Here is a 115,343-nt window from a genome sequence, read left to right as displayed (position 1 = left end):
TAATCCACACAACCCTGACTTGCTTGATCTTTCGGACCTTCCACATCCCATAGTAGAAACACTCTTCCAAATGCTGCTTATAGATCGGTATTTACTTCTCATCTTTCAAGAAGAAAACGTCACGAAGTCTTCCCCGGTTTATCTACTGCACCTTTATCATGAAAAAAGCCAGTGGCTGATTGAAGGATATGATTTTAAGGAAGAGGCGAAGCGGATTTTCCACGTCGACCATATTATCGATATACAACCTTGTCCGATTGAAAAGAGAATAAGTGAACAAGCGATTACAAAAAAACTAAGTGACCAGACAGAAGCATTCAACCTTGTACTGGATCTTGGGCCAAAGGCAATTGCGCAATTTAAAAAATACCATCCACTAAATGTCTCCTTATCCTATACGAATCCTTACCAAACGACAGCCGTACTAAAGGCTTTTATCAACGTTGATAAGCCAGAGGAAGTTGCCAAATTAACAAGCTGGCTGCTTTTCCTCGGTGAGGATCTAACGGTCAGGGAAATGCCGGAAAAAATCTTGGGATCCTTACAGGAGAGGGTAAGGTTATACTGCCCATAACAGCGACTGACTAAAACCACCTTTTGAGTCAGCAAGAGTGGACAAAAGCTATATGCTATTATTCAGAAACGGTCAGGTTGTTTTGAGGAAAGAGGAGTTTTAAGTGGCCCGATATGAACCGAAAAGCCTGTTGATCAGGCGAAGTGCGTTGAAATGGGAGGAGAGGCCGGCATTTTTTGGTAAACAATCATTGAAATGGAAGGATGCAGATGCATTAGTATCAGTTTCTCTATCTTTTTTTGCAGGATAACTCCCTTATTTAAAGAAATACATAGAGGAGTTACTTAAAAAGGAGGTCGTACCATGGCCTTAATGGACGCTTCTGTTGAGCAATACAGGGGTTCGGCGTACAGGGTGGGTTACTTGCAAGGAAAGAAAATAGATGATTCGCTTATTTCAAAGGTCTCACTACTGGAAAACAAGCATCTCCAACTGGATAAGGTTAAGCAGTTTTTTCGTCAATTTGCTCCACATATAATGGATGAAATATCCGGCTTGGCAGATGCGTTAGGAATGAAGACGGAAAAGGCAGTAGCACTATTCGGCGGTTATGGAGTACCAGAGGTTCAAGGAATGGGCTGTTCTTCTGTCGTTAATTCCAGATTTGCTGTAAGAAACTATGATTTTTCTCCGGACATTTACGATCAACGATTCATGCTCATCCAGCCAAAGGAGTGCTATGCCAGCGTGGGGCATAGTTTGCATGTTATTGGCAGACATGAAGGGGTAAATGAAAAGGGGCTTTTCGTCGCCTTTCATTTTGTGAGCAAAGACAGAGCTAAAGAAGGCTTAACTGCTTCGATGGGTGTAAGAATGGTACTTGATTGTTGTCAGAGTACAAAAGAGGCAATAAAAATGTTGAAGCAATTACCTCATTCATGGAACTATAATTTTTCTCTTGGTGATAAGAATGGGCACACGGCAGTTGTAGAAATAAGTCCTTATGGCATAAAGGTAAGAGAAAATGAAAGTACGTTGAGGTGCACCAATCATTACCAGCACAAGGATTTGGTTAGTCAAAATAAGGTGGACTATACGGAGAGTAACAATCGCATCTCCTATATGAAGGAAAAAAACATGGAGGAGTTAAGTGGTCGAGAGGTATTCGACTGGTTTAAATCAATTGATTCCCCCATGTTTTACCGTGACTATAACAACTTATTCGGAACACTACATACATTTGCTTACATTTATGATACCGATCTTGTCTTGACTTCGTTGCTTGGCGGTCAAACCCTTGAAATTGATTGGAAAGACTGGTTAGAGGGTTCAAATGTAAAAGCTTCATTTCTTACAGGGAATTTAGTTCAAGTAGGCAGTCAAAGTGTTGGTGGCAATCATGAGGGATAAGTCTTTGTCTGTTACCATATTGTAGTACGCTCCCAAGATACGCTAACACACTGTCACAAGGAGAAGGTAAACATGGAATATTATAAATACCTCAGACAATACATCGGACACAGCCCTCTTATTTTGCCGGGGGCTGTAGTGCTTATTTTAAATCAACAAAATCAAGTGTTATTACAAAAAAGACATGATGGCCAATGGGGACTGCCAGGCGGGCTCATGGATTTAGGAGAAAGCCTGGAGGAAGTGGCAAAAAGAGAGGTTTTCGAAGAAACAGGGCTGGTAGTAGAAAAATTGGAACTAATTGATGTATTCTCCGGCTCTGAATACTACTTGAAAGTGCCAAATGGGGACGAGTTATATTCCGTAACTGCTGTTTATTACACCAGAGATGTTAAGGGCGAAATGAAAATCGATTATAGTGAGTCACAAGCATTGCATTATTTTTCTCTGGATGGTTTGCCAAAGGAATTATCGGATGAGTACAGAGGTTATATCGAGCGATATATAGAAAAAGGAATTTCTACAGCAGTCAATTCTTTCAAATGTGAGTAATGAACGATTAGTTAAGAAGGAGTGTGATTCTATTGACCCGTCATGAAGAACAGCAACAGGAACCTTTCAATGATGTGATAGAGCATCTGCAAACGATTGAGGGTTACCGTGTAGGAAAAGGGAAACGAAAACTGCCAAAGCCAATACGGTTAATAGGTTATTTTTTGTTTGCTGGCGTTATCTGTATGATAATTTTCGGGATTATCGGAAGTTTGTTGAACGGGTAAGATTACATTGCTGTCAAAGATAATCTAATATGCTTGAGTAAGATCAATTTCCTCTTCAAGCGGATCAACTCAACACTAAAGATGGTCAATTAACATAAAAAGAAGATCAAAACACGAGGGGATAGTTAGTTAACCGCATTCTACCATCTCGTTTAATTTTTTATCATTCAACATAGAGTTCCTATTGACGGGAGCTTTTTTAAATATCCTGTAACTACTACAACGTCTTCATCCCCATATGTTCCAGTGCCTGATTCACTTCATCGATATCAAAAATTCTTTTTTGCAAACAAAAACGAATGACCAGATCGAAAGGATCGCTGAATGACAGGGAATAACCGGCGGCTTGAAATAATTCTTCGGTTTTTGTTTCGTCCAACCGTAAACCGATCGCCAGAGCAGCGGCAGTTTGTTTGCTTGTTTTGTAATTCGGATTGGATCTGATTTTGGAAAACAGCCTCCGGTCGATTCCAGCCCGTTTATATACCTCTGAATCTGTATATCCTTCCTCATCAATTAGACCCAACAGAAATTCGGAAAACGATACGGTTTGATTTTCCTTTATATAGTCTTCTAAATCTGTTATATCTGTTTCGCTGTCAACGGAAAAGATAGTTTCTGACTCGTATATTGGCATGCTCAGGTTAAGCAGTTGCATTTCCACATATTCCTGTAATCGTTCCAACGTGCGTTGATCGAGCATGACCCCGCCCTCCTCATTGTCGCCTCACAGGCGACCTTTTCGTTTGTCTTTGTTGTTATCATTATAGCATCCAAGGAGACGAAAGGATGAGACAAAGATGAATGACAAGGTGACGGAGATCATTTTTTTGCTTGATCGGAGCGGCTCGATGAGCGGTTTGGAAAACGACACCATCGGCGGTTTCAATGCAATGATTCAAAAGCAGCTTAGGATGGAGGGTAAAACGACAGTAACTGCCGTTTTATTTGACCATGAATATGACATTTTGTGGAATGGTGTGGATGCTGAAGAGGCAGTGTTAACAAGCCAAAATTATGTAGTCAGAGGTTCGACGGCCTTGCTGGATGCTGTCGGCAAAACAATAGTGGATGTCAATCGGCGCCATGCTCAAGCCAGCTTGGAAGACAGACCGGATACAGTGTTGGTTGTCATCACTACCGATGGAATGGAAAATGCTAGTATAGAGTTCAATTATGAAAAAGTACAAAGCTTGATTAAACAGCAAAAACAAATGCATGACTGGCACTTTATATTCTTGGGTGCCAACATTGATGTGGCTGCCGAAGCGAGCAGGATGGGAATCGAGGAAGAAGATGCACATCTATTTGAAGCTTCCGCCGATGGCATGATAACCATGTATGAACAGGTGAATGAAGTGATGATGGAGAAACGAAGCAGACGATGATAAAGTGCCTGGACAAGGAAGAAGAGTCCGGGCATTAATTCTGTTCTTTCTCTGTTAATTGACATTGATAATCATTATCAATTAATATATAGATATAGAGTGATGAGGAGGGCGGTATGATGCCAAAAGTTATTTTATTATACTGCAGCATGTCGGGAAATACGGAAGAAATGGCTGAAATAATCGAAAAGACAATGAAAAAACAGGGCTTGGAAGTTCTGGCCTTTCAAATAGATTTAGACGATATTGCCGCTGCAGATTTACTGGACTACGATGCTATTTTGTTTGGTACATATACATGGGGAGACGGAGACATCCCGTACGAAACAGAGGATTTTTATGACGACATGGAAGAGATAGACCTGACAGGGAAAGTTGTTGCGCTGTTTGGTTCCTGTGACTCGATGTATCCCCATTATGGTGGAGCGATCGACACTTTTGCTGAACGATTTAAAGAGCGTGGGGCCGCTTCGGTTTTATATCATTTAAAGGTGGATTTGACGCCGGATGAGGACGACATGAAACGTTGTGAGGTATTTGCAGAAGAATTTGTGAAGGAGCTTTCAATCAGCATTCCATAAATAAACCCGGCAGCCCAAAGAGGGCTGTCGGGTTTTCATTCCAACTGGTCTGGTTTATTGCACCATTTGGTTGATCAACGTTTTGTTCCGCTGCTTGAAGATTTCATTATGGGAGGATACCATGCCGTACTCTTGGGCCTCCGGCTCAATGTATTGCTTTGCCCGGTTGACGGCATTGGCAGCATCCTGGAAAGCGCCGGCGATAAGGTGGACTTTTCCGTCGTACTTGAGAATATCTCCGGCAGCAAATAGTCCATCCACCGATGATTCACTTGACGGCGTACCCTCAATAAAATAATTGTCGCGTTTTTTAATGTCCATGGAACAGTTTTTCAACAGCTCTGTATCTCGTTCGTAGCCATGATTGATGATCACTTCATCAATGGAAAGTTCGGTTACTTCGCCTGTCAGGTGGTTAGTCAACTCCACTGATTTTATTTTCTCCTTTGAATCACTTGCTGCCAATTTGGTGATGGAAGTGTGGAAGTAACATTGCGCCGGACCGTTTTTCAACTGTTCGACTTGCGCTTCATGTCCCTTGAGGGAATCCTTTCGATACGATAAATAAACTTGCTTGGCAAACGGAATCAATTCGTTTGCCCAGTCTACTGCAGCATTTCCTCCGCCTGAAATAATGACGGTTTTATCCTTAAATTGATTCAAAGACTTCACTGTATAATGCAAGTTAGCTACTTCGTATTTTTCCGCACCGTCTATTTCGAGCTTTTGCGGCTTCAATATTCCACCGCCGACAGCAACGATGACTGTTCTGGAATAATGTTTTAATCCGGCTGCCGTATGCAAAACAAAATGGTCCTCATCGTTCCGGGTGATTTTCACGACTTTTTCGTTTAGGGCCACGGTCGGATCAAAGGTAAGCCCTTGAGCAACCAGTTGCTCTATCAGTTTCTCACCAGATACGGGGGTCAGGCCCCCGACATCCCATATCATTTTTTCTGGATAGACGTGGATTTTGCCGCCGAGACGTGGCTGGTATTCGATCAGTTTCGTTTTCATCGCCCGCAGTCCACTGTAAAAAGCGGAATATAATCCGGCAGGACCGCCTCCTATGATGGTAACATCGTACAATTCCTTTTCGTTCATTTTTTTCTCCTCCTTGGTTGAAAAGATTGGTAACGGTGGGATAGTAAGTAGCGGCTTCTCAAGCTGTATGTAATGAATCATTGTTTAATTGATAATGATTTTCAATATCAATTATATACTATCACAGGCAGGAAAGTAACTCAATATCATTTCGTTAACTAATGAAGGTATGACGTTAGGATGTTGGTTTCATGGAGCTTTCTATTGACCAACTCTTTTTTGTGAACTAGATTGAGGAGAGAAAATGAGTAAGTTAAAAGCGAGAAGTAAATTTTTTAAGAAGAGCAGGTGGAAAGGAATTGCAGAAACAAATAAGTATCGGTGATGTGGCCCGATTGTTTAAATTAAAGCCGTCTACACTGCGATATTATGATCAAATCGGGCTCTTTCAACCCAACTATACGGATCCAGAAACGCAATATCGATATTATACAATCAATCAGTTTGTTGTACTCGATACCATTATCTTTTTGAGAAAAAACGGTTTTTCTCTTAAGGACATTAAGCAGCACTTAGACATGCGTACACCGGAAAATACGTTGGAAATCCTTAAAAGAAAGTATGAGGAAGTCCAACAGGAGGCTAGACGGTTAGAAAGAATTTCAAACAAAATCGAAAATAAAATAACCTTGATCGAGGAAGGTCTGGACCTTTATTCGGAGCGCCAACTTACCTATCGTTATATACCCAAAAGGACAATATCGTATTTGTACAATGATAAACCAATTGACTTATTAGAGGTGGATGAGGAATTATATCTGAAGGATCTAGAATTATCAGCCAGTAGTACACTTGAATATGATGGTTTCTTTTCAGGGGACTTGGGAGCGGTGGTCGATAAGGAGAGTCTCAAGAAGGAGGGTCCCGTCAAGTATCACGCTGTGTTCGAGTTAGTTTCCGATGAGAAAGAAGGGGAGAAGACCGGACTTCTCACCGAGGGATATTATGCTTGTTATCCATATTGGGGCTCTTATGAATCCATTAAAGAAGGATATGAATTTGTTTTAAACAAAATAAAAGAAGATGGGTATCAAGTAAACGGCTCGCCAATAGAAATTGCATTGCTGGATGAGTCCGTCATCATGAATCCCGACGACTATGTTACGTTAATCGAATTACCGGTGAAAAAATGTTGACCTTCAAGTGACTTGAAGGTTTACAATTCCTTCTATACGAAAAAAATAGGAGGAACGTTGCTTGGAACAGCTACACAATCAATTATTGAATAAATCTGTAAAGAAGGTGTTTTTCACCTTTTTCTTTCCTTCCTTATTCGGACTCGTGCTAATGTCTGTCAACATCCTGGTTGACGGTATATTTGTCGGAAACGGTGTTGGAGAAGTGGGGCTTGCAAGCGTCAACTTATCTGTACCGGTATTTTCACTATTTATCTCGCTTGCGTTGTGGATTGGCATAGGAGGGGGAACTCTTTATTCCTCTTTAATGGGAAAAGGGAACCAGAAGAAGGCAAAAGGAGTTTTTTCGTTAGCTGTCACAAGTATAACCATTTTGGTTATTGTCGCAGGGATCGTTGGAAGAGTAAATGTGGAAGTCATTTCTAAGTGGTTGGGAGCCAATGCAGATACGCTCCCTTTCGTAATGGATTATCTATCGGTTTTGTTTCTATTCGGCTGGCTGATGGCTTTACAGCAGGTGCTGAGTGTTTTTGTGAGAAATGATGGCAGCCCCCGGCTTTCCATGGTGGCCCTGGGCACAACTGCTATCGTTAATATTGTATTAAATTACTTCATGATTTTTACTTTGGGACTTGGAGTGAAAGGTGCTGCCGTAGCGACTGTTATAGCTGAGGGAGTAGGGGTTTTGATCCTGCTATTTCACTTTCGTAAATCACGTACCCATTTGCGTTATGGGGAATTTGGCTGGTCATGGAGTATGATGGGCAGTATATTTTCACTTGGATTCCCAAGCTTTCTTGCTGAGGCTGGAATGCTTGTTTTTACGGCCGGTTACAATCTTGCAGTGGTCAGCTTGCTGGGAACAGAGGGGGTTGCTGCTTTTTCGGTGGTCAACTATCTGCATGGTTTTATGTTTTTATCTTTTTTTGGGATCGAATCCGCTTTGCAGCCAATGATCAGTTACTACAATGGAGCTGATCAAAGGGAAAGGATTGTAAGCAGTGTGAAGCTTGGTGAAAGGACAGCATTCGTGCTGGGGGTTATTTTATTACTTACTGGTTTTCTCGCAGCCCCTTTGCTTGTTTCGGTGTTTGGAGTGGATTCGGAAGAAGTGAAACAGCTTGCTATTCAAGGGATAAGACTGTTTTTTATTGGTTACTTATTTCTTGGATTCAACTTCGTCTACATGACTTATTTTCAATCTGTCGGGCAAGTAGGTTATTCCTCCCTGGTTATCTTGTTACGGAGCTTTGTCTTTCTTATTGCTCTACTGGTGATGTTACCTGAATTTTTGGGGATAGCGGGAGTTTGGCTGGCCTTGCCTTTATCAGAGTTAATGGTAGCTGTGTTGCTTTTCATATTTGCCAGGAAAAGTCTCTTTCAGCATTCCTTTTCGGAAAAGCAGAAAACGCTAGTGTAAGTATGTATAAAGAAAAGAGTGTTAGTCCCGTTTTTTGGGTCAACACTCTTTTTATATATTTAATTTTAAAACTCTTCGTAAATGGCAGGATCCTGGTCGTTAATACGTCCGTTCGGTTTTGTCATTGCGGAAATGCTGTTTATTTCTGCATTATCGAGCGAAAAATCAAAGATAGAGATGTTTTCCAGCTGCCTGTCCGGATTCGAGGATTTCGGAATGGCAATCGAACCTACTTGATAGTGCCAGCGTAACACGACCTGGGCCGCAGATTTTTGGTGGCGATCGGCGATTTGCTGAATCGTACGTTGTTGCAGGATGTCGTTGCCATGTCCCAATGGACTCCATGATTCTGTCTGGATACCGTTTTCTTCATGCCACTTTCTTTGGTGCTCTTGGTTAAAGTAAGGATGTAGTTCGACTTGGTTGATGCTTGGCTTTTCTCCTGTTTCTTTTTCAAGCCGCTCTAAATGGTCGGGAAGGAAATTGCATACGCCAATCGAGCGGATCAGCCCCTGTTTCTTTGCATCAATCAAGGCTTGCCATGCTTCTACATAATGATCTTTCTTCGGGTTTGGCCAATGAATGAGATAAAGATCATAGTAATCAAGATGGGCGCGATACAAGGATTCCTGAATGGTTTTGGTTGCTTTGTCATAGGTTTGATAGCGGCCAGGCAGTTTGGAAGTGATGCGGAGCTCTTCTCTGGGAACAGAAATGCGCTTCACTGCCTCACCAACGGTACCCTCGTTCTCATAATTGTAAGCGGAGTCGATTAGCCGATAGCCGTTTTCATCGATGGCACGCTGAATCGCAGTCGCCCCTTCGTCTCCGTTCAGGGTATAGGTTCCCAAACCGATGACTGGCAGGTTCAGTCCATCGTGAAGCTTCACTTCTGGTATTTGATTGCTCATTATATTCGCTCCTTTCCTTATCAATTTATAAGATTAACATAATTCGGACAATTTTTCCCGAATTGGAATCGAAGAGAGGAGAACAGTACCACCACTGTCTCCATAGAGAAGAAATTCCATAATGTTGGTGGATTCCCATACAAAAACCGAGCGAATTCGGATGCTTAGCATTTCGAATCATGCTCGGTCTTTGCTTTGGTCACTGTATTTTTTTCAGCTACGCAGCTGTCATTATGTTTTCATCAACAAATAGATAAAGTAACCGCCACCGATAACGGATACGATGAGGCCGACCGGTATCTCCGATGGTGCAAGGATGTTTCGTCCGATTGTATCAGCCACGATTAACAGCAAAGCTCCCATTAAAGCGGATATCGGCAAGAATCGTTCATGGGTCGGTCCGACTAGCTTTTTTGACAAATGCGGAACGACGAGTCCGAGAAAGGCAATCCCGCCGCCGACTGCCACGCTGGCACCAGCTAAGGCGACTGCAATGAACAGGACAGTCATGCGTTCCCGCTCCACTTTTGTTCCGAGTCCCTGGGCAACGTCTTCTCCCAGATAAAGGGTGTTTAACGATTTTCCTTTATAAATCGCCAGTGGGATAAAGACAAGGATCCACGGCAATAACGCAAGGACGTAGCTCCAGTCGGTTCCGGAAATATTGCCGGATAGCCAGACCGTTGCCCGGGTAAAATCGTCCGGATTCATTTTCAATTGAAAGATGATAATAAGCGCGGCGAACGCACTGTTGATTCCAATTCCGACCAATACGAGCCGGATTGGCGATACACCATTTTTCCAGGAAATCGCATAAATCAACACCGCTGCGATTACCGCTCCGATTAATGCTGATAAGGGCATCATGTAAATCGATAATGAGCTGGAGACAACAGCGTTTCCTTCAAACAGGAAGATGTACAAGACAACGGCAAACCCTGCCCCTGCATTAATTCCAATGATTCCGGGATCCGCCAATTCATTGCGGGTCACACTTTGCAGCAGAGCGCCGGAGATGGCCATTCCAGCTCCAATCAGTAAGGCGATGGTCATCCGCGGCAGACGAAATTGAAACAATACCATTTCGTTCTGGGCATCACCGTTCCCGGTCACTGCCTGAAAAATCTCCAGCGGGGAAATCCGGATAACGCCGAGATTAAGACTCAGTACCAGCGTCGCAATAATAGCCAGGAATAAAATCAGGCCGATTAGCCACGTTTTTTTCTGTGATTGCTTATTCATTATAACGATCTCCCTTCACGGCGCGCTAAATAAAGAAAGAAGGGAACACCAATCAGGGCAGTTACCGTTCCGACCGGTGTTTCGAAAGGCGGATTGATCATCCGCGATATGGTATCGGCAGCTACCAGCAGGATTGCACCCAAAATCGCCGAACAGGGAATGATCCAGCGGTAATTGATCCCTACCAGGAAACGAGTGATATGTGGAATCACCAAACCGATGAAACCGATAGTCCCTGCGACCGATACGGCCACGCCGGTAAGCAGCAGCACGACGATCGTACCTGCAAATTTAATCAAACCAGTCCGTTGGCCGAGCCCTCTGGCCACATCCTCGCCTAAATTCATTACGGTAATCGAATGGGAGAGCAGCAGAGCCAGAATAATCCCGATGACGACCACGGGTACAAGCAATTTCACATGCACCCATTGGACACTGGATACACCCCCTGCATACCAGAAACTCATATCTTTGGCGATATTGAAATGAATCGAGATACCTGATGAGAGCGAATTAAGCATTGCAGTTACCGCAGTACCTGCCAATGCCAATTTGACCGGTGTAAGTCCGGTTTTGGAAATCGAACCGACGGCAAAAACGATTCCAGTACCCAATCCTGCGCCTGCGAAAGCCCACAACATCATGGCGATATTGGAAGCTCCGGGTGTGAGAACCAATGCGACCGCCATCATGAATGCTGCACCAGAAGTCACGCCCATTATCGAGGGAGAAGCAAGTGGATTGCGGGTCATCCCCTGCATGATCGCTCCGGACATTGCCAGAGCAGCTCCGATTAAAGCGGCTGCAAGCGCCCTTGGAATCCGCAAATTCCGGATGATTTGATGCGAAGTGGAGGAAGCATCGAATTGATAGATGCTTTGCCAAATCGTTGTATATTTCACGTCTGCAGCTCCATATAAAATAGACAGTCCCATCGTCAACAGTAGAACTGCCAGGCCGCCTATTAAAATTACAGTAGCAAGGAGAGGGCGGGATCCTTTGTCTGCAGCTGTATTGTTTGCCATATGTAATACTCCTCATGAATAATCGATAGTGAGAATACCTATCATTATAATATACTGACAATATAAAATAAAGCTTGTCATTGATAATGAGAATTGTTATCATTTAAGATGCCAATTAGATAATCAGGAGGATAAAGACATGAAAAAGAAAAGCTTTCTTTACATAATTACTAGTTTGTTAGTATGTTTCTTTGTTTTATCTGCGTGTGGAAATAATCAGGAGAGTGACAACGCCTCTGAAAGCGATAAGGAGAACAACCAAACCGAAACGGAAAACGAAACCGGTGAACGGACGTTGACCGATGCGATGGGAAATGAAGTGGCCATTCCGGCGAATCCGGAACGTGTCATTGCTTCTTATCTGGAAGATTACCTGGTGGCATTGGATATTACACCTGTTGCACAGTGGTCGGTTAAGAATGGCGCAAGCATCCAGGATTACTTGCAAGACTCGCTGGGAGATGTTCCCACCATCCCGCACGATCTTCCATATGAAACTGTAGCAAGCCATGACCCTGATTTGATCATCATGGATTCCGCTGAAATGGTCGAAGGCAACAAATATGAGCAATACAGCAGCATTGCCCCGACCTATGTCGTTGGAACCGAACAAAACAATGACTGGCGCGAAGAGTTCAAGCAAATTGGGGAAATCTTCGGCAGGGAAGATGATGTACAACAAATTTTGGACGATTATGAACAAAAAGCGGATGAGGCCGGCGAAGAAATCCACAATGCGATCGGCGATGAATCCGTAGCCGCTATCTGGCTGGTGGGCGGTACCTTCTATATTGTCGGCGATAATCTTTCCAGCGGCGACGTCCTATACAATGATCTTGGGCTGACACTCCCGAATGTCGTGAAAGAAATCTCTGAAAGCTCTGAAGCCAACTGGTCAGAAATCTCACTGGAAAAATTGGCGGAGCTGGACGCTGATCACATCTTCCTTATCAATAGTGACGGGGAAGGCGCTGAAGCGCTGCAGGATGACATCTGGCAGAACATTCCTGCCGTCAAAAATGGCAACATCTATGAGTATGGTCCAGAGTCCAGCTGGTTGTACACCGGGCCGGTTGCCAATCAACAAATGATTGATGATGCGGTAGAGAGTTTGACAGAATAACCACAATTAGAAATAGAGTAGTTGAAAGAGCCTATCCTTACAGGGATAGGCTCTTTTGCGATAGGAACTGCTTTAGTCGCTTTCCTGTAGTTTTCGTTTTAAAATTAATTCGAAATACGCCGCCAACCCGTAGCTCTTTGTGGAGGGGGCGAAAATCTGCACTAATTCCCAGCCTTCTTTCTCATGCTCGGAAACAATACGATGGTAATCCTCTTTCGGTTTTTGGTTATAATTCCTATCGATTTTTATAAATTTATGTTCATACAATGTAAAAAAACCTCCTTTTCATGCTATACGATTTAAAAAGACGGAAGGCTTCATTCTATGAAACATTTCTGTTTTACACTGAAGAGGGGAGGGGCTTATTACCCCTTCCCCTTTTATTAGTACTGGTATTCTGTTTCATAGATTTCGAGCATTTGTTTTTGATAGTCTTTCGCGGCAGCTGCAACCTGTTTGTCGATTGCCAGCTTGTCTTCATTGGCCAGCCATTTCGTCAGAGCTTTTACCGTTGTGATGATATCCTTGATCATCGACTTGCTGGTTTGTTCATGTATATCGAAGAAGTCCACCAATAGCAGGTCACGCCAGAATTCCAAATCACAATCTTCCCAGCTTTGCTTGGAGCTAGCTTCCAATGCTTCTCTTATATCAAACAGGCTGTTTCGGTATTTTCTTTCTGTTCCCTCCGATTTTCCGGTGGTTTTTTCTTTGTAGAAAGCGATAATGTCACGGACATAAAATGCTTTTACCGTTTCTGGTGTAAAGCCCAGCTTTTCATAAATCGGGACATCGTTTTCGGCAACGACATGTTGCTCACGAGGCTCTGGAGAAACCGGACTGACACTGGAATGGCGATTTTCTCCTCCGGTCACAAACGGTGACAAAGAAAGACCGAGTTCCTTTCTGACGGTATTGAAGTCTGCTGAAATCTCGACGGAACCGTATTTTTCATAAACTGCTTTATACAAATCATATTCTGCCTGTTTCAGCCATCCTTCGGCGAGCGCTGTTTGTCCGGAAACAACCAGTTGCCGAAGTGATTGGTTTTGATACATCGGGATTGGCTTATCGATGTTTGTGTGCATGGCATTGTGTGCGTATAAGGTGAAGTATTCTGGTACTCCTTCGTCATAAGATATTGCCAATTGCTTACTATCTGCTTTCACAGGCAGCTTGAAACGCTGTTCGAAATTTTCCACTAAGGTGATGGCACCCTCCGAATTTTCTACTTTGTGTAGGAATTGTTCAGCTGTTGACAAATCATTGGTCGTGAAGGTTAACGATTTGTTTTCAATCATTAAGGTAGCATTCACTTCAGACAAACGGACTTTTCCGTTTATCTCGCTGTCAGAAAATACTTGGACATTGCTTTGCCATGTCAGTTTTTTATGCTTTTCCTCCCATTGATCGATGCCGAAATCCCTATCGTTAGATAGGATTCTTTCCGCCTCTTCTTTGTCGTTCAGCAAGAACATATAGGTATAGGTAACCATTTCCTGTTCGCCGTGCACCTCGGCTTCTGGATCTTCGAGCAAAGCCGACAGAATCTCTGGATAGTAATCGACTAATACATCTTCTGGATCCTTGTCTGTTTCATTGATTAGCTGTTTAGCACGGTTTGCCGCATGCTGAAACTGCTTCGGTTTTACCAGTGTTCGGACGCCGTTAAAGTAATAGGCACCGTCGATAGGTTCCAGCAATGCGAGGGTTCCGTTCCAAGGGAAGAACGTCGGCAGGTTTTCCTTTGATTTCGGGACATTCAATTTATTTCCGCTGAAGTAGTCGCGGAACAAGACTTCCGTATCCTTTTCGTCGACTGCCTCGATCATTTGCGGTTTCATGTTCGCCCAGCGTTCTGCCATTTGTTTATCTTCATCGGAAAGACGGTGTTTATTTTCCGCTAAGAACCATTCAATGCCTCGCAGCCCATTTTCATAACGATGGAAGAAATAAAGCCAGAAATTAAAAAATCCACGTCGATTTTTTCCCAGCTTATAGCCTGTCCGTTTTTTAAATTCAGCCTCCATTGGATGATAAAGATTGGGTGGAACCTGTTCCAGAATAAAATCGTTTAGCTGGTTGACCAGGTTTAATTTCTGCTGGTAAAAACGTTCTTCTTTCACGTCCTGGAGCTGAACCACATTCTCCTTTTTCATACAGCACTTTTTATATTTTTTGCCACTGCCGCAAGGGCAAGGGTCATTTCTTCCGACTTTCGTGTTCATCATCATTCTCCTTTGCTTTCTCTTGTTGTCTTGTTTCCTGACTTGAGACCTTGGGCTGGCAAGCCGATCATATGTAAAAGTCTCCACATCAAAAAGGCTGCCAAAAGCAGCCTTGCTATTTCAACACTATTCGTTTGACGAAACGGTTTTAAGAGCTTCGTTGTTGCTTTTCTGTTGTTTGTGAAGCGTATGCTGTGTTCCCCATTCATGCATCGCCTCCAGAATCGGCTTTAAACTCATTCCGTATTCCGTGATCGAATATTCTACTTTAGGCGGTACTTGCGGGTAAACGACACGCTCAATAATATCCTCTTCTTCCAGTTCACGCAACTGTTTTGTCAGCATTTTCTGGGTGATTCCTGGCACACTACGTTTAAGATCGCTGAAACGTTTTGTGCCATCCTTCAGCAAATGAAGCAGGATGATTGGCTTCCATTTCCCAACGAGGATGCCTAACGCATCCTCGACTTTGCACAAATCCGGTTCGATGGTCATGGCTTTCACCTTCTTATGGTATCTTTTAGTATACTATAGCACTTTTAAGTGGGTACTTATATTATTTGTTTATATCTTTTACAATAACAGTGCACAGGGAAAAAAGAAAGGCGGAAGTCTTTATGGAAGCTTTTCCTCTCACCCCAAACAAAGGAATGGAATTAGGTATATATACATTGGGCGATCTACTGCCGCCCCTCTATGATGGCGGACAAACCAGTGAACAGGAACGGATCAGCCAAATCGTCGAAATGGCGAAACTGGCCGAAGAAGCCGGGCTGGATGTGTTCGGTGTCGGGGAAAGTCATCAAAAGCATTTTGTCGCATCATCGACGCCAACCATCCTGGCAACAATAGCGGGTGTTACGAAACACATCAAACTGACCAGCTCGGTGACAGTGCTGAGTACGGCAGACCCGGTGCGCGTTTATGAGGATTTCGCTACTCTGGATCTTTTGTCAGGCGGCAGGGCGGAGATTGTCGCCGGACGTGGTTCACGTTACGGAGCTTATGAGTTATTCGGATATGATTTGAAAGATTATGACGCATTGTTCGATGAAAAGTTGGAGCTTTTACAGCAATTGAATCAACAACAGCCGGTCACCTGGGAAGGGAAATTCCGTCCGGCCTTACAGGCGGCAGCGCTTTATCCAAGACCATTGGATGGGAGCCTGCCGGTTTGGCATGCAGTCGGCCAGCACCATACGAGTGCCTTGAAGGCTGGCAGGCTGGGGATACCGATCCAGCTTGCGGGTTTGTATGGGGCGTCCAGTGTATTTGAAAAGCGGGTTCAGGCTTATCGTCGCAGTGCCAGGGAAGCAGGCCATGATCCGGAAAACTTCCGGTTTCCATGGCTTCGATGCTGTATGTGGCCGACGACACCAGGACAGCGATGAAAGAATACTACCCATACTTGAACCATACCTCGAAGGTCAACTGGGGCACTCCTTTTCCGAAGGATCGTTTTGCTGAGGCATCAAGTGTCAAAAATGCAATGATGGTAGGTAGCCCCCAACAAATCATCGAAAAAATTCTTTATCAATATGAGTTATTCGGGCACCAGCGTTTTCTCGTCCAAATCGATCATGGGAATATCCCGTATCGGAAGGTTTTGGACATGATGGAGCTATTTGCTTCTCGAATTGTTCCAGCTGTTCGGAAAGCGACAGCCAAGCAGTAATTTTGCAGAAAGGCGGAAGGAACATGGAAAAATATCGAATCGATAAAAATAAAGGGTTGGAATTTGGCATTTATACATTGGGCGATCATTTGCCTAACCCATTGACAGGAGAGAGGATTTCAGCAGAACAGCGGCTGCATGAAATTATTGAATACGCAAAACTGGCCGAGCAGGCAGGAATTGACTTCTTTAGTGTCGGAGAAAGCCACCAGGAGTATTTCGCGACCCAGGCACATGCTGTGGTGCTTTCGGCAATTGCTCAGGCGACGGAAAAAATCAAAATAGCCAGTTCATCGACGATTATCAGTACCTCTGATCCGGTGCGTGTTTACGAAAACTTTGCCACGCTCGACTTGATTTCCAAAGGAAGAGCGGAGATCATCGCCGGCCGAGCCTCCCGGATTGGATTATTTGATTTATTGGGCTATAATATCCGCGACTATGAAGAGCTGTTTGAAGAGAAGTTTGATTTGCTACGGCAAATCAATGAACAGGAAGTAGTCAACTGGAGTGGAGAGTTCCGGGCGCCATTGAAAAATGCGCGTGTCCTGCCTCGTCCGCAATCTGGTTCCATGCCGATTTGGCGTGCTGTGGGAGGTTCTCCTGCGAGCGCAATCAAAGCCGGTTATGCAGGGGTGCCGATGTTCCTCGCGCATTTGGGCGGACCGGCAACGGTATTCAAACGATCCGTCGACGCGTACCGAGAAGCGGCCCGCAGCAGAGGCTACGATACGGACGAACTGCCGGTAGCGACCGCAGGCTTTTTCTATGCGGCTGAGACTTCTCAGCAGGCACTCAAAGACATGTATCCATTTATCAACGAGGGCATGAAAAAGACAAACGGACAGGGCTTTCCAAAACAGCATTTCGCACAAGGAGTCGATCCGCATAATATCATGAACATCGGCAGTCCGCAGGAAATTATCGAAAAGATTTTGTATCAGCACGAGTTGTTTGGTCATCAGCGGTATATTGCCCAAATTGACTTTGGAGGCATGCCGTTTGATAAACTTCAAAAGAATATCGAGTTGATTGGAACGGAAATTTTACCAGCGATCAGAAAATATACAGCAAAGGATTAGGAGGAAGCGGAAGTGAAGATTGTCGGATTATCCGGTTCAAAAGTCGGCAGCAAGACGAGAACAGCCATGAACTATACAGTCAAAGCGCTCCAGGAAAAATATCCGGATACAGAAGTGACGTTAATCGATTTGGCTGAGTATGATGTCCAGTTCAGTGATGGACGGAATTACATGGAATACGATGGAGATACAAAATATGTAGCGGAGACAATCATGGAAGCTGATGCGATCGTCATCGGGACGCCTGTATTTCAGGCGTCGATTCCGGCTACGTTGAAAAATGTTTTTGACCTGCTTCCGGTCAATGCGTTCCGTGACAAGGTCGTCAGCATATTGGTGACAGCAGGTTCGCCGAAGCATTATTTGATGGTCGAGCAGCAGTTGAAACCGATTCTTGCTTACATGAAAGCACAAATGGTGCAAACCTATGTGTTTATCGAAGAAGAGGATTTTTATCGCAAAGAAATCGTTAATGATGACGTATTGTTTCGTATCGGACGACTGGCGGAAGATACTGTCGTGTTAACCGAGACATTCAGCCAGATCCGGGAAGCAAAAGAAGCGGAATACGACTTTTAGGTGTAATTTAACAACTTTAATTGATTAAAATAGTATGGATGGAGAAACAGCAGCTTAGCAGGAAGAGCTGCTGTTTCTTGCGCCATCTTTTTATAAGCGAAAGGACAAGATTCGTTCTCTTATTGAACTATATGCAAAATGGAAGGCTCACCGTACGTTCACTTTTGCGAGTGAAGGACCCTTCTCTTTTTGAATTGGAAACTGATGCAAACAGCAAAATCTTTCTGTTTTAATGCCATCGTATTTTGGTTTAGTTTTGCTATACTTGGAGACAAAGATTGGTTGAAAAATAAGAAGGAGGGAGGTAGCGGGTGTGTATCAATTGAAAACGAAAGAGAATGACAATAGTGTTATTGCATTTATTGAAGCGGTCGATCATCCGAAAAAGCGGGAAGATTCCTACCGCTTATTGGATATCTTTACGGAAACGACTGGATACCCGGCAAAAATGTGGGGGACAAGTATCATCGGATTCGGCTCCTATCATTATAAGTATGCTTCCGGACATGAGGGAGACGCCCCGCTCGTCGGTTTTTCCCCGCGTAAGTCCCGCATCAGTCTGTATATGGCCACCGGTGATTCTGATCGTGAAAAACTGCTTCCTGAACTGGGGAAACATAAAGCCGGCAAGGGCTGTATCTATATCAATAAGCTAGCGGATATCAATCCAGATGTTCTAAAAAAGATGATCACTCAGTCCGTAGTGTTTTTGCAGGAAGCATATCCGTCCCCAAAAGAATGATTAGCTGTTATCGCCGCACCTGACAAACAGGGAGCGGTACTTTTTTTGAAACTGTATGTTATACAAAACAAAATAAACAGTTTTAAATGGTTTGATTTTGTTATGAGTAACATTGAAAGCGGTTTTTTGCTTTGATAGAATGTAACAATCAAAGTTGGAGGAGGCGAACAACATGGACATAAAAAAGAAAACGCTTCACGCTATGAAAGAAAAATTGCAATTTATTTATAAACAGCAGGATGCTGCCTACTTACTGACCAATATACGACGATTAATGGAGGAGTATGAGCCAAGTATTCCAGCCCAAAACAAGAATCGCGACTTTGTCTCAGAAAAAGATACCATCCTGATCACCTATGGCGATACCATCCGGGAAGATGGAAAAGCTCCTTTGCAAAGTCTGCATGAGTTTCTGAACGATCATGTGAAGGAGACCTTGACTGGTGTACACGTATTGCCTTTTTATCCATTCAGTTCGGATGATGGCTTTTCTGTAATCGATTACTTTGCTGTCGATCCGAAACTGGGCAGTTGGGAGGACATGGAAAGCCTTTCGGACGATTATGAATTGATGTTCGACGCAGTTATCAACCATATTTCAGCTAAAAGTGAATGGTTCCAGGAATACTTGAAAGGGAATCCGGCTTACCAGAATTTTTTCATTGAAGCCGATCCGGATGCGGATTACAGCAAGGTCACTCGTCCAAGGGCATTGCCGCTGTTGACAAAGTGTGAAACCGCTAACGGACCGAAATACATTTGGACAACCTTCAGCGAAGATCAAATCGATTTGAATTACAAAAATCCGGGTCTCGTTCTCAAGATTATCGAATTGCTTTTATTTTATATCAGCAAGGGAGCGAAGCTAATCCGACTCGATGCTATCGGCTTTTTATGGAAAGAGATGGGCACGAGCTGTATTCATTTGGCCCGAACCCATAAAATGATCCAGTTGTTCCGTGACATCGTCGATACGATTGCACCTGATACGGTTCTAATCACTGAAACCAATGTGCCCCATAAGGACAACATAAGTTATTTCGGCAACGGTTATAACGAAGCACGCATGGTGTATCAGTTCCCTTTGCCTCCGCTGACGCTTCACACCTTTCTGACCGGGGATGCCAGTCATCTGGCCGATTGGGCAAGAAGCTTGGAAGAAACAACAGAAGAAACCACCTTTTTTAATTTTCTTGCCTCGCATGATGGCATCGGCGTCCGCCCGGTGGAGGGACTCCTGTCCGATGAGGAAGTCCAGGCAATGATTGATAAGGTTCAGGCCCATGGCGGCTATGTTTCATACAAAGATAATGGCAACGGGACGAAAAGTCCGTATGAATTGAACATCAATTACCTTGACGCATTGTCCCATCCCGAAGATGAGCAAGAATGGAAAGTGAAGCGTTTTGCGGCTGCTCAGTCGGTTTTGCTTTCGGTAACCGGTGTTCCCGGCATCTATATTCATAGTATGCTCGGTTCTCGAAATTACCAGGAGGGAGTCGAGGAGACCGGCCGCTACCGTTCAATCAATCGGGAGAAGCTGGACCGCAGGGAGTTGGAACAAGAGCTTGCCGATTCCACTTCAATTCGCAGTCAGGTGCTGGAAAAGCTAAAACAATTGATTAAAATTAGGACTGCGGAACGGGCATTTCATCCGAATAGCCCCCAGAAGGTATTGAAGCTTAACAAACACATTTTTTCGATTGTCCGGACAAACAAAGACAATCCAGAAGAAAAGATATTTGTCTTGGTTAATGTTTCCGGAGAGGCGCAAAGCCTGTCTCTAGATATAGACAAGCAAACGGCACATGATCTGATTTCCGGAAAAACTTATCCATCCAGCTCGGACAAACTGCCGGTTTCCCTTCAGCCATATCAGGTTGTCTGGCTGAAGGTTTAGGGGGGGAGAGAAAGATGAAGTATGTAGTTGCTCCTGATTCTTTCAAAGGTTCCATCACGAGTATGGAGGCAGCCAAAGCCATCAGCCGTGCTATTCAGGAAGCCGATCAACAGGCGGAAGTAGTAGAATTGCCGATGGCCGACGGTGGTGAAGGGACGGTCGATGCTGTACTCCTCAGCAGAGGCGGAGTCAAAGTAACCTGTCGGGTGGAGGATCCGCTTGGCAGAGTGATTACAGCAAGTTATGGATGGATCGAAGAAGAAAAGACGGCAGTCATTGAAACGGCTGCAGCTTCCGGGCTGCCGTTACTGAAGGCAGAGGAGTTAAACCCTTATGAAGCATCGAGTTATGGAACCGGCCAGCTGCTCCGGGATGCGATGGAAAAAGGGGCGGAGACGATTATCCTCGGACTTGGAGGAAGTGCCACCGTGGATGCCGGTGTCGGCTTGTTTCAGGCATTAGGACTGAAAGTATACGGAGAAACCGGCCAGGAAATCAGTCGGGTCGGCGGACGGCTGGATCGGATAAGCAAGGTCGATGCCGCCATGCTCGAACCAAGATTGAAGCATGCCAATATCATTGTCGCCTCTGATGTGACCAATCCACTGTTGGGAAAGGACGGGGCTGTTGCCGTATTCGGTCCGCAAAAAGGACTGGCACAGGACCAACTGGAAAGATTCGAAGCAGGGATGGCCTCTTTTGCCAGGGTAACTGCAAAAGCGGTACAGCGTGACATGTCAGGAGAGCCGGGCAGTGGTGCAGCCGGCGGAATCGGTTTTCTGCTCCAATCTTTGTTGACGGTCGAATTCCGTAGCGGAATGGAGTTGATGGTCAAATTAAGCAGGTTGGAAGAACACTTGGACGGCGCCGACATCGTATTCACCGGGGAAGGTAAGGTGGACGGCCAGTCTTTATTCGGCAAAGTACCGGTAGGTGTCGCCCGTGCGGCAAGGAAGAAGGGTGTACCGGCTGTCGCGTTTGCCGGCATGATCGGCGATGGTCTCGACCGTCTTCAGGCGGAAGGTCTAACGGTTGTCATACCGATTGTCGATCAGCCAATGGCACTGAAAGAAGCGATGATCGAAGGGGAAAGGTTGTTATATAAGGCGGCAACACGAGTAATGCAGTTAATTCTTTTAGAAAAAAGGGAGATTGGGAGGGAACAAAATGAATAACTTTACGACGATTGATTTTGTCGTTCTAATTGTTTATGTATTGGGAATCGCATTTTTCGGTGCTTTTTTCGGGAAAAATCAAAAATCGACGAAGGACTATTTCTTAGGCGGACGCAGCATTCCCTGGTGGGCAATCGGCCTGTCGGTAATGGCGACCCAGGCCAGTGCCATTACGTTCATCGGTGCGCCAGGCTGGGGATATTCCGGCGGGTTGGAACGAATCAACACGTATATCAATGTTCCGCTCGTCATGGCGTTTTTAATGGTAACGATTGTCCCGTTCTTTTACCGGACGGAAGTATATACGGCCTATGAATATCTGGAAAGACGCTTCGATGCGAAAACAAGGTCGCTGACAGCGGGCTTGTTCCTGGTGGCACGGGGTCTTGCGACAGGGGTCGTCCTGTATGCTCCTGCGCTGGTATTGTCGGTTGTGACGGGCTGGGATGTAAACGTAACAATTATCATCATGGCGATCATCGCTGTGGCCTATACCGTTCTCGGTGGAATTTCCGCGGTTATCTGGACGGATGTTATTCAAATGTTTGTCCTGTGGCTGGGCGCGGCATTAGCTATCATTAAAATCGTTAGTACCATGCCGGACGGCTTTTCCGGTGCGATGGATATCGGGGCGGAAGCTGGTTTGTTGCAGTCACTTGATTTCCGATTTGACTTGTCAGTCGAGTATAGTATTTGGGCTGGTGTCATTGGCGGTTTCTTCATGCATGCTGCCTATTTTGGTACAGACCAAAGCCAGATTCAGCGGGTGTTGACGAGTAAATCGATTAAGGAAAGTAAAATGTCATTGATTGTCAGCGGACTGTTCATCTTTCCGCAAATGATGTTGTTCTTGATCATTGGAATTATGCTGTATGCGTTTTACTCGCAAGCCGGAAGCCCAGGAGTAGAAAATCTGAATGAATTGTTCCCATTGTTCGTGGTCAACAATCTGCCCGTCGGAATCACTGGTTTGATCATTGCTGGTGTCTTCGCCGCAGCGATGTCAAGCCTTGATTCGGCACTGAACTCCCTGTCCGCGGTTCGGTCCGAGACTTTTACGCGAAATACTTTAAAAAGAATGCCTCGGAAGCCCATTATTTAAAAGCTTCCCGGTGGGCGACAATTTTCTGGGGATTATACGCGACGGTATTCGCCTTTTTTGCAGGGAACCTTGGTCCGGTCATCGAAGTGGTGAACGAAATCGGCTCTTACTTCTATGGTGCTTTGCTCGGTGTGTTCATTCTGGCGATCTTTTTCCGCCGTGCGAACGGTACCGGAGCATTTGCCGGAGTTATTGCGGGAATGCTCGCTGTCTGGGCAGTAGTTACGTTTGCCGATATTTCATTTTTATATAATAATGTTGTCGGGGCTGTCGTAGCAGTAGCTGTCGGTTATGTCGTCAGCCTGTTTGGCAAAGCGCCGGTAAAGGAGAAGCTTGCCGGCCTGGTCTTCGGAGATACGGAGCCGGTACAGGAAGTATTGAAACGGCGTCAGTCAGAAGCGGATAAAGTAAAAGAAATCGAAGAGGAAAAAACGATGAAAAAATGGCCGTACATTTTGGTCGGCTACTTCTTCGTCACCTTGCTGATTTTGTATATCATTCAAACCACAACGATGTAGGTGAAAGCGCATGGATAGCTATGTATTGCAACAAGTTGTTGGACAAAAGGAAGCGGTACGATCAATCAAACAGCATCAAAATAATCTGATAGCTAAGTGGCAGCGGCTGTTCCGCTCCGGACGGCAGCTGACCTCCATCGAGTTGATCCATCTTCCTTACTGGTGCTTTTCTTACGAGTATCGAAGCAAGCAGATGAAAGATCCGATCCGGGGGAGGGTGGCAGTGGAAACATATCGGCATCATACGGCGATCCTTCCTGAGTCGGCACAATATCGTCCGACAACGAACGAAGCTTCTTTGCTTGCGCCATGCGGTGGACCTGTTCCGGAGGTCGCCCGTGATGAAATATACTGGGAGGCTTTCAGCCGTGAAAAGAAGCGCAAAGACATAGCGGTGGACATCCTGGAAACAGCAGTGCTGTATGTCCCGTACTGGATTGGTTATCTGCAGGGAGATACCATCGACATTGTTGCGGTAGATGCAGCAAATGGAAAAATTGATTTAGGTATTAAAGATTCTTTGCTGGAGGCAATCATGGCCACCAGTAAATGAGGACTGCCCGAACGGCAGTCCTTCCTGTATTTTAAAATGATACACGAGGGATGGAAAATGGCACTTTTATCAGAAACAATTGCACAGCAAATCGTCCTGGAAATGGAAAAGATTATTGAACGAAATATCAATATCATGAACGAAACAGGCGTTATTATTGCCAGTAAGGATACAGAGCGAATCGGCAATTTTCACGAAGGGGCTTTGAAGGTGATTCAGGAAGGAGAACCAGTTCCGATTTATTCGGATCTGAGCCATCAGGGATCCAAGGCAGGAATGAATATGCCGATTTTTTTCAAAGGAGCATTGATCGGCGTTATCGGTATAACCGGAGACCCTGATGAAATCAGTGACTATGCCAAAATCATTCATAAAATGACCGAGGTCATGGTAAAAGAAGCGTATGTCAGTCAGGAGTTGGAGCTGGAGAAGAGTGTGAGGGAACGATTTGTCCATGAATGGATGCGGCGTCAATGGTCTAATCGGAGCGATTTTCTGCTCCGTGCCAAAACGCTGCAAATCGAAATGGCAACATCGAGGCAGGTCCTGTTGTTCGAGCTTGTCCATCTAAAGGAAAAGCAAGATTCAGAGCTGGCCAGGCAGGAACGCTTACGCTCGATCATGAAAGAAGTCGGTGACATGCTCGGTATAGGGCCACATGATATCCTTGTACTATGGCAGTCCAACCAATTTGTTTTGTTAAAACAGGAACCGTCTGCCTCCTATCCGTCACAGGTAAAGGAGTGTCTGCGGCGGCTTTGCAACAATCAAATTGGCATTCATTGCGGGATCGGCAGACAGCAGCATGACATGGATGGAGCCGTGAAATCATTCGAGGAGGCGCAACAAGCTTTGTTTTTTGCCAGGCAAAAACAGCAGTCAGTAGTTGCATTCAACGACTTGGGAATCGAATCGATTGTTTACCAGATTCCCGAGGCTGTAAAAAACGATTTTGTTGAGCGGTTTTTTCCCGTTTTTCATGATACCAAGCACCGGCAACTTGTGGAGTCTGTAAAAGTGTTCCTCGAACACGGGCAAAGCATTGCTTCGGCCAGCGACGCTTTGTTTATCCATAAGAATACACTGCAGTACCGTTTGAAAAAAATGGAGCAGTTGACCGGTTTTGATCCTCGGAAATTTCAGGACGCAGCGCTGTACTGGCTGGCGTTGGCGTTTTTGGAAAAACAATAACAGGCGTTTCCAAAGGTTTTGGAGGCGCCTGTTTTCCAAATGGGCGTCTGCTCGTGCACTACAGGGGAATGTTCGAGCTTTCTTTTCATTACCCCTTTTTTCTTGGGGAGAAAAAGAGTAACTCCGCCGCTACGGGAAATTTTGCATTTCCGTGGCGTCTGGTTACAATCCCAAGCTGTCGCACTTTAGCTCTGATTGTGGCTTTTTCTCTTTTCTTTACGGTGAATTACTCTGCTTTTTGATCAATATGGGGACCGGGCAGGTTAAGCCCGGGTTTTTTTATTGTTCAAAGATGCGAAAACCATATGGCGGCAATTCCATTTTATCTAGTATCTTTGCTGGCCGCTTTTCCAGCTTGCCTGCAGTTGAAAGACACCATTCTACCGAGTCCGTCTTGTTTGCGAACTTGCTGGAAGTCAGCAATGTACCATTGGAACTATTGTTAAGGAAAAACAGTAGCCGGCCGGTTTTGTCGGACTTTTCATAAACCACACACTTATCGTTTGGGGTTTCGAGAAAGCGGAAGTCCGCATGATTGCCAAAAAGCGGTTCGTTTTTCCGAAGCCCGATCAGGGAATGAACAAAGCTAAGCAGCTGCTGGTCCTGCTTGTCTTCGTCCCATTCCATGCAAGCGCGACAGCCGGGATCATGCCCCCCGGTCATACCGATTTCATCCCCGTAGTAAAGGCAAGGCGTGCCAATAAAAGACAACTGGAACAAATATAGCAATCTAATCTTATTTTTATTTCCGCCAGCCAGTGTCGCTATTCTCGGTGTATCATGGCTGTCGAGCAGATTGAATGCCGTTTCGTTGACGTTGGCTGGATACATATGCAGGACCTTCGTAATTGCTTCAGCGAACTCGGGAGCTGTAATCTCCTGTTTGGCGAAAAAATCGATTGCCTTATTGGTAAACGGGTAGTTCATCACTGCATCGAACTGGTCCCCCCTGAGCCACGGCATCGCATCATGCCATATTTCCCCCAGGATATACACATCAGGCTTGATGCTTTTCACAGCCTGACGAAACTCTCTCCAAAAGCTATGGTCGACTTCGTTTGCCACATCAAGCCGCCAGCCATCAATATTGAATTCCTCTACCCAGTACTTAGCTGTTTGGAGTAAATAGTTTTTTACTTCCGGATTGCTTGTGTTCAGTTTTGGCATGGAGCCGACAAAGCCGAACGTGTCGTAATTTGGGTACTTCTCCGTTGTGACCGGATACTCCCAAAGGTGGAACCAGTCTTTATACCGCGACTTTTCCTGATGGGTCAGGACATCCTGGAACGGCGGGAAATAGTAGCCGCTGTGATTGAAAACTGCATCGAGCATTACCCGGATGCCACGCTTATGACAAGCATCGACAAGACGACGGAATGCTTTTTTGTCGCCAAATTGCGGATCGATCTGCATGTAATCGATCGTATCGTATTTATGATTGGAATAAGCGGTGAAGACAGGGGTGAAATAGATACCGTTGACCCCCAGCTCCACCAGGTAATCGAGATGATCTATCACACCTTGGAAGTCGCCGCCGAAGAAGTTTTCCGGTGTCGGTTTAGCACTTCCCCATGCCAGCGTGTCCGGCGGATTGAGCGCTGCGTCTCCATTAGCGAATCGCTCCGGAAAAATTTGATACCAGACCGTATCCTTTACCCAGGATGGCGATGAAAGTAAATCAACGGCATGCAGGTAAGGAAAGCAAAAGTAATTGGCGATATCATTTGGCATGGAGTCGAAAAACCCACCCTCTGTGAAATAACAGACCTCTTCCTCAGATTTACAGCGAAACCCGTAACGAAGCCGGTGAAAGGGCGGCTTGATTTCAGCAAACCAGTAGTCATGCAAATCAGTGGAGCCGGATCTTCTCATCGGTTTGCTGTCTGCTTGCCACTTTTCTTCCTTCCAGTCATATGGGTCTCCATAAATAAGGGAGACGCTCTTGAGGTCATCTTTTTTTGTTTGAATCAGGATGTGTAGTGTGTCTTGATCATACATGTAGGCGAAGTTATCCTTCGGCCGGTGATATACAGCTTCTTTTAACACGATTAAACCCCTCCAGGGAGAGCAAAAGCTGGTGGCATCCATATAAAAAACCCCGCTTTCCAGTTGGAAAACGGGGTTGTGGCCAGTGCCAGGCATTGCCCTCAGATTATTGTCCATTAATTGCTATCAATATACAGAAAGCGCTTCATTAAGTCAACCCCATCCCCTTGTGTTTTTTTTGGGGTCAGTCCCCAAGATTGAAAAAAATTGTGAAAACGGTTGCACAAATAGAATAAGCGGTGTAGAATGTAATCATATTTAGTGCAAACGTTTGCGCAAAAGAAAAGGGGAGAAGAAAATGGATAAAAATCGAGGGATATGGTTCCAAATTATCATGGTGTTGAGTTTTTGTTTTTTGCTGGCTGCTTGTGCGCCGGAGCGTGAGGAGCCGGCAGGGGGAGAAGATTCTGGCCAGGAGACAGCAGAAAAACCGGAAGAGCTGACGATTTGGGCAAATGACGAAGAGGCGCAGTTGGAAGCAATCGAAGATATAGCTGCAGATTATGAAGAACAGGAAGGAATCAAAGTCAATGTAGTGGCAAAATCGATGCTGGACCAAGAGCAGGAACTAGCGCTTGCAGGTCCGGAGGGGAAAGGCCCCGATTTGTTTTTCCAACCGCATGACCGAATAGGAAATATTGTTGCGCAAGGGCTTGCTGAGCCGCTCCAATTGTCGGATGAACAAATCAGCGGATACAGTGAAGCCGCGATGGAAGCAGTTTCTTATAATTATGATGGGCAAACCGATTGGTATGGGGTACCGATGGTCTTTGAAACATATGGCATTTTTTACAATACAGATATCATCCCGGAAGCTCCAGAGACAATAGAAGATTTACAGACTGCAATCAATGAGCATACCAATCCGGATCAAGAGCAGTACGGGTTTTTGATGAAACCGAATGATCTTTACTTTACTTATCCGTTCTTCAAAAACTATGGCGCCTATATTTTCGGTGGAGATACTGGTGAATACGATACATCTGATATCGGGTTGAATAATGAGGGAGCCGTGGAAGGCGGAAAGCTTTATCAATCGTTCTTCGGCCAAGGAAAAATTCCTGCTTCCACAACAACAGATGTGATTGATGGGTTGTTTACCGAAGGGAAAGTTGGAGCGGTTATCAACGGGCCATGGGCAATTCCTGGTTATAGAGAAGCGCTTGGTGACAGTCTTGCTTTTGCTCCCTTCCCAACCATAAATGGGGAGCCGGGAGAAACGCTGGTGGGCGTAAAATCCTGGATGGTTTCCTATTACTCGGAAAACAAAGATTGGGCAACCGACCTGGCGTTGTTTTTAACAAATCAAGACAACTTGCAGCATTACTATGAAGTTGCAGGCGAACTGCCGCCAAACACGGAAGCATTAGAAGCGATGGAGGACCCGATTCATACCGCATTTGCAGAACAAATCCAACATGGTGTACCGATGCCAAGTACTCCGCAAATGTCTCAGGTTTGGGAGCCGATGAATAATGCCCTGCAATTCTTGGCAGATGGAGAGGAAGTTCAACCGGTTTTGGATGAGGCGGTCGAACAAATCCAGGCAAATATAGAGGCTTCCGGACAATAAATAGTGCAGATAATGGGAAGGGAATCTTCCCATTATCTTTATGGAACAGCTTATATTAAAGGGGTGATTCAAATGGCTTTGCCTGATTACCAGCAAGAAGACAACAAAGAAACGGGCGGAAGAAGGAAAAAGAAGCACAGTCCGGCCTTGGCGGTTTTTCTATCGATATTGTTTGCTGGTCTTGGTCAGTTGTACAACCGTCGCTATGTAAAAGGAATTTGTTTCCTTGTCATCGAGGCGGCATTTTTGGTGACGATGTTGCAATCAATCAACTATGGACTTTGGGGTCTGCGCACGCTAGGTACGATTCCGGGAACAGACCATTCCATCCGGTTGTTGGTATTTGGCGTGCTCTCGGTAATCGGTATTTTCTTTGCATTGGCCCTGTACATTGCCAATGTCCTGGATGCCAGAAACCAGGCACGGAAGATACGGAATGGGTGGAAGCCTTCATCGTTCCGAAATACCATCAGCGCGTTTTATGAGTATGCGTTCCCTTATTTGATGACTTTTCCTGGTCTGCTATTAATGATTTTTGTGGTCATTTTTCCTTTGTTATTCTCGGTACTGCTGGCGTTTACCAACTATAACCTTTATAATTCGCCGCCGCGTAATTTGGTAGACTGGGTAGGCTTTGACAACTTTGTCAATCTAGTCACGGTTCCGCTTTGGCAGGATACCTTTCTTAGCGTATTTTCCTGGACCATCGTCTGGACGGTTGTTGCCACTACACTGCAAATCGCGTTGGGCTTGTTTCTCGCCTTGATCGTGAATGATCCACGTATTAAATTCAAAAAGCTGATCCGGACCGTTCTGATTTTGCCTTGGGCAGTACCTGCCTTCGTAACGATTTTGATTTTCTCGGCTATGTTTAATGATGATTTCGGCGCCATCAATAGAGACATCATTATCCCGCTAATTGGCGGTGGTGGTCTGCCTTGGTTGAGTGATCCCTTCTATGCCCGGATTGCCATCATCCTGATTCAGACATGGCTGGGATTTCCGTTTATCTTCGCCTTGTTTACCGGAGTTCTGCAAAGCATTTCGAAGGACTGGTATGAAGCAGCAGATGTGGACGGCGGTTCCAGACTGCAAAAATTTCGCCATATCACGTTGCCGCATGTCCTGTTTGCGACTGCTCCTTTGCTGATTATGCAATATGCGCAAAACTTTAATAATTTCAATATCATTTATTTGTTCAATGAAGGTGGACCGCCTGTGAGAGGGCAAAATGCCGGTGGGACGGACATACTGATTTCATGGGTTTATAAATTGACCTTTGACACCAATAATTACAGCATGGCCGCGGTAATTTCCATTATCATGGGGGGAATCGTTTCCTGTTTTGCCTTTTATCAGTTCAGAAAGACGCGATCCTTTAAAGAAGAGGGTGAAATTTGATGAACCAGAAGAAAAAATCGAGAATCGAAGTCACTGCCATGTACCTGGTTTTGTTGGTTGTTGCCGTGGTGATTTTTTATCCATTGATATGGACAGTCGGTATCTCTTTTAACCAGGGAAACAGCCTGTACTCATCCTCTATCATTCCAGAAAACTTTTCATTGGATCATTATAAATGGCTGTTCAGTGCAGAGAGTGACTACCTGATTTGGTACAAGAACTCCCTAATCGTTTCCGGGGCTACTGCTGTCGGCAGTGTTATATTTACCTCGCTCGTAGCTTATGCATTTTCCCGTTATCAATTTGTCGGCAGAAAAAATGGTTTGTACATCTTTTTACTGCTGCAAATGTTTCCAGTCATGATGGCGATGGTCGCCTTGTATATTTTTCTGAACATGATCGGACTGCTCGATACACTGACGGGATTGATTCTGATCTACTTGGGTGGTCAGATTCCATTCAATGCATGGCTGGTGAAAGGGTACTTTGATACGATTCCACGTGAATTGGACCAAGCGGCCCGAATTGACGGTGCGGGGCATTTGCGGGTGTTTTGGAGCATTATGCTGCCGCTGGCCAAACCGATTCTGGCAGTAGTGGCCTTGTTCAATTTCATGATGCCGCTGTTCGATTTTCTGCTTCCGTCGATTGTCTTGTCCAGTGCTGACAATTACACGCTGGCGGTGGGACTCTACAACTTTATCAATGATCAATTTGCCAATAATTTCACTAGATTTGCAGCCGGATCCATCCTGGTGGCGGTGCCAATCGCTGCTATTTATCTCTATTTACAGAGGTACTTGATTTCCGGTTTGACGGCAGGCGGTACCAAAGGATGATGCCGGTAGGCCTTTTACTTTGAATCTCTTATGAAAACGTTACAATAAATTATACTCGCAGCTTGATGAACAGGAGGGACGATATGTTAGAAGATAGTAGTTTTGCGATTCATCCAGGGTCCGAACAGCAGAGTGAGGCGGTTGTCTACCGTGATATCGGCGCTGTCAAAGAACTCGAGAAGGAGAATGGTTCGTATCAATTTGTCTGTGCAAATGGACGGGTCGCCATTCGTTTTTATACGGAATCGATTGTCCGTATCGTGATGAATCCGAAGGGAGAACCAATATGGGACAAAACGCGTTCCGTAGTGGCAGAAGCGAAGCAGGTCAACGTAGAAGAGAATGATACGGCGGAATTGTATGAACTGAAAACAACGGAGCTGCATTTGTCGATTACAAAGTCTCCATTCCGAATCAGCCTTTATGACAGAACGGGAAGGGAACTGGTATCCGAAGCGGAACACGGGATGGCTTGGCAGGAAAACGGTGAAGTGGCTGTCTGCAAGCAGATGCAGGAGAATGACCACTTTTACGGATTTGGGGAGAAAGCCGGTTTTCTCGATAAACGCGGTGAAATGTATGAGATGTGGAATATGGATGTGTATGCCCCGCATAATCCCGAGACAGATCCGCTCTATGAATCTATTCCTTACTTCATGACGCTGAGAAATGGTAAAGCGCACGGCATTTTTTTCGATAACACATACCGTTCCTGGTTTGATATGCGCACATTTACAGATCGTTATGTTTATCGTGCGGAAGGAGGGCAGCTTGATTATTATGTGATGGCTGGACCTGACCCCAAGCACGTACTAGAGCAATACACATACCTGACAGGAAGAATGCCGCTGCCGCCGAAATGGGCGATCGGTTACCATCAGTCGCGGTACAGCTATCAGACGGAGGAGGAAGTGCGTGATGTCGCCCAACATTTTATCGACCGGAATATCCCGATCGATGTCCTGCACCTCGATATCCATTATATGAACGGATACCGTGTTTTCACTTTTGATGAGGAGCGTTTTCCGAATCCGGAAAAACTAGTGCAGGATTTGAATGAAATGGGAATCCGTGTCGTGCCGATTGTAGATCCCGGTGTGAAAAAAGACCCTGAATACCCGACATACCAGGAAGGGGTAACCGGAGATTTGTTTTGCAAGTATCTTGAAGGAGATATTTACTTCGGGGATGTCTGGCCGGGAACCAGTGCATTTCCCGATTTCACCGATGAAAAAGCACGGAAGTGGTGGGGAGAGAAGCATCGTTTTTACACAAATATCGGTGTTGAGGGAATCTGGAATGATATGAATGAGCCTGCTGTGTTCAATGAAACAAAAACAATGGATGTACAGGTCATGCACCGGAACGATGGAAGTCCTGCTACCCATCGAGAGCTCCATAACCTGTATGGAATGTTGATGGGAAAAGCGACTTATGAAGGATTGAAAAATCAACTCAAGGGAAAGCGTCCTTTCCTGCTGACCAGAGCCGGATTTGCCGGGATTCAACGTTATGCGGCTGTATGGACGGGAGATAACCGCAGCTTCTGGGAGCATCTGCAAATGTCGCTGCCGATGGTAATGAATCTAGGGCTTTCGGGTATCGCATTCACCGGACCAGATGTCGGAGGGTTTGCCCACCATTCGAATGGCGAGCTTTTGACCCGTTGGACACAAGTTGGAGCGTTTACGCCGTTTTTCCGGAACCATTCGGCCATCGGCTTTTTGTATCAGGAGCCATGGCGTTTTGGGGAAAAGTATGAAGCAGTAATTAAGGAATATATCGAGATGCGCTACCGTTGGATGCCGCAGCTGTATTCGCTGTTCGCCAAAGCAAGCAGTCGGGGATTGCCGGTTATGCGGCCGTTGTTCATGGAATTCCCCGATGATGAGAAAACGTACAATCTAAATGATCAGTTCATGATCGGCGATAATGTGATTGTCGCCCCCATCCTGGCACCTGCCGTAGTGGATCGCGCCGTTTACCTTCCGGAAGGGGAATGGATCGAGGTTTCCAGCGGAAAAGTGTATCAAGGAAAAAGCACGTATTTGGTCCATGCCGAACTGGAAGACTTGCCGTTGTTTATTAAAAAAGGGACGACGGTAATGCAGACTGATTGGACTTCCAATAAGGATAAGTCATGGAAACGGGTACGCATGGATATTTATGCTGGTGATAAGGGTGAACATTACCGTTTTACCTACTACGATGATGATGGCGAAAGCTTTGCTTATCAGCATGGAAGCTATTTGGAACTGGAAGTGGAGGTCGTGTCGACCGAAGAGGCTGTCAAGGTAGATATCGTTGATCGTCGAGGCGATTACGTACCGGCATATCAGCAAATCGATATCCATGTAATTGGTCGGAAGGACAGCCAGGATGTTATACTGAATGGGGAAAAAGAAAACGGAAACAATTATCTGTCGTTGACAGAATGAACGAATAACAAAAAGTAGAGGGTGGATTTGGCAGATGGTGACAATAAAGGATGTAGCAAAGGAAACAGGTGTATCCCCCTCTACTGTGTCACGCGTGATTGCGGACAATCCACGGATCAGTCCGGATACAAAGCAAAAAGTGCGTGAAGCAATGGAACGGCTCGGCTACCATACCAATATCCATGCACGTAACCTGGTGGCTAAGTCGACTAAAGCAATCGGTGCCATCATGCCATCATCTGCTAATAAGGCGTTACAGAATCCGTTTTTTCCCGAGGTGCTTCGGGGAATCGGTTCTGTCATTCATGAACGACAGTATTCGTTGACCCTTTCCAGCGGCGAGACGGAACAGGAAATCCTGGAAGAAGTGCAACGAATGGTATTTGGCAGTTATGTCGATGGACTGATTTTGTTGTATTCACGTGTGGAAGATCCGGTCGTGGCGTTTCTCGAGGAGCGTGATTTTCCGTATGTCATGATCGGCAAGCCCTTTGACAGGCTGGAAGAAATCACCCATGTCGACAATGACAATTTTATGGCGGGAAAACAAATCACCAATCATCTTATTGCAAGAGGCCATGAGAAAATCGCTTTCATCGGGGGTTCCAAGGACCTTTTCGTTACAAGAGACCGGGAATCCGGCTATCTGGCAGCGTTGGCAGATGCAGACTTGCCGCATCACGAAGACTATGTTATCCATACGGAGTTTCTAAAATCCGGCGGAAAGGAAGCGGTCGAACAGTTGCTTTCACTTCCTATCCGGCCAACCGGAATTGTTGTGACAGATGATTTAATGAGCCTTGGGGTACTGAGTACCTTGGAGGAGTCAGGTGTCCAGGTGCCGGGTGATATTTCACTGGTAAGTTTCAACAATGTCTATTTATCGGAGATAACCAGGCCAGCGCTGACAACGGTCGACATTAACATTTACGAGCTGGGCGCGCAGTCCGCAAGGGCACTAATTGAACGGACGGTCGATAAAACAATCCCTCCGAAGCGAATCATTGTGCCATATACGATTATTTACCGCGGGTCAGTGAAAGAATATCCGTGATAGCTTGTAGAGAAAATCCTCTGCAAGCTTTTTTTGGAAAAGACTTTTGGCGGGCTTGAAATGGGCAACCATGGTTAATCGTGCATGGAATGTTTTTATTTGTAAGACAATAGGGAGTGGATGAAATTCAACTATACTTATTGGAGGGTATTTCGATGAATGCACCAGCTCACGAGCTTTTAGAGACGCAGGAAGCACTTAGAACCAAAGCGGCAGAAATCGAGCAACACGGTTTCTTTGCCAATCAATGTAATGATCAGCAGCTAAAGGGTATGCTGACCAGACATCAGCAGCAAATGATAACGGCCTACCAGCAAGGGGTCAATTTGATGCAAGGCAAGAATGTTCAGCTTGCCCATCAATATCCAAACTTCCAAGCAGTCAACGCAACGCCAGGCATGCAGCAGAACAATGCATCGGCACCGACAGCGAATACACAGTCGTTATCAGATCAGACGATGGCGACATTGGCGCTCAATGCTCATAAAGCAGGAGCCATGATGGGAATGCAATGGGCAAACGAATGTGTGGATCCACAGCTGCGCAGTTACCATGTGAACGGTGCTAACTTGTGCCAGGAAATGGCATACGAAATGTGGAGCTGGATGAACCAAAAAGGGTACTACCAACCAGCTCAATTCAACACTCAGCAAACTTCCAGCATGGCCACGTCGTTTCAGCCGATGCCAAATCAAATGGCCAGCCAGCCGAATCAGTTTCAATCAGGACAAATGCAGTAACCGCAAAAAAACACCGCAACTTCCAGAGGTTGCGGTGTTTTTTTATGGAATAAAAGTTCTGATGGGCTGCCAGCAGTTACAGCCTTGCTTCGCTTTTTTTCCATTTGTTAATTTATACAATACAACGGTTCCGTTGCCTGTCTAAGCGGCAATCTATCATGATATCGTTTAAGTTTCGCTGAAAAAGGATATAGATTATTAGCACAATTATTTATTACGGCTAACTAAACGGAGGGGATTTACATGAAAAAATCAACGATGGGTATGATTGCCGGATCTACGGCTTTGGTGTCAGCAGGAACAGTAATGGCTGTAAAGAAATATCAGGAGAAATCAGGAAATGGCAGCGTGAACAGTAATGATATGATGGAAAAAGTCAAAACGGGTGCGAGCAAAACCATGCAAAAGGCCAAAACGGTCATCGATAAGCAAATGGAAATGATGAATAAGGAAAAACAAATGATCGATCAGGCAGACACAAAAATGCAGGAAGGAAAGGGTTCTTCCAATCTTGATCCCACCATCCAAAAAAAAGATAAAATTGCGAGCCCTGACGCCCCCGAGGATGAGGCGGAAAAAGGCTTGACAGGACTGGACCATGAATATCGTTCAGAGTGGGTTGCCAACGGCTTCCCGCAAACACACAGGGAAATGGAGCGGCTCGAAGAGGAAGACGATCGTAAATAAAGAAAGCAAACCGGACCTTCCAACAGGTTCGGTTTTTTTGCTGTATAAATACCTGATACAGGCTTATCGGGCGGTGAAGAAGATAGAATTGGAATTGGTGGGAGATTAGGAGGTTGTTCTGAGATAGAAATTCAATGCCCTGATTTATGGAATTTCTATTTTTTATTATTGGCTAATTAAACCAACACCTTTTAGATATTCAATTAGGAGTATCGCTATTCCGTCTATGGTAAAATCTTTGCCAAAGTTTTTTATAAAACCTGACTGAATAACTTTGTCTTCCCCGTTAAGTATGCTAACCTTCACAGAATCATTTTGCTCTATGGTTTGCTTTAATTTATTTTCTTCTATTTCTCCAGTAACTCTTAAAGTAGCCCCTGTTTGGTGCTCTGAATTTGATTCAATCGTAAAATTAGCAACTGATTTATCGATTCCTATACTTTCACCTACGATAAATTTTTCCTTCTTTACTTTAGAGTTTAGCCATTCGTCTTGTATTTCGATTTCTACATAAAGTGGAGATGAATCTTTGTTAGTATCATTATCAATAAAGACTGCAAACGTAAGCGCCTTCCCTCCTTCGCCATCAGGAATAAGCACAATTTTACTCTTATCAGATATAGAAATAGTTTCTGAATTCGAACAACCTGTCACAAATAAAATAATAGCTAAACCTATTATAAAAAGTAGTTTTTTTAAGTTCACAAGTTTCCCTTCCTTTGTTTGTAGGGTGAATCTAGATAACAGTGTGTCCTACATTTCTCTATTTTGTTTTATATTTCCCTTATGCTCTTGTCTAATTGTTCTTTTGCTAATCTTCCCATTCCGAATGTGATCGAAAAGGCCATTTTATCACAGTCTCTCGCAACCTGCTTATTTCCCTTTTTTTATGCCGAACCGCAACGTATACAAGGCTTTCTATCCTTTAATCTTCCTTTGTCCTTTTTCGGAGTGTAGAAAGTAGGTAATTCTATTTATCTTAATGAGGGCCGTTTTAACTTCATCATGCCATCCAGACTCTGCTCAAGCCCCTTCCCGTTTTCTCATTTAAAGTTTTTGTAAAGTATTTTCGATTGTATGGTATTCCCCGACAGGTTCTTTTAAAATTTGCTACAGATAGACAAAGCAGAATAAAAAGGTGGTAGGGGGAAATGGGGATAAAGTTTTGGACAGGCAATAAAAACAAAGAGCATGCAACAAGACGATCAGCCATAAGTCGCTTCCTGTTAAAAAATGGAAAGTGGAAGAACATTACCATCAGTCGTAAACTGTTGCTACAGGCATTTTTAACGATCGGTCTTTACCTTACAGCAGCGGTTATTATGGGTGGTTTACTGATTGGTTTGGTGAAAGATATCCATCATATAAAACTTCAGGAAGAACGGGCGGTACAGATGACGGAAATAGGTTCTTTGATAAGGTCGAAAGACATTCGTATCGCCGATTACATAACCTTTTTACGAAGTGAGGACCAGCAAGAATATCGCCAGCTTCGCAATCGTTTGAATAAAAAAATAGAAGAGGTTTCTTCAACTGTAGCTAATACCCCGGCGGTTGGGACGTTCCAGAAAATAGAAAAAAACAACCAGAAAATCGATAAGCTGTTTGTCGATAATGTCGTCCCGTCGGTAGTAAGAGGAGACACGTCGATTTATACCGATGCGCGTTTGGAAATTTCCTCGCTGCGCAATCAGAATGTCGAACTGCTTGATCAACTTAAAGCGGAGGTTCAGGCAGACAGTAACCAATGGATCTCTATCGCAGAAAACAGAATCCGGACAGGCATGATTTCCATGGCAACGGTTGTACTGATTGTCAGTATTGTTAGTGCCGGCATGGCGATCCTTATTGCCCGCTCTCTAAGACAAGGGCTGAAGCAAATCGTGGAAGTCAGTCATCGAATTGCCGATGGCGATCTGACCAACCAAGAAATCGATTACCAAGGGGAGGATGAAATCGGCCAACTGACTCAAGCGGTGAACAAGATGAATCAGAGGATCAAGGAGATGGTCGGCCATATAAAGCAAACATCACGCAAGGTTTCAGGGCAAAGTAACTTTCTACACCGTCATTCCAACGAAGTACAGCAAGCAAGTGAAAATATAGCTTCCACCATGCAGCAATTATCGGCGAGCTCCCAGGAGCAGGCTGGTTTTTCACAGAGTATCCACGGAATTGTCAGCAGTTTTTATCAGGATATTGATCGGGCAGATGCAAAAGGGGCCGAGCTGGCTGATTCTTCCCGACAAGTCCTATCTGCCACGCAGGCCGGCAGTGAATCGATGAAAAGTACAACCAGTCAGATGAAAGAAGTCCATGCTATTTTTGAAGGTGCTGTTAAAAAAATGCGCAATTTGGATCAGAGCTCCAAGGAAATCTCTCATTTGGTGGAAGTGATCAAAGGAATTGCTGCACAAACCAACTTGCTTGCGCTTAATGCTTCGATTGAGGCAGCCAGGGCAGGCACCGCAGGAAAAGGCTTTGCCGTTGTCGCCGAAGAAGTTCGGGAGCTCGCAACACAGGTCGAGCTTTCAATCGGAGAAATCACCAGGATGATTTCTGGAATACAGACGGATACAGCGAAGGTTTCCGCTTCCCTAACAGACGGCCATCAGCAGATCACAGAAGGAAAACAGCAGTCATTGGAGACGGAGACAAGTTTTAACCATATCCGGGGAGAGATGGAAGGGATGGCCGAAGGAATCCAAACCATCTCTCAGACAATCAGACAGCTGAGTTTAAACAGCAAAGACATTAACCAATCGGTCGATAAAATTGCGGCTATCACCAACCAATTTTCAGGTGGTTTTGAACAAGCCTCTGTTTCTATTCTTGAACAGAAACAGGAAATCAGCGGAGTTTCGGACAGCGCCGCGACTTTGGCGGAATACGCAAAAGAGCTGGATAAGGCGGTCGCCCGCTTTACCATTTGATTGAACATGCATGCTGTGAAGCAACAGAACCGTAACTATGTAAAGTCAGGCGATCAAGCTTTTAGCTGGTTGAGCAGTTTTTTGGTGTGCTTGGGTGTTTTTAAATGATAGATGGTTATATCGTTGGTGTTTCTCAGCTTGTCTTTGATGGCTGGGGCCTTTCTTTTTTTGAATCTGGCAACCCATAGAAAAAATTCGAGGTCAAGTTTTTCCCGGCATTCAACTCCCATGTCGGGACGGGTTTTCCCTTGGTATTGAATCCTTCGTTTGACGATGCCGTACAAGCATCTCAAGGTGGAATAATCGAGAAAAATCACGGTGTCTGCTGCCTGCAGCCGTAATTCCATGGTGGATCCGTAGTTCCCGTCAATGATCCATGCTTCCTGTTGAATGATTTCCTGCTGCAGTTTTTGCAGTTCTTTTTTACTGATTGGCTGCCATCCTGGCTTCCAAAAGTAAGCATCCAAGTGGTAGACGGGCAAGTGGAGAATCTCGCCCAATTGTCTGGCCAAAGTTGATTTTCCGGCTCCGCCGCTGCCGATAATGGCGATTTTTTTCAAGGATTAATCCCTCCCGATAACCATAGTTTTAAAGATTAGATGTGGATGTTTGTGGGTTCGATGATGAAGAAAAACTGCAAAAATGAATGGGAAATTTTGTTTTGTTTTTCTGGTGACAGATTTTTAATCATACCATTATTTTTAGAAAAATCAATAACTTTTTAGAGGAAAGCTAAATCATGGATCGTTGAGGAGGAAAACCAAAAAAAGCTGCCTGAATCAGGCAGCTTTTACGTTATTTTGCTTTTGTGAATATGGATGCAGTCAGACCGGCGTCTTCTTCATACGCCCTTTGCAGTCTTTTCGTAACAGGCCCGGGTTCTCCCGATTGAACTTTAGTTCCGTTGATTTCCACGATCGGCATGACTTCGGCTGTGCTGCTCGAAAGGAATACTTCGTCTGCTTGTTGCAGGTCATCAATGGAGAATGCTTTTTCGATGAAAGAGATACCCAGTTGTCGAGCGATTACCTTTACTCTGGAACGGACACAACCGTGCAGAATGTTGTTCGTTTCCGGGTGGGTTTGGATTTTTCCATCCTTCACGATGTAAGCGTTGGAGGAACTGCATTCTGTGACCGTATCATCACGATGAAGGATTGCTTCAAATGCCCCTCGCTCTTTTGCTTCCTGCTTAGCAAGCACATTCGGAAGCAGGTTCAGACTTTTGATGTAACAGTTTTGCCAGCGCACATCGGGCTGGGTAATCGCGGCTACACCATTGGTCAATCTTTGGATCGGACGTGGCAATTCTTGGGCATAGGCATAAAAGTTGGCCTCGACATTTGGAAAGACATGGTCGCGCAATGCCGAACCCCGGGTCGCCTGAAGGTAGACTTTTGCATCTCCTTGTACCTGGTTAACTTTCAGCAGATCATCAAGTAATTGAAAAAGCTTTTCCTTCGTAAATGGCAACGTCAGTTTGACTGCCTCTGCCGATCGGAAAAGCCGATCGACATGTTCGTTCATTAAATAATAATTTCCCTGATAGACACGGATAACCTCATATATACCATCCCCGAACTGAAGTCCGCGTTCTTGGAAAGGATACATTAATTCGTCTTCGTTCACAAAATTTGTTTGGGACAAAACTTGCGAATAAATCATGGAAGGAATCCTCCTTTTGCAAAGTTAACAGTTATAAAAAAGTATAGCATAGAATAACCTTGTATTATATGATGGAATGGCTGTCGAGATTGTCTGCCATAACCGTTTTTCATGGCGTCCATATCACGATATTTACCGGTTACCAACATAGTTTCAAAGAAGCAGTGAATTTTTTCGACAAAAAATGATATATACCTATTGCAACACCTGAGACGGGTTGTTATAATGATAAACATCACTTCAAGGAAATGAACTTTCCAAGTGGCGAATGGTGCTTTGTCGGAACTTAAGCCCCTAAGTGAAGCGAATTTAAATAAAAGGGTCAATGATTACTTATACGCGGGTGTAGTTTAGTGGTAAAACCTCAGCCTTCCAAGCTGATGATGAGGGTTCGATTCCCTTCACCCGCTCCAATGGACTTATGAGCTAACGCAGTGTTTCGTTTTTTAAGCAACGAGGCATTGCGTTTTTAATTTGGTTAAAATTAACTGGATGTCTCGGAAGATGCTCGCTTGATAGGAAGACATGGAAGATTGTATCCTAGAATTAGTCAGTGTTTAAAAGAGGTGTCAGATATGAAAGAACTGCAAAGAAAGTTGCAGCAAATCGATGGAAAAAGTTATAAAGGGTATAAAGGGATTCAAGGACGTTATTCCTTTCATCGTTATGAGCTTGTCATCGACTATGTACAAGGAGATCCGTTTGCTTCTCCTTCGAAGATTCGCTTGATTGTGCCGGATGCTTATCGAAGGATCAATCCAGACTGGAAGGAGAATCGCCAGCGGAAAATATATAGCGAAGATCGAATTGCAAGGGCAGTTGCCAAGGCAATCAAGCATAATACAATGCACAGTAAAGGCTCAGGGAAAAGCGGTCTTATCGCTATCGACAGTCCTGGCCAGGAAATTCTGGAACGCAGTTCTGTTCAGCTTGATCCAGGTTTTACCACAATCTGCTTATCAATCGGACTTCCTGCAAACGGCAGGAGGATTAACGGCAGAGAGGCTGAGAAGCTGTTTTTTGAAGTAATCCCGGCGATTATGGAGAAATCGATTTTTTCCATTTCGGATGAGGAGATCGAAGCAAGTGTTCAGTTAGCCGATCAACATCAGGCAATCAGGAAAATGATGAAGGAAAATGGCTGGATTTCTTTTATCGCAGATGGGGCAATCCTTCCCCGGCAGAGTGGAATCAGCAATCGACCGATGAAGCAGGCAGTCCCATTTGAAAGTACGGTCGAGAACAGGGTATCGATTGAGGTGCCTCATCGGAAAGAGCCGCTTACAGGAATGGCTCTCTCTAAAGGGATTGTCCTGATTGTCGGTGGTGGATACCATGGGAAAAGCACCCTGCTTCATGCAATTGAACGCGGAGTTTACCATCATATCAAAGGCGACGGGCGTGAATATGTGTTGACCGACCCGACTGCGGTGAAAGTACGTGCCGAAGACGGGCGGGAAGTAAGCACGGTCGATATATCGCCTTTTATCAACGATCTTCCTCACCTGGAGGATACAAGTCGTTTTTCCACGGAGAATGCCAGCGGAAGTACTTCACAGGCTGCCAATGTGGTGGAAGCACTGGAGGCGGGAGCTGGTTCTGTTCTTATTGATGAGGATACAAGCGCGACCAATTTTATGATCCGAGATCAGCGGATGCAGGAGCTGGTCGTGAAAGAAAAGGAACCAATAACGCCGTTTATTGATAAAATACGGCAAATGCGTGATCAGCTCGATGTGTCGACAATTCTTGTGATGGGCGGCTCGGGTGATTATTTTGATGCTGCAGATCAAGTGATCATGATGGACCGTTATCAGCCTTATAATGTTACGGATAGAGCCCGTGAAATTGCTGAAAAGTATCCTTTTAACCGCCAGCATCAGGATAGTGAACCATTTGGCAGTCTTCCGAACCGGCGCTTTTTGCCTGGGAGCTTACAAACTAGCCAAGGAAAGAAGCATAAAGTCCAGGCAAAAGGACTGACGACGATTATCATGGGACGGACTGATATAAATCTCCACTATGTCGAGCAATTAGTCGATGCTTCGCAAACGAGAATGATAGCCGAAATCATTCGCCATCTGGATCAGAAAAAGTGGCTGGCAAACGACCGTTCACTGACAGAATTGCTGGATGCAATCGAAGCACAAATCGACCAAAAGGGACTTGCATCCTTTGCACCGTTTCCGGACCAGCATCCCGGCGACCTGGCCAGACCACGCCGGTTCGAAATAGCAGCCACCCTGAACCGCATACGCACCGCCAAAGTAAAAGACATCAGCAACAGCTAAGCTGGGGTCAGTCCCCAAGACGACAGGGGGACAGTCCCTGTTCTGTTTTGGGGTCAGTCCCCACAATGGATCGAATGCCAGCGTGGCGGGGTTTGGGCTGTTTGGGGTCAGTCCCCCGACGAGTCGGGGGACTGACCCCTTCATTAAAAGGAAAGGAGGGGTTATGGATGGCCTACGAGGAGTTGAAGCAGGAGATTATAGACTACAGCAAGTCCATTGGCATTGATAAGGTTGGATTTGCTTCCGTGGACGTATTTACCGAGTTGAAGTCACGGTTGGAGCGGCAGCAGGATCTTGGCTATCAATCGGGCTTTGAGAAAGGTTCGGTCGAGGAACGGACAAATCCTGTTAAGCTGATGCCGGAAGCGCAGTCGATTATTTCAATTGCCCTTGCCTATCCCTCCAGACTGAAGGATGCCCCGAAGAGCAAGAAAGGGGAGCGGCGTGGTCTGTTCTGCCGTGCGTCCTGGGGAAAAGATTATCATGATATTTTACGCGATAAATTGGAGAAGCTGGCTGCGTTCCTTTCGGAGAAGGTTTACGGTTTTAACTATCGTTCGATGGTCGATACCGGAGAGCTGTCAGATCGTGCTGTTGCAGAACGGGCCGGCATAGGGTTCAGCGGAAAAAATACCACCCTGATTACTCCGGAGTTCGGTTCGTATGTTTATTTAGGAGAGATGATCACCAATGTACCATTCACACCGGATGAGCCAGTCGAAGACAGCTGCGGGGAATGTACCAAATGCATCGATGCTTGTCCGACAGGAGCATTGGTCCAAGGCGGGCAATTGAATGCCCAGAAGTGTATCGCCTTTTTGACGCAGACAAAAGACTTCTTGCCGGATGAATACAGGGGCAAACTGGGCAACCGGATTTATGGCTGTGATACGTGTCAGCTTGTCTGTCCAAAAAATCGAAAGAAGGACTTTCACTTGCATCCGGAAATGGAACCAGATCCTGAGGTTGTCAAACCCAAGCTTGTGCCGCTGCTTTCCATGTCCAACCGGGAATTCAAAGAAAAATTCGGCGATATTGCCGGTTCGTGGCGCGGGAAAAAACCGATTCAACGCAATGCGATTATCGCTCTCGGTCATTATAAGGAAGAAAGTGCCGTAGAAGAGCTAATCCGGTTGATGAAAAAAGATCCACGCCCAGTTATCCGCGGAACTGCAGCCTGGTCATTAGGGAAAATTGGAACAGAAGAGGCATTCGAAGCTATCGAGGCAGCCAAACAAATCGAAACAGATGAACAAGTGCAGTTTGAAATGGATAAAGGACTCGAGTTCAAAGAAACGGCCAGACAGCATGCTTGATGGGCAAAGACATACTGTTCTTGTCTGGTATGTGCTCCGTTTACAAAGAGATATAATGATACCGTTCCCGCTTATCCAACTGGATGGAGCGGGCTTTTTTTGTTCAGAGAATGTGTTTTCCCTCATATAAGTTAATTAGGAGGGATACGCGCATGGATGACAAACAACTATTGACGGCGTATTGGCAGCATCTTCTGGAGCAGAGAAAAGATGGCGAGCCGGATAATTGGATTGCACGGAAAAAGCGCCTGCATGAGGAACGTGGAAACAAAGTGCCGAGAATCAGAGGGGAAGGAAAACTACTGCGGAAGATTCAGGAGCAAAAGGGTCAGTGCAGAATTGAGTATGATTTACTGGCCGTATTCTTTATCAAACAAGGGAATTCTTTTTATCATGAAGAAGAGCAGCGCCGCCATACTGCAATCATCCAGGCGGGGCGAGTAGCAAGTGATGAGCTGGTTCTTCCTCCCGAGACGGCAAAACAACTTCCGGCCATCGAAGTATTCGGCAAAGAGGAGGCGCGTTCGCAACGCTTCGATTATGATAGACGGGCTGCAGTCCAATATGCAGAGCGCTGGTGGAACGATTATAACCCCGAATTTCGAAAATTTGCCGTGGATTGTACCAGCTATGTGTCCCAATGTCTCTATGCCGGCGGGGCGCCGATGTGGGGAATGCCCGACAAAGGGCGCGGCTGGTGGTATCAGGCGAACAGCTGGAGTTACAGCTGGGCTGTTGCCCATTCTTTGCGCTGGTATTTGAGTGGGTCGACACAAGGGTTAAAAGGAAAAGAAGTGGAAAGGGCGAGTGATTTACTTCCTGGTGATGTGATTTGTTATGATTTTCAAGGGGATGGGCGGTGGGATCATAATACGATCGTAGTGTCAAAGGACACAAACGGCGAGCCGCTTGTCAACGCCCATACCGACAACAGCCGGCATCGCTATTGGGAATACCGGGACTCGATGGCCTGGACGGAAGATTGTCAGTATAAATTTTTCCGGATCGGTGAATGACGTTTGAAGGATTGCAGCAGTGCCCACAGTGTGCACGTAACTCCTGATGATTGTGATATAATAAGCGGGTTACTAACTATTTGGGGTGAAAAAAGTGGCAATACACGTAGTTTTATTTCAGCCAGAAATCCCCGCCAATACGGGGAATATTTCACGTACCTGCCTGGCTACTGGTACGACACTTCATCTGATCAGACCGCTTGGTTTTTCCACCGATGACAGGATGGTACGCAGAGCAGGTTTGGATTATTGGAAGGATGTCACCATCCATTATTATGATTCCTTGGATGAACTGTACCAAATGTATCCGGACGGGAATTTTTACTATATTGAAAACTTCGGCACCAAGCATTATACCGACTTTGACTTCAATCAGCCGGATGAAGATTTGTTTTTCGTGTTTGGCAGGGAAACGAATGGTATTCCGAAAGAGCTGCTTGAGGGGAAAGAGGATAAATGTTTACGAATCCACATGAATGATATGGTCCGCTCCCTGAATTTATCCAATACCGCGGCAATCATCATATATGAAGCACTGAGGCAACAGGGATTCCCAGGTTTGCATTAAAGCAATATAAACGTAAAAAACCAGCCGGACAGACGGCTGGTTTTTGTATTAATCATCCATTTACATTTCCGTGAACAACGCGTATAAGAAGTTTCCGCTAAGCATAACGGTTCCGTTTCCGCAGAGAAGTGGTCCCCTGATAACCGAGTTGTTCGCTTCATTGTCTACATTCTGAGCTAAAGAATTGTTTTTATACAACGGTTGTCATAATCGGTAAAAGAAAAAGAAGAAGTAATGGTAAGTCGCCTTAGCCCTATTTACGTATTTCATTGTCCCTTAGCACTCGATTTTATTTTCCTATTATGGATATCTCGCCCAACCAGACAATAAAAAACAGAACGATTGGTTATCAAAACCAAAGCGTTCTGTTTCGTATTATTATTCCGCCATAAAGGATCCCATTCACTTTTCGAAGGGACTTACATTTATTCTTGGTCTCTTTCTATTGACTGAATATTTTAGCAAACACAAGCTAAGCAGGAAATACCTTATCGTTTTGGCGTTTGTTTTGAATCTTTTCCGGCTGTGAAAATGGAAGTAAGGAATACAATGGTTACACCCAAAATCAATGCAATATTCATACTCATGGAAGGCATCCTCCTTTATGTTCTGTGCCCCATCAGGCAGTAATTGTTTATGTAGCGTATCTTACCTCTATTATAACGAATTATGAGAAGCTTGTGAACTCCAAACCGGCAGGTCCCTTCCGCGCTTCTGAAAACAGAGGATTTCCTTATCCTCAGGTTACCTGTTGCTATCATTCATGTTCACAAGGGTGGTTACATAGATTAAAGTAACCATCTTTTCTTATGGGCACCAAAAAGGGAACAGGAGCAGTGGAAACCTGCACTGAATATACTGCTGGGTAGTTTTTGCTAATTTCTTCAGGGAGGGCGTAGAGATGGATATATTGAAAAAAATCCAGGATCATAGAGAAGATCAGAAAAAGTTGAAATGGGAAGGGACCTTCGCGGACTATCTGGATCTGTTAAAGGAACGGCCTTATTTAGCTCAATCTGCCCACTCAAGGGTCTATAACATGATTAAGCATAAGGGAGTCACAGAGCGTGAAGACGGGGTAAAGACATACAGTTTTTTTTCCGATGCGCTTTACGGATTGGATGAAGCGCTGGAACGTCTGGTAGAGGAATATTTTCATCCAGCGGCAAGAAGACTCGATGTAAAAAAGCGGATTTTGCTTTTGATGGGACCAGTAAGTGGAGGTAAATCGACACTGGTTGCCCTGTTGAAGCGGGGGTTGGAGGAGTACACCTTGACCGATGAAGGAGCTGTTTATGCAATCAAGGGCTGTCCAATGCATGAGGACCCATTGCATTTGATTCCCCCGCATTTACGATCGGATTTTGAAGAACAATATGGCGTGAAAATTGAAGGGAGCTTGTCTCCGCTGAATACCATGCGCCTTGAAAAGGAATACGATGGGCGAATAGAAGATGTCATGGTGGAACGGATTTTCTTTTCTGAAGATAAACGAACAGGTATAGGCACTTTTAGTCCTTCCGACCCAAAATCCCAGGACATAGCAGATTTAACCGGGTCGATAGATTTTTCCACCATTGCTGAGTACGGCTCAGAGTCCGATCCGCGCGCATACCGGTTTGATGGGGAACTCAACAAGGCCAACCGCGGGATCATGGAGTTTCAGGAAATGTTGAAATGTGATGAGAAGTTCCTATGGCACTTACTCTCTCTCACCCAGGAAGGAAATTTCAAGGCGGGCAGATTCGCCCTTATTTCTGCCGATGAACTAATTGTGGCTCACACTAACGAATCCGAATACCGATCATTTATTGCCAATAAAAAGAACGAGGCGCTTCATTCCAGGATGATTGTCATGCCGGTTCCATACAATTTACGGTTGAGTGAAGAAGAACGGATTTATGAAAAAATGATCAAGGAAAGCGACATAAAAGATGTCCATATTGCACCGCATACACTACGGGTTGCAGCAATGTTCACGGTCTTAAGCAGATTGAAAGAGTCCAATCGCGGCAGCATCAGTCTGCTCAAAAAAATGTATCTGTATGACGGGCAAAATGTGGAAGGCTATAGTGATGCCGATGTACTTGAAATGAAGAAAGAATATGCAGATGAAGGAATGAGCGGGATTGACCCGCGTTATGTCATCAACCGGATATCCTCGACGATTATCAAGAAGGAAATGACCTCGATCAATGCACTTGATGTCTTGCGGTCATTGAAGGACGGACTCGACAGCCATGCGTCCATTTCTAAAGACGACAAGGAAAGATATTTGAATTTTATTTCGATCGCCAGAAAAGAATACGATGAAATTGCCAAAAAAGAAGTGCAGAAGGCATTCGTTTATTCGTATGAAGAGTCGGCGCGGACATTGATGGAAAACTATCTTGATAATGTCGAAGCCTACTGTAACAAAACAAAACTGCATGATCCGCTGACAGGGGAAGAAATGCATCCAGATGAGAAACTGATGCGTTCGATCGAGGAACAGATCGGTATTTCTGAAAATGCCAAAAAAGCGTTTCGGGAAGAGATTTTGATCCGGATTTCTGCCTATGCCCGTAAAGGGAAAAAATTCAATTATCAATCACATGAACGTTTGCGGGAAGCAATTCAGAAAAAACTATTTGCCGATTTAAAAGACGTTGTCAAAATTACGACATCGAGCAAGACACCGGATGAACAACAGCTCAAGAAGATCAATGAAGTGGTTGCCACACTGATCGATGAGTACGGCTACAATTCTACTTCGGCGAATGAACTGCTGCGCTATGTCGGCAGCTTGTTGAATCGATGATGGTTCCATGATTTTTTAATAGAAGGCTAAAGCTTGCAGGTAAACCTTTTCCAGGTTTTCTGCAAGCTTTTTTGAAAGGTAACAAAATATAGTTGAATCAGGACGTTGTCGGGTGCATTTTGTTACATCACTGCCTTTAGTCCTCTTGTACTGTTTCGTCAATTCGTTTGGCATCGCCGAACAAGTTCTCGTGACACCCGTTGATTTTCCATAACGCTCTCCTTATAGCCTTGGTTCCGCAATAACGGTGCCAAGGCTGTTTACATATAATTATTTTATATTTCGATTATTTTGATAGATGGTGTCGGTAGGTTATTGTTTCCTTGTATAAAATAGGGTATATTAGTTGATGTAGAAAGAGGTCAGTTCTATAATGGTCATTGAATGTTCAGTGACGTTTAATTGATGGAGAAAGTGAACTTCTAATGGGGGTATAAGTCGTGACACAGCAAGAATCTAGTGGAAGATTCTGGGAAAATTTTCATGGTCCAAACATGGGGTACATTGAAGAACAGTACGAATTGTACAAACAAGACCCCTCGACAATCGATGCATCTCTGAAAGAAATGTTCGATCAGCACGGGGCACCTGAATGGTTGACACAAACAGGGGGATTGCAGCAAACCGATTCAGCGACAACTTCAGCCAGTGATATTAAGAAACTAACCTCGACAATGAAACTTGTGGAGGCTATTCGCCGTTATGGACATCTAGAAGCGGACATATATCCTGTCGGAAAAGAGAAGGATCGCAACTCGGAGTTAGTCAATCCGGCTTATTATAATTTGACGAACGAAGATTTGGAAGCGATTCCTGCGAATTGGATTTGGGAAGAAGCTCCCGGTAATGTGACCAATGCACTTGAAGTGGTCAACTTGTTGAAAAAGAATTATGCGGGTACTACTTCTTTTGAATATGATCATGTGAATAATGACGACGAGCGGAAATGGCTCCAGGATAAAATTGATACCGGCGCCTTTGCTTTGTCATTGAGTCAAGAGGAAAAAAGGCAGCTATTGAAACGGCTGACAGATGTAGAAGGATATGAAAGTTTTCTTGCCAAGACCTTTGTCGGTCAGAAACGGTTTTCCATCGAAGGCTTGGAAATGATGGTTCCGATGCTGGATAAAGCGGTTAATAACTCCTTCATGGATGAGACTGAGGAAATACTGATGGGGATGGCTCATAGGGGTCGTTTAAGTGTTTTGACCCACGTGCTTGGCAAGCCATATGACAAGATATTTTCTGAATTTCATTATTCATCGGATAAAGAATTGATGCCGTCAGCTGGTTCTAAAGGAATCAATTATGGCTGGACAGGTGATGTGAAGTATCATTTTGGGGCAGTGAAAAGCTTGGGAGAAGACAAGGTATCTCCTACTAAGATCACTTTGGCTCACAATCCTTCGCATCTCGAATTTGTAAATCCAGTTGTGGAAGGCTTTACACGGGCCGCTCAGGAGGATGTGGATCAGGCAGGCGCACCTGCTCAAAGTCAGGATCGTGCTTTCAGCATTTTGATACATGGCGATGCTGCATTCATCGGGGAAGGCGTCGTAGCCGAAACCTTGAACATGAGCGATTTGCCTGGTTACCGGACAGGCGGCACTCTGCATTTGATCGCCAATAATCTAGTCGGTTTCACTACCGGTCAGGATCAAGGCAGATCAACCAGATATGCGAGTGACTTGGCGAAAGGATTTGAAATTCCGATCGTTCATGTCAATGCGGATGACCCGGAGGCGTGTGTGTCCGCTATGGCGCTGGCATATGAATATCGGCAGACTTTCCATAAGGATTTTCTAATTGATTTAGTCGGCTATCGTCGCTATGGTCATAATGAAATGGATGAACCACGGGCTACACAGCCGCAGCTATACAAAGAAATCGATAAACATGACTCGGTTGCTGTCGTTTATGCAAAACGCCTTCAAGAAGAAGGGGTTATCGGCGATGACGATTACGAGAAGTTAAAGAAAGAACGGGAACAGGAGCTTAAAGACATTTTCGATAATATGATGGAAAATGAAACGGACGAACCAGAGCCGAAGCCTGCCCCAGAGGCGTTGTCCAACGGCCTCGACGGAATCAGAACGGCTGTCCCGCTTGAGCAGTTGAAGCAGCTGAATGAAGGTCTCCTCAAACGACCTGAAGGATTCCAAGGGTTTAAGAAACTGGAAAAAATCCTTAAAAAACGTGGAGAAGCGTTGGAGGAAGGAAACAAGGCGGATTGGGCAACGGCTGAAACGCTTGCTTATGCTTCGATTTTGCAAGATGGTGTCTCCATACGTCTGACTGGTCAGGATTCCGAACGAGGAACTTTTGCCCATCGCCATTTGGTGCTGCATGATGTGGAAACCGGGGATACCTACTGCCCTATGCATGGATTGGATCAGGCGAAAGCTTCATTTGCCATTCATAACAGTCCGTTATCGGAAGCGGGAGTGCTAGGGTTTGAGTACGGATACAGCGTTCAGTCGCCGAACACCCTGGTACTTTGGGAAGCGCAATTCGGTGATTTCGCCAACGCTGGCCAAGTGATTTTTGACCAATTTATTGCCGCAGGCCGAGCCAAGTGGGGAGAGAAATCAAACATGGTATTGTTGCTCCCGCATGGCTACGAAGGTCAGGGACCGGAACACTCCAGTGCCAGACTTGAACGTTTCTTGCAGCTTGCTGCTGAAAACAACTGGATTGTCGCCAATGTAACTACCAGCGCCCAATATTTCCATTTGTTACGCCGCCAGGCAGCATTGAGAGGGAAGGACGCTGCCCGTCCGCTTGTGGTGATGACGCCGAAGAGTTTGTTACGTAATCAACGTGTAGCTTCTACGGCCGAAGAGTTCAGTGAGCAGAACTTTGAGAAAGTGATCACACAACCAGGCTTGCCGAAGACGACGAAAAAAGCGAAAAGACTGGTCATCGGCAGTGGGAAAGTGATGGTGGATATCGCTGAAACAATGAGCCAGAATGAAGATAAAGTAAAGGATACGCATGTTATCCGTTTGGAACAAATCTATCCATTCCCGGCAAAAGAATTGGAAAAGGTTCTGAAGGATTGTCCAAATGTCGAAGAAGTAATTTGGGTTCAGGAAGAGCCTAGAAATATGGGCAGCTGGAACTTTGTCAAAGAGCTTTTATACAATCTTCTGGATGAACATCAACAGTTGCGTTATGTCGGTCGTCCTGATCGGTCATCACCAGCGGTTGGAGAGCCAAACATACACAAAACAGAACAAAAACGAATCGTGCAGGAAGCCTTAAAGCTGTCTAAAGGAGGAGATTCCAGTGAAGGAAATTAAAGTCCCGGAATTAGCAGAATCAATTACAGAAGGTACTATCGCCGAATGGCTCGTAAAGCAAGGTGACAAAGTAGAGAAGGGCGATCCGGTATTGGAACTGGAAACCGACAAAGTCAACGTCGAAGTTAATGCTGACTATGCAGGTGTCATCGTTGAACTCACAAAAGAAGAGGGCGACGACGTCGAAGTCGGCGACGTCATCGCCAAAGTGGACGAAAATGGGGAAGCTGGCGGTGCTGGGGATAACAGTCAGGATGAATCTGCAAAAGAGGAGACTCCTGTGGAAGATAGCAAACAGGATTCAGCCTCAGAAGAAAAGCCAGCTGCTTCTAGTCAAAAGGAAGAACAGACTTCCTCTAGCAGCAAAGACACAGTTGCTTCACCAGCTGCCAGGAAGCGTGCCCGTGAATTAGGCATTGATCTTAGCGATGTTTACCCACGGGACCCGTTGGGCCGTATTCGTCCGGAAGATGTAGACCAGGCGGCAAAAGGCGGTCAAAAGCAAGCGGAAGCGCCAAAACAAGACAAGCAGCAGGCAGCGAAATCTTCCGAGAAAACGGAATTCGACAAGCCGGTAGAGCAGGTGAAAATGAGCCGCCGCCGTCAGACGATTGCAAACCGTTTAGTGGAAGCGCAGCATAACGCAGCCATGCTGACAACGTTTAATGAAGTGGATATGACCGCAATCATGAAACTGCGCAGCGAGCGGAAGGACAAATTCCTGGAAAAACACGATGTCAAGCTTGGTTTTATGTCATTCTTTACAAAAGCTGTTGTCGGCGCATTAAAGGAATTCCCGCTGATTAATGCGGAAATTCAAGGTAACGAACTTGTCTTGAAAAAATTCTATGATATAGGTATCGCGGTATCGACCGATGACGGACTCGTAGTTCCGGTTGTCCGTGACGCTGATCGTCTCGATTTTGCTGGTGTGGAACGGGAAATCGCCCATCTTGGCAAGAAAGCACGGGATAAACAGTTGCAAATGGCCGATCTGCAAGGTGGATCGTTCACGATTACAAACGGCGGTATTTTCGGATCACTGTTATCGACGCCAATTTTAAATGCGCCACAAGTTGGTATTCTCGGAATGCATTCCATCCAGAAACGGCCGATTGTCATGCCGGATGATTCGATCGAAGTACGTCCGATGATGTATGTGGCCATGTCTTATGATCATAGAATCGTAGACGGAAAAGATGCCGTGCAGTTCCTGGTACGGATCAAACAAATGCTTGAAGATCCATACGATTTATTGTTGGAAGGATAAGAGCAGCCGCGGATTTGAAAGGTTCGGTTGTACAAAAAACGCTCAGAAGTTAACAACTCCTGAGCGTTTTTTCTATTCATTCAGACGAAGTGTTTACCTTACCGCAACAGTGAATATTCCAACGAGGGTAAGCATATTGATCAGACTCCCTCAGTCGTCTGTTATTTCACCCACAACTTTCGGAAGTCCACTTGGCCAAATGATTTAAAGCGGATATCCTGGATCATTGGATGAAAGATTCTGTTTTTAACAGGGTGATGTTGAAAAAGGATCAGATGGTTGTCCTTCAAGTAATCTTCCATCACATCAATGATTTTTTCCCTTTCCTGATTGGTTGTAGACTGTTTGAATGCTTCCAGCCAGTTGTCGATTTTCGCGAGCTGGTCTGCTGTCATGAAGCGTCTGAACAAAAGGACCTCATTGTAAAAAGCGCCCAAAAAGGATAAATGATAGTCTGATGTCGAAACTTCCCCCATGAATACCATATCTGCCGTGTCATCGAAAGTGAAAGAGTAAAAGTCTTCGAAACTGAAGCTGTTCAACTCCAGCCTAATGCCGTGTTGGGAAGCTTGGCGCTGAAACCATGCGGCTTCTTCTTTTGCTTTCGGAAACTCGAGGCAATACAGCTGCAATGGTTCCCCCTGATAACCGGATAACTCCAGTAATCCTGGTACCTGTTCTTTATCTCTGCTGCGTTGTCCTGATTTCCATGGAAAGAAGCTGGTGGCTTCCACCGGTATTTCCAGCCCCAAATCCTCGTGCATTTTATACGGGTCAAGCAAGTGAAACAACGCTGTCCTGAAATGTGGATTTTGTACAGCTGTTTGTTTGGTGAAATTGAAAGCGAGAAAGCGAAATCCGGTTTCCACTTCTTTTTTCTGAATGCCCTCCTCGAATGCTTCGTCAACGCTTATGTTATAGGTGACGGTTTTTACTGTATCCATCGGTATTTTCCAAAACTCAATCCGGTCTAAAAAAGGTCGCTCGAGGAAGTATTGGTCAAAGGCTTCCAAAACGATCCGCTTCTTGCTGCGTTCCTTTAAGCGAAACGGCCCGGTGCCGATCCATTGGTGTTCATCAAAAGGTACATCCTTGGGCAGGATGGATAGATTGATACTGCTCAAATAGCGAAGAAAAAAGGGATTAGGTCTGTTTAGCCTGATAGTGATTTGATATCTATTTGGACAGTTGATTTCCAAAATATCGCTTACAAGCCAGTAAAACGGTGTGCCGGGTTAAACCGATTCAATGTATGTTTGACATCGAGGCTTGTGAAAGCGCCCTGATGATGGAAACGTACCCCTTTTCGCAAGTAAAAAGTCCACGTGGTATTGTTTTCATCTACCTGCCAATGGTGGGCGAGACGGGGGCGGATTTCGTCTCTTTTTCTGCTATACGTGACGAGCGTATCCCCTAGTTGCTGGATCATATGATTTTCCACGGTTATCGAACTGTAAACGGGATCAAGCGTACTAAGATCCCGAGAGATAATTGTGCGCAGAACGTCTTTCTCCTGCTTCGACTCCTGCATACCGAACATCTTTTGCAGCTGTGGTGAGATAGTTGCGACCCATGCCTTAGGGATAGGAAGCTGCAATAAGTGGACAAGATCATCAAGCTTATCTTGCCGCATGGACTCCTGAACAAACTGTTCAATCTCTTTTTGAAACGAATCACGGAAGGTTAAACGGGAAGGATTTCCTCTGCCGAGTCCTGGTGTATACGTCAATTTGTCTTCTTCCTGGAACTTCTTCAGCTTTCGTTTGACGTTTTTTCTCGTACAAAACCAAAGTGTTTCCAGTTCCTCGAATTTAAAAGTCACCTGTTTATTTTGCTCTTTACCGTATAAATGGGCTCGCAGTGTATAATACGATAAATCCTTGATAAGCTTCACCTCCTGGAAAAGGGGACATTAATAGATTGATTATACCCTTTTTACCCCTTTTAAGAAAAGGCAAAATAGAAAGCAGAAGGAGGGGGGGCCACATGTTCAAGTCACTTCACCCAAATATTCGCGTTCGTATTTATACTTCTTTTCTCAGCCGAATCATCGGTTCCATGATTTTTCCGTTTATGGCAATTTATTTTACCGATAAAATCAATGCGGCAGCTGCAGGGATTTTGTTGTTGATCAATGTGATTGTTCAGTTTTTAGCTGGTTTGTACGGAGGTTTTCTTGCAGACATGCTCGGCAGAAAACGGTTGATGGTTATGGGAGAGACGATGAAACTGTTTGCTTTCACCGGGATGTTACTGGTCAACGCTCCTTGGGGAACATCGGCGATTGCGACTTTTGCCATGATGCTTGTCATTAGTGTTGCAACCGGATTTATCAACCCGGCTGCCGAAGCAATGCTGATCGATGTCAGTACAAAAGAAACGAGAGCATTCATGTATTCGATCAACTACTGGGCTGTCAACCTTTCGTTGATGCTCGGGCTAATGATAGGAGGATGGTTGTTTAAAACGCATTTCTTCGAATTGTTGATTGGTCTGGTGGGGATGAGCGTCATCACGCTGTGGATGACCAGTGTCTTAATCAAGGAAACGTTGCAATCAGAAAAGACCGCGGCTCAAAAACAGTACGGGTTGCTTCCGTTGCTGCGGAGCTATCAGACCGTCATCAAAGATTTACCATTCGTATTGTTCACGCTTGGCGGGATTGCGATTTTGTCGTTGGAATTCCAGCGCAACAACTTTATCGCCGTCAGGCTGGAACAGGATATTGTTCCTAGGGCATTTACCTGGATCGAAGGACACGAGGTGTTGGTCGACGGTGTTAGATTGCTTAGCCTGCTGACGGTGGTCAATACGGTTATGATTGTCCTGTTTACAGCGGTGATTTCCAAGTGGATTAAGAATAAACCGGAACAGCCGATTATGTATGCTGGTTTTGTCCTGTTTGGATGTGGCTATGCATTCATGGCATTTTCCAACCATATTCCAGGTTTATTCCTGGCTGTTGTGGTGCTTTCCATCGGTGAATTACTGTACGTGCCGACCAGGCAGTCAATGCTCGCTGATATTGTTGATGACAGTAAACGCGGAGCTTATATGGCATTTAACGGGTTTGTCTTCCAAGTCGGAAAAATGTTCGGTGCACTGGGCATTATCGTCGGGGAAGCAATCGGCGGAATGAGCATGGCTGTATTATATATTTTATTCATTCTGTTTGGAATAGCATTCACTCGTGTCGCCATCCTCAAAAAAACCGTGACCGTTCCAGAAGGAAGCCGCTTGCATTCCTAAATCAGGGGACCGTCCCCCAGCACGCTGCAGTGATAGCGCGACGCAGTGTTATTTGGATGGGGGACTGTCCCCACCACTTTGGTTTTGAGTAATATTGGCATGTCTGGTACATACTATCTGTATATTTTCTGGGTAGTGGGGGTGGCTGGATATGAAACCTTTCAAGTCCTTGAGGCAAAAACCAAAAGAACAAAAACAGAAAACTGAACGAAATACGACTTCTTTACAGGAGAATATTACGTATTTTGTGGAAGCGTTCCACCGTTCCGATGATTTAAAGCTTCGGATTTTGGAAGAAGGCAGGGCTGTACTCTTTTATCTGGAATCACTGGCCGATCAGGCAAAAATCCAGAATGAATTTTTTAAGCCATACATGAAAATGGACGACCAGGAAGTCATGAAGTTTTCCAGTGGCAAAAAAGTACATGACCGTAAAGAGATCATTAAACTCCTTTTAAAAGGACATAGCGCTTTTGCCATCGATGGAAGCGCAGACATGCTTCTCTTCAATACTACCTCCGCATTTAACCGCAGCGTGGAAGAGCCGGACAATGAAAAAGTGGTCCGCGGTTCTCATGAAGGGTTTATTGACAATTTAATGATCAACATCAATCTGATTCGCAAACGGATCGAGAATGAAAACCTTGTAGTCACGTTTGAGAAGCTGGGAAAACTGACAAATACAAAAGTTGCTCTTGTATACTTGGATGGGGTCGCAAATCCTCAGCTTGTAGATAAGGTGAAAACAAGGTTGAAGGATATTTCCGTTGATTTCATTATCAGCCCAGGATTTATCGAAGAATTTATCGAGGATCACGCTTATTCACCCTTTCCCCAGATGATCAATACCGAACGTCCTGATAAAACAGTGGCCAATTTGATGGAAGGAAGAGTCGCAGTCTTATCGGAGGGGAGTTCGACCTGTCTGATGGCACCGGCAACTTTTTTTGCCTTTTACCAGTCTCCGGATGACTATAATTCTCGTTGGTTTACCGGTACGTTCATTCGTTTAATCCGCTTGTTCAGCTTTATCATTGCTATCGGGCTGCCGGCCTTTTATATTTCGATAGTTGGGTTTCATTTTGAAGTGATTCCCAAGGATTTGGTCATCCCGGTAAAAAGTTCCATCAATGAAATTGCTTATCCGCCTATTATCGAAGCATTGGTGATGGTCATCATCATCGAACTGATTAGGGAAGCCGGAATCAGGCTGCCAACCCCAGTCGGCCAGACCATCGGTATTGTAGGCGGTTTGGTCATCGGGGATGCCATAGTCCGTGCGGGGCTTGTTTCCAATTTTATGATCATTGTCGTTGCTTTGACGGCGATTGCTTCGTTCGTCGTCCCCTCCAATGAGATGAGCACAACTTTACGGCTGTTGACCTTTCCGCTGATTATCTTATCGGCGACACTCGGATTTGTCGGAATTGTCTTCGGCATGCTGCTATTGTTGATCCATTTAAGCAGAATGGAATCATTCGGAACACCTTATTTTGCGCCGCTCGCCCCCTTGCATGTAAAAGATTTAAAGGATACTTTTATTCGTCTTCCATTATTTAAAATGAATACACGGCCGAAAAATGCAAAACCAATCAAGGGGAAAACACAGGCCACATCGAGGGAGTGGAGGCGGGATGGCAAGAACAGAAAATAAGAAAATTTCACGACGCCAGTTTTTTTTTATTATCATCCAAACCCAGATTGGGGTTGGAGTCTTGTCTCTTCCGTTTGATTTACATCAGGCGGCCAAACAGGACGGCTGGATATCATTCGTCCTAGCAGGATTGTGCATCCAATTGCTTATAGTGGCCATGTGGCTGACTGCGCGCCAGTTTCCAGATGACGATCTGATTTCCTTCTTGCCGAAGCTATTCGGAAATGCAATAGGCAAACTGCTGAGCAGTGCTTATTATTTATACTTCGTTTGTGTTTGTGTATTGATTCTCGTTTTATTCGGTAGAATGCTCCACTTATGGATTCTGCCGAACACTCCTTTTTGGGTGCTGGCGATCCTGCTCGCATTTACCTGTTTGTATCTGATATCGAGCGGACTGCTTGTCATGGCACGGATTTACACATTTGTATCTATATTGCTGGTGATTATTTTTTTATTGCTAGTGTCTGCTTTGCCTGACATTCAGCTGGTTTATTTGCTTCCGGTCGGCCAGACTCCTATTCCACAACTAGTCAAGGGGGCTCAAGCCGCTGTGTTGGCGATGCTTGGCTACATTTCCTTTTTCTATCTCTATCCGCATACGAAGGGGACGCCGGCAGAGCGGTTAAAAACGATGTCCTACGCAAACTTGTTCGTTATTCTGTTTTATTTATTTGTCGTGTTTGTCTCGTTCACTTACTTTAGTACTAGTGAAATCACCTTTGTGCCCCAGCCCGTGTTGTATTTATTGAAAGCCATTGAACTACATGTGATTAGCAGGGTCGACTTGTTTCTGTTATCCATGTGGATTGTTTCGGTTGCCACTTCGTTCTCCACGTATCTGTTCATGGCAAGCAAAGGATTGACTGACATGTTCCACTCCAAAAAACCATCCCGGTTTGCGGTGTTTTCTACTACCCTCATCGTAGTGGCTTCGTTGATTGTGGGGATCGATGAACAGCCAATCGACTCGTTCACCCAATTCGTCACACACGTATCGATGGTATTTTCGAATGTAATACCGTTGTTTCTTATGCTGTATACAGTCTCTATTTACCGGTTTATAAGGAGGAAGCGCCATGGCAAGGTTTAAGTTGCTCCCACTTGTCCTAAGCCTGCTATTGTTGACAGGCTGTTGGGATCAGCGCCAATTTAAAAACGTAAAACTGGTGTTGGCTGCAGGAGTTGATGCGGCGGATGAAGGAAAAGTGGAAAGTACAGTGGTAATCACCAATGTGCAAAGCTCTTCAGAAGGGCCTGGTGCGGAACAAACACAAATCGTTTCTGCGGCCGGTCATTCGCCACTGGATACAAGAACCCATATCGACCAAAAAATCTCCAAACGTTTTGATCAGTCCAAGCTTCATGTACTGCTGCTGGGTGAAGAACTTGCTAAGAAAGATATCTATGCTTATTTGGATATGTTTTACCGCGACCCAAAAAGCAACCTTCATGCACAGCTTGCTGTGGTAGGGGGAACAGTCAAAGACGCTCTTTCCCTAAGCGTATCCGGAGAGCCCCGGATCAGTGAATACATCACCGGCATGCTGACAGGAGAAAGAAGATCGACTCATATGCCCAACACAAATATCCAGTTGATTTGTTCGGAGTTGTTGGAGCCAGGCCAGGATTTTGTCCTACCCTACCTAACTGTAAATCAGGAAGAAAGCATCCTGGAATACCGTGGACTTGCGCTTTTTAGCGGCCAATCTTACAGCGGCAGTTACTTGCCTTCGGAAAAGGCGGTGCTCTTCCTCTTAATGAAAGGTATAAGGGGAGCAGATGCCCAGATGACCCGCAAAGTAGGGGGAGATGACCATCCAGATGTAAATGATTTTATTACAGTGGATGTCAAGGAAATTCACCGGAAATTGTCCTTCGATACCCATGGGAGCCTTCCTAAAGTCGAAATAAAGCTGAAAATGGAGGCTGATGTGCTGGAATATCCGCCCAACCATTTGCAAAGCGCAAAGAAAATCAAGGAATTGGAAAAGCAGATCGAAAAAGATCTTACAAAGGAAGCAAAGGAAATCCTAGGGCAATTACAGGAAGTGAATTCCGACGCGCTTGGCCTTGGACGGAGACTACAGGCGTATCACCCAAAGGCCTGGAAAAAACTTAATTGGAATGAAGTTTATGCCGATATCGAGATCAATCCTTCCATCACATTTGAGATTCAATCACACGGAATCACCAACTAAAGAGACCGTCCAATTATCAAAATCTTTAATCAAATAAACCTGTCTTGCATACTATAGAAATAATAAAACGAAGGAGGGTAATAGATGGCTGATTCGAAGAATTTTGTGATTTCCGAAGAAGATTGGTCCCTCCATAGAAAAGGGTTCGATGACCAGAAGCGCCACCAAGACAAAGTCCAGGACGTATTACGGAAAAAGCTGCCTGATTTAATAACGGAAGAGAATATCATTATGTCCCGGGGGAAGGATATGGTGCGGATTCCGATCCGTTCCCTCGATGAATATAAAATCCGTTACAGCCAGGATAAAAACAAACATGCAGGGCAGGGTGACGGTGATAGCAATGTGGGGGATGTCGTGGCAAGCGACGGCAGGCCACAGAAAGCCGCCGGAAATGACTCGGGTGCCGGTGACCAGGCAGGGCATGACTATTATGAAGCGGAGGTTTCTTTTGAGGAATTGGAAGAAGCCTTTTTTCATCAACTGGAGCTGCCCAACCTGCAAGAAAAGGAAAAAGACAATATCGTTACCTCTCATTTTGAATTCCGGGATATCCGAAAAAAGGGGCTGACCGGCAATATCGACAAAAAGCGATCGATGCTGGAAGCTTACAAGCGCAATGCAATGGCCGGCAAATCAGGATTCAATCCGATTTATCCGGAGGACCTCCGTTATAAAACGTGGGATGATATCGAAAAGCCGGAATCCAAGGCTGTCGTGTTGGCAATGATGGATACGAGTGGATCGATGGGATTGTTTGAAAAATACGTGGCGAGGAGCTTCTTTTTCTGGATGGCCAAATTCCTGCGTTCCAAATATGAAACGGTGGACATCGAATTTATCGCCCATCACACCGAAGCAAAGGTAGTGGATGAGGAATCGTTTTTCACGAAAGGGGAAAGCGGGGGGACCATTTGCTCTTCCGCCTATCGAAAGGCATTGGAAATCATTGATTCCAAGTATCCACCGGAACAGTATAACATTTATCCTTTCCATTTCTCAGACGGTGATAATCTGACATCTGATAACCGGAGATGTGTGACGCTTGTCGAGGAATTAATTGAAAAATCAAGTATGTTCGGCTATGGGGAAGTCAATCAGTACAACCGCCATTCTACTTTAATGCAAGTCTACAATAAAATAGAATCACCGAAATTTCGCTATTATATTCTCAGGAAAAAAGCAGATGTATTTTATGCGATGAAGCGTTTTTTTAACAACCAACAGGAAGAGGTTCTCTCTTAGAAAGTCAAAAAAGTTACCTTAAGTAGGTATTTTTTGGAGAAACACACGATAGAAGACCGAATCGTATATGATTTGGTCTTCTGTTTTTTTCTAATAAGCTGGTTGAACGAACGGGTTAGTTTAGTGTAACAGCAGTGATTAACTAATGATCTCCAGTCGCACAATTGTTGAATTAGAAAAGGATTTTAATGAGATTTAAAGAAATTAGTAATAAAGTCGATGGAAAGTTGTATTAAAAGAATCTCTGAACCTTTATAAAAAAGGAGATAAAAGTATGAAACATGTTAAAGAGGTTTTATTAGATCAGTTTTTGGCAAATACGAATGACCCTAGCTGGTATCCACCATTTATTGAAACAGTTGAAAATTTATCAGAGGAAGAAGCATTTTGGAAGCCTGCCGATGAGAGTCATAGTATTGCTGAAATCGTACAGCATCTAATTTACTGGAATGAAACATGGCAAATAAGGTATCAAAGATCTGATGTGAAAGCAGTTCCCTTTATTGGAGATAATAATAAAAGTTTCGTTGTTCCTGAAAATAAAAGGTTTATGGAGTTAAGAAATCGGCTAGTAGTGGTGCTGTTACAATGGCAGGATTTATTATCCGAGGAACAACTCAAAAGTGATGTCAATGGATTTCCTGTATCAGCAAAATGGTATGAGTTACTTGGTAATGCTATTACACATAACGCCTATCATATTGGTCAAATTGTATATATTCGGAAGTTGCAAAAAAGCAGATTTTAGTAACATATAATATTGTTTAGTAAGTCTTTAATAAAAACTTCCGGACTAGCAAGGTACATTTGTAGCGGGTTTTTCGATGGGTGGATATGCGTTGCAAAAGATGTGATATACACCCAGACCAAACACTTCTGAAAAAATGCTGGAAGAAAGGTCTCTCACTGAAGAGTAATTTTGGACTTGTAACCGCACTGCAGTGCTTAGATGTCACCTGAAAAAGTGTTGTAGTGGGTGCCGCTTAAATAGCGAATCATGACGGGAGGTGCCTGGACTGGTATCTTCTGTTTTTGCTGTTTAAGGGAAAGCTGCAAATGGCCAGGTTATTCTAAAAATCGGGGATATTTCGCTAAAACCATTTAGCTGGTATGGAATAAATGGTAAAATGGTGGAAAAAAAGGAGGATCATTCTGTTGTCGCCATTGCATTTTTTTCTACCACGAATATTGCTACTTTTGTCCTTGCTGCTATTTCTGGCCTCATGTCAGCAGTCATCCTCCATTCCAGAAGGGTTTTATGATTACCAAAAAGAAAAGGCAGAAAGTGCAGCGGCGGAGCTATCGTTTAACCCGGATTTACCGGAATACGTGCCGATGGAAGTCGCTTTCCTGGTGTCAGACCGCTATTACCTGAAAGACAATGAGAACGAGGCACTGGATATTAGTTTCTATACACAGGAAAATGATTTGCTGTCTATCCAATTTATGGAGGGTGACATCGATACAGGACTTGTCGAAGCAGAAACAGTTACCATCGATGACCAGCTGGAGGGTAAATATGTCGACAATTCGTTTGCAAAAATACTCAGCTGGAAGCGGGATGGCGTTACCTACAAAATGTCTTATCGGGAAAATACATTAGGGGTCAGCCAACAACAAAGAAATGACGTGTCCAAACAAGATTTAGTACAGGTAGCTCATTCCTTTCATTCCTAAAAAGAAATCAGCCAATGATTTCTTTTTTTACTTTTCGGGGGTGTTTTTGGGGTCAGTCCCTCCCCTCGTAATACGAGGGGAGGGACTGACCCCAAAAACAGGATTTTATCCGGTTATCGGATGGCCTTTTGGGGAAGAAATAAACCTAACTAACGGTGACAAGAGAAAAATGTCGAAAATTACACTTGCATGACGTCTGACAAGCTGTTAAAATCCATAATTGGGAAACAAGGACTGAAAGCATTTTCATTTTAGGTGCATAACTGGAAAAACATGGTGAGTTTTTGAGGCGGGAGGCCTCCTTTCTATTACTTGAAGGGAGCCGAATATCACCGAAATTCCAGGGATGCAGTGGTTTTCATGTCTCATGATAAGCGGATCAGAAGCTGCCCGATGGCACATGTTCCGCTAAAGACTTTAAGGGAGGCTCATGCCGTGGATATTCTTCTTGGTTTGCTGGCAATTGTTATCATCCTCGGGATTTCATTTTTATTGTCCAATGACCGCAGCAACATAAATTATAAAGGGATAGCAATCATGCTGATCGCACAGATGGTTACCACTTGGTTTATGTTTAAAACCAAAATTGGTGAGTGGGTGATCACAGGTATTTCTGATGGCTTCAATAAGCTGATTGATTTCGGAATGGAAGGGATCAATTTCGTCGTAGGCGGTTTAATGATTGAAGATGGAGGCAGCGTGTTTTTCTTCAATGTGCTGCTGTTGATTGTCTTCTTCTCTACTATTTTGGCGGTACTTACACATTTGAAGATATTGCCGACCATCATCAAGTATTTCGGCGGGTTCCTATCGTATATTACGGGACTGCCTAAAGTGGAATCGTTCAACGCTGTTAATAGTATCTTTTTCGGACAGTCGGAGGCATTGATTGCGATTAAATCGCAGTTCCATCATCTCAGTGACAATCGTCTTTATATAGTCAGTGCTTCGGCGATGGGTTCTGTTTCCGCGTCAATCGTCGGTGCTTATATTCAAATGCTACCGGCACAATATGTATTGGTTGCACTGCCGTTGAATATGTTCAGTTCACTGATTATCGCATCTATGATTGCACCAGTAAAAGTGGACAAGCAGGACGACAGGGTCGATATCAAGGAAGTATCAGATTCAAAAAGTATTTTTGAGGCAATGGGTAACGGAGCGCTTGATGGTGGCCGAATCGCTTTGATCGTGGCTGCCATGCTGATCGCATTCATTGCTTCTCTGGAACTGGTCAACTGGATAATCCAGGCAATTTTCGCAGGTGTAACCCTTCAGCAGATTCTCGGGTACATTTTAGCTCCAATCGGATTCTTGATGGGAATTGCACCTGGAGAGTTGATTCAAGCAGGCGGAATCATGGGTACCAAAATCGTTACCAATGAATTTGTCGCAATGCTGGAATTACAACCGGTAGTAGACTCACTTTCCGAAAAAACGGTCGGAATTGTTACGGTGTTCCTGACCAGCTTCGCCAACTTCTCTTCCATCGGTATCATCGCAGGTACTGTGCAGGCAATTGATTCGAAGAAAGCCGTTGCGGTTTCAAAATTTGGTCTCAAATTGCTTTTAGGGGCAACACTGGGTTCGATTCTTTCTGCAACGATGGCAGGGTTGTTCTTGTAATTTAATAAGGAAAGGTATCCTTAAGATACCAAGGCTGTCGGGACCGCTCGGCAGCCTTTTTTATTGAAATTTATCAGTTAGGGGCTGAACACAATTTCCCTTTTGGCTTTAGTAATTCCTTATACATTCTGTACAAGAAACTACCTTGTAACTGACTATCTGCTTGCTATTTTAACCTTTTTTCAATCATATCGGCAGTAGTGTCAGGAAAAGGGTTCTTTCTGTAGGCTAAGTGCATACCGGATAAAGTAATAAGTCAATTGAGTAAAAGAATTCAACCATAAGAAGAAGTTCCCAAACAGAACAATTAATCATCGGCGACGTTTATTATACAATGAGAGTGGAATGAAAAGTAATATCACGACAAAGAAAGGACGTTGTCTATGTCGGAACAATACAAGTTGTATATCAACGGCCAGTGGATAGAGACCGATGAAACTCAGAATGTGCTCGATAAATATTCGCAAAACACGTATGCGACCGTGTACAAAGCAGGGGAAAAACAGGTCGACCAAGCAATTTCCAGTGCAGAATCTGCCTTTCAAAACCACCAACTGTCTCCTTATCAACGATATGAGATATTGAAAAAAGTCAGTGAATTACTTTCAAAAAATAAAGAGGATTTGGCTCAAACGATTACCAGAGAAGCAGGGAAACCGTTAAAGCAGGCCCGAACAGAAATCGACCGCAGCTCGCAAACCTTTGAGGTAGCAGCGGAAGAGGCCAAACGAATCAGCGGTGAAGGGGTACCGGTCGAAGCTGCACCTGGTTCGGAAAACCGAATGGCATTCACCATCCGTGTACCGGTCGGTGTGGTCGGTGCTATCAGTCCGTTCAACTTCCCGTTGAATTTGGTTTCGCATAAGGTAGCTCCTGCTATTGCGGCCGGCAACGCAGTTGTTTTAAAACCAGCAAGCGCTACCCCGATCACCTCTTTGAAACTAGCTGAGTTGTTTGAAGAGGCAGGACTTCCAGCCGGTTTGTTCAATGTTATCGTTGGCTCCGGTTCCGTGGTAGGTCAACAAATGATGGAGGACGACCGTATCCAGCTATATACGTTTACCGGGAGCGCCAAAGTCGGATTGAAGTTGAAGCAGACGACCGGTTTGAATAAACTTATCCTGGAACTCGGCAATAACTCGCCGGTGATTGTCGATAAGGAAGCAGATGTCGAGCAGGCTGCAAATAACATTGCACAAAAAGGATTTGCATTTGCCGGTCAGGTTTGTATATCAGTCCAGCGGGTGTATGTCCATGAAGAAATCAAGGAATCCTTTCAGAAGAAGTTGTTAGATGCCGTCAAATCGTTGAATGTCGGCGATCCTAACGACCCGGATACCGACGTTGGTCCAATGATTGCTGAAACGGAAGCAGAACGAGCGGAACAGTGGGTAAAAGAGGCAGTTGACAACGGAGCCGAACTGTTAACTGGTGGCGAACGAAACGGACCGGTTTTTCAACCGACCGTCGTCAATAATGTGAAAAAAGACATGAAGGTCGTCTGTGAAGAAATTTTCGCACCGGTAATCAGTTTAATCAGTTACAGTAATCTTGATGACTGCATCGCTGAAGTGAATGAATCACCTTATGGTTTACAGGGGGGCATTTTCACACAAAATCTGGATAGAGCATTTTACGCTGCCAGAAAAGTAGAAGTCGGCGGACTGATGATCAATGACTCTTCCCAATACCGCGTTGATTTGATGCCATATGGTGGCGTGAAAGACAGTGGATCAGGAAAAGAAGGTCCGAAGTATTCGATTGAAGAAATGACCAATGAACGCTTGATCGTATTGAATTTAAAAAACGGCTGATTATGCAGGGAAAACCAGAAAAGAGCTGTTCCAATTGGACAGCTCTTTTTTGAAGGAGAAAGACTTTTGTTATGCATCCGCAAGTTGACGAGAAAGCTTGCGCTGCAGAAAAACGAGCCTGCCGTATAAGGTGACGGCCCCTGCGCTTAATCCGATGATAATGCCCATCCAGTAGCCGAAAGGACCGAAATCGGTGAAATGAGCTAGAAGCCAGCCGCTCGGAAGGCCGATGAGCCAGTAGGATATGAGCGCCATAACCAGAGTGATGTTGACATCTTTATAGCCACGCAATGCGCCTTGCAACGGGGCCCCGACAGCGTCAGCAAACTGAAAGAAAATCGCATAAAAAATAAACTGTTTCGTCAGGGCGATGACATCCGGATTGTCATTATACAGCCGGGCCACGGTGTCATCGAGCGTATATAAAATCAATCCGGCAAAAAAGGAAATTGCAATGCCGCAGCTGAGACCGATGTACGAGTACACCTTAGCGTCATGCATCCTTCTGCCGCCTATTTCAAATCCAACGGCAATTGTTAAGGCCATCGCAATACTAAGCGGAATCATATATAAATAGGATGCAAAGTTGATTGCTGCCTGGTGAGCGGCAATCGTTTCCGTGCTGTAGACACTCATCAACAGGGTGACAGCTGCAAAGATGCTTGTTTCAAAAAAGATGGCAAAACCAATCGGAACGCCGATCCGCAGCTGTTCCCACCAAGCGTGCAGGGATGGTCTCCTCCAGTTTGTGAAAATTGCATAAAACCGGAACGGCTTGTATCGGTAGATAACCCACACCGCTACAGCAGAGGAAATCCAGTAAGTCAACGACGAGGCAATACCGGCACCTATACCGCCTAGGGCGGGCATGCCTAACCGCCCGAAAATGAACATGTAGTTAAATAGAATGTTTAGCGGCAACGATAGGAGGATAATCACCATTGATGTTCTTGTCTGACCGAGCGCATCGATAAAACACCGAAGTAAGTTGAATAGAAACAAAGGGATGATTCCTGTAGCCAACGCTGCTAAATAAAACTTAGCTACATGGGCGACTTCTGCTTCTAAATCCATCCGATTGAGAATGGGATCGACAACAAAGAAGCCAATGATGGTGACAACTGCAGCCAAACCGATTGATAAATAGATTCCCTGCCGGACAATTTCCGGGACATCCTTTTCTTTTCCTCCTCCGACTAATTGGGAGACGATTGGAGACAAAGCAAGCAAGATCCCGTTTATTCCGGTGAAAATCGGAACCCACAGGTTAGAGCCGATCGCAACACCGGCCAAGTCCGCAGTACCAAATTTTCCAGACATCACGGTATCAAAAAAATTCATGGCATATAAGCTTAACTGGGTAATTAAAATGGGAATAAGAATTACTAGGAATAACTTTAGTTTTTGTTGTAAAGAATTTGTCCGGTACATACTGCTCTTCCTTTTTACATAAATTTCGATTAGGATAGAGAGGATTATAGCATATTCCCGATGATTATTATACTTAGGGTCCTTATGGATAAAACACTATGTACAGAAAGAGAGAGGAATTAACATATGAGTGACAAACGGATATTATTTACGGGTGGCGGTACCGCCGGCCATGTCATCGTTAACCTTGCAGTCATTCCCCATTTTCAAAAAGAGGGATGGAAAATAGATTATATCGGTTCGAAAAACGGTATTGAAAAAGAGCTGATCAGCCGACTGGACAACGTAGAATACCATGAAATATCGACAGGCAAGCTGCGTCGATATTTTTCGAAAGAAAACTTTAAGGATCCTTTCAAAGTATTGAAGGGAGTACTGCAATCTTATCGGATTATCGGAAAGCGCAAACCATCGGTCATTTTTTCAAAAGGTGGATTCGTCTCTGTACCGGTGCTTGCAGCGGGCTGGCTGCGAAAAACGCCTGCAGTAATCCATGAATCGGACTATACGCCCGGTCTAGCCAATAAGCTGGCCATTCCTTTTGCCAAGAAAGTACTGACCACATTCCCGGAAACGATCCAATACCTCCCGGAAACCAAAGCGGAATGGATCGGGGCGGTAGTACGCGATGAATTGTTCCAGGGCAACAGGGAAAAAGGTCTGGCTATCGCCAATTTAGACAACAGTAAACCAGTGTTGTTGATCATGGGGGGAAGCGGTGGCTCTGCCAAAATCAATGAATCAGTCCGTGGGAATTTGGATGAGCTGCTTGAGGAGTATCAAATCATTCATATTTGCGGAAAGAATAATGTGGAACATTCCATCAAAAGAGAGGGTTATTCGCAATTTGAGTATGTGAATGAAGAACTGAGCGATTTGTTTGCCGCAACCGATTTTGTCTTATCCAGGGCAGGGTCCAATGCTATCTTTGAGTTCCTCGCTTTGCGAAAACCGATGTTGCTTGTACCGCTTTCCCGGAATGCCAGCCGGGGAGATCAAATCCTAAACGCCAAGTCCTTTCAAAAGCAAGGATATGCCCACATGGTCGAGGAAGAGGAATTGTCAGGCGACAGGCTAGTAAAGGAGCTGAAGCGGCTGAAGGAAGAGAAGGCGACGGTTCTCCGTCATATGCGCAATTATGAAAGTCGTGAGGCAAAGCAGCAGGTTATATCAACAATCAAACAAGCAGGCCGCATCGGCAGCCAAAAATAAAGATGTGTAAGAACATCATCTAACCCTCCATGAAAAAACTTATGGTAGCAGGATAAGAAGGAATAATCTTGCAGGTTTGAGTAAAAATATAAAAAAGAAAAACCGAACGAGTTCGAATAGATTTCGAACATCGTTCGGTTTTCTTTTTGGCAACGATGCTTTTGATCCAGCTCTTTTAGAACTCGATTTCTTGGGAAGAAAGGCACCTTGCGCTTTTCAATTGTTCAGCTTCAGCGCCTGCCTTAACAAGTTGCTGAAGTTTTTCTCTTTATTCTTCTTGTTTACGGTGGAATGGCCACCAGTTCCCTTGTTTGAACAGCCGTACCATAATTGGAATAAATAGTGGCAGCATGATCACGGCGTATAAAAACAATCCTGTAAGGACTACCGTGGCGATTTGCAGCAAGGATAACACACCGGCTGGCATCATTGCGCTGAAGGTTCCTCCCAGAATTACTGCAGCAGAGATGATGACTGTTCCCATATTTTTCATGGCAGATAACAAGGCATCCTTGATCGTCATGTCTCTGTTTTCGTTAAAACGGTCCATCAGGAAGATACTGTAGTCGATTCCTAATGCAATCAGAATGACGAAAGCAAAGAACGGAACTGCCCAGCTAATGCCTTCATAATCAAGGATGTTGACGAAGATAATTTCGGCAATTCCCATGGATGTATAGTAGGTTAATACAAGCGAACCAATCAGGTAAATCGGCATAACCAGAGAACGGAGCAGGATGACCAGAATAATGAAAATTCCCGCCAACATAAAGATAACGGTACGTGAATAGTCCTGATTGGAAATTTCCTGCAAGTCATGGTTTGTGCTGCTTACTCCACCAATGGAAATTTTTGAATCCGCAAAAATTGTTCCATCATTCGCCTCGTCCACAGCATCCTCTAAATCTCCGATAAAGTTAACCGACTCGGTCGAGTATGGATTGTTGCTCAATACCACTTCAAAAGTCGTAATCCTTTTATCTTCTGACAGATATGGTTCAATGCCTTCTTGAAAGTCTTCGTTTTCAATGGCTTCTTCCGGTATGTTGATCGTCGGTTGTTGTTTGGCGGTTGAGAATTCATCCAAATAGCTTTGTACTTCCGTCAGGCCGTCGGATATTTGTACCAATCCGTCCGATCCTTCATGAAGTCCGTCTGCCAGCTCAGAAAGCTGGGCCTGCATGTCGCTGAAAGCGCCCTTCAGTTCTTCCTGGCCGCCGTAAATTTCGGTCAACCCTTCCTGCAGGCTCGGGATATTGTTGACGACTTGCTGTTGTCCGTCAGAAGCCTGGTTCAGTCCTGATTGAAGTTCACCGACAGCATTGCTCAACTGAGAAAGACCGTCAGCTAATTGTTCTTGCCCATCGATTGTACTGGTAAACCCTTGATTTGCTTCCTGTAAACCGGCTAGAACTTGATTTTCAAGCTTGTTGTTTAAACCGGCTAAACCAGGCTGGTTATCGGTTCCCTGTACGACAGCGGCCAACTGGTCTTTTGCTTTTTGGAAATCTGGATCTTGGGAAAGGGCTGGATTGTTTTGTTCAGCAGAGTCCAGGCTTTGTAAGGAGCTGGCAAGTACTTGCTCCATAGATTGATAGCCTTGCATCAGGGAGTTCAATCCCTGTTCCAATCCTTGATAACCATTCAGCAGTTCCCGATTCCCATCGATTGTTTGCTGAAGATTGGCTTGGATTGTTTCCAAATTGCTTTGAATCTCTGCAGCTCCTTGAGCCCCTGATGCAATTCCGGATTGAATCTCGGCCAATGCCGATTGCATCTCGCCAATCCCGTTATTGGCTTGTTGGGTACCATTCATCAACCCATCTACCCCGGCCTCGGCCTCTTCCAACTTTGGCTGGGATTTTTCAAGCTGATCTGCTGCATCGGTGAAACCAGACTCAATTTCATCAATCCCGTCGGTGCTTTCACCGATTCCGTCACTAAGCTGATCTGTTTGGCTATCGACCGTGAAATCTTCGATCACTTCACCGGCAGGGCGAGTTGCGCTTCGTACGGAATCGACTCCCTCCAGAGCCGCGATGTGCTGGGAAAGTAGCTCGATATCCTGGTAATCTTCCGGTGATTCGATTTGTTTATCGGTTTGCAGTACTACGGTGGCAGGCATTGCCTGGCCAGGTCCTACAGAATCTGCAATCCAGTTAAAGGCCTGTACAGAGCCATAGTCATCGCCGATTTCCTCTAAAGAGTTATAGGATTTTTGTCCGTTGTATGCAATCACACTTGGTATGGTGATGACCAAAATGATCAATAAAGAAATTAGCGGCCGTGTCCAGGCGAAAGTGCCAACATGGCCCCACAGTTTACTCTCCTTGTGGGAAACGTTTTTATCAAACGGCCAGAACAGCTTCCTGCCAAGAACGACGAGGAAAAATGGTACAAGTGTGGCTAAAGCAATCAAAACGACTGCGACCCCGACTGCAACTGCGACTGCAGATTGGTAGAGAGAAAAGGTTGAAAAGCCGATTGTCGAGAAACCGATCAAAACAGCCAGACCGGCAAAGAATATCGTTTTCCCTGCTGCTTTATATGTGGCCATCACAGCTTCTTTGGTCGTTTCGTGATGCGCTAGTTCTTCTTTAAACCGGCTGATCAGCAAAATACAGTAATCTGTTCCTATTCCAAACATGACGGCGACCATGAAAATTTGCGTAAAGTTTGAAAGCGGGAAATCGACCGTGTCTGCTAGAATCGACACAATTCCCTGAGCAGCCAAATAACTGATTCCAACTGTTAGCAGTGGGATAAAAGGTGCTACCACCGACCGGAAAACTAAAAAGAGAATAATCAGGATAATCGCTACGGTGATATATTCGGTTTTCTTCAACCCTTCCTGGGAATTGACCATAATATCATCGGAAATATATGTTTCCCCGGTCAAGTAATGTTCGATCTGTATGGAGGAGGTTGCCTGATAAATTGCTTCCCGTGATTCTTGAACTTCACGATCGGCAAGCGATACGTTCATAGGTACCATGATGGTCGTTCCATCATCCGAAATGACTTGTGCTTCAATCTCTTCGCTATCTTCAAACGACATCACTTCTGAAATTCCCAGTTCTGACTCGCGATCTTGAAGACTGCTGATGCCATCGGCAATTTCCTGCTTTTGGTTATCGCTGATTCCTTCGTCTTCATGGAAGACTAGGACAGCGCTCGCTGTATCCTCGTTATTATCATCTGACATTTGTTCCAGCAGTTCGCCTGCTCTCGAAGAGGAGTATCCATCCGGAACCCCTATTTGCCCCTTATCACGGACTAAATCCTGCAAGTTTGGAGAGAACACCAATAAACAAACGGCCGCAGCAATCCAAATCACGAAAACGGCCCATCTGAGTTGAATAATTTTTCTCATTATACGAACTCCTTATAAAGTCTATTTTTGCTTGAAGTACATGTGTTACTTTTTTCTGAGAATCTGCACTAGCTTATCCAGTGTTTGAATGAATTGTCCGATTTCCTCTGGATTAAATTCAGAAAGAATTTCTCCAAGAACCTCATACAGCTTTACTAAGCCTTGGTTCATGGTACGGATCCCGGAATCGGTCAATGTTAAGTAAACAATTCTGCGGTCGTTTGCATCTCTTTCCCGATTGATGAAACCGCGTTCGACTAGGCGGTTGACTTGAGCGGTGACCGCGCTTTTCCCGATGGAAAATTCATCGGCAATGTCTGAACTGGTGCACGGTTGATTTTTATGCACGAAGCGCAGCGTGCCGAATTGGTCGGACGTCAACTCTTGATGAACCTGCTCATTCATTAATATATTGACTCTGCGATTGACTTCATTCATTGCAGAAGTGTACATATCAATCAAATCATTGAGTTCTTTATCCTGCACATTTTCACTTCCTTTTAAATGGTTTGATGGGTGAATAGTTTGATGATTGAACAATATTTAAACACGATTTCTTGGAAAAAGCAACTGATTGGCAACAAAAAATGTATGGGATAAATCGGCCGCTTGAAGGACAAGCATCAGGTTATTCCGTTATAATATAGAAAACTGTACAGAATGAGGGAATACCATGAAACCGATAATATGCCACTATTGCGGGAAACCAATAGAAAAAAGGGACCAGTTGGTAACAGCCTCCAATTGGCTGCGGGTTCGTCCATACCATTACGTTTGTTTTGAGGAAGTGGAAAAGGAGTCGTCGACCATTTATAACAGCTGGACACCGTTGAACGGACCAGCTGGGAATATAACGGCTGCAATCATGGCTGTGTTGGCCGGATGGCTGCTTCTGACGGATACTTGGGGCCTTGCAGGAAGCTTGATCGGCTTTCTTGCTTTGTATCGTGTCTTGATTCGACTCGCTGCCCTAATCGGATTTGAAAGAAAAGTACCTGCTTAAATACCAGGTTTAGTGCAGGGGCAGACAGGGTAAAAAGTAAAGAATGGATTTTGCTTTTTACCCTGAATTGGCTGAAAAATCGAGCATATCTAACAAAAACGCTAAAAACTCCCTTTATTTGCCCACAACCGACATCCTTCGACACTCTTCGTTAATTAGTACCTTCTAGCCGGTTTGGGTTTTCTGTTTGGTTCGGATAGAATGGAATATGTTGTCCATTGACGGCATTTTAATTTTATGATTTGGAAATGTGTGTTGTTTGAATGACGCCATTTCAACACATTTATATTCTTCACTGTCTCCTGAAGAAAGCATGTTCGTCCTCCGCATTTTATATTCTCTGAAGATTACAAAAATGTTGTATTACGCTTCATATGGTGTGCCAGCTTTTATGTTGTTTTAAGTCATTCTAGCGGGTCTATTTTTACCTGCTGTATTTGTCTGCCCGGAGGGAATGCGCTGTTTAAAAACCGAACTATAAAATTAACATGCCTGGATGTTGCATGAACGAGTAAAAAATAACCAAAAAGGGGTAAAGTTGATGAAAAAATTATTATTTTTATTGATGGCAAGTTTACTTGTGTTCTTAGCTGCCTGTGGTGGCTCTGATAGCTCGGAAAGTGATTCCGGTGGAGAAGGAAGCATTGATACGATTGTACTTGCCGACGCCGGATGGGATAGCATTCGGTTCCATAATAGTGTAGCGCAAAAGATTATTGAAAACGGTTATGGTTACGACACGGAGGTCACACCTGGGTCAACGGCCGCTACATTGCAAGGCCTTCGTGAAGGCGATATCAATGCTTACATGGAAATATGGACCGATAATGTGAAAGAAGTCTACGAAGAAGCAATTGATTCCGGCGATATAGAGAAAGTATCGACAAACTTCGATGACAACCAGCAAGGTCTTTATGTTCCTACCTACGTAATTGAAGGGGATGAGGAACGAGGCATTGAACCAATGGCACCTGACTTAAAAACAGTAGAAGATCTGAAAAACTACCCGGATGTGTTTGAAGACCCGGAAGATCCCGGAAGAGGCCGGATTTTGAATGCGCCGAGCGGCTGGGCGGTAGCCGAACAAATCGACCAGAAGTTTGAAACATATGGATTGGACGAAACAATGAACAATTTCATGCCAGGTTCTGATGCAGCAATCGTTACGTCACTAGCTGATGCTTACGAATCCGGTGAACCTTGGGTAGGTTACTACTGGTCTCCAACAGCTGTCACGGCAATGTACGACCTGACGAAGCTTGAAGAGCCGGCTTATGATGAAGAAACATGGAATGAAACAAGAGGAACCGAGTTCCCGCCAAATGATGTAGTCGTTGGTGTGCATAAGAATCTTCCAGACCAGGCACCTGAAGTTGTCGAGTTTTTAAGTAACTATGAAACAAGCAGTGCCTTGACGGAGGAAGCATTGACCTACATGAATGAAAACGATGCATCGGCAGACGAAGCTGCTGAATGGTGGATGAATGAACACGAAGACCTTTGGACGGAATGGGTGCCAGAGGACGTGGCAGAAAAAGTAAAAGAAGCACTTTAAGTAGCTGCTGACCATGTGTAAACCGGCTGCTCTCACAAAAAGCGGCAGTCGGTTTCTGTCATTAGCTGGCCGGAATCGGTCAGCTACTTTCGGTTTCAAAGACAAGTAATCGATGAAACTTGCACAAAAAAACAAATAGGTGAGGTGAAAAAACTGCTGAACAGCAGTTGTGCCGATGAATGATTTTCCAGATATTCAAAGTCATTTAGGTGACTATGTTTCTGATTTTGTCGATTTCCTGGACAACGCCCTGTCGGGTTTGTTTGATTTTATCTTTTTTATATCGTCCCGGACAATCAATGGTATCGAAGCATTCTTAGATTTTTTGCCGTGGTGGTTATTCCTTGTTCTTATCTTTTTACTTGGCTGGTATTTTAAATCTCTTTGGTCTGGATTGCTTTACACTTTCTTTATTTTTTTAGTCGGAACCTTCGGCTTATGGGAAGAAATGATGATGACGATATCGATTGTGCTGTCTGCCGTTCTTATTTGTTTGATTATTGGTATTCCCCTGGGCGTCTGGATGGCCTTTAGCAAAGGGTTTTCTACGGTAATGCGTCCGATACTGGATGCGATGCAGACGATGCCGAGTTTTGTTTACCTGATTCCTGCCATCTTTTTCTTTGGTCTAGGGAATGTATCGGCTATTTTCGCCACATTAATTTATGCACTGCCGCCGGTTATCCGGTTGACAGAACTGGCGATACGAGGCGTGGATCCGGAAGTAGTCGAATCAGCTCAGTCGTTTGGATCTTCCAGATGGCAAATGTTGACCAAAGTCCAGCTGCCACAGGCCTTGCCGACGATTATGGCCGGGGTCAATCAGACGACGATGATGGCGCTTGCAATGGTCGTAATCGCCTCGATGGTTGGTGCGCAAGGTTTGGGGGAACAGGTCTTGATTTCGATTAACCGGATCGATATAGCGCTTGGATTTGAAGCTGGTATCAGTATTGTGTTCCTGGCAATTATTATCGACCGTGTCACCGGCGGCGTAGCCGATCGGTTCCAGAAGCATAGGAGGGCGAATTAATGGCGAACATTAAAGTGAAAATCGACCACGTTTCCAAGATTTTTGGTTCCAAACCGAAATCGGTAATTCCACAGGTGAAGAGCGGTAAATCGAAAGCGGAAATACTCGAGGAGACGGGGCATACTGTCGGTGTTTATGACGCTTCGATGGAAATTGAAGAAGGGGAAATCTTCGTGATCATGGGGCTGTCGGGAAGCGGGAAATCAACGCTGATTCGCTGCTTTAACCTCTTGAATAAACCGACTGATGGTTCGATCTATGTAGATGGAGAAAATATCATTGAATACAATTCATCCCAATTAAAAAAATTCCGCCAGAATAAAATCGCCATGGTTTTTCAGCACTTCGGGTTGTTTGATCATCGTACGGTATTGGAAAATATCGAGTATGGACTGGAAATCAAAAATGTTTCTAAGGAAAAGAGACAACAAATTGCCAGAGAAAATCTGGAAGTAGTCGGACTAAAAGGCTATGAGGACAAGTATCCCGATGAGCTCTCCGGCGGTATGCAGCAACGTGTCGGCCTGGCTAGAGCCCTGGCCAATGATCCGGATATCCTGTTGATGGATGAACCGTTCAGTGCTTTGGATCCTTTAATTAGAAGGGAGATGCAACTGGAACTGTTGGATATCCAGGAACGTCTCAAAAAGACCATTATATTTATCACACATGATGTTAACGAAGCATTCAAGCTTGGTGACCGGGTAGCGGTCATGAAGGACGGGAAGGTCGTGCAAATCGGTACGCCGGAGACCATTTTGGAAAGCCCGGCTAATGATTATATATCTGATTTCATTAAAGATATCGACCGCTCGAAAATTCTTCAGGCTGAAAATGTTATGATCAAGCCGAACGCCCTTGTCTCCTTGAAAGATGGCTTAAAGGTTGCTATTAAAGAGATGGAGGAGAACGGTATATCCAGCGTCTTTGTTGTCGACCGCAGCAGGAGCTTGCAAGGTATTGTTACAATCGATGATGCCATTGAAGGTATCAAGGAAAAGAAAAGCCTGGAAGATGTGCTCAGTACAGACGTAACAACCGTCACTAAGGAAGAGTATGTCAATGACATCATTCCAAAGGCGCTCGAATCCAAATATCCGCTGGCAGTGACGAGCGGGAATGGCAGATTGGAAGGTTTCATCCTACGTGTCCATGTATTGTCTGGTCTTGTCGCGGAAGACGTTAATGAAAGCACAGAATATCACGGCTGATTACGTGAAAGAATGATTCTATTAGTACGGAAGGAATGGTGGCTTGCAGGGAACCTTTAAGGTTTCTTGCAAGCTTTTTTGTTGTAAAAAGACGATTCATGTTTCTTTTCTTCCTGTTCCTGCTTCGGTAGAATGAAAGCAGAAGCAGTCTAACATAGGAAGGGGTTAACAAATGGGATTGAAAACAATGACAAAGTTGCACAACGGCGTGGAAATTCCTTCGGTTGGTCTTGGTGTGTACAAAGTCGAAGAAGGCGAGCAGGTATATGAATCAGTCAAATCTGCCTTGGAAATCGGCTATCGCCATATCGACACGGCTTCATTTTATCAAAATGAAGAGGGGGTCGGGCGCGCTGTGAAAGACAGCGGAATCCCCCGGGAGGAAATCTTTATTACCACAAAAGTATGGAACAACGAACAAGGTTTTACGGAAACGCTGGAAGCATTTAATCGAAGTCTGACAAAGCTAGGGACAGATTATATCGATTTGTATCTGATTCATTGGCCAGTACCTAACAAATACAAGGATACATGGCGTGCTTTGGAGAAGGTGTATCGCGACGGCCAAGCTCGTGCTATTGGGGTGAGCAACTTTTTGACGCATCATTTGGACGATCTGCTTCGCGATGCGGAAATCAAACCGATGATCAATCAGATTGAACATCATCCAAAACTGGCCCAAATCGAAACAAGAAAGTTCTGCCGTGACCAGGGAATTATAGTGGAAGCTTGGTCACCGATTGGAAAAGGAACCTATTTGGATGAGCCGCTGCTTTGTGAACTGGCAGAAACGTATGGGAAAACCGCTGCCCAAATTATTCTCCGCTGGCATTACCAGAACGGGACGGTCATTATTCCGAAGTCTACCCGTGCAAGCAGACAACGAGAAAACGCAGCTATTTTTGATTTTGAGCTTTCCGGCACAGACATGGAAAGAATAGACGGTTTGGATCAAGACTATCGGCTTGGTGCACATCCGGATCATTTTAATTATGGATAAACGAAAACAGCGGGTGAGATACCCGCTGTTTTTTAATCGATGATTCCCTGACGGATGATATTGACGTTGAGGTTCAGGTCCAACTTCATTTCTGACAAAAGTTTGCGCCATTCTTCCTGGGTGATCGGGTGCTTTGCATTATAGATGCTGCCGAAACCAATCGGATCAACCTTCAGTTCCCGAAATTTATCGAGTAACTGGTTGATTTGCCGTTCCATATCCTTTTGGATGACTTTTTCCAACTTTTTCACGACTTCTTCTTTATCTAGTTCTAGCTGTTCGGAGATTTCCATTATTCTTGCCTGTACCTTAATATCGGATTGGAACCGCACTTCCTTTTTTGAGACCAATTTTATTGAGTTATGGCTGCGCAGATCACTCAGCGAAAGGAACAACGAGTCTTCTTCCCGTTGGTCAGTATCTTTTTGTCGTATATTTTCAAATTCATCAATGGGCAATGAAAGTTCCAGGCGGCCGGCTTGGTAACGTCCTGATAGCAGTTTAATAAAAAATCCTTCTTCGACGGATATATCTCCCGCATATGTTTCATCGCGAAACAGCGCCATCCGTTCAATACTCGGCATATGCTCAACCACGCTGATCAGCGGAAGAACCGGATCGTTCCCGATGTCATAATACTTATGCATGAAATCCCTTAACGTGGTCCGAATCAAAATTTCCTGATCGACATTCGTATCGATCAACTGGTATAAATGGGTTCCGACGTTGGTTGTACTTCGCTGGAATACTTCTGATAATACATTTCCTGCTGCACTGTCAGCAACTGCCAAATACATCGTATCGGTTATTTTCGCATCGCGAACGAGTGTATCGAGAATGCTGGCAACTCCTTTCTCAGCCAGCGGTCTACCCATCATTAATACGCGAAGCTTTCCTGGAACGAGTTGGAAATTAGATTTGACATTGGCTTTCTCCCGTGTTCCCTTTAAGGTTTTAGCTTTGGAGGATACAATTTCATTAATATTTTTCGCATTGGGATCGAATTGAAAATAAACATAAGTGGCGTTTAGTGCCTGGCTGTCCTGACTATCGGAATCTATCCCGATTGTGTTGATGATTCCGAGCCGTTCAATCGGGTAAGTAGGCGCACACCCAGCCGACAGCAGCAGGCAAAAACAAACAAAGATTAACCGTTTCACGTTTTGGCACCTCCCCTTTTGCGTCTCTTCCATTTACTTTTCATCCAAACGAGTGGCAGGAGTACTAATGGATAGACGAAAGCAACCCAGAAACCGGTTGCTGCCACGGTGTCAATGATTTGCAGAATGAAATATTCATGTTTGGTGATGCCAGCACCGATAAGTAACAGTACAGCAACTACATACAGTACTTTGCGCTGTTGAACGTGGTAGAGCCGCTTGGTTATATAAGTTATTATCCAGGTAAGTAGAATCATATTCGGTAGGATGACCATCATCCATTCTGTGACGACTAGTACATCGAAACGGCCGATAACCGAGTATTCCACGATTTTGAACAAGACGAGTACGGGCCATACCTGTTCCGGCAGCTCTCCAGGACTGAAATAGCCTATGCTGATGACGGTCACCAGTAAAATAAAAAAAGTAGTAAGCGCCAGTCCTAAATGGGCGGGAAGCTTGGCTTTTTCCTTATTGGAAATAAACGGGTAAATGAAAAACAGAATTTCTATACCAAGATAGGAATAAGACGTGTGGCGTGCACCACGCAGCAATTCTGAAGGGGATGCTTCCAGCAGCGGTTGAAAATGGGTGATTTCCATATAGGCAATGGATTTATATAAAAAGATGAGCAGCCATAAAGACAGAAAGAAGAAAATAAAGGTTATCCCTACGGCAACCCGAAGACCGCTCATCACGGCATATACAATCAGCAATATCAATACCAGACTTAGTACCCAGGCGCTCATCCTGGGAAAAATAAAGGTTTGTACTACCTGAATATAGTCCATTGTCACGCTTAACAGTACAAAAAAGAAATAAATAATGTAAATGGTACCGAGCAGCTTAGCAATCCACTTTCCGAACAAATCGGTTTGTACGCCCAAGACGTCGGTATTCTCATAATGATTCATAATAGCGAACATCGCCGCCATTACGAGATGGACAAGCAATCCGGCAATCAGTACGGAAATCCAGGCATCCTGTCTAGCCTCCATGAAAATGTAGCGGGGCACTCCCATGATACCAGAACCGGTCTGAATGCTGTTCATAATAAAAAAAAGATAAAAGGCCTGGATGCGCATTGTCGGTTTAATCGTCAAATTTGTCGTGTTCACCTTTTATCCCCCTAATCATCAATGTCCTTCATTTTCCTTGCCTTTTTCTTGGGATAGCGGATCATGTCCTGTGGTTTATAAGAGAAGCTGCGCTTTAAGTTAAAATAATAAGGCAGCCGGTAAAACGTTTTGCTAAAGTCTTTACCGACAAATGGATATATAGGAAGGAGATATGGCCTGCCCAAGGATGTGACTTTAAGCAAGTGGATGATCAAAAAACAAATACTTGCCATAATTCCGATCAACCCTAAAAAACCGCTTAATATAATCAAAGGAAAACGAATCACTCTTATCGTCGAGCCAATTAAGTAGCTGGGTGCGGTAAAGGATGCGAGTGCACTGATTGCCACTACAATGATCAGTATGTTACTGGTCAGCCCTGCTGCTACTGCGGCCTGGCCAATCACAATACCGCCAACGATTCCGATGGTTTGCCCTACTTTTGTCGGTAGTCGCGCTCCTGCTTCACGCAGTAGCTCAATTAGCAGTTCCAATAGCAATGCTTCAAAGACGGGTGGAAAAGGCACCGCTGCCCGTGAGGCACCAAGCGTTGTCAAAAGAGGAGTCGGTATAACTTCATAATGAAAAGTAAGCGCTGCAACATATGCCGGAGTTAACATCGCTGAAATAATTAAGGCAAAAAAACGTAGTATTCGGATAAAGGAACCGACATTCCAACGCATAAATACATCCTCTGTAGACTCAAAAAAGCTGAATAAAGAGGTGGGAGCAATTATTCCGGTTGGGCTTTTATCGACTAGTACGCCTACTCTGCCCATTGACAGTGAATAACTGAACCTGCTTGGCAGCTCTGTTTGATAAAACTGCGGGAAAATCGAGGTGGATGAATCCTCGATATAATAGGTGAGAGGAGTCGCATCTTCGATTCTATCGACAACGAGGTCCTGCAACCGTTGGCGCATTGTTTGGACATCTTCTTTATTCGCTAAATTTTTTAAATATACGAGGCGAATTTCAGTGGGAACCCGTTCGCCAATTAACAATTTTTCTGTTACCAAATCTCCAGTATTCATCCGCCAGCGAATCATGTTGAGGTTTGTAGTAAGGGATTCGGTAAAGGCGTCCTGAGGACCAAGAACAGTAGATTCTTTGTCTGATTTGTCAACTGATCGTTTTTCTTGGTCGGGGATAGGATAGGTGATAAGTTCTGACTCCTTTTCAATATAAATCCCGACGGATCCCTGGACAAGTGCATCGACGACTTCATTCAATTTTGTTTGTGCCACGTTATTTCCTAAAGGAAGAGCATTGATCAGCTTCTGTGTAGTCCATTGCTTATCGCCTTTAAGCAGTGGCGCTAAGATATTATCATTTAGTTGTTGTTTTTTAACAATGATGCTGATATAAAAAACGAGCACGCGCTGGCCGCCGATTTCAAAATCCCGTATTTGAAAATCGGGGTTGTTGTGCATCGCTTCCTGTAATTTTGTCTTTAAATTCTCAATAGAGGAAGGTAGCAACTCTTTCGAGTTGCTCCTTCGCATCCCGCGCTTTTTCATCACCATTCCTCCACCAAACCGATTATCCCTAGTATGCGAAGAAATATTAAAATTATGAAAGAAAAGCATAGGACGTCAAGGAGCGAGGTAAGGCAGTATAGAAAATCAACAATAGTGGCGTTCAGATTGGACGAAGATTTGGGAGTTACTTTGAATAGAGGGGTCATGAATGAGTACTAGACCAAGGGACCAAAGAAAGAAAACTGCCGGTGTAACCGACAGTTTAGATGGTATGGAAATTAAAAACCATAAACAATGACGTCGAGCTTTCCAGAGTCAGGATCAATTATTAATCCATGGACTGGTGTATCTTCGGGTAAAAGGGGATGATTTACAATTGTATTGACGCTTGTTTTCACCATGTCCGATATTTCTTGATAGCCACGCAACCATTTAGAAAGGTCTTTGTTGTGACTGAAATCTTCAATCGATTCCTCACTCACCCCCTGCAGGCCCATCCTCTCAATAGTGGCCTTGGGATCAAAATCCTTCATCCAGCAATCATGATGGCCGATGACAAACACTTCGTCGGCCCTTCGTTCGTACACAGCAATAAGCAAGCTGCGCATCACGCTGTCATAAGGATCGGAAACAAAAGCGCCGGCGTTCTTGATCACTTCGACATCCCCATCTTGAAGGTTGAGGGCATTTCGAAGAAGAGAATCCAACTGCGGTTCCATACAAGTCAAAACAACAGCATTCTTTTTAGGATAAAGGGAAGATTTCTCTATAGATTCGTCACCTTCTACAAATTTCTGATTATATTCCAGCATGTTTTCAAGTAGCATAAAAGTCATCCTTTCTATCCATCTAAAATAACGGTTGATGAGTGTGATAGCAATCAAAAACTCCTACAAAAGTATTGTTTTCAGAAAATTTAACCTCATCTTCTTTCCTTGCACTTAGACATGTGTTACATTTAATTTAACTAGTTGAAACTTTAACTATTACCTACGCACTTTCCAAAAAGTTATTTATACAACTTCGTATTTACCTCGTTTTACATTTTTTTATTTTAGCACCCCCTGAAGATTCTAAAAGGAACGAATGTATTTATTAAATAAGGGTCCTAATGAAAGGGTGAGATGATGGAAGAGATGACCAGAAGGTGCCGGTTATGTCAAGAACCGATGCCCCCATCACCGTTTATGACGTGTCCCGCTTGTTTGGCGGATAGTGAGAAGGTGAAAACGTACATCCTGAAACATCCGCATGTGACCCCTGAGAAAATTGCTGAAGAAACGGAAGTTCCTTTGGACAAGGTGTCTAATATGGTAAAATTAGGTGTGAATTCAAAATAGTAATCGTAAGGGCTTGCCATTCTATGGCAAGCTTTTTTTGCGTAATGGAATGTGAAAGACCTAAGTCGAACTATCAGAAAAGTATAATAACAGGTTGACACATAATGTTCACAAATATATAATAAGAGAGCATTAAACGATGAAAGGAGGTCACAGACCATGAAAAAAGTAATGATTGCACGTTTCCATAAACTTCATACGCCTGTGGCCTTCTGGAAGCCTTATGCTGCCTAACTACAAGAGGTAATTCTGTACTGGATTTAATGTACATAAGCATATTTCAAGAGGTCACGAATAACCATTTCCGTGACTTTTTTTGTTAGACACACGTCTGCGGATGTGTGTCTATTTTTTTTATCCAAATTCTGGAACTGATAAGAACAAAGTATAAGAAAAACTAAAGCATCCGCCATAATCTGGCGATATGCTAAGTTTTTCTATCACTTGTCAAAGGCAGATAAAGAATTAGCGGAACCAAGTATAAGAAAAACTAAAGCATTCGCCATAATTTGGCGATATGCTAAGTTTTTCTAACATATACATATCAAGTTAAGGAGGGGTTGTTGATGGGGGTTATTCAGCGTAAACAGGAAGTGAAACAGGATTGGAAAGAAAGCGGTTAGCAAATTTATCGAAGAAAAGAAGCAGGTGACAAACATGTTTAGTGTATTTTGGAAGTTGGATTGGTTTTTTAAAAAATATTGGAAAAGGTATAGTTTTGCAATTGTCGCTTTGATTGCTGCAAGTTTAATTGACTTGGTTCCGCCAAAGCTGGTGGGAATGGCGATTGATGAGATGCAGTTCCAAACATTTAATTGGGATCGCATGCTCGAACTATTGATGCTATATGGTTTGATTATCATTTTAAGTTACACCATTTCTTTCTTATGGGATTATAACCTATTCGGCGGTGCTGCCATAATGGAGAAACTGATGCGTTCGCGTCTGATGCACCATTTTCTGCGGATGACACCTACCTTTTTCGGGAAGTACCGAACAGGTGATTTAATGGCTAGGAGCACCAATGATTTAAAAGCAATATCAATGACGACTGGCTTTGGCATCCTTACCCTGGTCGACTCAAGTATATTCATGCTGATGATCATAGCGGTTATGGGTTTTACCATTAGCTGGAATTTGACCATTGCAGCGCTTTTGCCGCTGCCGATCATGGCAGTCGTCATGCAAAAATACGGAAATGTCATTCATGATCGTTTTACTAAGGCGCAGCATGCCTTTGGTGAAATGAATAATGAAGTACTGGAATCCATTCGAGGCGTTCGAGTGATCCGTGCTTTTGTGCAAGAGGAACAAGATGAGCAGCGATTTCAGATAATGACGTCCGATGTGTACCAAAAGAATCTGGAAGTAGCAAAAATAGATGCATTGTTCGAACCCACCATGAAAATCCTCGTTGGTTTATCCTATACAGTTGGATTAGGATATGGTGCCATGCTGGTATTTCAAAATGTTTTGACCATCGGCGAGCTTGTATCGTTCAATGTCTATTTAGGGATGCTGATTTGGCCAATGTTTGCCGTCGGTGAATTAATCAATGTCATGCAGCGGGGAAACGCCTCTTTGGACCGTGTCAACGAAACGCTTGGCTATCAGGCGGACGTACGGGATCCGCTTCAACCATCCAGCGCCCCTTCCCCTGAGTCGATAGTTTTTGACAAAGTAAGCTTCGCTTATCCGGACAGTGCACAAGACAGTCTGGTGGCAATTGATTTCAAGGTGGAAAAAGGGCAGACAATTGGGGTTGTCGGAAAAACAGGGGCAGGCAAGACGACATTGTTCAAGCAATTGCTGCGCGAATATCCTGGTATGCGTGGAGATTTGCGAATTTCTGGAATACCGATCGAGCAACTGAGCTTAGAGGATGTCCGCAGCTGGATTGGCTACGTACCTCAAGAACAAATCCTGTTTTCCAAAACCATTCGGGAAAACATTCAATTTGGAAAGCCAGAGGCGACGGACAAGGAAATATTCCGGGTTATGGAAACAGCCCAATTCCTGAAGGATATCCAGGCGCTTCCGAAAGGACTCGATACGAAGGTGGGCGAGAGTGGCGTAACGTTATCAGGAGGACAGAAACAGCGTGTATCCTTAGCGAGGGCTTTCATCAAAGATCCACAAATTCTTATTTTGGATGACGCCTTGTCGGCAGTTGACGGGAAAACGGAGGCAAATATTATAGGCCACTTAAAAAAAGAACGTAAAAATAAAACGACCTTCATCGCTGCCCACCGACTATCAGCAGTGGAACATGCTGATTTGGTCATCGTTCTCAATGGCGGAAAAGTAGTGGAAAAAGGAACACACCAACAATTAATGGAGATCAATGGCTGGTATGCAGCACAATTTGAACTGCAGCAGCTTGAAGAACAGGAGGTGATCTCCTAATGAAGAAGACATCGACAGAAGTGAAATTATTTCAATACGCGATGAAATTCAAGAGAACCATCATTCTAGGGCTTGTTTGTCTAGTTGTCGCGGTATCGCTTGAACTGGCAGGTCCGTTTATCGCCAAGCGTGTCATTGATGACCATATAACCGGGATTGAAACAACATGGCATCAAGTGGACGATCGGAATGATAAGTACACAGTTTCGTTTGGCGGAGATTACTACAAGCGGGAAGACCGCATGAAACAAGGGGAAGCATCCTTGGGGACAGTTAGTTTGATGCAGGTGGGCAGGTCTTACTATCTCACGGATAAAGAGGTCAGCCAAACAGGAACGCGCAGTGTCAAGGATGGTGTTGTCACAGTAGTGTCCCCACAGGGGACCGAGAAAGCGGAAGTGCAAAAGCTGAGCGTTACAGATTTGTACAGCTTCTTCAAACCTGAGCAGTCGCCTATTGTGTGGCTTTTGAGTTTGTATGTACTGTTGTTGTTAATTGCAGCAATCTTTCAATTTGGTAAAACCTACTTGCTGCAAAAAGCTTCGAACCGGGTAGTGGAAAAGATGCGTAATGATATCTTCAAACATACCCAAGAGGTACCGATTCAGTACTATGTCAATCAGCCAGCCGGAAAAATTGTCGCCAGGGTGACCAATGATACGGAAGCAATCAGGGATTTGTATGAACGGGTGCTGTCTGTGTTTGTCACAAGCATCATTTACATGGCGGGCATATATATCGCATTATTCCTGCTCGACCTTCGTCTTGCCGCACTTTGTTTAATTCTGCTGCCGATCATTTATCTATGGATGAAAGTGTATAAGCATTTTGGAACGAAATATAACAAGGTGGTTCGATCGACAGTTAGTGATATCAATGGAAATATCAACGAATCGATTCATGGCATGCCCATTATCCAAGCATTTCAAAGAGAAGAACAGGTGAGCAATGAATTCGAACAGATGAATGAACGACACTTTGTGTACCAGCGTAAGCTTGTTAAGCTTAGTGCGTTAACGTCGCACAATCTGGTCAATGTGTTGCGGAACCTCGCGTTCGTTGCATTCATATGGTATTTCGGCTCTTCCTCTATTGGTCCTGAAAGTATCATTACAGCTGGTGTTTTGTATGCGTTTGTCGATTACTTAACACGGCTTTTTAATCCGGTAAATGACATCGTCAATCAACTGCCATTATTAGAGCAGGCGAGGGTGGCAGCGTCGAGGGTTTTTGAATTGATGGACCAGCAAGGAGAGAAAGTCGAAACTGCATCTATTGGAAAATATAAAGGACATGTCCAGTTCCAGTCAGTCTGGTTCGCTTATGACGAGAAAGAATATGTCTTGAAAAATATCGATTTGGACATACGGCCGGGAGAAACGGCAGCCTTTGTGGGACATACCGGGTCCGGCAAAAGTTCAATCATGAATTTGCTGTTCCGGTTTTATGATCCGCAGGAAGGAAACATTTTGATTGATGGCAAGGAGATTGTTGGTTTGTCGAGACAACAAGTAAGAAGCCATATGGGAATCGTATTGCAGGATCCGTTTCTCTTCACAGGCACCATTTTGTCGAATGTGACCATGAATGATCCAACTATTTCCCGGGAAATGGCGATAGATGCATTAAAGGCAGTTGGTGCTGACCGGTTCATCGAACGACTGCCAGGTAAGTATGAGGAACCCGTTAAAGAAGGCGGAAGCACCTTTTCGATGGGAGAACGGCAGCTGATTTCCTTTGCACGCGCCCTGGCATTCGATCCTTCCATTCTGATTCTTGATGAGGCTACGGCCAATATCGATACAGAAACGGAAAACGTTATTCAAGAAGCATTGAATGTCCTGAAACAAGGACGTACGACCTTGATTATCGCCCATCGACTCTCAACAATTCAGCAGGCGGATAACATCTTTGTTCTGGAGCATGGTACAATCAAAGAACAAGGCAATCACCAAAGTTTGCTGGAGCAGGCCGGCCTCTATTATCAAATGTATCAGATGCAGCAGGGCAGGCTGAAGGAGCAGGTCGTTTAAGAAGGACGCGAAAGCGTGGGGTGTGTAAATGGCGAATTCAGATGACCGCAAGCAGGATATCATCGATAAAGACTTATATGAAGAAATCCCGGAGGAAGAACTGTTGGAAATCCTCCAAGAAGAAAAACGGAAATCTCGTGAGAAAGAACGGGAAGAACGTGACAGACCAAAACGCCCTTTTCCGAAATGGCCGTTTTGGTTGATTGCCGCTGCAATGATGTTCAATGTCATCGCTTTGCTGCCAAACACGTTCTCGATACCTGCCATTAACTTCTTGATTACCTCTTCCAAGCTGTCTGCGAATGAAGAAATAAGCAGCTATAAACCCGCGGTTGTGGTTATCGAAGCAGGGAATAGTCGGGGCACAGGTTTTTCCATCACAGCAGATGGAAAGATTTTGACCAATCATCATGTAATCGAAGACGAGAGACGGATTTTGGCTGCTTATCCTGATGATGGTTTATTCAAAGCGGAAGTAATTGCTTCTTATCCAGACATCGATTTAGCTGTACTCCAGGTAGAAGGTGAAGGTTTACCACACTTGGAATTAGCTGAAAGCAGCCGTTTTACCGAAGAAGAACACTTTTACTTTATAGGGAATCCGTTGCGTTTTCAGGGGATCGCCAATGAAGGTGAAATTATTGGTTATACCCAGCTGCGGGACTGGGAAGAGCGAGTACTGATGCTGAAAGCGCCTGTTTATCGGGGCAATAGCGGAAGTCCGGTTATCAATGAAGCTGGAAAAGTAATCGGTGTAGTGTTTGCCACGCTTGATCATGAAGAACACGGAAAAGTGGGGCTTGCCGTTCCGATTGAATATTATTATGAAAAACAATAAATACAACCACCCGCAGGATAGGAGCTATCCTGCGGGTTTTCTGTGTGGCACTGCACCCATTTTCTGAATTCAAACTGTGTAACGGAGCAGGGAATAAATTGTTTTCACTTCTGAGCTTCCTTTCGCTTCCAATTTTGCAGAGGAGGAAGCATGTAGTAACCAAGAATTTAGGATGGATAGAATGTGTGAAGTGGGCGATACAAGCTTATTAAGTCGGTTTGCTCCTTTTCGCCAGCATGTCTGCTGCGTTTTGCGGACGTACGACAAGGGTATTTGAATGAAAAAGGAGGAATGACAATGCTATACTATGCATCCTCATTGTACAACTATCAATTAAAGGCAACTGATGGTGAACTGGGTAAAGTAAAGGAATTGTACTTCGATGATAAGCAATGGGTTCTCCGTTATTTTGGAGTGGATACAAGAAAATGGCTGCCAGGCAAAAAAGTACTCTTGTCTCCAAGGTCTTTTCAGGCAATTGATGACGAGAACCAGGCAATCGAGCTGTCCAGTGATAAAGAAACGGTAAGGAACAGTCCTTCGCTTGATGAGGGCTCGCCGTTGTCCAGAGAATATGAAATGACGCTTACTCGCTATTATGGCTGGGCACCATACTGGACCGGCGGACTGCTTTGGGGCCGGCAGGATGTACCAGTAGTCGGAGCTGTTACCAATTCAGATCAGGCAGAGGATTTTCCAGAGAACCGGGAAGAAACTCTGGCAGAAGAATTGACGCATAATTTACGGGAAATAGAAGACTTGACGGATAAATTTACTGTTCATGCTTCGGATGGAAAAATCGGAACAATTGATGATGTATTATTGGATGAAAAAAACTGGAAACTGCGTTATTTAGTCGTAAAAAACGGCCAAGACTTCGCTTGGAGATATTCATTGCTCTCTCCTGACTGGACCCAGTCTATAGACTGGGTGGACTACAACCTGTACCTTGATGTCAAACTGGAAACGGTGAAGAGTGGTCCGGGTATTTCGGATAAAGAGCAAATAACCAGAGAAACTGAACAAGAGTTGCACACTGCCTATGGTAAAAAAACCTACTGGACCTATTAAACATCACATTGAAATTAGCAGCGCACCCCCAATCATCTTGATTTGGGGTGCGAATTTTTTTGTTTAGCTATAGAATCTTGAACTGAAGATTGTAATAGTAATCGTTTTAACTACAGCATGCTCTCCATCTCCTCCACGGATTTTGTAACTTGATGACAACTTTTTAAACAAAATGTAATCTTCTTGTGATAGCTTCCTGTACTCTGTTTCGGTATCATTAGTCATATTAAAGAATAATGGAGATTATCATGCAGAATAAAAATAAACGAACAATACAACACAGCATATTAAAAAAAACACCCAGAAAACAACTGCGATATTCGAAATTTTTAAAGGCTGGAGGTGATGAGGGTTGATCACTCATCGCTCTGCTATGGATGATAAGCAGCGTCTAGAAGATTTAATAGAAATGGTGCAGGCCGGAAACGAGGAAGTACAAAACAGGCTGCTAAAAGCGTATCAACCTTTTGTCGCCAAAAGCGTTTCTGATGTATGTAAACGATATATAGATCCTCAAATAGATGATGAGTTTAGTGTTGGGTTGTTGGCATTCAACGAGGCAATGCTTTCTTATTCGGCAGATAAAGGCAGTTCGTTTTTGTCTTTTGCCCGATTGGTTGTGAAGCGCCGTGTCATCGATTATATCAGGCAGGAACAAAACAAAACTGCTGCAGTATCCATTGACGAGCCGTTAGAGGAAGCCCAACTGGAAAATCCATCTGAGGTAACTGCCGCCAAAGCAATTTACCAGGATCAGGTAGACAGCTGGTATCGGAGGGAAGAAATCAGAGATTTGCAAGATAAGCTCAAAGAATATAAATTGTCCTTTGAGGAGCTTACGGTAATTTCACCGAAGCATCGTGATGCACGAGAGTCCGCCATTCGGGTGGCCAGAGTACTTCATGAAAATGAATTTTTGAGAAGCTATGTCCTTAAAAAGAGAAAAATTCCGATTAAAAATCTCGTTAACTATGTGGATGTCAGCAAAAAAACATTAGAGAGAAACAGAAAATTCATTCTGGCCATTTTTATTATTCTCAGTGGGGATTATATTTATTTAAAAGATTATCTAAAGGGGTTGGGTTAGTGAAAAGAGGAATCATCATGGAGCGGCACCGCCATTACATGATTGTGATGGATAAGGATGGTGTATTCCACAAAGCCGAACCTGCTGCTTCCGCAGAGGTCGGTACAGAGGTGGAATATAAACCGATTCAGAACGGTCGTTTCCATCGCTTTTTGTTAACTGGGAAATCAGTGAAAAAGCGTACGAAAATCGCTGTCATGACGGTTCTGGTTATGCTGATCACTTTTCCGCTTTACGCGTGGTACAACGGTGGCAAAGTATATGCTTATGTCAATGTTGATATCAATCCGAGTGTGGAAATGGAAGTAGATGAAGCGATGAAGGTGAAAAGCATCAGACCGTTGAACGATGATGCAGAGCAAATACTGGTCGAGTTAGGTACATCCTGGAAAAACAGAACGGTAGAAGAAGTGACTTCCCTCCTGATTGAGCAGGGAAAGAAAGATCAGCTTATCGATGGAGAAAATGTCGTGATTATTGGAGTCAGTTACTTAGATGGGCAGGAAAAAGAAAAACATATTACCGATACATTGGATGATTATTTTAATCGGCACCCACAAGAGGAACTTAGTGTTGCTACATTTGAAGTACCCGAAAAAATACGGGAGGCTGCAAGATCTGAGCGTAAATCCATGAATGAATTGTTCGCTGAAGAGGTCGATAAACAGGTAGAAGCTGATAAGGATGCATTGCAAATCGATGATCAGGAGAAAGAACTTATACAATCTTATTATCATAAAGATGATCACGATGAAGAAAGTGACCTGGAGTCGACTGATACCGTAACAGAACAAGAGGAAAGTAAGACTGAAACATCTGATAACTTGGCGGATAATTCTGTCAATCAAACAGAGGCCATACTGGAGAACCGCCAAAACTCGGAATTGAAAACAAAGGAAAAAAAACAGGAAAATTCTAGAGAATGGGCAGATAAAAAGAAATCAGACCAGCCCGATGCTGCAAAGAAGGCGAAAGAAAAAACAAGTAAACAGGAAAGAAAAGAACATAAAAAGCGGGATACAGGTCATAAAAGCAAGCATAAACAGTCCATAAAACAAAGCCGAACTGACCATCCTAACAAGAATAAGAGCAACCAGGCAGAAAGAAAAAAACAACGTAATCACCAGCAAAAGAAGAAAGATAACAATAATGGACCTCATGGCCGCGGTAGTGGCGGTAAAAAGAATCAGGACCATGATTAGAGAAAGCTCTTTTCCTACAGTAGGAAAGGGGCTTTTTTGCAAGGTTAAATAGAAGGAGGTTCTTCTTGCCAGATCGAGGAGAAGCGATTTCGAGGGGCTTCTTGCTATGTTCTCATTTGGTTTTTAGTTGGTGATCTACTCTTAATCCAGTACAATAAAGGTACACAAATTGTGAAGAGGGAGCTGCAAAATGGAGGCAAGGAAACCGAGAATAGGTATTGTCGGGCTGGGGAATATTGCACAAAAAGCCTACTTACCTATATTAATGAAGGAAACGGACTGGGAATTAGCGGGAGCCTATTCCCCAAATCAAACGAAACGCGAGAAGCTGTGCAGGAATTTACGGATAAACACCTTCAACAGTCTGGCATCACTGTCTTCCCAAAGCGACGCTGTATTTGTACATACATCCACAGAAACACACTTTGAGGTCGTTTCCTTTTTGCTTGGCCAAGGAAACGACGTATATGTCGATAAACCATTGGCGGCCAACCTAGAGCAAGCAGTTCATCTCGCAGAGTTAAGTGAAAAGACTGGCAGAAAACTAATGGTCGGTTTTAACCGGCGATTTGCACCCTTGTATAGGAAAGCGAGAGAATTGTCAGCGGAGTTCGATTGGGTACAAATGGAAAAACACCGGACGGACAGTATCGGACCTGGTTCTTTTGCTTTCACGATGCTTGACGATTACTTGCATATAATCGATACCATCCGTTGGTTGGCGGGTAGAAAAGAGTTAAAAGTCACAGATTTGTTTACAAGGGAGGACGAAGCCGGGCAAATGTTGTTTGCCAAACATTCTTTTCAAACGAGTGGGCAGCACTTCACTACGGCGATGCATCGGCGTGCCGGAACAAATCTGGAAAAGCTGGAAATAGTGAATGAACAATCGATAATCCGGGTAAATAATTTAAATACACTGCAGGTGGAAGCAGAAGGCTGTTTAACAGAAAGTTCTTCCCCTTCTTGGGAAGAACTGCTAACGACTAAAGGGTTTACCGGAGCTGTTTCCCATTTTATTTCAGCGGTCAAAGATGATGAAACCCCTGATGTGGATGGTTGGGATGCTGTGAAATCTCAACAGCTGCTTGACCAATTAATCAACAAGCATCAGCAATAGAAATCGATTGTAAAAAATGCATCGTAGATAGAAAGGGTTCGATTTATATGTCCAAACTGGACTTGAAGCAATTTGAGAAAAAGTTAATCGTACGAAACATAAAGGAAGAAGATATTCCGCAAATTCTAAAGCTGCAGAGATCCTGTTTCCCGCATATGGATCCGTGGAAACCAGAGCATCTACAAAGCCACTTGGAACATTTCCCAGAGGGCCAGTTTTGTGTGGAATTGGATGGAGACATCATCGGAAGCTGTTCCAGTTTGATTATCAACTTCGATGAATATGATGACAAGCATACATGGGATGACATTACCGATGAAGGCTATATAACCAATCACGATCCAGAAGGATACAACCTATATGGCATCGAGGTAATGGTTGACCCCGAGTACCAAGGGATGAAAATCGGCAAACGCTTGTATGAAGCACGAAAGGAACTGGCCAGAGAACTAAACTTAAAAAGTATTATTATCGGCGGTCGGATTCCGAATTACCATAAATACCAGGATAAGCTGACACCGAGACAATATGTCGAGGAAGTGATCGAGAAAAAGATATATGATCCGGTCTTGACCTTCCAGACCATGAACGGGTTTACCATTATGCGTATTAATCCAGGCTATCTGCCCGACGACGTACAGTCAGCCAAATATGCGACGTTGATGGAATGGAACAATATCGATTACCGTGCGAAATCAAAACGGCATTTTAAGACAGCCTATCCGGTGCGGATCACGGTGATACAGTACATGATGAAAAATATAGAATCCTTTGAAGAATTTGCCCGGCAAGCAGAGTATTATGTGGACGTGGCTTACGACTTTGGATCCGACTTCGCTGTCTTCCCTGAAATATTCACGACACAGCTGATGTCGTTCCTCGAGGAAAAAGTTCCATCAAAGGCGGTACGCCGCTTGACCGAATACACAGAAGATTATATCGAGTTATTTACTTACTTGGCGATGAAATACAATATTAATATCGTCGGAGGCTCTCATTTCGTGGAAGAGGATGATCATATCTATAACATCGCCTACCTTTTCCGCAGGGATGGTACCATTGAAAAGCAATATAAAATTCATGTAACGCCTAATGAAAGGAAATGGTGGGGAATACAACCAGGCGATGCCGTCAAGGTGTTCGACACAGACTGCGGCAAAATCGCCATTCAAGTTTGTTATGATATCCAATTCCCTGAACTGACAAGGTATGCAGTTGATCAGGGGGCAAACATTATCTTCGTTCCGTTTTGTACCGATGACCGGCAAGGTTACCTTCGTGTCAGATATTGTGCGCAGGCCCGTGCTGTCGAAAATCAAGTATATACGGTGATTGCCGGGACAGTCGGCAACCTGACACAAGTCGAAAACATGGACATTCAGTATGCACAATCAGGAATTTTCACTCCATCAGACTTTGAATTCGCCCGGGACGGGATTATTGGTGAATGCCACCCTAATATCGAAACAGTCGTAGTTGGGGACGTGGACTTGGAAATCTTGCGCAGACAGCGTAAATCGGGAACGGTACGGCAGCTGCGCGATCGAAGACGCGATTTGTTCGAAATCAATTACAAAAAATTAAATACGGGAGAAAACGATGAGAAGAAGGGATGATCATTCATGCTCAATGGACAAGTGGCAATTGTAACGGGAGCATCCCGCGGGATTGGCAAAGCGATTGCCCGTGAGCTTGCCAAAAATGGAGCAAAGCTAGCTATTACAGGAAGTTCAGACGAAGTGCATCGTACCAAGCGGGAATTGGAGGAAGAGGGCTGTCAGGACATTTTTTCTTTTCGTGCCGATGTAACCAAAGAGATAGAAGTCGACCAGGTAGTTCAAGCCACCAGGACGTCGCTTGGCTCGGTTGATATCCTTGTAAACAATGCTGGAGTAGGAGTCTCGAAAAAAGTGGAGGATATAACGGTTGAAGAATGGAGAAAAACGTTCGAAGTTAATGTCCAGGGCGTTTTCCTGTTTACAAAAGCAGTAATTCCGATAATGAAGCGGCAGCAGTCCGGTACAATCATCACCATTTCCTCGGATGTAGCCCGCTATTCACTTGCAGATAAAGGTTCCTTATATACAGCAACAAAGTATGCCGTCCAAGGATTTATTGGTTCGGTTGCTCAGGAATTGCAGCAAGACGGTATCAGGGTCAGCACCATAAATCCGGGGCTCGTCGATACCAATTTGAGCGACACCAAAAAAGATGCAGCCGGTAAAAAGGATTGGCTGAAAGCGGAAGAAGTAGCAGAGGCGGTTCGATACATGGCGGAAGCTCCTAAACACATGGTCATCGACGAGATGTATGTACATCCACTTTGTCAAGAATATCCACGTACTTGAAACAGCGCCCTGCTTAGTCAGGGCGCTGTTTTTATATTTCAACTTCTATTGCCGGTGTGTGGGCCATGGCGTGATCGATATAGTGGAGCAGATTTTCATGGGAATCGATGACGGTTTGTTCGCTTCGTGTGTAATGAAAGGCGTGGAGGAACGTTTCGATTTTTTTGGCTAAAAAATCATCTTGAGTCCGCACCATCAATACAAGCAAGTCATCCCATTGTCCCCAAAGTGTATAATACAATGCTTTATCATAGTCAGGTATCACCATTTTCATCCCTCTTTCTGAAGGGTTGCTTTTAGTTTTGCCTCAGTTTTTCAAAACAATTTACGTGCGTTTATGGAGAGGATGGAAATTGTTTACGAAAGGACAGGAAATTAAAGGGGAAAGTTGAATGTTTTTACCATCGATTGGTGTTTTGTTGAAGCGCATAAACCTCCATTCTTGAACCATACTAGCATTAAACCTGATAGAAGGAGGAACACACCATGAAGTGGAAAGCAATAGGTGTCACTTTATTAGGTACCGCAATGTTAATGGGCTGCCAAAACAATGATGGCAACCAAACAGGTCAAGGTACCGATGATAACGGGGTTCAGCAGACTCGATTCAACAACACAACAGATTATCCGAACCAGGGCAACAGACCTGGTGATGATGACTGGATGGACAACCGGAACATGGCAAATAACGGAGAAAATGCAGATAACCAAGGCAATCAAAACGGAAACAACGATCAGTATGAAGTGGATGAGCAGCTGGGAGACCGGATTGCCGAACAAGTAGATGACATCGACCGAGCCTATGTTTTGACTACCGGTAACAATGTTTATGTGGCTGCCGAATTGAACAAAGGAACGAAAGGAAACAACGGTAACGGCGGCAATAATAACGATACCGGCGGTAACAATAATGGGGACGATGGCAATAATGCCAATTTCGGTAACAACGGAAATAATGGAAACAACAATGGCACGAGCGGAAATAATGGAAACAATGGCAATGACGACAATCAAGTCAGCGACAAAATCAAAGAAGAAGTTTCTAAAGTGGTAAAAGAGGCTGATGACAATGTGGAGAATGTATATGTTTCCACCAATCCGGATTTCGTTAATCTGACTAACAATTATGCTCAGGACGTCCAAAACGGCGAACCGGTCGAAGGGTTTTTTGAACAATTCGGTGAAATGACCCAACGTCTTTTCCCGCAAAACCGATAGGAAGTTTTTTTGCTATGTGAACAAAGCGGCTGACCATTTTAAATGGCCGGCCGTTTTTTTTACTCGAAATATAACCAAGACTGCTTTCTTCTTCGCTGGAAATGTGAATTCTAGGCCTGGATGACATCGAAGCAGCAAAAGAAGCAGCTCGCGTTATCACCAACTATCCATAATTGATAACGCCCATTTAATATGTTATATTATTACCAATAATCCCAATAAAACATAGTGTATTAGTATGAATTAAAAATGGGAGTTGAGAAATGAATGGGCCGAGAATTTATCGATTTATTTAATGAGTGGGCTGGTTCTTATGATGAAACTGTAACAGGTCATGATCCTCAGTATCGTGCTGTATTTGATAAATATGATACAATACTTGAAGTAGTCACTAATAATTCCTTGGGAAACGTTTTGGAATTTGGTGTAGGCACCGGCAATCTTTCCAAAAAGTTGTTGGATGCAGGCCACCAAGTAATCGGGGTGGAACCTTCCGCGGCAATGCGTGAAGCGACTGCTAAAAAATTCCCGGATCTTCGAGTAGAAGATGGAGATTTTCTTACCTATCCACAACCGGAAACCCCGATTTCGACCATTGTAAGTACGTATGCCTTTCATCATTTGACTGATGAAGAAAAAGGACGTGCGATCAAAGGGTTCAGTGAACTGCTTCCCGCGGGAGGCAAGGTCGTATTTGCCGATACTGCTTATCAAGACGAGGAAACAAAACAGCAGATTCACCAGCAGGCAAAACAGAACGGGTATAATGACTTATTGTATGATTTAACAACCGAATATTATCCGATGCTTGATGTGTTGCAATCATTGTTTGAAGACAACGGCTTTTATGTTACGTTTAAACAAATGAATCAATTTGTTTGGCTTATGATTGCCGAGAAGCAGTAACACTAACAAAGGAGTGGAGAAATAATGCCAGAAAAAATGAACGTGGAAAGTTTCAACCTTGACCATACGAAAGTAAAAGCACCTTATGTCCGTCTGGTCGGAGTAACTACCGGTCAAAGCGGTGATAAAGTTTATAAATATGATATCCGATTCTGCCAACCGAATAAGGCTCACATGGATATGCCGGGATTACATTCTATCGAGCATTTGATGGCAGAAAACATCCGCAACCATATTGATAATGTACTTGATATTGGCCCTATGGGCTGCCAAACAGGCTTTTATCTAGCCATTCTTAATAATGACAGTTATGAGGACGTGCTGGATGCGTTGGAAAAGACATTGCAGGATGTATTGGAAGCTACTGAAGTGCCTGCGTGCAACGAAGTGCAGTGCGGATGGGCTGCTAATCACAGCTTAGAAGGAGCCCAAAAAATTGCTGCTGACATGCTGGAAAAGAAAGACGAATGGCAGCAAGTTTTTGCAGATTAAGGGGGTAGCTGGATGACTCGTTATCGGAATGTACAAGAGTTGATCGGCAATACCCCATTAGTCGAATTGACCAAGTTCCCCCTTCCTGAGGGGGTTCGTTTTTTTGCGAAATTGGAGTTTTATAATCCTGGTGGCAGTATCAAGGATCGATTGGGCCAGGAGCTGATCAATGATGCGCTCCGCAGTGGCAAAATATCGGAAGGCGGAACCATCATCGAGCCGACTGCCGGCAACACCGGAATTGGATTGGCGTTAGCTGCTATTGATAAAAATGTTTCGGTTACCTTTTGTGTACCGGAACAATTCAGCACGGAAAAACAGGAACTTATGAAGGCTTTAGGAGCCACTATTGTTCATACCCCAACAGAAAAAGGGATGCGGGGGGCAATAGCCAAGGCGGAGCAGCTTGTCAGGGAGACTCCGAACAGTTATTCACCGCAACAGTTTGGCAACGATGCGAATCCTGCTACTTATTACAAGACGCTTGGACCTGAAATTTGGAACGATCTGGATGGTAAAGTAGATGTATTTGTAGCTGGTGCTGGCACTGGCGGGACATTCATGGGCACTGCCCGTTATTTAAAAGAACAAAATCCAGACGTAAAAACCGCTATCGTTGAGCCGGAAGGATCGGTGATTGCCGGGGGAGAATCCGGACCGCATAAAACAGAAGGAATTGGCATGGAGTTTCTTCCAGAATATATGGAGCGTTCTTACTTTGACGCTATCCATACGGTACCGGATGAAATCGCTTTTGACTATGTCAAAAAGCTGGCTGCGATGGAAGGTCTGCTGGTGGGAAGTTCTTCAGGCGCTGCTTGTTATGCCGCCTTGCAAGAAGCCATGCAGGCGGAGCCTGGGACGAATATTGTCACGGTTTTTCCTGACAGTAGTGAACGATATCTGAGTAAACGCATCTACCAAGGAGGAGTATAATGAAGTCCAAAACAAAAGTTATTCATGCAGGTATTACAGGGGATGAAAAAACCGGCGCTGTTTCCGTGCCGATTTATCAGGTGAGCACGTATGCCCAAGAAGCAGCTGGAAAACACACTGGATATGAGTATTCCCGTACAGGTAATCCGACGCGGCACGCTTTGGAAACAACGATATCCGAGCTTGAAAACGGGAAAGCTGGTTTTGCCTTCGGTTCCGGTATGGCAGCAATCACTTCTGTCATGATGCTATTGAACAGCGGAGACCACATTGTCATGACGGATGACGTGTACGGTGGTACGTACCGACTAATGACTGGTGTATTGAACCGCTTTGAACTAGATCATTCTTTTGTGGATACAAGTGATCCGGAAAAAGTGGAAGCAGCTATCCAATCGAATACAAAAGCGCTTTATATCGAGACGCCGACTAATCCTCTATTGAAGATTACAGACTTGAAAAAAATGGCTGATATCGCTAAGGAAAACAATCTTTTGTTAATCGTGGACAATACGTTTGCTACTTCTTACTGGCAGCAACCGATTGATTTAGGAGCAGATATTGTGCTCCATAGTGCAACCAAGTATGTCGGAGGTCATAGTGACGTCGTAGCAGGTTTGGTTGTCGTCAATTCCGATAAGTTGGCTGAAGAGCTTCACTACATCCAAAATTCTGTCGGCGGGGTACTGGGACCTCAGGATTCCTGGTTATTAATGCGTGGAATCAAGACACTGGGACTACGTATGGAAGCAGCAGAAAAGAATTCTCAACAGCTGGTGGAATTTCTGCAAAACCACCCACAGGTCAATACTATTTATTATCCAGGACTTCCGGACCATAAAGGACATGATATTGCCAAACAACAGGCAGATGGTTTTGGTGCCATGATTTCCTTTGACGTTGGTAGTTCTGAGCAGGCGGACCAGGTGTTGTCTAAAGTAAAATACTTTACGATTGCTGAAAGCCTTGGCGCTGTTGAAAGCTTGATTTCCGTACCGGCGAAAATGACGCATGCATCGATTCCAAGAGAACGTCGCCTGGAACTTGGTATCACGGACGGATTGATCCGTATTTCTGTCGGTATTGAGGACAGTGAAGATTTGATCAGTGATTTGAAACAAGCAATGGAGTAACAAAGACGCTGGCGTCCAATCACAGATCTTGAGAGGAAGCTGGAAGGAAACAATGGTATGCAATTATTAAAAACTCATCAGTGCCCTATTGGGCATCGATGAGTTTTTTTATCATTCAGAAGGCACTTGCAGAACAGTATAGGCTTGGTTTGCAATTTCTGCCATCCGTATCGATCGGGAAAGCATTGCCTGGCAAAATCATTAGGGAAGCGACTGTATCGTATAAGGCATAAAAAAGGAAGGGATAGCTTTTTTCTATTCCAATTTGAATTGTGCTAAAATAAAATCAGTAATGAAGCAAAGGATGTGGACCAGTATGTCAGAAAAAGTGTTAGCTTATTTGCAAGATAACCGGGAACGTTTATTGGAGAAATTAAACGAGTTCCTATCCATTCCAAGTATAAGCACGGACAGTGTACATAAACCGGATGTGGCAGCGGCAGCTGATTTCGTATCAAATTATTTAACCGAGATCGGTTTTACGACTGTAGAGGTACAAGAAACGAAAGGGCATCCGCTTGTCTATGGCGAATGGAACGGTGCAGGTGAAGATGCTCCGACTGCTTTGTTGTATGGTCATTATGATGTCCAGCCTGCAGACCCGCTGGAACTGTGGGAAAGTGAGCCTTTCAAACCAGAAGTTCGTGAAGGCAGACTCTATGCACGCGGAGCAAGTGATGACAAGGGTCAAGTTTTCATGCATCTTGCCGTGTTTGAAGCTTACATGAAGTCGGAAGGTTCCATGCCGGTCAACATCAAGGTTTGCATTGAAGGGGAGGAAGAAATCGGCAGCGAGAACCTCTATCAAGTGTTGGAGGACAAAAAAGAACAGTTCGCTGCCGACTTTGCCATCATCTCTGATTCAGGAATGGTGGACACCGGACAACCTACGGTACTGTATGGATTGAAAGGCTTCACAGGCTTGGAGTTCACTGTTCATGGCCCATCGAGCGATTTGCATTCCGGAATTTATGGCGGAGTTGTCCGCAACCCTGCGATGGCGTTGTCGCACATGCTGGCTTCCTTGAAGGATGAGCAGGAAGTCGTGAAAGTGGACGGATTCTACGATGGAGTGGAAGAGCTGTCAGAGGAAGAACGCAAGCTGATTGCCGATGTACCGGGGGAAAACTACCAGCAGACGACAGGAGTTGAAAAAACAGTTTCGGAAAAAGGGTTTACCGCCAAAGAGCATATGATGGCAAGACCGACGATGGAAATCAACGGTATGTTCAGCGGTTATCAGGGAGAGGGGACAAAAACAATTATTCCTTCATCCGCAACTGCAAAGCTGACCTGCCGGCTGGTGCCGGGAATGGATCCTGACCATATCCAGCAGCTCGTCATCGACCATTTGCATAAAAACTTGCCGGAGGGCGTGACGATGGACGTGAAGCCGGAACCATTGTCAGCGAAAGCATACAAAGTAAATCCTGATCATCCACTGATTAAAACTGCTGGCGACTCTTTGCAAAAGGCTTTCGGAAAAGAGGCGGTTTACGCGCGTTTAGGCGGATCGATTCCAGTTGTGGAGTCAATTGACTCGATTTTCCACATGCCGGTTGTACTGCTTGGTTTCGGAACACCGGAAGACCGGTTGCACTCCCCTAATGAAAGCTTTCCGCTGGAGAGCTTCGACAAAGGGATGGAGACACTCGTTTACTACTGGGACGAAGTGAAAAACACATCGCTGTAAACAACATATTTGGGACAAAAGCATCGTGACCATAATAAAAGCCGAACGATTCCGTATTTCGTTCGGCTTTTATCGATTTTCTCATAACTCATTTTGCAAATAGCCAACCGCTATCCCCTTTCTTATGAATCGTGCAACTCTCCACCCCGGCAAGGTACTTTGTCGCTTTCCGCGGACACAGCTTTAGCTAACTTGGCAAAGAAAAGTGCTTTGCCAAGTGGATCTTCAGCTCGCGTTCCTCCCGCTGGAGTCTGCGTACCTTGCCTCCGTTGGTGGAGATAGTTTTTCTTCTGTCGTGACCTCCGTGTTGTCATTGTCGTTACGTAAGGGCTTGTTTAATTGTGATGATTTATTGAAACTCTTCTTAAAGGTAATGCGGAAAGAGAGGCAACGGTTATAATGAAGGGAAGGAGGGGGAGAAGGATTGAAGAAATTTACTGTATATGTTTTTGCAATGCTGATCATGATTGCTGCGTTAGCTGCATGCAGCAGTCGGGAACCGGTGGAGGAACTGGCTCCCAATCATGAGCGGACGGCAGGTATTGATCAACTTCCACAATTTTTAAAGGACACGTCTGAAGACTTGCAGATGGTGTATCGATCTGCCGCAGAGCACCAAGAGCTGCTTGAACAGATTCCTTGTTATTGTGGATGTGGTGATGCAACTGTCGGCCATAAAGACAATCATGATTGCTTTGTTCATGAAATAGCAGACAATGGCGAGGTAGTTTGGGATACACATGGAATTGGGTGTCAGGTATGTATCGATACAGCAGTCTATTCGATTAATGAATACCAGAAAGGGACCGATATTCCTACTATCCGTAAAACAATAGATGACACTTATCAAGATCATGGCTACCCAGAACCAACTCCGACCCCGGATGTTTAAAGATACTAATATTATAAGTTAATGTAAAAGCCCGGAATAAATGTCCGGGCTTTTACATGCGCTCGATGTAGTGGTGGATTTCAATTGGAGAGAAGTACTCCATCTGGATCAACCAAACCTGCAAAGGACCAGGTTTTTCCTTGATCATCAGTAGAAAATTTGGCTAATACGCTCCCTCCTAGATAATCGCCTTCCGGACCTTGGTTAACAAGCAATGTACCATTGTCCCCTTCGATAACAGGAATTTCTGCTTGTGTGAAATACCCCTGATATTCCTCCGGTATCGGAATTTTCACTCGTCCCCAGTTTTTTCCGCCATCATTCGTCCTGTATAAATTCGGTACAGGTGGATTTCCTTCTGTCCGATATTCCCCAAAAGAGATGAATCCTAGCTTGTTGTTAATGAAACCGCCGTCTGTCACCAATGCCTGGATGTCATTGACCGAATTAGTCTTGTACCATGACTGGCCGGCATCGTTTGTTTTCCATATAAAATGCGCCTCACTGCTCATCGTTTTATCCCCTGTCACAATGAGGTAGCCATCTTTATCGGAGGTGAAGCCGAGCAGGCCAAGCCGTAGAACGGGCAGCTTGTCGGAAACCAATACCTCTTCCCAAGACTTTCCTTTATCAGTGCTTATCAGCACGCTCAAATTTCGGTGTCCGCCCAGAACAAATGCTGTTACCTCCGGTGTGATGACATAGCTTTCTTCCCTCAAAGAAGTGTCTATGGATCGGTCGATGCTAAATAGTTCTTCCGGCGCAACAGGCACGGTCTGCCAGTCTTCTCCATTATTATAGGTGACTTCCAGAGAACTGCCGCTCACTCGGTAAGTGTTTTTTCCAGAGGAGTCTTCTATTCCCAGATCTTCTTTATAATCTTCCAGCGTTTCAACGGGCGGTAGAGCGATCTGTGTATCATCCGATTTCTCGATAGATGTTAAGTGGTATTTCAAACCGTCCTCCTTCTCAATTCCAAGCTTCCAAACTAGATTGGAAACAACTCCTTTTTCATTAGCCTCTCCCCATTCGTTATCCGTTTTTTCCGCACCTTCAGGTAACTGGATCTGGAATATTACCGCCACAACGAAAGAATCTTTGTCCCCGGATATTTTGGTGAATCTTGTGAAGCTGGCGTTAGCGACTGTTCCGTCATTTTTTAATTGCTGCATGAAATCAAACCAAAGCCGGTAGGCAATTGTTTCTGCTTTTTTATCCCGTTCCTCTACTTGTACGGTGTAGGGAAGTTTGTTGTCTATGTCTTCTTTTGTTTCTTGTGTGCCCGGGACTCGCTCCATATGCTCCTGGTCGTTGTTACGCATCTGAACGCCAATGGCGATAACAAATAACACGAAGATAAAAAGTATGAGCAGCCGTTTTGTATGATTCATCTCTGTCATCCTTCATTATTTTTTCCTTCTAAAAGGTAGTCGCATATCATTCTGCAGCTTGGCATGTCCTTCAAGATGGAGAACTAGAAGCGAGCTTAGAAACCATTACTTGAGTTAAAGCCAATTTGATTTTAACATAAATATCCAATCATACGTCCGCTTACGTCGAGAAAACAAAAGGAAGACGGAAAAAAACTTTCATTACTGGAATAATGTCGCTCCCTTGTTCTATTCTTTTCCCTTCATCATTGAGAACCGTCGTACATATATTGATGTAACACCACCATAAAGGGGAGATCATTGTTGAAACAAGCGGACCAAAACTCGCTGGAAAGAGCGATTGATGAAATAACGGAAATTGCCGAGGGCTTCGGTCTCGATTTTTATCCTATGCGTTATGAAATTTGTCCAGCAGAAGTTATTTATACTTTTGGCGCATACGGAATGCCGACAAGATTTTCCCATTGGAGCTTTGGCAAACAATTTCATAAAATGAAGCTTCAATATGATCTTGGATTGAGTAAAATTTATGAGCTGGTCATCAATTCGAACCCCTGTTATGCCTTTCTGCTCAATTCAAACAGTTTAATTCAAAATAAACTGATTGTCGCGCACGTTCTCGCTCACTGTGATTTCTTTAAAAATAATGTGCGTTTTCAAAATACCAACAGAGATATGGTGGAAAGCATGTCAGCAACCGCTGAGCGGATTGCCGCTTATGAAAAAGAGCATGGGCAGGAGGAAGTGGAGGCGTTCCTCGACGCAGTGCTTGCCATTCAGGAACACATTGATCCGAGACTGATCAAACCTAAACTCGATTGGGAAAGAGATGAACCAGAGGAAGAGGTGCCGGATAAAACTACGCCGTACGATGATTTGTGGAAGTTAGATGATACATCTCCAGCCTCCGACCGCCCGAAGAAGAGAAAGGCTTTCCCTCCGAAACCGGAAAAGGATATTCTTTTGTTTATAGAAGAGTACAGCCGTACCCTGGAAGACTGGCAGCGGGATATCCTGACGATGATGCGGGAGGAAATGCTTTATTTTTGGCCCCAGCTGGAAACGAAAATCATGAACGAAGGCTGGGCTTCTTTCTGGCACCAGCGTATTTTGAGAGAAATGGATCTGACCAGTGATGAGTCGTTGGAATTTGCCAAATTGAACGCTGGCGTCGTCCAGCCATCGAAAACACAAATAAATCCTTACTACTTGGGGGTGAAAATGTTTGAGGACATCGAAGAGCGCTTCAACCATCCGAGTGAGGAAATGATCAAATGGGGGGCAGAGCCAGGGAAAGGGCGGGAAAAAATATTTGAAGTCAGGGAAATCGAATCGGATATATCGTTCCTCCGCAACTATATGACAAAAGAGTTCGTACACCGGGAAGATATGTACCTGTTTCAAAAACAAGGGCATGAATACAAAATTACCGATAAAGATTGGGAAGCGGTCAGAGATCAGCTGATCACCATGCGGGTAAATGGAGGGTTTCCTTATATTACTGTCCAGAATGGAGATTACCTGCGAAATGGCGAGCTTTATTTAAAGCATCATTATGAAGGAGTCGAACTTGACCTGACCTATTTAGAACGGACGCTTCCATACATTTATGAGCTATGGGGCAGAAATGTTCACCTGGAAACAGTGGTTGAAGAGAAGGCGGCACTTTTCAGCTATGAAGGTAGCAAAGTATATAAAAAGTATCTGACATAAAAAAAGGCCGGGACAAAAGCATGGCCACCAACTAAAAACCGAACGAATGCTAAAATGCTAATCGACTTTATCCTGTTTATTTGTTTTATCCTGTTGTTTAAAGCATGCTTGTATCGCTACGGCAAGATACGAAGCGTTTGCCAAGTTAGCTGAAGCCGTGCCCTCGGAAAGCGAAGTGTCTTACCGGAGTGGAGAGTCGCACGATTCATAAGAGAAGGGTAGGACGGTTTACTTTTTTCTAAGCAAAAAAACCGAACGATTCGTTCGGTTTTTAGTTTATTCACGATGCAATTGTCCCAGTCTCTTTCTTTAGATAGTTAAAAAGTACGAGCGAGTTCTTTTGCGCGGGAAATACCATCTGCTTTGATGTCATTTGCTTTTTCCGGCATTGCGGCATGTCCTTCGATGAACAGTCCTTCAAAGGAAGGTACACCGAAGAAATCCATGATGATACTAAGATAACGGTGCCCCATTTCCAGCTCTGCCGCTGGCCCTTCAGAATAAATACCCCCGCGGGCCTGGATATGCAATGCCTTTTTGTCCGTCAAGAGACCGATCGGTCCTTCATCTGTATATTTAAATGCTTTTCCTGCAACCGCTACAGAATCGATGTAGGCCTTCATCAAAGGGGGAAAAGAGAAATTCCAGAACGGTGTTACGAATACATACTTATCTGCCTGGATAAACTGTTCGCTTAACTCCGAAAGACGCCCTACCTTGGCCTGTTCCTCCTTCGAAAGCTCCTCGAATCCCTTTCCCGACTGGAGTTTGCCCCAGCCTTGAAAAACATCGGCATCAATATATGGAATATTTTCTTTGTATAAATCAATCGGAACAATCTCGTCCTCTGGATTTTCCTGTTGATATGTTTCAATGAATGCTTGGGCGGCAGCCATACTGAACGATTGCGTTTCATCGTGCGGATGGGCCGTGATATATAATATCTGTGCCATTAAACTCACCTTTCTGTTTTGATTAGGATTAGTGTGGAAACAAGCATATAAAAACATACATAACTCATTACCTTGAATTGAAGATAAACAATTCAAGGTAACATAGTAAAGCATCGTTGTGATAACTGTCAATTGAAAAGGACCAGCCGTTTCACCGGCTGGTCCTGCTTCCTGCGCTTTATTATTTTCCTATATAAGGATTTCCACTTATGTTCTTTCTTGCTTCATCGGATATTTTTAAAGACGATTTGTTTGCTTTCTCCATCGTAACAGGCGGGGTTCCGCTGCCGTCGTAGTGCAAAGGCTTTTGTTCCATATAAAAACCTCCTTTTGATAGTTCTATTATACCAGAAAACGTTTACATTTATAAGGCGTTTTTTTATTATTTCCTAAAGCTCATTTCCTATACTAATTGTTATTGGCTCATTTGAGAGAAATGCTGCATTATAACTTCGATGCGTCTTCCTGATCTCCTGCCTTAATCGATTTGGCGCGCGGCACTGTGGTTACCCTGTGCTTTTGCAGAAGTCGAATAGCAAGTGCTCGTAGGGATACGATAAGGCAATGTTAATAACCTTTGTCGTAGTTGACAAAATTTTGGCAACAATATTCTTTTTGAACAGGACTTTACTAGAAGATAAGCCGGGTGCAAAAGCGCATCCTTATAAGTCCCCCGACAGGTATGATAAACTTGGGATTAGAAAACTTGTCGGAAGATTGAATGAAAAATAGGTTCTAAAAGGTACATTAAAAGGGGGAGAGAAGTATGTCAAAACAGGACGAGTTATTATACCAATATTTGATCGATCATACTGCTTCCATTACGGACAGGTGGCTGGAAACAAGGAAAAGCAAAAATGGTTCAATTTACTCGGCGCACTCGGATGATAGGGTAGAAACGATGCTGCGTGAACAGAACAAAATGACAATAGAAGCTGTAAGCAGTTCATTGCTTGCTGATGAAGGAACGGTAAATAAGCAGGTAGATGAATGGGCAAGGACAATCGGAGAAAGTAGAGTGGATTCAGATACGCCTATTTATGAAGTAATTGAAGCAATCAACAAAGCAGAGAATGTATTTATGGAGTTTGTCTTGCATTTTATCGAAGAAAACGAAGAAATTATCCGGAAGGATGATATCCTACGCTGGAATCGCAAAGTAAATTCTGCTTTTAATCAAATGGTAACGAAGTTTTCCGAGGTTTATTACCGGATTACCAGACAGCGCCTTTTCTCTCAGCAGGAACTAATCCATGAGTTAAGTACCCCGATTATTCCGATATTTAAAGACATGGCGATTGTTCCATTGATTGGAGAATTGGATTCCTACCGAGCCAAATTCGTCATGGAGACCATTCCAGCTAAATGTGTTGAAAAAGAGGTTGAACACTTGTTTATCGACCTTTCCGGTATGCCGACAATCGATACCATGATTGCTCAGCAAATTTATCAGCTGACCCGTATGTTGAAATTGTTGGGGATTTCTTCCACTATTTCCGGTATACGTCCGGAAGTGGCTCAAACAGCTGTACAATTGGGAATCGATTTTGAAAGTACCGGTACATACAGTTCATTGAAACAGGCACTCCTGTTAGCAGGATTAAATATTACAACCGAATAGCTATGCAAAAAACTCCTGATCGGGAGTTTTTTTGTTAAGGGTTTCAGAGGATGCCTCCCTTTAACCAAAACATTCTAATGAACATTTGAATAGTAAATGAATATGGTATAAAATAAACTCATTCAAATATTCACTTGAATAAGGAGGGGACCGATGAAATCGGAAAGTTGTGATATTTATTGTTATAACGAAGAAACAGTTAACCGGGTGAAAAACAAAATAAACAGCGAAGATATTACTGGTAGAGTGAGATTATTTAAAGCAATGGCGGATGAAAACCGTGCAAAAATTGTTTTTGCCTTATCCCAGGAAAAAGAACTTTGTGTTTGCGATGTAGCTAATATCATTGAGACTTCTGTGGCAACCGCTTCCCATCATTTGAGGAACTTGCGGAAAATGGGGCTGGCAACATACCGTAAGCAAGGAAAGCTTGCGTTTTACTCATTAGAAAGTGAATCAATGGTTCAATTACTAGTCCAGTCATTTACCCGTGAAGAAGGGGGGGTGGAAAATGGAAGATAAGCATATAAATGAAGATGAAAAAAAAGTTTATCGAATACAAGGTTTTACCTGAGCTGGCTGTGCCGGAAAGTTCGAAACGAACGTAAAACACCTGGATGGTGTTTCAGATGCAACCGTTAATTTTGGCGCAGCGAAACTGACAGTTTATGGGGATGCTTCCATTGAACAATTAGAACAGGCAGGATCGTTTGAGAATTTAAAAGTGATAGAAGAGCATGAACGGTTTAAGCAGGAGAAGCCATCCTTTTGGAAACAGGAAGAAAATCTTCGGGTTCTGATGGCCATCATTTTTCTCGCTGCTGCCTGGACTACAGGAAATATGGAGATAGACCAAGGCTTCATTCCGGTACTTTTATATGGTATATCGATTCTGACAGGTGGATATAAACTGCTTCTCCAAGGACTGAAGAATCTGGCTGCTTTTCAATTTGATATGCGGACGTTAATGACGGTAGCAGTGATTGGGGCAGCTGCAATCGGTGAATGGGGCGAGGCGGCAGTGGTCGTCATCCTTTTTGCTGTGAGTGAAGCATTGGAATCCTATTCGATGGATAAAGCACGAGAGTCGATTCAATCCCTTTTGGACATAGCACCTAAGCAGGCACTAATCAGAAGGGATGGACAGGAAATCTCGGTTTCTGTTGAAGATATTCAAGTGAAAGACTTGATGCTTGTAAAGCCTGGACAAAAGCTCGCGATGGATGGAATAGTCGTAAAAGGAAGTTCCACTGTCAATCAGGCGGCTATAACTGGAGAATCCGTACCGGCTTACAAAGAAAAAGGCAGTACGGTATATGCCGGCACTATGAATGAAGATGGTTATATAGAAGTCGAGGTGACAAAGCGGGCAGAAGATACGACACTTGCCAAGATTATTCATTTAGTGGAAGAGGCGCAAGCCGAACGGGCTCCTTCCCAGGCATTTATTGATAAATTTGCCGCATGGTACACACCGGTAATCATTTTGTTTGCCTTGATACTCGCAATCGTTCCTCCTTTATTTTTGGGGGATTGGCACGATTGGCTCTACAGAGGGCTCGCTGTTTTGGTAGTCGGTTGTCCATGTGCGTTGATTGTATCCACTCCTGTTTCCATCGTTACGGCGATTGGACACGCTGCAAAACATGGAGTACTTATCAAGGGCGGCGTTTATTTGGAAAAAGCAGGTGCCCTGTCGGTAATTGCTTTTGATAAAACAGGAACACTGACAAAAGGGGTTCCGGAGGTAACCGACATTGTGCCTCTTTCGGAACACACAGAAAAAGAGATACTGCTTATTGCAGCTGCATTGGAAAAAAACTCTGGTCATCCGCTGGCGGCAGCGGTAACTCGTAAGGCGGACAAAGACTTTTTGGAATATCGCCGTCTGCCAGTAGAAGGGTTTTATTCGATGACCGGGCGAGGAGTAAAAGCTTCCGTAAAAGAGACAGAATACTATTTAGGGAGTCCGAACCTGTTTTCGGGAATGATGCATCTGTCAAGCAACCTTTCCGATCAAATACTGACTATGCAGCGGAAAGGGAAAACAGTACTCGTTTTGGGAACCAGTAAGGAAGTGCTCGGTCTGCTTGCTGTGGCTGACAGCATTAGAGAGTCAAGTAAGGCATCTATTGGAAAACTTCAAGCTTCTCATATCAAGACAGTAATGGTGACAGGAGACAATTCAGAAACGGCCAGAGCTATTGCCGAACAGCTGGGTATCGATGACGTACAGGCTGAACAGATGCCGGAAGAAAAGCTGGAATATATTAAACAATTACAGATGAAACAGGATGTCGCCATGGTCGGAGATGGCATCAATGATGCGCCTGCTTTAGCTGCTTCCTCGGTAGGTATCGCTATGGGAGGAGCTGGAACAGACACAGCTCTTGAGACAGCAGATATTGCATTGATGGCTGATGACTTGGAAAAACTTCCATTTACAATGAGATTAAGCAGAAATACATTACGAATTATAAAACAAAATATTTCTTTCGCTTTATTGATCAAGATTGTCGCCCTGCTTTTGGTAATCCCAGGATGGTTGACATTATGGATGGCGATCTTTGCGGATATGGGTGCCACTTTGATTGTGACCTTGAACGGACTCCGTCTGCTTAGGGTAAAAGAATAGTACTTCTAAGGACCTCCTAATATTGTTAGGGAGGCCTTTTGCTTTGGCTGCATTCAAAAAGATTCAGGTGCATTCGTGAAAGATAGAAACTGCGCAGTAACTGTAATGGAAAGTCCATTGCCTGTTCAAAAAGCGTGTTAACCACCGCTTCGGCAGCATACTTCGCTTTCCGCGGGCACGGCTTCAGCTAACTTGGTAAAGAACACCGCTTTTCCAAGTGGATCTTCAGCTCGCGCTTTTCCCGCAGGAATCTGCGTATGGTACCTGCGCTAAGAAGCGTGCTGATTATCGTAAGCGTAGAAACCTTTTCCATTGAATCCCAACAAGACATCTTAAAAAGGCTTGCTTGGAATCGTGTACTTCTCTTCTAAAAAAACAGTTGGGGTTCCATCTTTTCTCCTTCTCTTGGACTCTGCTTATTATCCTAGTCACACGCAGTAACAAGTTATTCAAGAGAAAAATGGCTAGTACACTCGTTTATAAACAGGTAGCTGTTCTCAGCGGAGGAAATACCTATAGACTCCTCGAAAATACAATACGATTTTCTTCGTGCGATGCATCGCTGCCGCAGCCTTCCTTGGGACTGCGATTACTCGTCCCACCGAAAACACCTGTCCTGCGGGAGGAAAGGCCTCGGTGAGACCCCGCAGCGCGTTAGCTCGAGGAAGCTCACCAGCCGCCCGCGGAAAGCACAGGGTATTTCCGCAGCGTTGGACTACACCACTCCTATAAAATGGTCCAAGTACTACAAGGGAAGTTACTGCATCGTTTATATTAAGTGCGCCAGTTAACAAGCAGCAAGGCAAGCGAAAAGTGCATGGACCAGGTTAGGAGGGATTGAAGCCACAGGTGGGTATGTTAAACTGATAGAAATACAGAAAAGGCACTAGGGGGGATTTTTGTGTTTACTTATCAGGTGGATGAAGAAGTACAATTAAAATTGATGGAATTAAACGATGCTGAGGAACTCTTTGCCTTGACAGACAGTTCCCGTGAATATTTACGTGAGTTTTTGCGATGGGTCGATGGAACAACTGGGAAAGAGGATACTCAAGCATTCATTCAATCTGGATTACAGCACTTTGCAGATAACAAGAGCCTTACAACCGCCATTCTATACCGGGGGAAAATCGCAGGAGTTATCGGTTTTCACGAAATCAATTGGCACAACAAAAGTGCTTCAATTGGCTATTGGCTGGGAGAGAATCATCAAGGCAAAGGGATAATGAGCAGGTCGGTAAAAGCATTGACCAGTTATGGTTTCGACAGACTTGATTTAAACCGCATCGAAATCCGGGCTGCAGCGGAGAATGTGAAGAGCAGGGCGATACCGGAAAAATTGGGATTTACCAAAGAAGGATGTATCAGACAAGCGGAATGGTTGTATGACCATTTTGTCGATCACGTCGTGTATGGCATGCTTGCGGCAGAATGGCCGCATCAATACAAAAAAAATTCGTGAAGTGCTACATGCCAAAATCTTATCAATAGATAAATAGCGAGATAAAGCCTGTATCGTAGATTACTAACTAATGGACGATACAGGCTTCTTCATTTGTTTGGTTGTAGGAAAATCGATCACTCCGCTCATTTCTGTATAATATAGAGCTTGTTAGAAGGAATTTCATCCTTATTACATTTTCCACTTGATTATTATTGACTTTTCAACCATTCATACGTACTTTCTAACCCCTTCTGCAAGGAGTGTTTCGGCTTCCATCCTATTTCTGTTCTGATTTTTTCGGTATCAAGACAACGGTTGGTTACAGTATCAATCGTCCGTTCAGGCTGGTATATTAACGGACTGTTACTCCCGGTAATGTCTTTTACTTGTGCTGCTAACAGATGGATGGTAGTCTCTTTGCCTGTTCCCACGTTAAATACCTTTCCTGTTGCTGTCGGATGAGAAGCTGCTATAAGAATGGCATCAATCCCGTCTCCAATATAAGTGAAGTCACGAGTTTGTTCGCCGTTCCCATAAATGATCAACGGTTCTCCTGATGCTGCTGCTTCAAAAAATTTGGCCACCACTCCGCAATAAGGGTTGGCTGCCAATTGGCCAGGACCATATAGATTCGATAATCTTAAGGTGGTAAAGGGAAGCTTGGATAAGTGATAAAAAACATGACAATAATGCTCCATAGAAAATTTGCTTGCTGCGTAAGGCATGGAAATATCATAATAACTTTCCGGGGTAGGAAGTATGTCGGCATTATTATATACAGAGGCTGTCGATGTGTACACAAACCGTTTAATCTCTGGATTTAATTCCAATGTTTTCTTCAATAAAAAGTAACCACCGAATAGATTCGTCTGAAAGTCGGCCTCGATATCATTGACAGATAGTAACAAGTTCCGGCAAGCTAAATGGAATACATAATCGACTTGAGGTAGAACTTCTTCCAGAACTTCCTGGTCGGTAATCGAAGCCTGATAAAAAGATATCTTGTGTGATTTTGGAAGGGACTGCTTATGACCGGTCGAAAGATCATCGATAATAAAGAGTTGATCAGTATTCGGAAGCATGGCAGCTGCTAGTTGGGATCCTACAAATCCGGCGCCTCCGGTAATTAGCACGTTACCAAAAGACATTTTTCATCACCTCCCCTTTACTTCAATCCAGCAGTCTGATGCTGATTGATCCCGAGTTTCTTTTCCAATAGTTCTTTATTGAATAATATTTTTTTATCATTCGGACGGTATTCCCTAGCTTTTTCATTATGCTCGTAAGACTTTTTGAAATCTTGAAGATTGTAATAGCAGACACACATTTGCAGATGGGGATACCAAGTAGCATAGGCGGGATAGGTGAAGCTCCATTTATTTGGATCAGTTTCCAGTTTTGTCGCTAAGTCATACCAGTACACCGCAGCCTTGTAGTCCTGTTGACGTTGAAAATTAAAGCCGATACGGCTGCAGGTTTCCGGACGGGGGAGTTTAGAAAACTGGAACGATCGGAACAGTGATTCCAATTCTTTAACGGTTTCTCCCAAGTACCGATGGCAGTCTGCCTTGTTTATGCAGGCATACACTTTATCTTCAATCCAGCCATCTTTCATGGCGATATTTTTTTCATAGCTTTCAATCGCCTTTTCATAATGACCGTTTTCTCTTAATTCGTTACCGTAATAAAAATAGTCCCGAGGGGAGAAGGTGTCACCTCTATCCAGCTTTTTCTGATATATCGACAGGTTTCTGCCAACTGAATGACGGATTTTTTTGTGGGTGACTGCTACATCAGAATTTATTATATTTCCGTAAACCTCCAAATACTGATGACAGTCACCTTTCCATTTAAAGTTTCGGCTTCTTTTGACTAAACGGTTTCTCCTATATTGCAGGGTTACATTTCCGTATTCATCTGTTCCGGCATTGTAATACATCGATACTGAATCCACTTCAGGGTTCAAGGTTTCTTTCAACTTTTTTAATTTTACCCGGTCTTCATCCAAAATGACGTCATCCGCATCTAAATATAAAATGTAATCTTTGGTAGCATATTTGAACGATTCATTTCGAGCAGCCGCAAAATCCCCGATCCACTCAAAATAAAAAACCCGATCCGTATATTGTTTGGCTATGTTCACTGTTTTGTCGTTGGAACCGGTATCGACTATATTGATTTCATCGACGATATCTTTGATGGATTCCAAACACCTGGCGAGCACTGCTTCTTCATTCTTCACTATCATACATAAACTAATAGAAACCATGATTATTCTCCTTTCAATTGTTAACGTTCTACTTATTCCTTCTGCTTTTAGCTTATTTGGAGAAGCAGGAATTGGTTTGTATGAAAACCTATCTTAAAGAAAAAGGCAATTATCTTACTAGATTCGTGAAAAAAGAAAAAGGTGCTGATTGATCAACACCTTTTTCGACTTTGTCCCGCTTAAGCTCCAGTAGGTCCGGTAGGTCCGGTAGGTCCAGTAGGTCCGGTAGGTCCAGTAGGTCC

Annotated in this window: 95 protein-coding genes, 1 tRNA gene and 3 pseudogenes (1 of these 99 only partly in view); 71 read left to right on the top strand and 28 right to left on the bottom strand. The window is 44.3% G+C overall.

Annotation, left to right across the window (positions count from 1 at the left end; genetic code table 11):
• From BLR82_RS16045 to BLR82_RS16030, 5 genes are all read left to right on the top strand, one after another.
• Window positions 1-574, top strand: the 3' portion of a protein-coding gene (locus BLR82_RS16045) for a helix-turn-helix transcriptional regulator (protein ID WP_074600492.1). The gene continues 389 nt to the left of window position 1, outside the view; the window shows 574 of its 963 coding nt (coding positions 390-963); the start codon falls outside the window, past its left edge; its stop codon occupies window positions 572-574.
• A 103-nt stretch (window positions 575-677) separates the two neighbouring features.
• Entirely contained in the window at window positions 678-824 is a 147-nt protein-coding gene (locus BLR82_RS21150) for a hypothetical protein (protein WP_175486835.1), read from the top strand.
• Window positions 825-877: 53 nt separating this feature from the next.
• On the top strand, window positions 878-1,924 hold the full coding sequence (locus BLR82_RS16040; protein ID WP_074600491.1) for a C45 family autoproteolytic acyltransferase/hydrolase: 1,047 nt from the start codon (window positions 878-880) through the stop codon (window positions 1,922-1,924).
• Between the two features lie 72 nt (window positions 1,925-1,996).
• Entirely contained in the window at window positions 1,997-2,476 is a 480-nt protein-coding gene (locus BLR82_RS16035) for an NUDIX hydrolase (protein WP_074600490.1), read from the top strand.
• Window positions 2,477-2,508: 32 nt separating this feature from the next.
• Window positions 2,509-2,703, top strand: a complete 195-nt coding sequence (locus tag BLR82_RS16030; protein WP_074600489.1) for a hypothetical protein — start codon at window positions 2,509-2,511, stop codon at window positions 2,701-2,703.
• Between the two features lie 217 nt (window positions 2,704-2,920).
• On the opposite strand, the gene BLR82_RS16025 is transcribed toward BLR82_RS16030, so the two are convergent.
• Window positions 2,921-3,406 (bottom strand): hypothetical protein, encoded by a 486-nt coding sequence (locus tag BLR82_RS16025; protein WP_074600488.1) that lies wholly within the window; start codon window positions 3,404-3,406, stop codon window positions 2,921-2,923.
• Between the two features lie 97 nt (window positions 3,407-3,503).
• Here BLR82_RS16025 and BLR82_RS16020 point away from each other — a divergent pair, with 97 nt between their 5' ends.
• Window positions 3,504-4,091: a vWA domain-containing protein gene (locus BLR82_RS16020; protein WP_074600487.1), complete on the top strand. Its 588-nt coding sequence runs from the start codon at window positions 3,504-3,506 to the stop codon at window positions 4,089-4,091.
• Between the two features lie 119 nt (window positions 4,092-4,210).
• On the top strand, window positions 4,211-4,672 hold the full coding sequence (locus BLR82_RS16015) for a flavodoxin (RefSeq protein WP_074600486.1): 462 nt from the start codon (window positions 4,211-4,213) through the stop codon (window positions 4,670-4,672).
• Between the two features lie 54 nt (window positions 4,673-4,726).
• Here BLR82_RS16015 and BLR82_RS16010 read toward each other — a convergent pair whose 3' ends face one another.
• Entirely contained in the window at window positions 4,727-5,776 is a 1,050-nt protein-coding gene (locus BLR82_RS16010) for an NAD(P)/FAD-dependent oxidoreductase (RefSeq protein WP_074600485.1), read from the bottom strand.
• A gap of 299 nt (window positions 5,777-6,075) precedes the next feature.
• Between BLR82_RS16010 and BLR82_RS16005 the strand changes: the two genes are divergently transcribed.
• A complete protein-coding gene (locus BLR82_RS16005; protein WP_074600484.1) occupies window positions 6,076-6,912 on the top strand; it encodes a MerR family transcriptional regulator in 837 nt (278 codons plus the stop codon).
• 61 nt (window positions 6,913-6,973) lie between these two features.
• Window positions 6,974-8,332, top strand: a complete 1,359-nt coding sequence (locus BLR82_RS16000; protein WP_074600483.1) for an MATE family efflux transporter — start codon at window positions 6,974-6,976, stop codon at window positions 8,330-8,332.
• Window positions 8,333-8,397: 65 nt separating this feature from the next.
• Here the strand turns inward: BLR82_RS16000 and BLR82_RS15995 are convergent, their stop codons facing one another.
• The 3 genes from BLR82_RS15995 to BLR82_RS15985 form a co-directional block, all read right to left on the bottom strand.
• Window positions 8,398-9,243 (bottom strand): aldo/keto reductase, encoded by an 846-nt coding sequence (locus BLR82_RS15995; RefSeq protein ID WP_074600482.1) that lies wholly within the window; start codon window positions 9,241-9,243, stop codon window positions 8,398-8,400.
• Between the two features lie 231 nt (window positions 9,244-9,474).
• Entirely contained in the window at window positions 9,475-10,485 is a 1,011-nt protein-coding gene (locus BLR82_RS15990) for a FecCD family ABC transporter permease (RefSeq protein WP_074600481.1), read from the bottom strand.
• The gene (locus tag BLR82_RS15985; RefSeq protein WP_074600480.1) at window positions 10,485-11,510 is read right to left on the bottom strand and encodes a FecCD family ABC transporter permease; all 1,026 of its coding nucleotides are present in this window, start codon (window positions 11,508-11,510) and stop codon (window positions 10,485-10,487) included. Before BLR82_RS15985 ends, BLR82_RS15990 begins: the two co-directional genes overlap by 1 nt.
• Before the next feature lie 139 nt (window positions 11,511-11,649).
• Here BLR82_RS15985 and BLR82_RS15980 point away from each other — a divergent pair, with 139 nt between their 5' ends.
• On the top strand, window positions 11,650-12,633 hold the full coding sequence (locus tag BLR82_RS15980) for an iron-hydroxamate ABC transporter substrate-binding protein (protein WP_074600479.1): 984 nt from the start codon (window positions 11,650-11,652) through the stop codon (window positions 12,631-12,633).
• A gap of 72 nt (window positions 12,634-12,705) precedes the next feature.
• Here BLR82_RS15980 and BLR82_RS15975 read toward each other — a convergent pair whose 3' ends face one another.
• The 3 genes from BLR82_RS15975 to BLR82_RS15965 all read right to left on the bottom strand — a co-directional run bounded on the left by BLR82_RS15975 (window position 12,706) and on the right by BLR82_RS15965 (window position 15,356).
• The gene (locus BLR82_RS15975) at window positions 12,706-12,900 is read right to left on the bottom strand and encodes a DUF4177 domain-containing protein (protein ID WP_074600478.1); all 195 of its coding nucleotides are present in this window, start codon (window positions 12,898-12,900) and stop codon (window positions 12,706-12,708) included.
• A gap of 116 nt (window positions 12,901-13,016) precedes the next feature.
• Window positions 13,017-14,861: a YecA family protein gene (locus tag BLR82_RS21365; RefSeq protein ID WP_245693843.1), complete on the bottom strand. Its 1,845-nt coding sequence runs from the start codon at window positions 14,859-14,861 to the stop codon at window positions 13,017-13,019.
• Between the two features lie 126 nt (window positions 14,862-14,987).
• Window positions 14,988-15,356, bottom strand: coding sequence for a winged helix-turn-helix transcriptional regulator (locus tag BLR82_RS15965; protein WP_074600476.1), 369 nt, complete (start codon window positions 15,354-15,356; stop codon window positions 14,988-14,990).
• A gap of 122 nt (window positions 15,357-15,478) precedes the next feature.
• On the opposite strand from BLR82_RS15965, the pseudogene BLR82_RS15960 reads away from it, so the two are divergent.
• The 9 genes and pseudogenes from BLR82_RS15960 (at window position 15,479) to BLR82_RS15920 (ending at window position 25,378) form a co-directional block, all read left to right on the top strand.
• Window positions 15,479-16,536: pseudogene (locus BLR82_RS15960) on the top strand (LLM class flavin-dependent oxidoreductase).
• Window positions 16,537-16,559: 23 nt separating this feature from the next.
• The gene (locus tag BLR82_RS15955) at window positions 16,560-17,618 is read left to right on the top strand and encodes an LLM class flavin-dependent oxidoreductase (protein WP_074600475.1); all 1,059 of its coding nucleotides are present in this window, start codon (window positions 16,560-16,562) and stop codon (window positions 17,616-17,618) included.
• A gap of 12 nt (window positions 17,619-17,630) precedes the next feature.
• On the top strand, window positions 17,631-18,197 hold the full coding sequence (locus tag BLR82_RS15950; protein WP_074600474.1) for an NADPH-dependent FMN reductase: 567 nt from the start codon (window positions 17,631-17,633) through the stop codon (window positions 18,195-18,197).
• 313 nt (window positions 18,198-18,510) lie between these two features.
• Window positions 18,511-18,939 (top strand): DUF1801 domain-containing protein, encoded by a 429-nt coding sequence (locus BLR82_RS15945; RefSeq protein ID WP_074600473.1) that lies wholly within the window; start codon window positions 18,511-18,513, stop codon window positions 18,937-18,939.
• 172 nt (window positions 18,940-19,111) lie between these two features.
• On the top strand, window positions 19,112-20,839 hold the full coding sequence (locus BLR82_RS15940) for an alpha-amylase family glycosyl hydrolase (RefSeq protein WP_074600472.1): 1,728 nt from the start codon (window positions 19,112-19,114) through the stop codon (window positions 20,837-20,839).
• Window positions 20,840-20,853: 14 nt separating this feature from the next.
• Complete coding sequence (locus tag BLR82_RS15935; protein WP_074600471.1) at window positions 20,854-22,014, top strand: glycerate kinase; 1,161 nt, start codon at window positions 20,854-20,856, stop codon at window positions 22,012-22,014.
• Window positions 22,007-23,634 (top strand): annotated as a pseudogene (locus BLR82_RS21360) (sodium:solute symporter family protein). The gene BLR82_RS15935 and the pseudogene BLR82_RS21360 overlap by 8 nt, the downstream one beginning before the upstream one ends.
• Before the next feature lie 10 nt (window positions 23,635-23,644).
• Window positions 23,645-24,187 carry a hypothetical protein gene (locus BLR82_RS15925; protein WP_074600470.1) on the top strand — a complete coding sequence of 181 codons (543 nt, stop codon included), beginning with the start codon at window positions 23,645-23,647 and terminating at the stop codon, window positions 24,185-24,187.
• A gap of 57 nt (window positions 24,188-24,244) precedes the next feature.
• Entirely contained in the window at window positions 24,245-25,378 is a 1,134-nt protein-coding gene (locus BLR82_RS15920) for a CdaR family transcriptional regulator (RefSeq protein WP_074600469.1), read from the top strand.
• Window positions 25,379-25,657: 279 nt separating this feature from the next.
• On the opposite strand, the gene BLR82_RS15915 is transcribed toward BLR82_RS15920, so the two are convergent.
• Entirely contained in the window at window positions 25,658-27,424 is a 1,767-nt protein-coding gene (locus BLR82_RS15915; RefSeq protein WP_074600468.1) for a glycoside hydrolase family 13 protein, read from the bottom strand.
• A gap of 298 nt (window positions 27,425-27,722) precedes the next feature.
• Between BLR82_RS15915 and BLR82_RS15910 the strand changes: the two genes are divergently transcribed.
• From BLR82_RS15910 to BLR82_RS20835, 7 genes are all read left to right on the top strand, one after another.
• The gene (locus BLR82_RS15910; protein WP_074600467.1) at window positions 27,723-28,997 is read left to right on the top strand and encodes a sugar ABC transporter substrate-binding protein; all 1,275 of its coding nucleotides are present in this window, start codon (window positions 27,723-27,725) and stop codon (window positions 28,995-28,997) included.
• Between the two features lie 72 nt (window positions 28,998-29,069).
• Window positions 29,070-30,398 carry a carbohydrate ABC transporter permease gene (locus BLR82_RS15905; RefSeq protein WP_074600466.1) on the top strand — a complete coding sequence of 443 codons (1,329 nt, stop codon included), beginning with the start codon at window positions 29,070-29,072 and terminating at the stop codon, window positions 30,396-30,398.
• Complete coding sequence (locus BLR82_RS15900; RefSeq protein WP_074600465.1) at window positions 30,398-31,237, top strand: sugar ABC transporter permease; 840 nt, start codon at window positions 30,398-30,400, stop codon at window positions 31,235-31,237. Before BLR82_RS15905 ends, BLR82_RS15900 begins: the two co-directional genes overlap by 1 nt.
• An 83-nt stretch (window positions 31,238-31,320) precedes the next feature.
• Window positions 31,321-33,675 carry a glycoside hydrolase family 31 protein gene (locus BLR82_RS15895; protein WP_074600464.1) on the top strand — a complete coding sequence of 785 codons (2,355 nt, stop codon included), beginning with the start codon at window positions 31,321-31,323 and terminating at the stop codon, window positions 33,673-33,675.
• Between the two features lie 34 nt (window positions 33,676-33,709).
• Window positions 33,710-34,729 (top strand): LacI family DNA-binding transcriptional regulator, encoded by a 1,020-nt coding sequence (locus BLR82_RS15890; protein WP_074600463.1) that lies wholly within the window; start codon window positions 33,710-33,712, stop codon window positions 34,727-34,729.
• A 155-nt stretch (window positions 34,730-34,884) separates the two neighbouring features.
• On the top strand, window positions 34,885-35,469 hold the full coding sequence (locus tag BLR82_RS15885) for a spore coat protein (RefSeq protein WP_074600462.1): 585 nt from the start codon (window positions 34,885-34,887) through the stop codon (window positions 35,467-35,469).
• 243 nt (window positions 35,470-35,712) lie between these two features.
• The gene (locus tag BLR82_RS20835) at window positions 35,713-36,156 is read left to right on the top strand and encodes a hypothetical protein (protein ID WP_139186988.1); all 444 of its coding nucleotides are present in this window, start codon (window positions 35,713-35,715) and stop codon (window positions 36,154-36,156) included.
• A 165-nt stretch (window positions 36,157-36,321) separates the two neighbouring features.
• Here the strand turns inward: BLR82_RS20835 and BLR82_RS15875 are convergent, their stop codons facing one another.
• Together BLR82_RS15875 and BLR82_RS21355 are read right to left on the bottom strand one after the other, a co-directional pair.
• Entirely contained in the window at window positions 36,322-36,861 is a 540-nt protein-coding gene (locus BLR82_RS15875) for a hypothetical protein (RefSeq protein ID WP_074600461.1), read from the bottom strand.
• 80 nt (window positions 36,862-36,941) lie between these two features.
• Window positions 36,942-37,122, bottom strand: a pseudogene (locus BLR82_RS21355) (IS1595 family transposase); the annotation flags it as partial.
• 185 nt (window positions 37,123-37,307) lie between these two features.
• Here BLR82_RS21355 and BLR82_RS15870 point away from each other — a divergent pair.
• Complete coding sequence (locus tag BLR82_RS15870; protein WP_074600460.1) at window positions 37,308-39,089, top strand: methyl-accepting chemotaxis protein; 1,782 nt, start codon at window positions 37,308-37,310, stop codon at window positions 39,087-39,089.
• A gap of 53 nt (window positions 39,090-39,142) precedes the next feature.
• Here the strand turns inward: BLR82_RS15870 and BLR82_RS15865 are convergent, their stop codons facing one another.
• Window positions 39,143-39,649 (bottom strand): DNA topology modulation protein, encoded by a 507-nt coding sequence (locus BLR82_RS15865; protein ID WP_074600459.1) that lies wholly within the window; start codon window positions 39,647-39,649, stop codon window positions 39,143-39,145.
• Window positions 39,650-39,884: 235 nt separating this feature from the next.
• A complete protein-coding gene (gene dat / locus BLR82_RS15860; protein ID WP_074600458.1) occupies window positions 39,885-40,754 on the bottom strand; it encodes a D-amino-acid transaminase in 870 nt (289 codons plus the stop codon).
• 339 nt (window positions 40,755-41,093) lie between these two features.
• On the opposite strand from dat, the gene BLR82_RS15855 reads away from it, so the two are divergent.
• From BLR82_RS15855 to odhB, 8 genes are all read left to right on the top strand, one after another.
• Window positions 41,094-41,167: transfer RNA gene (locus tag BLR82_RS15855), tRNA-Gly, on the top strand.
• A gap of 162 nt (window positions 41,168-41,329) precedes the next feature.
• Window positions 41,330-43,045: an ABC-ATPase domain-containing protein gene (locus BLR82_RS15850; protein ID WP_074600457.1), complete on the top strand. Its 1,716-nt coding sequence runs from the start codon at window positions 41,330-41,332 to the stop codon at window positions 43,043-43,045.
• Window positions 43,046-43,212: 167 nt separating this feature from the next.
• A complete protein-coding gene (gene queG, locus BLR82_RS15845) occupies window positions 43,213-44,361 on the top strand; it encodes a tRNA epoxyqueuosine(34) reductase QueG (protein ID WP_074600456.1) in 1,149 nt (382 codons plus the stop codon).
• Window positions 44,362-44,513: 152 nt separating this feature from the next.
• Window positions 44,514-45,377 (top strand): amidase domain-containing protein, encoded by an 864-nt coding sequence (locus BLR82_RS15840; protein WP_083334902.1) that lies wholly within the window; start codon window positions 44,514-44,516, stop codon window positions 45,375-45,377.
• A 94-nt stretch (window positions 45,378-45,471) separates the two neighbouring features.
• Window positions 45,472-45,945, top strand: a complete 474-nt coding sequence (gene trmL, locus BLR82_RS15835) for a tRNA (uridine(34)/cytosine(34)/5-carboxymethylaminomethyluridine(34)-2'-O)-methyltransferase TrmL (protein WP_074600455.1) — start codon at window positions 45,472-45,474, stop codon at window positions 45,943-45,945.
• A 901-nt stretch (window positions 45,946-46,846) separates the two neighbouring features.
• Complete coding sequence (locus BLR82_RS15830; protein WP_074600454.1) at window positions 46,847-48,745, top strand: PrkA family serine protein kinase; 1,899 nt, start codon at window positions 46,847-46,849, stop codon at window positions 48,743-48,745.
• Between the two features lie 440 nt (window positions 48,746-49,185).
• Window positions 49,186-52,047, top strand: coding sequence for a 2-oxoglutarate dehydrogenase E1 component (locus tag BLR82_RS15825; RefSeq protein ID WP_074600453.1), 2,862 nt, complete (start codon window positions 49,186-49,188; stop codon window positions 52,045-52,047).
• The gene (gene odhB, locus BLR82_RS15820; protein WP_074600452.1) at window positions 52,034-53,317 is read left to right on the top strand and encodes a 2-oxoglutarate dehydrogenase complex dihydrolipoyllysine-residue succinyltransferase; all 1,284 of its coding nucleotides are present in this window, start codon (window positions 52,034-52,036) and stop codon (window positions 53,315-53,317) included. Before BLR82_RS15825 ends, odhB begins: the two co-directional genes overlap by 14 nt.
• A 161-nt stretch (window positions 53,318-53,478) precedes the next feature.
• Here odhB and BLR82_RS21510 read toward each other — a convergent pair whose 3' ends face one another.
• Both BLR82_RS21510 and BLR82_RS21505 read right to left on the bottom strand, forming a co-directional pair.
• A complete protein-coding gene (locus BLR82_RS21510) occupies window positions 53,479-54,516 on the bottom strand; it encodes an ABC transporter substrate-binding protein (protein ID WP_074600451.1) in 1,038 nt (345 codons plus the stop codon).
• Between the two features lie 8 nt (window positions 54,517-54,524).
• Window positions 54,525-55,211 (bottom strand): SgrR family transcriptional regulator, encoded by a 687-nt coding sequence (locus BLR82_RS21505; RefSeq protein WP_074600450.1) that lies wholly within the window; start codon window positions 55,209-55,211, stop codon window positions 54,525-54,527.
• Window positions 55,212-55,303: 92 nt separating this feature from the next.
• Between BLR82_RS21505 and BLR82_RS15805 the strand changes: the two genes are divergently transcribed.
• The 9 genes from BLR82_RS15805 (at window position 55,304) to BLR82_RS15765 (ending at window position 66,783) form a co-directional block, all read left to right on the top strand.
• Window positions 55,304-56,566 carry an MDR family MFS transporter gene (locus BLR82_RS15805; protein ID WP_074600449.1) on the top strand — a complete coding sequence of 421 codons (1,263 nt, stop codon included), beginning with the start codon at window positions 55,304-55,306 and terminating at the stop codon, window positions 56,564-56,566.
• Window positions 56,567-56,717: 151 nt separating this feature from the next.
• Complete coding sequence (locus tag BLR82_RS15800; protein ID WP_074600448.1) at window positions 56,718-58,220, top strand: spore germination protein; 1,503 nt, start codon at window positions 56,718-56,720, stop codon at window positions 58,218-58,220.
• Window positions 58,201-59,313, top strand: a complete 1,113-nt coding sequence (locus BLR82_RS15795) for a GerAB/ArcD/ProY family transporter (protein WP_074600447.1) — start codon at window positions 58,201-58,203, stop codon at window positions 59,311-59,313. Before BLR82_RS15800 ends, BLR82_RS15795 begins: the two co-directional genes overlap by 20 nt.
• Entirely contained in the window at window positions 59,300-60,421 is a 1,122-nt protein-coding gene (locus BLR82_RS15790) for a Ger(x)C family spore germination protein (RefSeq protein ID WP_074600446.1), read from the top strand. The genes BLR82_RS15795 and BLR82_RS15790 overlap by 14 nt, the downstream gene beginning before the upstream one ends.
• Before the next feature lie 84 nt (window positions 60,422-60,505).
• Window positions 60,506-61,666, top strand: a complete 1,161-nt coding sequence (yhbH, locus tag BLR82_RS15785) for a sporulation protein YhbH (protein WP_074600445.1) — start codon at window positions 60,506-60,508, stop codon at window positions 61,664-61,666.
• A gap of 274 nt (window positions 61,667-61,940) precedes the next feature.
• Window positions 61,941-62,414: a DinB family protein gene (locus tag BLR82_RS15780; protein ID WP_074600444.1), complete on the top strand. Its 474-nt coding sequence runs from the start codon at window positions 61,941-61,943 to the stop codon at window positions 62,412-62,414.
• A gap of 407 nt (window positions 62,415-62,821) precedes the next feature.
• On the top strand, window positions 62,822-63,343 hold the full coding sequence (locus tag BLR82_RS15775) for a hypothetical protein (RefSeq protein ID WP_074600443.1): 522 nt from the start codon (window positions 62,822-62,824) through the stop codon (window positions 63,341-63,343).
• A 435-nt stretch (window positions 63,344-63,778) separates the two neighbouring features.
• Window positions 63,779-64,969 carry a NupC/NupG family nucleoside CNT transporter gene (locus BLR82_RS15770; RefSeq protein ID WP_074600572.1) on the top strand — a complete coding sequence of 397 codons (1,191 nt, stop codon included), beginning with the start codon at window positions 63,779-63,781 and terminating at the stop codon, window positions 64,967-64,969.
• A 383-nt stretch (window positions 64,970-65,352) separates the two neighbouring features.
• Window positions 65,353-66,783, top strand: a complete 1,431-nt coding sequence (locus tag BLR82_RS15765) for an aldehyde dehydrogenase family protein (protein ID WP_074600442.1) — start codon at window positions 65,353-65,355, stop codon at window positions 66,781-66,783.
• A 69-nt stretch (window positions 66,784-66,852) separates the two neighbouring features.
• Here BLR82_RS15765 and BLR82_RS15760 read toward each other — a convergent pair whose 3' ends face one another.
• A complete protein-coding gene (locus tag BLR82_RS15760; RefSeq protein WP_281242225.1) occupies window positions 66,853-68,250 on the bottom strand; it encodes an MATE family efflux transporter in 1,398 nt (465 codons plus the stop codon).
• A 90-nt stretch (window positions 68,251-68,340) separates the two neighbouring features.
• Between BLR82_RS15760 and BLR82_RS15755 the strand changes: the two genes are divergently transcribed.
• Window positions 68,341-69,426 carry an undecaprenyldiphospho-muramoylpentapeptide beta-N-acetylglucosaminyltransferase gene (locus BLR82_RS15755; RefSeq protein WP_074600440.1) on the top strand — a complete coding sequence of 362 codons (1,086 nt, stop codon included), beginning with the start codon at window positions 68,341-68,343 and terminating at the stop codon, window positions 69,424-69,426.
• Window positions 69,427-69,694: 268 nt separating this feature from the next.
• On the opposite strand, the gene BLR82_RS15750 is transcribed toward BLR82_RS15755, so the two are convergent.
• Window positions 69,695-72,799 carry an MMPL family transporter gene (locus BLR82_RS15750; RefSeq protein ID WP_074600439.1) on the bottom strand — a complete coding sequence of 1,035 codons (3,105 nt, stop codon included), beginning with the start codon at window positions 72,797-72,799 and terminating at the stop codon, window positions 69,695-69,697.
• A gap of 45 nt (window positions 72,800-72,844) precedes the next feature.
• Complete coding sequence (locus tag BLR82_RS15745; RefSeq protein ID WP_083334899.1) at window positions 72,845-73,285, bottom strand: MarR family winged helix-turn-helix transcriptional regulator; 441 nt, start codon at window positions 73,283-73,285, stop codon at window positions 72,845-72,847.
• A 187-nt stretch (window positions 73,286-73,472) separates the two neighbouring features.
• On the opposite strand from BLR82_RS15745, the gene BLR82_RS15740 reads away from it, so the two are divergent.
• The 5 genes from BLR82_RS15740 to BLR82_RS15720 all read left to right on the top strand — a co-directional run bounded on the left by BLR82_RS15740 (window position 73,473) and on the right by BLR82_RS15720 (window position 78,601).
• A complete protein-coding gene (locus tag BLR82_RS15740) occupies window positions 73,473-73,802 on the top strand; it encodes a hypothetical protein (protein WP_074600438.1) in 330 nt (109 codons plus the stop codon).
• A 541-nt stretch (window positions 73,803-74,343) separates the two neighbouring features.
• Entirely contained in the window at window positions 74,344-75,357 is a 1,014-nt protein-coding gene (locus tag BLR82_RS15735) for an ABC transporter substrate-binding protein (RefSeq protein ID WP_074600437.1), read from the top strand.
• A gap of 175 nt (window positions 75,358-75,532) precedes the next feature.
• A complete protein-coding gene (locus BLR82_RS15730; RefSeq protein ID WP_074600436.1) occupies window positions 75,533-76,390 on the top strand; it encodes an ABC transporter permease in 858 nt (285 codons plus the stop codon).
• Window positions 76,390-77,601, top strand: a complete 1,212-nt coding sequence (locus BLR82_RS15725) for a quaternary amine ABC transporter ATP-binding protein (RefSeq protein WP_074600435.1) — start codon at window positions 76,390-76,392, stop codon at window positions 77,599-77,601. Before BLR82_RS15730 ends, BLR82_RS15725 begins: the two co-directional genes overlap by 1 nt.
• Window positions 77,602-77,773: 172 nt before the next feature.
• Window positions 77,774-78,601, top strand: coding sequence for an aldo/keto reductase (locus BLR82_RS15720; RefSeq protein ID WP_074600434.1), 828 nt, complete (start codon window positions 77,774-77,776; stop codon window positions 78,599-78,601).
• A gap of 32 nt (window positions 78,602-78,633) precedes the next feature.
• On the opposite strand, the gene BLR82_RS15715 is transcribed toward BLR82_RS15720, so the two are convergent.
• The 4 genes from BLR82_RS15715 to BLR82_RS15700 all read right to left on the bottom strand — a co-directional run bounded on the left by BLR82_RS15715 (window position 78,634) and on the right by BLR82_RS15700 (window position 83,187).
• Window positions 78,634-79,761, bottom strand: a complete 1,128-nt coding sequence (locus tag BLR82_RS15715) for a Ger(x)C family spore germination protein (RefSeq protein ID WP_074600433.1) — start codon at window positions 79,759-79,761, stop codon at window positions 78,634-78,636.
• On the bottom strand, window positions 79,758-80,879 hold the full coding sequence (locus BLR82_RS15710) for a GerAB/ArcD/ProY family transporter (protein ID WP_245693842.1): 1,122 nt from the start codon (window positions 80,877-80,879) through the stop codon (window positions 79,758-79,760). The genes BLR82_RS15715 and BLR82_RS15710 overlap by 4 nt, the downstream gene beginning before the upstream one ends.
• Before the next feature lie 11 nt (window positions 80,880-80,890).
• Window positions 80,891-82,399 (bottom strand): spore germination protein, encoded by a 1,509-nt coding sequence (locus tag BLR82_RS15705; RefSeq protein ID WP_083334897.1) that lies wholly within the window; start codon window positions 82,397-82,399, stop codon window positions 80,891-80,893.
• Window positions 82,400-82,638: 239 nt separating this feature from the next.
• On the bottom strand, window positions 82,639-83,187 hold the full coding sequence (locus BLR82_RS15700; RefSeq protein ID WP_074600431.1) for a beta-class carbonic anhydrase: 549 nt from the start codon (window positions 83,185-83,187) through the stop codon (window positions 82,639-82,641).
• A gap of 1,170 nt (window positions 83,188-84,357) precedes the next feature.
• Between BLR82_RS15700 and BLR82_RS15690 the strand changes: the two genes are divergently transcribed.
• From BLR82_RS15690 to BLR82_RS15650, 9 genes are all read left to right on the top strand, one after another.
• Window positions 84,358-86,106 carry an ABC transporter ATP-binding protein gene (locus BLR82_RS15690; RefSeq protein ID WP_074600429.1) on the top strand — a complete coding sequence of 583 codons (1,749 nt, stop codon included), beginning with the start codon at window positions 84,358-84,360 and terminating at the stop codon, window positions 86,104-86,106.
• Window positions 86,106-88,139: an ABC transporter ATP-binding protein gene (locus BLR82_RS15685; RefSeq protein ID WP_074600428.1), complete on the top strand. Its 2,034-nt coding sequence runs from the start codon at window positions 86,106-86,108 to the stop codon at window positions 88,137-88,139. The genes BLR82_RS15690 and BLR82_RS15685 overlap by 1 nt, the downstream gene beginning before the upstream one ends.
• A 28-nt stretch (window positions 88,140-88,167) precedes the next feature.
• Window positions 88,168-88,977: a S1C family serine protease gene (locus BLR82_RS15680; protein ID WP_074600427.1), complete on the top strand. Its 810-nt coding sequence runs from the start codon at window positions 88,168-88,170 to the stop codon at window positions 88,975-88,977.
• Between the two features lie 297 nt (window positions 88,978-89,274).
• Window positions 89,275-90,048, top strand: a complete 774-nt coding sequence (locus BLR82_RS15675) for a PRC-barrel domain-containing protein (RefSeq protein WP_074600426.1) — start codon at window positions 89,275-89,277, stop codon at window positions 90,046-90,048.
• 352 nt (window positions 90,049-90,400) lie between these two features.
• Window positions 90,401-91,135, top strand: coding sequence for an RNA polymerase sigma-I factor (sigI, locus tag BLR82_RS15670; RefSeq protein ID WP_425440908.1), 735 nt, complete (start codon window positions 90,401-90,403; stop codon window positions 91,133-91,135).
• A complete protein-coding gene (locus BLR82_RS15665; protein ID WP_074600425.1) occupies window positions 91,135-92,337 on the top strand; it encodes an anti-sigma-I factor RsgI family protein in 1,203 nt (400 codons plus the stop codon). The genes sigI and BLR82_RS15665 overlap by 1 nt, the downstream gene beginning before the upstream one ends.
• 190 nt (window positions 92,338-92,527) lie before the next feature.
• Window positions 92,528-93,457, top strand: coding sequence for a Gfo/Idh/MocA family protein (locus BLR82_RS15660; protein WP_074600424.1), 930 nt, complete (start codon window positions 92,528-92,530; stop codon window positions 93,455-93,457).
• A 47-nt stretch (window positions 93,458-93,504) separates the two neighbouring features.
• Window positions 93,505-95,073, top strand: coding sequence for a bifunctional GNAT family N-acetyltransferase/carbon-nitrogen hydrolase family protein (locus BLR82_RS15655; protein ID WP_074600423.1), 1,569 nt, complete (start codon window positions 93,505-93,507; stop codon window positions 95,071-95,073).
• A gap of 6 nt (window positions 95,074-95,079) precedes the next feature.
• Window positions 95,080-95,805: an SDR family oxidoreductase gene (locus BLR82_RS15650; protein ID WP_074600422.1), complete on the top strand. Its 726-nt coding sequence runs from the start codon at window positions 95,080-95,082 to the stop codon at window positions 95,803-95,805.
• A gap of 31 nt (window positions 95,806-95,836) precedes the next feature.
• Here the strand turns inward: BLR82_RS15650 and BLR82_RS15645 are convergent, their stop codons facing one another.
• On the bottom strand, window positions 95,837-96,073 hold the full coding sequence (locus BLR82_RS15645) for a YhdB family protein (RefSeq protein ID WP_074600421.1): 237 nt from the start codon (window positions 96,071-96,073) through the stop codon (window positions 95,837-95,839).
• A 218-nt stretch (window positions 96,074-96,291) separates the two neighbouring features.
• On the opposite strand from BLR82_RS15645, the gene BLR82_RS15640 reads away from it, so the two are divergent.
• From BLR82_RS15640 to BLR82_RS15610, 7 genes are all read left to right on the top strand, one after another.
• Entirely contained in the window at window positions 96,292-97,023 is a 732-nt protein-coding gene (locus BLR82_RS15640; RefSeq protein ID WP_074600420.1) for a YhcN/YlaJ family sporulation lipoprotein, read from the top strand.
• Window positions 97,024-97,290: 267 nt separating this feature from the next.
• Entirely contained in the window at window positions 97,291-97,929 is a 639-nt protein-coding gene (locus BLR82_RS15635; RefSeq protein ID WP_074600419.1) for a class I SAM-dependent DNA methyltransferase, read from the top strand.
• Between the two features lie 24 nt (window positions 97,930-97,953).
• Complete coding sequence (locus BLR82_RS15630) at window positions 97,954-98,421, top strand: S-ribosylhomocysteine lyase (RefSeq protein ID WP_074600418.1); 468 nt, start codon at window positions 97,954-97,956, stop codon at window positions 98,419-98,421.
• A 12-nt stretch (window positions 98,422-98,433) separates the two neighbouring features.
• Window positions 98,434-99,357, top strand: a complete 924-nt coding sequence (locus tag BLR82_RS15625) for a PLP-dependent cysteine synthase family protein (protein ID WP_074600417.1) — start codon at window positions 98,434-98,436, stop codon at window positions 99,355-99,357.
• Window positions 99,357-100,490 (top strand): bifunctional cystathionine gamma-lyase/homocysteine desulfhydrase, encoded by a 1,134-nt coding sequence (locus BLR82_RS15620; RefSeq protein ID WP_074600416.1) that lies wholly within the window; start codon window positions 99,357-99,359, stop codon window positions 100,488-100,490. Before BLR82_RS15625 ends, BLR82_RS15620 begins: the two co-directional genes overlap by 1 nt.
• Before the next feature lie 316 nt (window positions 100,491-100,806).
• Entirely contained in the window at window positions 100,807-102,183 is a 1,377-nt protein-coding gene (locus BLR82_RS15615) for a dipeptidase (protein ID WP_074600415.1), read from the top strand.
• 424 nt (window positions 102,184-102,607) lie between these two features.
• The gene (locus tag BLR82_RS15610) at window positions 102,608-103,075 is read left to right on the top strand and encodes a PCYCGC motif-containing (lipo)protein (RefSeq protein ID WP_083334896.1); all 468 of its coding nucleotides are present in this window, start codon (window positions 102,608-102,610) and stop codon (window positions 103,073-103,075) included.
• Between the two features lie 80 nt (window positions 103,076-103,155).
• Here the strand turns inward: BLR82_RS15610 and BLR82_RS15605 are convergent, their stop codons facing one another.
• The gene (locus BLR82_RS15605; RefSeq protein WP_074600414.1) at window positions 103,156-104,466 is read right to left on the bottom strand and encodes a WD40/YVTN/BNR-like repeat-containing protein; all 1,311 of its coding nucleotides are present in this window, start codon (window positions 104,464-104,466) and stop codon (window positions 103,156-103,158) included.
• Between the two features lie 303 nt (window positions 104,467-104,769).
• Here BLR82_RS15605 and BLR82_RS15600 point away from each other — a divergent pair, with 303 nt between their 5' ends.
• A complete protein-coding gene (locus BLR82_RS15600) occupies window positions 104,770-106,179 on the top strand; it encodes a SpoVR family protein (RefSeq protein ID WP_074600413.1) in 1,410 nt (469 codons plus the stop codon).
• Window positions 106,180-106,496: 317 nt separating this feature from the next.
• Here BLR82_RS15600 and BLR82_RS15595 read toward each other — a convergent pair whose 3' ends face one another.
• Together BLR82_RS15595 and BLR82_RS21500 are read right to left on the bottom strand one after the other, a co-directional pair.
• Window positions 106,497-107,132 carry an FMN-dependent NADH-azoreductase gene (locus BLR82_RS15595; protein WP_074600412.1) on the bottom strand — a complete coding sequence of 212 codons (636 nt, stop codon included), beginning with the start codon at window positions 107,130-107,132 and terminating at the stop codon, window positions 106,497-106,499.
• A 181-nt stretch (window positions 107,133-107,313) separates the two neighbouring features.
• Window positions 107,314-107,448, bottom strand: coding sequence for a hypothetical protein (locus BLR82_RS21500; protein WP_281242221.1), 135 nt, complete (start codon window positions 107,446-107,448; stop codon window positions 107,314-107,316).
• A gap of 450 nt (window positions 107,449-107,898) precedes the next feature.
• Here BLR82_RS21500 and BLR82_RS15590 point away from each other — a divergent pair, with 450 nt between their 5' ends.
• The 4 genes from BLR82_RS15590 (at window position 107,899) to BLR82_RS15575 (ending at window position 112,850) form a co-directional block, all read left to right on the top strand.
• The gene (locus tag BLR82_RS15590; protein WP_074600411.1) at window positions 107,899-108,753 is read left to right on the top strand and encodes an STAS domain-containing protein; all 855 of its coding nucleotides are present in this window, start codon (window positions 107,899-107,901) and stop codon (window positions 108,751-108,753) included.
• Between the two features lie 153 nt (window positions 108,754-108,906).
• Window positions 108,907-109,275, top strand: a complete 369-nt coding sequence (locus BLR82_RS15585; RefSeq protein ID WP_074600410.1) for an ArsR/SmtB family transcription factor — start codon at window positions 108,907-108,909, stop codon at window positions 109,273-109,275.
• Window positions 109,265-111,388: a heavy metal translocating P-type ATPase gene (locus tag BLR82_RS15580; RefSeq protein WP_083334895.1), complete on the top strand. Its 2,124-nt coding sequence runs from the start codon at window positions 109,265-109,267 to the stop codon at window positions 111,386-111,388. Before BLR82_RS15585 ends, BLR82_RS15580 begins: the two co-directional genes overlap by 11 nt.
• Before the next feature lie 901 nt (window positions 111,389-112,289).
• Window positions 112,290-112,850 (top strand): GNAT family N-acetyltransferase, encoded by a 561-nt coding sequence (locus BLR82_RS15575; RefSeq protein ID WP_074600409.1) that lies wholly within the window; start codon window positions 112,290-112,292, stop codon window positions 112,848-112,850.
• A gap of 191 nt (window positions 112,851-113,041) precedes the next feature.
• Here the strand turns inward: BLR82_RS15575 and BLR82_RS15570 are convergent, their stop codons facing one another.
• Both BLR82_RS15570 and BLR82_RS15565 read right to left on the bottom strand, forming a co-directional pair.
• Window positions 113,042-113,980 (bottom strand): NAD-dependent epimerase/dehydratase family protein, encoded by a 939-nt coding sequence (locus BLR82_RS15570; protein WP_074600408.1) that lies wholly within the window; start codon window positions 113,978-113,980, stop codon window positions 113,042-113,044.
• A 17-nt stretch (window positions 113,981-113,997) separates the two neighbouring features.
• Window positions 113,998-115,101 (bottom strand): glycosyltransferase, encoded by a 1,104-nt coding sequence (locus BLR82_RS15565; RefSeq protein ID WP_074600407.1) that lies wholly within the window; start codon window positions 115,099-115,101, stop codon window positions 113,998-114,000.
• Window positions 115,102-115,343 lie beyond the last annotated feature (242 nt).

Source organism: Sediminibacillus halophilus (genome assembly GCF_900103695.1).
Lineage (GTDB): Bacteria > Bacillota > Bacilli > Bacillales > Amphibacillaceae > Sediminibacillus > Sediminibacillus halophilus.
This window is presented reverse-complemented; position numbering and strand designations above follow the sequence as displayed.

Coding starts and splice junctions, on each gene's coding strand:
- dat (WP_074600458.1), bottom strand. CDS start 40,754: ATGATTTATTCGCAAGTTTTGTCCCAAACAAATTTTGTGAACGAAGAC.
- BLR82_RS15605 (WP_074600414.1), bottom strand. CDS start 104,466: ATGAATCATACAAAACGGCTGCTCATACTTTTTATCTTCGTGTTATTT.
- BLR82_RS16020 (WP_074600487.1), top strand. CDS start 3,504: ATGAATGACAAGGTGACGGAGATCATTTTTTTGCTTGATCGGAGCGGC.
- BLR82_RS15840 (WP_083334902.1), top strand. CDS start 44,514: ATGGATGACAAACAACTATTGACGGCGTATTGGCAGCATCTTCTGGAG.
- BLR82_RS15720 (WP_074600434.1), top strand. CDS start 77,774: ATGGGATTGAAAACAATGACAAAGTTGCACAACGGCGTGGAAATTCCT.
- BLR82_RS15570 (WP_074600408.1), bottom strand. CDS start 113,980: ATGTCTTTTGGTAACGTGCTAATTACCGGAGGCGCCGGATTTGTAGGA.
- BLR82_RS16040 (WP_074600491.1), top strand. CDS start 878: ATGGCCTTAATGGACGCTTCTGTTGAGCAATACAGGGGTTCGGCGTAC.
- BLR82_RS15655 (WP_074600423.1), top strand. CDS start 93,505: ATGTCCAAACTGGACTTGAAGCAATTTGAGAAAAAGTTAATCGTACGA.
- BLR82_RS15900 (WP_074600465.1), top strand. CDS start 30,398: ATGAACCAGAAGAAAAAATCGAGAATCGAAGTCACTGCCATGTACCTG.
- BLR82_RS15870 (WP_074600460.1), top strand. CDS start 37,308: ATGGGGATAAAGTTTTGGACAGGCAATAAAAACAAAGAGCATGCAACA.
- BLR82_RS15615 (WP_074600415.1), top strand. CDS start 100,807: ATGTCAGAAAAAGTGTTAGCTTATTTGCAAGATAACCGGGAACGTTTA.
- BLR82_RS15980 (WP_074600479.1), top strand. CDS start 11,650: ATGAAAAAGAAAAGCTTTCTTTACATAATTACTAGTTTGTTAGTATGT.
- BLR82_RS15995 (WP_074600482.1), bottom strand. CDS start 9,243: ATGAGCAATCAAATACCAGAAGTGAAGCTTCACGATGGACTGAACCTG.
- BLR82_RS15640 (WP_074600420.1), top strand. CDS start 96,292: ATGAAGTGGAAAGCAATAGGTGTCACTTTATTAGGTACCGCAATGTTA.
- BLR82_RS15740 (WP_074600438.1), top strand. CDS start 73,473: ATGAAACCGATAATATGCCACTATTGCGGGAAACCAATAGAAAAAAGG.
- BLR82_RS15905 (WP_074600466.1), top strand. CDS start 29,070: ATGGCTTTGCCTGATTACCAGCAAGAAGACAACAAAGAAACGGGCGGA.
- BLR82_RS15735 (WP_074600437.1), top strand. CDS start 74,344: ATGAAAAAATTATTATTTTTATTGATGGCAAGTTTACTTGTGTTCTTA.
- BLR82_RS15660 (WP_074600424.1), top strand. CDS start 92,528: ATGGAGGCAAGGAAACCGAGAATAGGTATTGTCGGGCTGGGGAATATT.
- yhbH (WP_074600445.1), top strand. CDS start 60,506: ATGGCTGATTCGAAGAATTTTGTGATTTCCGAAGAAGATTGGTCCCTC.
- BLR82_RS15680 (WP_074600427.1), top strand. CDS start 88,168: ATGGCGAATTCAGATGACCGCAAGCAGGATATCATCGATAAAGACTTA.
- BLR82_RS15805 (WP_074600449.1), top strand. CDS start 55,304: ATGTTCAAGTCACTTCACCCAAATATTCGCGTTCGTATTTATACTTCT.
- BLR82_RS15625 (WP_074600417.1), top strand. CDS start 98,434: ATGACTCGTTATCGGAATGTACAAGAGTTGATCGGCAATACCCCATTA.
- BLR82_RS15700 (WP_074600431.1), bottom strand. CDS start 83,187: ATGCTACTTGAAAACATGCTGGAATATAATCAGAAATTTGTAGAAGGT.
- BLR82_RS15890 (WP_074600463.1), top strand. CDS start 33,710: ATGGTGACAATAAAGGATGTAGCAAAGGAAACAGGTGTATCCCCCTCT.
- BLR82_RS15685 (WP_074600428.1), top strand. CDS start 86,106: ATGAAGAAGACATCGACAGAAGTGAAATTATTTCAATACGCGATGAAA.
- BLR82_RS15630 (WP_074600418.1), top strand. CDS start 97,954: ATGCCAGAAAAAATGAACGTGGAAAGTTTCAACCTTGACCATACGAAA.
- BLR82_RS15895 (WP_074600464.1), top strand. CDS start 31,321: ATGTTAGAAGATAGTAGTTTTGCGATTCATCCAGGGTCCGAACAGCAG.
- BLR82_RS15635 (WP_074600419.1), top strand. CDS start 97,291: ATGGGCCGAGAATTTATCGATTTATTTAATGAGTGGGCTGGTTCTTAT.
- BLR82_RS15955 (WP_074600475.1), top strand. CDS start 16,560: ATGGAAAAATATCGAATCGATAAAAATAAAGGGTTGGAATTTGGCATT.
- BLR82_RS15850 (WP_074600457.1), top strand. CDS start 41,330: ATGAAAGAACTGCAAAGAAAGTTGCAGCAAATCGATGGAAAAAGTTAT.
- BLR82_RS15755 (WP_074600440.1), top strand. CDS start 68,341: ATGAGTGACAAACGGATATTATTTACGGGTGGCGGTACCGCCGGCCAT.
- BLR82_RS15620 (WP_074600416.1), top strand. CDS start 99,357: ATGAAGTCCAAAACAAAAGTTATTCATGCAGGTATTACAGGGGATGAA.
- BLR82_RS15675 (WP_074600426.1), top strand. CDS start 89,275: ATGCTATACTATGCATCCTCATTGTACAACTATCAATTAAAGGCAACT.
- BLR82_RS15790 (WP_074600446.1), top strand. CDS start 59,300: ATGGCAAGGTTTAAGTTGCTCCCACTTGTCCTAAGCCTGCTATTGTTG.
- BLR82_RS15885 (WP_074600462.1), top strand. CDS start 34,885: ATGAATGCACCAGCTCACGAGCTTTTAGAGACGCAGGAAGCACTTAGA.
- BLR82_RS16010 (WP_074600485.1), bottom strand. CDS start 5,776: ATGAACGAAAAGGAATTGTACGATGTTACCATCATAGGAGGCGGTCCT.
- BLR82_RS15780 (WP_074600444.1), top strand. CDS start 61,941: ATGAAACATGTTAAAGAGGTTTTATTAGATCAGTTTTTGGCAAATACG.
- BLR82_RS15750 (WP_074600439.1), bottom strand. CDS start 72,799: ATGAGAAAAATTATTCAACTCAGATGGGCCGTTTTCGTGATTTGGATT.
- BLR82_RS15565 (WP_074600407.1), bottom strand. CDS start 115,101: ATGGTTTCTATTAGTTTATGTATGATAGTGAAGAATGAAGAAGCAGTG.
- queG (WP_074600456.1), top strand. CDS start 43,213: ATGGCCTACGAGGAGTTGAAGCAGGAGATTATAGACTACAGCAAGTCC.
- BLR82_RS15585 (WP_074600410.1), top strand. CDS start 108,907: ATGAAATCGGAAAGTTGTGATATTTATTGTTATAACGAAGAAACAGTT.
- BLR82_RS15730 (WP_074600436.1), top strand. CDS start 75,533: ATGAATGATTTTCCAGATATTCAAAGTCATTTAGGTGACTATGTTTCT.
- BLR82_RS15650 (WP_074600422.1), top strand. CDS start 95,080: ATGCTCAATGGACAAGTGGCAATTGTAACGGGAGCATCCCGCGGGATT.
- BLR82_RS15925 (WP_074600470.1), top strand. CDS start 23,645: ATGGATAGCTATGTATTGCAACAAGTTGTTGGACAAAAGGAAGCGGTA.
- BLR82_RS16035 (WP_074600490.1), top strand. CDS start 1,997: ATGGAATATTATAAATACCTCAGACAATACATCGGACACAGCCCTCTT.
- BLR82_RS15690 (WP_074600429.1), top strand. CDS start 84,358: ATGTTTAGTGTATTTTGGAAGTTGGATTGGTTTTTTAAAAAATATTGG.
- BLR82_RS15910 (WP_074600467.1), top strand. CDS start 27,723: ATGGATAAAAATCGAGGGATATGGTTCCAAATTATCATGGTGTTGAGT.
- BLR82_RS16025 (WP_074600488.1), bottom strand. CDS start 3,406: ATGCTCGATCAACGCACGTTGGAACGATTACAGGAATATGTGGAAATG.
- BLR82_RS21500 (WP_281242221.1), bottom strand. CDS start 107,448: ATGGAACAAAAGCCTTTGCACTACGACGGCAGCGGAACCCCGCCTGTT.
- BLR82_RS15595 (WP_074600412.1), bottom strand. CDS start 107,132: ATGGCACAGATATTATATATCACGGCCCATCCGCACGATGAAACGCAA.
- BLR82_RS15795 (WP_074600447.1), top strand. CDS start 58,201: ATGGCAAGAACAGAAAATAAGAAAATTTCACGACGCCAGTTTTTTTTT.
- BLR82_RS15965 (WP_074600476.1), bottom strand. CDS start 15,356: ATGACCATCGAACCGGATTTGTGCAAAGTCGAGGATGCGTTAGGCATC.
- BLR82_RS15940 (WP_074600472.1), top strand. CDS start 19,112: ATGGACATAAAAAAGAAAACGCTTCACGCTATGAAAGAAAAATTGCAA.
- BLR82_RS20835 (WP_139186988.1), top strand. CDS start 35,713: ATGAAAAAATCAACGATGGGTATGATTGCCGGATCTACGGCTTTGGTG.
- BLR82_RS15920 (WP_074600469.1), top strand. CDS start 24,245: ATGGCACTTTTATCAGAAACAATTGCACAGCAAATCGTCCTGGAAATG.
- BLR82_RS15985 (WP_074600480.1), bottom strand. CDS start 11,510: ATGGCAAACAATACAGCTGCAGACAAAGGATCCCGCCCTCTCCTTGCT.
- BLR82_RS15990 (WP_074600481.1), bottom strand. CDS start 10,485: ATGAATAAGCAATCACAGAAAAAAACGTGGCTAATCGGCCTGATTTTA.
- BLR82_RS21365 (WP_245693843.1), bottom strand. CDS start 14,861: ATGAACACGAAAGTCGGAAGAAATGACCCTTGCCCTTGCGGCAGTGGC.
- BLR82_RS15725 (WP_074600435.1), top strand. CDS start 76,390: ATGGCGAACATTAAAGTGAAAATCGACCACGTTTCCAAGATTTTTGGT.
- BLR82_RS15830 (WP_074600454.1), top strand. CDS start 46,847: ATGGATATATTGAAAAAAATCCAGGATCATAGAGAAGATCAGAAAAAG.
- BLR82_RS15645 (WP_074600421.1), bottom strand. CDS start 96,073: ATGGTGATACCTGACTATGATAAAGCATTGTATTATACACTTTGGGGA.
- BLR82_RS16015 (WP_074600486.1), top strand. CDS start 4,211: ATGCCAAAAGTTATTTTATTATACTGCAGCATGTCGGGAAATACGGAA.
- BLR82_RS15935 (WP_074600471.1), top strand. CDS start 20,854: ATGAAGTATGTAGTTGCTCCTGATTCTTTCAAAGGTTCCATCACGAGT.
- BLR82_RS15800 (WP_074600448.1), top strand. CDS start 56,718: ATGAAACCTTTCAAGTCCTTGAGGCAAAAACCAAAAGAACAAAAACAG.
- BLR82_RS15590 (WP_074600411.1), top strand. CDS start 107,899: ATGTCAAAACAGGACGAGTTATTATACCAATATTTGATCGATCATACT.
- BLR82_RS15765 (WP_074600442.1), top strand. CDS start 65,353: ATGTCGGAACAATACAAGTTGTATATCAACGGCCAGTGGATAGAGACC.
- BLR82_RS15705 (WP_083334897.1), bottom strand. CDS start 82,399: ATGAAAAAGCGCGGGATGCGAAGGAGCAACTCGAAAGAGTTGCTACCT.